Source organism: Streptomyces sp. NPDC034043 (genome assembly GCF_055575675.1).
The window spans coordinates 276072-389901 of record NZ_JBVISF010000003.1 but is presented as its reverse complement, the minus strand read 5'-3'; the positions used below and the strand labels follow the sequence as shown (position 1 = coordinate 389901).

Here is a 113830-nt window from a genome sequence, read left to right as displayed (position 1 = left end):
CAACACCATCAAGATCTGCGACGTCCCGAACTCGGGCGTGACCGTCCAGCGCGGCCACACCCTGGACGGCCTGGGCAAGTACTACCGCCAGACCATCGAGGAGTCCGCCGAGGCTCCGGTCGACGTGGTCCAGGTCCTCAAGGACCGCCAGGTCGACGTGCTGATCTGCTACCTCCCGGTCGGTTCCGAAGAGGCCGCGAAGTTCTACGCCCAGTGCGCCATCGACGCCAAGGTCGCCTTCGTCAACGCCCTCCCGGTCTTCATCGCCGGCACCAAGGAGTGGGCCGACAAGTTCACCGAGGCCGGTGTCCCGATCGTCGGCGACGACATCAAGTCCCAGGTCGGCGCCACCATCACGCACCGTGTGATGGCGAAGCTGTTCGAGGACCGCGGTGTCCGTCTCGAGCGCACCATGCAGCTCAACGTCGGCGGCAACATGGACTTCAAGAACATGCTCGAGCGCGACCGCCTCGAGTCGAAGAAGATCTCCAAGACGCAGGCCGTCACCTCGCAGATCCCCGACCGTGAGCTCGGCGAGAAGAACGTCCACATCGGCCCGTCCGACTACGTCGCGTGGCTCGACGACCGCAAGTGGGCCTACGTCCGCCTCGAGGGCCGCGCCTTCGGCGACGTCCCGCTGAACCTCGAGTACAAGCTCGAGGTGTGGGACTCCCCGAACTCCGCCGGTGTCATCATCGACGCCCTGCGCGCCGCGAAGATTGCCAAGGACCGCGGCATCGGCGGCCCGATCCTCTCGGCCTCCAGCTACTTCATGAAGTCCCCGCCGGTCCAGTACTTCGACGACGAGGCCTACGCGAACGTCGAGAAGTTCATCAAGGGCGAGGTCGAGCGCTAGTCACCCCAAGGGTCCTCCGGACACCTGGTCTTCGACCGCTCTTCCACCGAGGGTCCCCGGACAAAGTGTCCGGGGACCCTCGGTGTGTGTGACCCTTGCCCTCATGCCCGTCGTAGGTGATCTGCGCACACTCCTGCGCCTGAGGGACTTCCGGAACCTGCTCGCCGTACGGCTGTTCTCCCAGGCCGCCGACGGCGTCTACCAGGTCGCGCTCGCCACCTACGTGGTCTTCTCCCCCGAGAAGCAGACCTCTCCCGCGGCCATCGCCTCGGCCATGGCGGTACTGCTGCTGCCCTATTCGGCGATCGGACCCTTCGCCGGGGTGCTGCTGGACCGGTGGCGGCGGCGTCAGGTCTTCCTCTACGGCAACCTGCTGCGGGCCCTGCTCGCCGGTGTGACCGCGCTGCTGATACTCGTCCAGGTCCCCGACTGGCTCTTCTACGCCTCGGCCCTGTCCGTGACCGCGGTCAACCGCTTCGTCCTGGCCGGGCTCGCAGCGTCCCTGCCCCACGTCGTCCGCACCGACCAGCTGGTCACCGCCAACGCGCTCTCACCCACCGCCGGAACGCTCGCGGCGGTCGCCGGCGGGGGCCTGGCCTTCCTCGTCCGGATCCTGGCCTCCGGGTCCAACGCCCTCGTCGTCCTGCTGGGCGCCGCCCTCTACCTGTGCGCGGGCCTGGTCGCGCTGCGCCTGGCCATCGGCCTCCTCGGGCCCGACCACCGGAGCGGGCCCGACCATCCCTCGCTCGCCCAAGGGATCACCCTGACCGTGCGCGGCATGGCGGAGGGCCTGCGGCACCTGGCCGGCCGCCGGGAGGCCGCGCGTGCGCTGACCGCGATGACCCTGATGCGGTTCTGCTACGGCGCGCTGACGGTGATGCTGCTGATGCTCTGCCGCTATTCCTGGTCGGACAACGAGTCCGACGGGCTGGCCCTCCTCGGGATCGCCGTCGGGGTCTCCGGGGCCGGGTTCTTCGCGGCGGCCCTCGTCACGCCCTGGCTGGTGAACCGGCTCGGACCGCTGGGCTGGATCGTCGTCTGCTCGGCGGTCTCGGCCGTGCTGGTGCCCGCGCTCGGGCTCTTCTTCGCGCCCGGGCCCATGCTCGCCGCCGCCTTCGTCCTCGGCCTCGCCACCCAGGGGGCCAAGATCTCCACCGACACGGTCCTGCAGTCCCGGGTGGACGACGATTTCCGGGGCCGGGTGTTCTCCGTCTATGACGTGCTCTTCAACGTCGCCTTCGTCGGGGCGGCCGCGGTGGCGTCCCTCATGCTGCCCGCCGACGGCAGGTCCGTCGCTCTGCTCATCAGCGTGGCCCTGCTCTACGCGGCCACGGCCGGAGTCCTGCGGCGGGGCGGTGTTTCACGTGAAACACCGCCCCGCTGACAGCCCTGGGAGAGCCCGCGTCCATGTGAAGCAGCGGTGTTTCACGTGAAACACCGCCGCGGTGGATCACACGTCAGGCCTGCGGAGCCTGATCCGCCCACCATTCCTTGAGGGCCGCGACCGCCTCCTCGCGGTCCATCGGCCCGTTCTCCAGCCTCAGCTCCAGCAGGTGGGCGTACGCCTTGCCGACCATCGGGCCCGGGCCGATCTCCAGGATCTCCTGGATCTCGTTCCCGTTGAGGTCGGGCCGGATCGCGTCCAGCTCCTCCTGCTCCTGGAGCTGCGCGATCCGCTCCTCCAGGCCGTCATAGGTCCGGGAGAGCGCATTGGCCTTGCGCTTGTTGCGCGTGGTGCAGTCCGACCGGGTCAGCTTGTGCAGCCGGTCCAGCAGCGGACCCGCGTCACGGACGTAGCGCCGGACGGCCGAGTCGGTCCACTCCCCGTCGCCGTAGCCGTGGAACCGAAGGTGCAGCTCCACCAGCCGGGACACGTCCCTGACCATGTCGTTGGAGTACTTCAGCGCCGTCATGCGCTTCTTGGTCATCTTCGCGCCCACCACCTCGTGGTGGTGGAAGGAAACGCGGCCGTCGCTCTCGAAACGGCGGGTGCGGGGCTTGCCGATGTCGTGCAGCAGGGCCGCCAGGCGCAGCACCAGGTCCGGGCCGTCCTCCTCGAGGTCGATGGCCTGCTCCAGGACGATCAGGGAGTGGTCGTAGACGTCCTTGTGCCGGTGGTGCTCGTCGCGCTCCAGCCGCAGGGCCGGCAGCTCCGGCAGGATCCGGTCGGCGAGGCCGGTGTCCACCAGCAGTCCCAGGCCCTTGCGGGGGTGCGCGGACAGCAGCAGCTTGTTCAGCTCGCCTTGCACGCGCTCGGCCGAGACGATCTCGATCCGGTCGGACATCGCCTTCATGGCCGACACGACCTCGGGGGCGACCTCGAAGTCCAGCTGCGCGGCGAACCGGGCGGCGCGCAGCATGCGCAGCGGATCGTCGGAGAAGGAGTCCTCCGGCGTGCCGGGCGTCCGCAGCACACCGGCGGCCAGGTCCTCCAGGCCACCGTGCGGGTCGACGAACTCCTGCTCCGGAAGAGCGAGTGCCATGGCGTTGACGGTGAAGTCCCGTCGGACCAGGTCTTCCTCGATCGAGTCGCCGTAGGAGACCTCGGGCTTGCGCGAGGTGCGGTCGTACGCCTCGGAGCGGTAGGTCGTCACCTCGATCTGGAACCCGTCGCGCTGGGCCCCGACGGTGCCGAAGGCGATGCCGACGTCCCAGAGCGAGTCCGCCCAGGGCCGCATGATCTTCAGGACGGCCTCGGGACGCGCGTCGGTGGTGAAGTCGAGGTCGTTGCCGAGACGCCCGAGCAGCGCGTCGCGGACGGACCCGCCGACCAGGGCGAGGCGGAAACCCGCCTCCTGGAACCGGCGGCCGAGCTCGTCGGCGACAGGAGCGACCCGCAGCAGTTCACTGACCGCGCGGCGCTGCACCTGACTCAGGGCACTGGGGTTGTCTTCATTGGCGTTCGGCACAACAGAAAAGGGTACGTGGCCCGCCCGGCGCGGGCTCCCCCGTTTCACCGGCACCCCGCCGAGGGCCGCCCCGAAGCGGAACCGATCATGTGGAGCAAGGCGCGGCACTCGCGCACAGCGCTCCTCGTTACCATGCGTGGACGCAGAACCGACGACCACTGACACTTCGAGGGACGGGCGAACGCGTGGCCGAGGCGGCAGAAATCCAGGGGACGGCCTCCGTCCCTGCCCGGCGCCGCTGGCTGCGGCGGGCAGTCGTCCTGCTCGGCGGGACGCCGGTGCTGGCCGCCCTGGTCTACGCCCCCGCACCGGCCGCCCAGGCGTCCGAGTCCTCGGTCGACGTCCAGCTGACGGAGGTGTCGCCGAGCGCTCCGGTCAAGAGCGACACGCTCACGATCACCGGCACCGTGGTCAACAACGGCTCGGAGACGATCAAGAACGCCCACGTGGGACTGCGGGTCGGGCCCAGGCTGGGTGACCGGTCGGCGATCGGTGAGGTGGCGGACCGCAAGGGCTTCCGGCCCGGTGTGGACCCGGGGGAGATCGACTCGGCCTTCGCCGTGAAGATCGACTCACTGACCTCCAAGGTGGGCCGGCAGTTCACTATCAAGGTGCCGGTCAACAAGCTGGAGCTGGGCGCGGACGGGGTGTACCAGCTCGGCGTCTCCCTGTCCGGGTCCACCGACGGACGCCCGCACGAGCAGGTGCTGGGCATCCAGCGGACCTTCCTGCCCTGGCAGCCGGACCCGGCCGCCAAGCGGTCCTCCCTGACCTACGTGTGGCCGCTGATCTCCACCACGCACGTCACGGCGGAGACCGGCTCGGACGAGCTCCAGACCCCCGTCTTCCTCGACGATTCCCTCGCGGAAGAGCTGCGGCCGGGCGGCCGGCTGGAGCGGATGGTCGCGCTCGGCAAGGACCTGCCGGTCACCTGGGTCATCGACCCCGACCTGCTCACCGCGGTCGACGCGATGACCAAGGGCTACCGCGTCCGCAGCCCCGACCCGAACGGCAAGCCCGTACAGGGCAGGAACAAGGCCGTCGCCGAGCAGTGGCTGAGCGCCCTGGAAACGGCCGTACAGGGCAAGAAGGTCGTCGCGCTGCCCTTCGCCGACCCCGACATCGCCTCCCTGGCCCACCGCGGCAAGGACGTCTCGGGCACGCTGGGCCAGCTGCGGCCGGCCACGGACAAGGCGAAGCAGGCCGTCGAGACGGTGCTGCACGTCACCCCGTCCACCGACTTCTCCTGGCCGGTGGACGGTGCCATCGACCCGTCGATCGTCAACGTCGCCACCTCGGCCGGCGCGCACCACGTCCTCGCCCGCAGTGACAGCCTCCAGGAGACGGGCGCCCTCGGCTACACCCCGTCGGCCGCCCGTCCCATCGGGGCGGGCACCACCGCCGTGGTGGCCGACGCGGAGCTCTCCACCGCCTTCGAGGGCGATATGGCCACCGCCGGGAACTCCACGCTCGCCGTCCAGCGCTTCCTGGCCCACAGCCTCGCCCTGAACCTGCAGAACAGCGCCGAGCAGCGCAGCTACGTGGTCGCCCCCCAGCGCCGGCCGACCGCCAGCCAGGCGGATTCGATGGCCGTCGCCCTCCGCGGGCTGCAGGCGGCCCGCTGGACCCAGCCCTCCGACCTGGAGGCGGCGGCCGCGGCCAAGCCCGACCCGGGCGCCGCGACCCAGGTACCGGGCGCGGGCGAGTACCCGGAAGCCCTCGGCAAGCAGGAGCTTCCGGTCTCCGCCTTCGAGAAGATCCGCACCACGCAGACGACCCTCGACCACTTCAAGGTCATCCTCTCGGCGCCGGACCGCGTAGAGATCCCCTTCGGCAACACCATGAACCGGGAGATGTCCACCTCCTGGCGCGGCCGCCCCGAGGAGGCCGCCGCCTACCGCGAGCAGGTCCAGTCGTACCTGGTCGGGCTGACCGACAAGGTCAAGGTAATCCCCAAGTCCAACGCCACCCTGTCCGGCCACAGCGCGACCATCCCGGTCAGCGTCCAGAACAGCCTCGTCCAGGACGTCCAGAACCTCGTACTGCGGGTGAAGTCCGCCAACCCCACCCGTCTGATGTTCGGCGACAGTGGCGAAACAGAAGAGGAAGTCACCGTTCAGGGCGGACACAGCCAGACGGTAAAGTTCACCGCCAACGCCACCGCGAGTGGTCCGGTCGAGGTCACAGCACGCCTTTTCACCAAGGACGGCGTGCCGTACGGCAAAGAACGCAAGTTCACGGTCGAGGCCACCGAGATCACTCCCACCGTCATGCTCGTCATCGCCGGCGGTGTGCTCCTCCTCGTTCTGGCGGGCATCAAGATGTACGCCAGCCGCAAGCGCGTCGCCGCGCGGGCGGCCGCGGAGGAGAGCACGCAGCCGAGTGACGAGTCCACGGACACCGGACCGCAAAGCGCTGAGGGGTCCGGCACGGGTGAGACAGTGGACCGTTGAGCGATGCCGTGGCCGGTCGGCCTGGGGACGATGAGGTGGGGTTGCGATGAACGCGCCGTACGACGGTGACCGCGCGCAGGGCACTGGCGGGCCCATGCCCTCCCAGGGCACTGCCCCGGGCGCTCCGGTGCCCGGACAGGTTCCGGCGCCCGCGCCCGCGCCGGACCACGACCCGTACGTCCAGGACGCCTACGACTACGACCCCTACCGGTCGCAGGACCTGTCGGCCCAGGACCCCGTGACCGAGGCCCTCTACGACCGGGCCTCGCACCCCCCGCCGCCGCCGGGCACCTACCAGGAGCCCGGCCCGCTCTACGCGGCCCCGCAGGCCCCCTCACACGGCCCCGACCCGCGCGTCTGGGCCCAGACCCCGCCGCCCGAGCCGGACGGCCCCTCCCGCCACCTGCCCTACGGCGACCGCGCGACGACGACGCAGTTCGTCGGAGTGGACTCGCTCGTGACCAGCGCGTCGGAGGAGGACCCCGAGACCGACGCCTTCACGCACCTCTACCGGGACCAGCAGGCGGTCCCCGGCGCCCCCGCCGAGGAGGCTCCGGTAGCGGCCCCCGCGCCGAGCAAGCCCGCGGGCAAGGCCGCCGGCCTCCTGAAGTCGAGCGCCCTGATGGCGGCCGGCACGATCGTCTCCCGCATCACCGGCTTCGCGCGCACCCTGGTGATCGCCGGCGCCATCGGCGTCGCGTCCCTCAACGACTCCTACCAGGTCGCCAACACCCTGCCGACGATGATCTACGTCCTCGTCGGCGGCGGCGCCCTCAACGCGGTCTTCATCCCCCAGCTCGTCCGGGCCATGAAGAACGACGCCGACGGCGGCGAGGCCTACGCCAACCGCCTGCTGACCCTCGTGGTGGTCCTGCTGGGCGCGGTCACCACCATCTGCGTGTTCGCGGCCCCGCTCTTCATCGGCATGATGTCGCAGAAGATCGCCGACAACCCGCAGCGCATGGACATCGCGGTGGCCTTCGCGCAGTACTGCCTGCCCACCATGTTCTTCATGGGCGTACACGTGGTCCTCGGTCAGATCCTCAACGCCCGGGGCCGGTTCGGCGCGATGATGTGGACCCCGGTCCTCAACAACATCGTGGTCATCGCCACCTTCGGCGCCTTCATCTGGGCCTTCGGCGGCTTCACCGCCACCGGGGTGTCCGAGGCGACGATCACCCCCGAGGGCGTCCGCCTGCTGGGCCTCGGCACCCTGCTCGGCCTCGTCGTCCAGTCCCTAGCGATGCTGCCCTACCTGCGCGACGCCGGCTTCAAGATGCGGCTGCGCTTCGACTGGAAGGGCCACGGCCTCGGCAAGGCCGCCGGTCTGGCCAAGTGGACGTTCTTCTTCGTCCTCGCCAACCAGCTCGGCCTGGTCGTCGTGACCCAGCTCGCCACCTGGGCCGGTGAGATCGCCGACAAGCAGGGCCACGGTGGTACCGGCATCACCGGCTACAACTACGCCCTCCTGCTCTGGCAGATGCCGCAGGCCATCATCACCGTCTCCGTCATGACGGCCGTGCTGCCCCGCATTTCGCGCTCGGCCCACGACGGCGACGCCGCAGCCGTACGCGACGACATCTCCTACGGCCTGCGCACCTCGGCCGTCGCGATCGTGCCCTGTGCCTTCGCCTTCCTCGCACTCGGCGTGCCGATGGCGACGCTGCTCTACGCCAGCACGGGCGCCGACGACGCCACCAACATCGGTTTCATCCTCATGGCCTTCGGCCTCGGCCTGATTCCGTACTCCGTGCAGTACGTGGTCCTGCGCGGCTTCTACGCCTACGAGGACACCCGGACCCCCTTCTACAACACCGTCATCGTGGCCGCCGTCAACGCGGGCGTCTCCGCCCTGGCCTTCTTCGTACTGCCGGCGCGCTGGGCCGTCGTCGGCATGGCCGCCGCCTACGGCCTGGGCTATGCCGTCGGTGTCGGCGTGGCCTGGCGCCGCCTGAAGGCCCGCCTCGGCGGAGACCTCGACGGCGCCCACGTGATGCGTACGTACACCCGTCTGATCGGCGCGTGCGTCCCGGCCGCCGCCGTGGCGGGCGCCGCCGCCTACGGGGTCACCCGGTGGCTGGGCAACGGAGCCCTCGGTTCCCTCGCCGCCCTGGTCGCGGGTGTCATCGCCCTCGGCGGCGTGTTCCTGCTCGCCGCCAAGCGGATGCGGATCGAAGAGCTCAACTCCATGGTCGGAATGGTCCGCGGACGTCTGGGGCGCTGATGCGCACAACCGTCACCCCCCTTCGTGTGTCGTGCATAGCGGCGGACTGTGGGCACAATTGGCATGGCTTCGCAGACTGGCCGACAGCGCGCAACGGATGGGGAGGCAGGGACGACGGTGGCGGAACGTAGCACGGCTGCCGTCGACGTGGCCGACAACAGCGGCGAGCAGCCGCTGGCCGCAGGTGCGGCCAAGGCCACGGCCGACGGGGTGGACGCCCAGAACGGAAAAGCCTCGGACGGACCCATGCCCGAGAAGGACGGCGAACGCAGAAGCGCGGCGCCCACGGCCGCGCCGGAACTCCACAGCGGGCACAAGCTCGCGCGGCGCTACCGCCTGGAGGAGTGCGTCACCCGTCTGGACGGGTTCAGCAGCTGGCGGGCCATGGACGAGAAGCTGCGCCGCGCGGTGGGCGTCCACCTGCTGCCCGCCGACCATCCCCGGGCCCGCAGCGTCCTGGCCGCCGCCCGTTCCTCGGCCCTGCTCGGTGACCCCCGCTTCGTCCAGGTCCTCGACGCCGTGGAGGAGAACGACCTCGTCTACGTCGTCCACGAGTGGCTGCCCGACGCCACCGAACTGACCTCCGTCCTCGCCGACGGGACCCTCGAACCCCACGAGGCGTACCAGCTGGTCAGCCAGGTCTCCCAGGCCATGGCCGCCGCCCACCGCGAGGGCCTGGCCCACCTGCGCCTGACGCCCAGCGCGATACTGCGCACCTCCTCGGGCCAGTACCGCATCCGCGGCCTCGCCGTGAACGCCGCCCTGCGCGGCATCACCAGCGACACCCCGCAGCGGGCCGACACCGAGGCCATCGGCGCCCTGCTGTACGCCGCCCTCACCCAGCGCTGGCCGTACGAGAACGACGCCTACGGCCTGCGCGGCCTGCCCAAGGGCGTCGGCCTGCTCGCCCCCGACCAGGTCCGGGCCGGCGTCCACCGGGGTCTCGGCGAGCTCGCCATGCGCGCCCTCGCCAACGACGGGGCCACCGCGTCCCGGCAGGAGCCCCCCTGCACCAGCCCGGAGGAGCTGGCCAAGGCCGTCGCCGCGATGCCCCGCATCCGCCCGCCCGAGCCCGTATTCACCGCGCCGCCGGAGTACCAGCACACCACGTACCAGCAGGGCACCTACGGCAGGCCCGTCTCCGCCGGCCTGCCCTCCACGCAGGCGGTCTCCTCCGTCCCCCCGCCGCCGTTGCAGAGCCGCACCGGCCGTGCCCTGAAGTGGGGCGTCGCCGCCCTGCTGATCGTCGCCCTGGGGCTCGGCAGCTGGCAGCTCGCCGACACCCTCCTCCGCGGCAAACCGGACGGCGGCGACAACACCCAGACCCAGCAGCAGGGCCCCAACGACACGGCCCAGAAGAAGGAGCCCGCCCCGCTCTCCATCAAGGACGCCAAGGAGTACGCGCCCGACGGCACCCCGCAGAACGCCAACAGCGTCGGCATGACGTACGACGGGGACGGTTCCAGCTACTGGCGGACCAAGAGCTTCTCCGACGGCCCCGAGTTCAAGATCAAGGACGGCGTCGGGATCGTCTACGACCTCGGCTCCGAGCAGGACGTGAGCGAAGCGTCGATAGCGCTGAAGTACCAGGGCGACCGCAACACCCTGGCCCTGTACGCCACCGACGCCCTCAGCCCCCCGGGCAAGGTCGGCTCGATGAAGAAGATCGCGGGCACGACCACCAAGAGCAACAACGTGAAGCTGACCGCTGAGAAGCCGGTCAAGACGCGCTACGTCCTCGTGTGGATCACCGCCATGCCCTACGCCCCCGACGAGGACTACAGCAAGGCCGGCTACAAGCAGGGCATCACGGACGTGAAGTTCAAGGGCTGACGCGAGGCAGGGAGGGGGCTCACCGTTGGACGATTCCGCGACCGGCGAGCGCAGCGACCAGGATCTCCTGGCCCTGCACGTCGCGGGCGATCCCGATGCCTTCGGCGAGCTCGTACGGCGCCACCGCGACCGGCTCTGGGCCGTCGCGCTGCGCACGCTCGGCGACCGCGAGGAGGCCGCCGACGCCGTCCAGGACGCCCTGGTCTCCGCCTACCGGGCCGCCCACACCTTCCGGGGCGACTCCGCCGTCACCACCTGGCTGCACCGGATCACCGTCAACGCCTGCCTCGACCGGGCCCGCAAGGCCGCCTCCCGCCGGACCGCGCCCCTCGACGACACGGACCGCCTGGAGCGGCTCCTGGAGCCCCACGAGTCCGCCGAGGCCCCCGCGGAGCGCCAGGACCTCCACCGCCAGCTGCTGGCCGCCCTGGCCACCCTCCCCGCGGAGCAGCGGGCCGCCCTCGTCCTCGTCGACATGCAGGGGTACCCCGTCGCCGAAGCCGCCCGCGTCCTCGACGTCCCCACCGGCACCGTGAAGAGCCGGTGTGCCCGCGGCCGGGCCAAACTCCTCCCGATGCTCACTCATCTGCGCGCGAATGCCGGGGATAACAGCACCTCGGAGCGGGGAAGGAACCGGACGCCGGGGACAGCCGTCCCACCTGCGGCAGACCCCAGGAATCCCCAACCGGATCCAGACGCTGTGAAGGGCGGAGGTGGACGACCGTGAGCCCCACGACCGGAACGACCGGCACTGCCGGCACGACCTGGCACCCGGAGGTCTCGGAGATCTCCGACCTCACCGAAGGGCTACTGCCCCCCTCCCGCACCGCCGAGGTGCGCAGCCATCTCGGCGGCTGCGCCCTGTGCGCCGACGTCCTCGCCTCCCTGGAGGAGATCCGGTCCCTCCTCGGCACCCTGCCGGGGCCGCCGCGCATGCCGTCCGCCATCGCCGGCCGGATCGACGCGGCCCTCGCCGCCGAGGCGCACCTCGACTCGAAGGCCTCCCGGACCGAGGCGGCCACGCCCGACCCGCATGCCGCCGACGATGTTTCACGTGAAACGGCGGAAACGGCGTCGGCGGCCGTCGGCCGCTCCGGCCGGACCGAGGCCCACCGGCCCACTGGTCACCCGTCCGGCCCAACCGGTCCCGGCCGTCGCCGCGCCCGGCGCCGTATCGCCGTCCTCAGCGGTCTGGCCGGGGCGGCCGCCTGCGCGCTCGGCGTCTTCCTCTTCACCGGGCTGGGCGGTACCGGCTCACACGACACCGCCACGCGCAACGACACCGTGAGGGCCTCCGCAGGCACCTCCACCCCGGGTGAGTACACGGCTCAGGGACTCCGCCAGAGCGTTCGGCAGCTCCTCGCCGGAGAAGCCGCGGGAAGCGCCCCCAAGACCGCGCCGGGCGAGACCGACAAGTCCCTGGGGCTGGAGGACACCTCCCCCGGCCTGGCTCCCGCCGACCGGCTCGCCTCACCGCAGTCCGAGCCGGACCGGACACCGGTCCCGCCCTGCGTCCAGCGGGGAACCGGCCGCACGGATGCCCCGGTCGCCGCTGAACGCGGCAGCTACCAGGGCACTCCCGTCTACCTCGTCGTGCTGCCCCACCCGGGCGACCCCGCCCGGGTGGACGCCTACCTCGTGCCCGCGGGCTGTGCGGACAATGCGGCGCCGACCCCGGACAAGCCCCTGCTGACCAGCACGTATCCCCGCAACTGACGGGCTCGCGGGGTGGTGACCCGCGCGTTGGGGGACTGGAGGGGACAAGCGGGGAATGTGCGCGCCGTAGGATCCGTTGGGTGGGGTGAGAGTCCGCACCGGCCCCCGGTAGGCAGCACGAAGTCCGCAGAGACGAGGAAAGAACCCGTGAGCGACGTACGAAACGTGATCATCATCGGCTCCGGGCCGGCCGGTTACACGGCCGCCCTGTACACCGCACGCGCTTCGCTCAACCCCCTGGTCTTCGAAGGTGCCGTCACCGCCGGCGGCGCACTCATGAACACGACCGAGGTCGAGAACTTCCCCGGTTTCCGGGACGGCATCATGGGTCCGGACCTCATGGACAACATGCGCGACCAGGCCGAGCGTTTCGGCGCCGAGCTCGTCCCGGACGACGTCGTCGCCGTGGACCTGACCGGTGAGATCAAGACCGTCACGGACACCGCCGGTACGGTGCACCGCGCCAAGGCCGTCATCGTCACCACCGGTTCCCAGCACCGCAAGCTCGGCCTGCCCAATGAGGACGCCCTCTCCGGACGCGGTGTCTCCTGGTGCGCCACCTGCGACGGGTTCTTCTTCAAGGACCAGGACATCGCCGTCGTCGGCGGCGGTGACACCGCGATGGAGGAGGCCACCTTCCTCTCCCGGTTCGCCAAGTCCGTCACGATCGTCCACCGCCGTGACAGCCTGCGCGCCTCCAAGACCATGCAGGACCGCGCCTTCGCCGACCCGAAGATCAAGTTTGCCTGGGACAGCGAGGTCGCCGAGATCCACGGCGAGCAGAAGCTCTCCGGCCTCACCCTGCGCAACACCAAGACCGGTGAGACCTCCGAGCTGCCCGTGACCGGCCTGTTCATCGCTGTCGGACACGACCCGCGCACCGAGCTGTTCACCGGCCAGCTCGACCTGGACGACGAGGGTTACCTCAAGGTCGACGCCCCCTCGACGCGTACCAACATCACCGGTGTCTTCGGCGCCGGTGACGTCGTGGACCACACCTACCGTCAGGCGATCACCGCGGCCGGCACCGGCTGCTCCGCCGCCCTCGACGCGGAGCGCTTCCTCGCGGCCCTCGCGGACGCCGAACCGGTGACCGCGACCGTCTGATCCCGCTCCGTCCCCACACCCCACACCCCGCAGAAGAGAAGGAGGCCGCTGTGGCCGGCACCCTCAAGAACGTGACCGACGCGGACTTCGACGAAGTCGTCCTGCGCAGCGACAAGCCCGTGCTGGTCGACTTCTGGGCCGAATGGTGCGGCCCGTGCCGCCAGATCGCGCCTTCGCTGGAGGCCATCGCCGCCGAGCACGGCGAGGAGATCGAGATCGTCAAGCTCAACATCGACCAGAACCCGGCCACGGCTGCCCGGTACGGCGTCATGTCCATCCCGACGCTGAACGTCTACAAGGGTGGCGAGGTCGCCAAGACCATCGTCGGTGCCAAGCCGAAGGCCGCCATCCTGCGTGACCTCGAGGACTTCATCCAGGCCTGACGGCCCAGGAGACCCACCCAGCGGTAGCGGGGGGTTTCACGTGAAACGGGGCCGCCCCTCCAGGGGCGGCCCCGTTCCGCGTTTTCCACCCGCCTGCTCACAGTGGGCGCAGCGCCGGTTCCTTGCGGGCCCGGGCTCCGCCCAACAGGCGGTCCAGGGCCAGCTCGACGTCTTCCTTCCACGACAGAGTCGTGCGCAGCTCCAACCTCAGCCGGGGGTGCGCCGGGTGGGGACGTACGGTCTTGAACCCAACCGACAGCAGATGGTCGGCCGGCAGCAGACAGGCGGGCCCCTCCCACCGCGCTTCCCCGAACGCCTCGATAGCCTTGAAGCCGCGCCGCAGCAGGTCCTTCGCGACCGTCTGGACCATCACCCGCCCCAGGCCCTGCCCCTGATACCCCGGCATGATCCAGCCGGTGATCAGCTGTACGGCATCCGGAGACACCGGGCTCGTCGGGAAGGATGCGGCCCTCGGCACATAGGCGGGCGGGGCGTACAGCACGAACCCCACCGGGACCTCGTCCACGTAGACCACCCGGCCACAGGATCCCCAGTCCAGGAGGACGGCGGAGATCCAGGCCTCCTTCTCCAGCTCGGGAGTGCCCGCCTTCACCGCGGCCTCGCCGGTGACGGGATCCAGCTCCCAGAACACGCAGCTCCGGCAACGCTTGGGCAGGTCCTGGAGGTTGTCCAGCGTGAGCGGTACCAGCCGACGACCCATGACCACATCGTAAGCACTGCCCCCTGCTTCTTCGAGTGTGGACATCTCGAGGAAGCAGGGGGCAGCGAGGGGAACGAGCCGGGTACTACTCCCCGGAGAGGCCCTGTTCGAGAACGCGGCCCTCACCCGGTGCCAGGGTCCCCAGGATCCGCTCCAGATCCTCCATCGACGCGAACTCGACGGTGATCTTGCCCTTCTTCTGGCCCAGGTCCACCTTCACGCGGGTCTCGAACCGGTCCGACAGACGCGTGGCCAGCTCGCTCAGCGCCGGAGACACCCGAGTCCCGGCCCGCGGGCCCTTGGGCTTCACGGCGCTCGACGGCTCCGAACCCATCAGCTGCACGATCTCCTCGACCGAACGCACCGACAGGCCCTCGGCCACGATCCGCTGGGCGAGACGATCCTGCTCCTCCGAGTCCTCCACCGACAGCAGCGCCCGCGCGTGCCCGGCAGACAGCACTCCCGCGGCCACCCGGCTCTGCACCTTGGGCGAGAGCTTCAGCAGCCGCAGGGTGTTCGAGACCTGCGGACGCGAACGTCCGATCCGGTCCGCCAGCTGGTCGTGGGTGCAGTTGAACTCCCGGAGGAGCTGGTCGTACGCGGCAGCCTCCTCCAACGGGTTCAGCTGGACCCGGTGCAGGTTTTCCAGAAGGGCGTCCAGCAGGAGCCTGTCGTCGTCCGTCGCCCGGATGATCGCGGGGATGCGATCCATTCCGGCCTGACCGCAGGCCCGGAAGCGCCGCTCGCCCATGATCAGCTCATAGCGCCCGGGCTCCGTCTCCCGGACCACCACGGGCTGGAGCAGGCCCACCGTCTGGATGGAGGAGACCATCTCCTCCATGGCCTCCTCGTCCAGCTGCTCCATGTTGCGCGGCTGGCACGGGTTCGGCGAGATCGCGTCCAGCGGAAGCGCGGCGAATCGCGCCCCCGGCACTCCCTCGACCGTCGGCTGCGGAGCCTCCTCTTCGGCCCGGAGCGGTGTTTCACGTGAAACATCCGCCTGCACCAGCGCGGCGAGCTTCGCCGCGGCGATCCCCCGCTCCGACGGCAGCACCGGCAGTGCCGACGGAGACGTCGACCCCGCGCCCATCACCGGCTCCTGAGGAGCGGCCGGGATCAGCGCGCCGAGCCCCCGCCCCAGACCCCTACGTCGCTCGCTCACTGGATCCCCTCCGCCACACTCTGCGTGCTGTTCATGCCCGCGCCCACATGGGCGTGCTGGGCGTCGTAATGGATTCCGGCTCCCCGCAGCGCCATCTCCCGCGCCGCTTCCAGGTAGGAAAGGGCGCCGCTGGAGCCCGGGTCGTACGTGAGGACCGTCTGCCCGTAGCTCGGAGCCTCCGAGATCCGCACCGACCGCGGGATGCTGGTGCGCAGCACCTCCTTGCCGAAGTGGGTGCGCACCTCGTCCGCCACCTGCGAGGCCAGTCGCGTCCTGCCGTCGTACATCGTGAGCAGGATCGTCGACACGTGCAGGCCCGGGTTCAGGTGGGCGCGCACCAGGTCGACATTGCGCAGCAGCTGTCCCAGGCCCTCCAGTGCGTAGTACTCGCACTGGATCGGGATCAGCACCTCCGCCCCGGCCACCATGGCGTTCACCGTCAGCAGGCCCAGGGAGGGCGGGCAGTCGATGAGGATGTAGTCGAGGGGCTGCTCGTACGCCTGGATCGCCCGCTGGAGCCGGCTCTCACGGGCCACCAGCGACACCAGCTCGATCTCCGCGCCCGCGAGGTCGATCGTGGCGGGGGCACAGAACAGCCCCTCCACGTCCACCACCGGCTGGACGACCTCCAGCAGGGGCCGGCTGTCCACGAGCACGTCGTAGATGGACGGCACCTCGGCGTGGTGGTCGATACCCAGGGCGGTGGAGGCGTTCCCCTGCGGGTCGAGGTCGATGACCAGGACCCGGGCACCGTGCAGGGCCAGGGAGGCCGCCAGGTTCACGGTCGTCGTGGTCTTGCCGACGCCGCCCTTCTGGTTGGCCACGACCATGATCCGGGTCTGCGCCGGCCGCGGTAGGGCGGCACCGGTGCGCCCGATGGCCTCGATCGCCTGCTGGGCGGCACGGCCGATCGGGGTGTCCTCCATGTCGTCGTTGTCCACGAGGGACGGGGAGGACGTGTCTCCCCCGGCTACCGCTGAGGGTGCTCCCAGTGGAACACCCTCACCAGGCGATTCAGAGCGGGGACCGGGGACCGGATCGGCCATCGGCCCCGCGAGGTTGGCGTCGGACCGCACGGTGTCACTCTCCTCGGCAGCGGGCTCGCGATGAACAGAGCCTGCCATGCCACCCGGGTCGCGAACCAGCGGGGCCCGTTCTCCTGTGGATGAATCCACCGTTGTGGACAACTCCGTCACCCCCGCGTCCTTAGGGTCGCGGGGGGCCGCAGCAGCACGGCCGCGGCTGATGATTCCGTGCAGCAGAGAGCGACGTTTCACGTGAAACACGATGCCCGGACGGAGTCTTCAGCCCGCTACGACACTCCGAAATCCATACCTATAGGGCCCAACCCACCCCGAACGACACCACCGGCGCCCCGGATCACCGACGCCTGCGCGTCCGTCCCACCCGCGCGGCCTTAGCCCGCTTGGCCGCGAACCTCACTCCGCCGGGGCTTTCTCCGACCTCCACCCGGACCACCGTGGACAGGGGGTCGACGACGCCCTCGCCCACGTGGAGCACCGAGGTCTTCACCACACCGAGCTTGGTCAGCGCGACCTTCGCCGCGACCAGCTCCTCCTCGGCGGTGTCTCCCTTCAGCGCCAGCATCTCCCCGTAAGGACGCAGCAGGGGCACGCCCCATCCCGCGAGCCGGTCCAGCGGGGCCACGGCACGGGCCGTCACCACGTGCACCGGCTGGAGCTTGCCGAGCATTTCCTCGGCCCGGCCGCGCACCACGGTGACGTGGTCCAGCCCGAGCAGCTCCACGGCCTCCTGGAGGAAGGTCGTCCGGCGCAGCAGGGGTTCCAGGAGAGTGATCTTCAGGTCCCGCCGCACCAGGGCGAGCGGGATACCGGGCAGGCCGGCACCCGAGCCCACGTCGCACACCGTGACGCCCTCGGGCACCACCTCGGACAGCACCGCGCAGTTCAGCAGGTGCCGCTCCCACAACCGGGGAACCTCACGCGGCCCGATCAGGCCCCGCTTGACCCCCGCGTCCGCCAGCAGCTCCGCGTACCGCACAGCTTCCGGGAAAAACTCACCGAACACCGCGCGCGCCTGTTCGGGCGCCGGGGGCGCCTCTTCAGGCGCTGCGGGAAGCTCCGCTGCCTCCGTCACGGGGACCGTCCTTCCGTACAGAACCGCTCACGCCAGAACCGTGTCGTTCAACCGTGCCGTTCAACTGCCAGGCTTACAAACTTCGGCCCCGCCTGCGACACAGGCGGGGCCGACGCACAACATTCCGGTCAGGCCGGGAGCACAACGACGAAGCGCTGCGGCTCCTCGCCCTCGGACTCGCTCTTCAGACCGGCGGCCGCCACGGCGTCGTGGACGACCTTGCGTTCGAAGGGGGTCATGGGGGCCAGCTTCAGCGCCTCGCCCGAGGCCTTCACGTCCGCGGCGGCCTGGGCGCCCAGCGCCGCCAGCTCCTCGCGCTTCTTCGCCCGGAAGCCAGCGATGTCCAGCATCAGCCGGCTGCGGTCGCCGGTCTCCCGGTGCACGGCGAGACGGGTCAGCTCCTGGAGGGCCTCCAGGACCTCGCCCTCGCGGCCCACGAGCTTCAGCAGGTCACGGCTGGAGGAATCGCTGACGATCGACACCGCGGCGCGGTCGGCCTCGACGTCCATGTCGATGTCGCCGTCCAGGTCGGCGATGTCCAGCAGACCCTCAAGGTAGTCGGCCGCGATCTCACCCTCCTGCTCGAGGCGGGTCAGGGTGTCGCCACTCTCAGCGGCGGCGGTGGTGGTGCCTTCCGTCACGGGAGGGACTCCTTCTACTTCTTGGAGGGCTTGCTGGGGGGCGTCTGACGCTTCGACTTCGGCTGCCGCTTCGGCTGCTGCCGCTTGGTGGCGACACCGCCGCTCGCCGCGTCCGAGTCGGCCGTGGCCTCAGAACTCTTGATGACGGAACCGTCCGGCTGCGCGGCCATGCCCTGCTTCGTCAGCGCGGTGATGAACTTCCGCTCGTTGTCGTTGCGGTCCGGGCCCTTGGCCACGATCGCCGCCACGACCTTCTTCTTGCCCCGGCCCTTGACGTTGCCGTGGGTGCTGACGTGCTTCAGCAGGCGGGTCAGGTACTGGTCCTGGGCCTTGCTGCCCGGCGTCGGGTTCTGGTTGATCACGTACATCTGCTGGCCCATGGTCCACACGTTGGTGGTCAGCCAGTAGACGAGGACACCGACAGGGAAGTTGATGCCCATCACGGCGAAGATCACCGGGAAGATGTACATGAGCATCTTCTGCTGCTGCATGAAGGGCGTCTTGACCGAGAGGTCGACGTTCTTCTGCATCAGCTGGCGCTGCGTGTAGAACTGCGACAGCGACATCAGGATGATCATGATGGCGGTCACGATGCGCACGTCGGTGATCGAGGCGTTCAGGCCCGCGACCTTGTCGGCGGAGTCCGTGAACTTCGCGGCCAGCGGGGCACCGAAGATGTGGGCCTGCCGGGCGCTCTCCAGCAGCGACTGGTTGATGACACCGACGGTCTTGCCGTTGGCGATGCTCGCGAGCACGTGGTAGAGCGCGAAGAAGAACGGGGACTGCGCCAGGATGGGAAGGCACGAGGAGAGCGGGTTGGTACCCGTCTCCTTGTACAGCTTCATCATCTCTTCGGACTGACGCTGCTTGTCGTTCTTGTAGCGATCCTGGATCGCCTTCATCTTCGGCTGGAGCGCCTGCATGCCCCGCGTCGCCTTGATCTGCTTCACGAAGAGCGGGATCAGGCAGATACGGATCAGGACCACCAGGGACACGATGGACAGGCCCCAGGCCCATCCACTGTCCGCACCGAAGACCGCCCCGTACAGCTTGTGGAACTGGACGATGATCCACGACACGGGTGTGGTGATAAAGCTGAACAGACTGGCAATCGTGTCCACTAATCAGGCTCCTTGAGCATTGCGAGATCTACGCAACGCACTGCGCAGCTGCTCGTGCCAACGCGGGCGTTTCCGGGGTGGGACATGATCCACACCGCCCGGGGACCACGGATTGCACCGCAGGATCCGCCAGGCGGTCAGAGCCGTCCCCTTCACCGCACCATGCCGGTCGATGGCCGCGAACCCGTAGTGCGAACACGACGGGTAATAGCGGCACACCGGCCCGAGCAGCGGACTGATCGTCCACTGGTACAGCTTGATCAAAGCGAGCAGCGGGTACTTCATCGAGCCACGCCTCCCAGCAGCCGCGCCAAGGCGGCGTCCAGGTCGCGGGCCAGCTCGTCGACGCCGGCGTCAGCGGCTCCGGGCAGGGCCCGCACCACCACCAGGCTACCGGGGGGCAGCTGAGGCAGCCGATCACGCATGAGATGGCGGAGCCGGCGCTTGACCCGGTTGCGGACGACGGCGATGCCGACAGCCTTGCTGACGACGAAACCCGCACGCGGCGAGGGATCTGCATCCCCCGGCTCGTGCGGGTCCGTGGCACCGCTTGTACGTAGGTGGACGACGAGGAACGGGCGACCGGCCCGGCGTCCTCGACGCACCGCGCTCGCGAAGTCCTCGCGCCGCCTCAGCCGATTCTCGGGAGACAGCACGACGTCACGACCTGCGCGTTGTTACGCGGAAAGGGCGGCGCGGCCCTTGCTGCGACGGTTCGCGAGGATCGCGCGACCGGCACGGGTACGCATCCGCAGGCGGAAGCCGTGGGTCTTGGCACGACGGCGGTTGTTCGGCTGGAAGGTGCGCTTGCTCACTCGGGGGCTCCAGAGAATGAATCGTGTGTGGCGGTACATCGCCTGGCTGTCACCGTGCGCCCACGAGGAACTCGCGTGTTCGCCCGAGTGGACACCGCTAAACGATCACAAAGCGTGATCTTCGCCCATCGGTAGGCAGGCGGCAGCAGCCATCGACAACTCGACCTCGTTACGGTACGCGCGGCTACGCCATCCGGTCAAACCGAGCGCCCCTGCCCCACACTGTGCACAGGCTGTGGACAACGACTTGAACCCTACCCACCGGCCTGACTACCGTTGACTGATCCCGGATTTTTTGTCCCGACCGTCCCAAAGAACCACACATTCGTGGGACGGGACCTGTGAGAGAGCGTGCTCTGTGGCTGACGTACCTGCCGATCTTGCCGCAGTGTGGCCACGCGTGCTCGAGAAGCTGCTCGGGGAGGGCCAGCAGGGGATCGAGCCCAAGGACAAGCAGTGGGTGGAACGATGCCAGCCGCTGGCCCTCGTCGCCGACACCGCCCTGCTCGCCGTTCCCAATGAATGGGGCAAGCGCGTCCTCGAGGGCCGCCTCGCCCCCCTCATCAGCGACGCCCTGAGCCGGGAGTGCGGCCGCCCGATCCGCATCGCCATCACGGTCGACGACTCCGCGGGCGAGCCCGCCCCGCCGGCCCCGCCCGCCTCCTCCCCGCGCGAGGGCTACGAGCCGTACGGCGGCCAGCGCCCCGGCGCCGGCCCCGGCGAGGACCTGCCCGCCGCCCGCCCCGCCTACCCGGACTACCAGCAGCCGCGTCCGGAGCCCGGCTCCTGGCCCCGCGGCGGCCAGGACGAGTACGGCTGGCAGCAGCAGCGCCTGGGCGGCTTCCCCGAGCGCGACCCGTACGCCTCCCCGCAGCCCGGCTACCTCCAGCAGCCCGATCAGGGCGGCTACGACCAGGGCGGCTACGAGGGGCAGAAGTACGACTCCCAGAAGTACGAATCCCAGAAGTACGACCCGCAGAAGTACGAGCAGCCCTCGTACGAATCCCAGCCGTACGAGCCCCAGGGCTACGAGCAGTCGCCCCCGCGCTCCGCGCCCGGCCGGCCCACCCCCGCGCCGCCGCCGTCCGCGCCCTCCGGCGGCTCCACCTCGGGCCCGCTGGAGCCGACTGCCCGGCTGAACCCGAAGTACCTCTTCGACACCTTCGTCATCGGCGCCTCCAACCGCTTCGCGCACGCGGCCGCCGTGGCCGTGGCCGAGGCGCCGGCGAAGGCGTACAACCCGCTGTTCATCTACGGGGAGTCGGGCCTCGGCAAGACGCACCTGCTGCACGCCATCGGGCACTACGCGCGGAGTCTCTACCCCGGCACCCGCGTGCGGTACGTGAGCTCGGAGGAGTTCACCAACGAGTTCATCAACTCCATCCGCGACGGCAAGGGCGACGCCTTCCGCAAGCGGTACCGCGAGATGGACATCCTGCTGGTCGACGACATCCAGTTCCTCGCGAGCAAGGAGTCGACCCAGGAGGAGTTCTTCCACACCTTCAACACGCTCCACAACGCGAACAAGCAGATCGTCCTGTCCTCGGACCGGCCGCCCAAGCAGCTCGTCACGCTGGAGGACCGGCTCCGCAACCGCTTCGAGTGGGGCCTGATCACGGACGTCCAGCCGCCCGAGCTGGAGACCCGGATCGCGATCCTGCGCAAGAAGGCCGTCCAGGAGCAGCTCAACGCCCCGCCGGAGGTGCTGGAGTTCATCGCCTCCCGCATCTCGCGCAACATCCGCGAGCTGGAGGGGGCGCTGATCCGCGTCACCGCCTTCGCGAGCCTCAACCGGCAGCCGGTGGACCTCGGGCTCACGGAGGACGTCCTCAAGAACCTGATCCCTGGCGGCGAGGACAGCGCCCCCGAGATCACCGCCTCCGACATCATGGCGGCCACCGCCGACTACTTCGGGCTGACCGTGGACGACCTGTGCGGGTCCTCCCGCAGCCGCGTCCTGGTCACCGCCCGGCAGATCGCCATGTACCTCTGCAGGGAGCTGACCGACCTGTCGCTGCCCAAGATCGGGGCCCAGTTCGGCGGCAGGGACCACACCACCGTCATGCACGCGGACCGCAAGATCCGCGCCCTGATGGCGGAACGGCGCTCCATCTACAACCAGGTCACGGAGCTCACGAACCGCATCAAGAACGGCTGACGCGGGCCCCGCGGGGGCCTGCTGGCGGCCCCTCAAACCTCACGACAGGGCGCTTCCGGCTCGAACCGGGGGCGCCCTTCCTCATCCGTGCGCCCTTGCTCTGTTCGAATGCGCCCCCAGGAGGGACCGTCATCCACAGATTCCCGGGTTTTCTTCCGTCCACAGGCTGAGGACAGTCCCCGTCGCCCACAATCTGTCCACAGGGGTGCGGGCTGAGACCCCATCAGGGCAGGTCAGATGCCTGTGGAATTGTGAGCAAGCGTCATCCACAGCCTGTGGACAGAAAAACCATCCACAGGCTCATCCACTCCTCTGTCCACCGCCGACCCACAGGTTCCCGCATCCTGTGCACAGGTTCCCGGCGGTTCTCCACACCGTTGTCCACTGTTCGGCAACGCCACACCCGAGCTCACCGCCCCGAGTGAAAGCGGTCACACGGATGTCGACGTTTGCTCTGTGGACCTCTGGGGAAAAGCTGGGGACACACCTGTGGAGTAGTGGGGGTCTCCTGGGGACGGCCTGTGCAGAACTTTCCGTTCTCCACAGAGACACCGGGTTGTCCACCGGTCCCGCCCACAGGGTGTGGGGATAAAAAAGGCGGGCTGACCTGCGAGAACGGGCTTATCCACCGTTTCCACAGGCCCTACTACTACCCCCATGGAGAGTTAGGCCGGTTTCGGTTTTCAAGCAGGGCCTGTGCACAACTCGCCGCTCGGCCGCCCCGCCTCCTCGCTCCCGACTTGACCGCCAGCCGCGACGGCTGTCGGCGCCGTACGTCAGACTGGTCCCCGGCATCGGTCGAGGCATCGACGAGCCGACGACGAAGGCCGGCAGACGAGCGAGCAACAGCAGGAGGCGGTTCCGGTGAAGATCCGGGTGGAGCGCGACGTACTCGCGGAGGCGGTGGCCTGGGCTGCACGCAGCCTCCCGGCCCGGCCGCCGGTGCCCGTACTCGCGGGCCTGCTGCTGAAGGCCGAGGACGGCACCCTGTCCCTCTCCGGCTTCGACTACGAGGTCTCGGCCCGCGTCTCCGTCGAGGCGGACGTGGAGGAAGACGGCACCGTCCTCGTCTCCGGCCGGCTGCTCGCCGACATCTGCCGCGCCCTCCCCAACCGCCCGGTGGAGATTTCCACAGACGGTGTACGGGCGACCGTGGTCTGCGGCTCCTCCCGGTTCACACTCCACACCCTGCCTGTGGAGGAGTACCCGGCGCTGCCGCAGATGCCGACCGCGACCGGCACCGTGCCCGGCGAGGTCTTCGCCTCCGCCGCCGCCCAGGTGGCCATCGCCGCCGGCCGCGACGACACGCTGCCCGTGCTGACCGGTGTCCGCATCGAGATCGAGGGCGACCGCGTCACCCTGGCCTCCACCGACCGCTACCGCTTCGCGGTCCGCGAGTTCCTGTGGAAGCCGGAGAACCCGGACGCCTCCGCCGTGGCCCTGGTGCCCGCCAAGACCCTCCTCGACACGGCCAAGTCCCTGACCAGCGGTGACACCGTCACCCTGGCGCTCTCCGGCTCCGGCCAGGGCGAGGGCCTCATCGGCTTCGAGGGCGCGGGCCGCCGCACGACCACCCGCCTGCTCGAGGGCGACCTGCCGAAGTACCGCACCCTCTTCCCGACGGAGTTCAACTCCGTCGCCGTGATCGAGACCGCGCCGTTCGTCGAGGCCGTCAAGCGCGTGGCCCTGGTCGCCGAGCGCAACACCCCGGTCCGCCTCAGCTTCGAGCAGGGCGTGCTGATCCTGGAAGCCGGTTCCAGCGACGATGCACAGGCTGTGGAGCGAGTCGACGCGAACCTCGAGGGCGACGACATCTCGATCGCCTTCAACCCCACCTTCCTGCTGGACGGCCTGAGCGCGATCGACTCGCCCGCCGCGCAGCTCAGCTTCACCACGTCGACCAAGCCCGCCCTGCTCAGCGGCCGGCCCGCGGTGGACGCGGAGGCCGACGAGGCCTACAAGTACCTGATCATGCCGGTCCGCCTCTCCGGCTGACCGCTCCGCCGCACGCCGGCGCCGGGCCCGGTCTCGCAGCCGCGAGTGCCGGGCCCGGCGCCGTCCGGAGCGGCCCGTCGCCACGGCCCGGCGTAGGCTCGGATCCGGCGGGCGGCCCGGAAAGGCCACCGGAGACCACCGGTGCCGGGAAGCCCCGTACAGACGGCCCCAACGCTTAAGGAACCCACCTGATGGAGCTCGGTCTCGTCGGTCTCGGCAAGATGGGCGGCAACATGCGCGAGCGCATCCGCCGCGCAGGCCACACCGTCATCGGATACGACCGCAACCCGGACCTCGCCGATGTCCACAGCCTCCGGGAGCTTGTGGACGGCCTGCAGGCCCCCCGCGTCGTGTGGGTGATGGTCCCGGCAGGAGCGGCCACGCAGTCCACCGTCGACGAGCTGGCCGAGCTGCTCTCCCCCGGCGACATCGTCGTCGACGGCGGCAACTCGCGCTGGACCGACGACGAGAAGCACGCCGAGGAGCTGAAGGCCAAGGGCATCGGCTTCGTCGACTGCGGCGTCTCCGGTGGTGTGTGGGGCCTGGAGAACGGCTACGCGCTGATGTACGGCGGCGACGAGAAGCACGTCGCCGCGGTCCAGCCGATCTTCGACGCCCTCAAGCCCGAGGGTGACTTCGGCGCCGTGCACGCCGGCAAGGTCGGCGCCGGCCACTTCGCGAAGATGGTCCACAACGGCATCGAGTACGCCATGATGCAGGCCTACGCCGAGGGCTGGGAGCTCCTGGAGAAGGTCGACTCGGTCACCGACGTCCGCGAGGTGTTCCGGTCCTGGCAGGAGGGCACGGTCATCCGCTCCTGGCTGCTGGACCTCGCCGTCAACGCGCTGGACGAGGACGAGCACCTGGACGGGCTGAAGGGCTTCGCCCAGGACTCGGGCGAGGGCCGCTGGACCGTCGAGGCGGCCATCGACAACGCGGTCCCGCTGCCGGCGATCACCGCCTCGCTGTTCGCCCGGTTCGCGTCCCGCCAGGACGACTCGCCGCAGATGAAGATGATCGCCGCGCTGCGCAACCAGTTCGGCGGCCACGCGGTCGAGAAGAAGTAGCAGCACCCAGCACCACAGAGCACAGCAGCAGGAAGCCGGGGGAGGTCGGCGCCGTATGCATGTTTCGCATCTCTCATTGGCCGACTTCCGCTCGTACGCCCGGGCCGAGGTACCCCTCGCCCCGGGCGTCACGGCTTTCGTGGGCCCCAACGGCCAGGGCAAGACGAACCTGGTCGAGGCCATCGGCTACCTCGCCACCCTGGGCAGCCACCGGGTCTCCTCCGACGCCCCGCTCGTGCGGATGGGCGCCGACCGGGCGATCATCCGGGCCGCCGTCACCCAGGGCGAACGCCAGCAGCTGGTCGAGCTCGAACTGAACCCGGGCCGCGCCAACCGCGCCCGCATCAACCGGTCCTCCCAGGTCAGGCCCCGCGACGTGCTGGGCATCGTGCGCACCGTGCTGTTCGCCCCGGAGGACCTCGCCCTCGTCAAGGGCGATCCCGGGGAGCGGCGCCGCTTCCTCGACGAGCTCGTGACGGCCCGCTCGCCCCGGATGGCGGCCGTCCGCTCCGACTACGAGCGGGTGCTCAAGCAGCGCAACACCCTCCTGAAGTCCGCCGCGATGGCCCGCCGGCACGGCGGCCGCTCCATGGACCTCTCCACCCTCGACGTCTGGGACCAGCACCTCGCGCGCGCGGGCGCCGAGCTGCTCGCCCAGCGCCTCGACCTGATCGCCACCCTGCTGCCGCTCGCCGACAAGGCGTACGAGCAGCTCGCGCCCGGTGGCGGCCCGCTCGGGCTCGCGTACAAGTCCTCGGCCGGCGAGCCGGTCGACACCGGCGCGGCGCGGACCCGCGAGGAGCTCTACGAGGTGCTGCTCGCCACCCTGTCAGAGGTCCGCAAGCAGGAGATCGAGCGCGGGGTGACCCTGGCCGGCCCGCACCGGGACGACCTCGTGCTGCGCCTGGGAGAACTGCCCGCGAAGGGGTACGCCAGCCACGGCGAGTCCTGGTCGTACGCCCTGGCCCTGCGCCTGGCCTCGTACGAGCTGCTGCGCTCGGAGGGGGCGGAGCCGGTGCTGATCCTGGACGACGTCTTCGCGGAACTGGACGCGCGCCGCCGCGAGCGGCTCGCGGAGCTGGTGGCGGGCGGCGAGCAGGTGCTGGTGACGGCGGCGGTGGACGATGACGTTCCGGGCGTGCTGACGGGCATGCGCTTCGGGGTGTCCGGCGGTGAGGTGACCCGGCTGTGAACGAGGCGGAGCGGCACGAACGCAAGACCCCGGAGCCGTCCGGGGTGGATCTGGCCCGCCAGGCCCTCGCGGCCGCGCGCGAGCAGGCCCGCGCGCGGGGCAACGCGGTGAGCGGGCGGGGACGCCGGCAGCAGCCGGGGCTGCGCTCGGGCGCCCGGGCCGACGGCCGGGACCCGATGCCGCTGATGGCGGCGCTGGACCGGCTGCGCACGGAGCGGGGCTGGGAGATGCCGATCGCCGTGGCTGGGGTGATGGAGCGCTGGGCGGAGATCGTCGGGCCGGAAATCGCAGCGCACTGTGAACCGGAGCGCTACGAGGAGCGTGAACTCCTCGTACGGTGCGATTCCTCGGCCTGGGCCGCGCAGCTCAAGCTGCTGGCCCCGCAGCTGGTGGCGCGGCTGAACGCGGACCTCGGCCAGGGCACGGTCCGGCTGATCAAGGTGCAGGGCCCCGGCGGCCGTCCCAAGCGGTACGGGCCGTGGCGCGCCCCGGGCAGCAGCGGGCCGGGCGACACCTACGGCTGAGCGGGCCCGCGCCCTGCCGTCGGCCGGGTGCGGCGGCCGACGTCGGCCGCGTACGGGCCCGAGGCGGTCCCGGCCGGCCGGCGACGGGCCCGCGCACGCCCGCACAACGGCTTGCCGGGGGCTTGCGCGGAGCCCCGCTGCGGCCTGGCGGAGCCCCGTGCGGCGGCCCGGGCGGAGCCTGTCGGCGGGGGCGGCGCGGGTGGTGTCCCTCACGGTAGTGGAAGGTTGACAGCCCGAAGCGCTGGATGCCCGTGTGAGCCTCTTTGAGCCCCTGCCCGGATATGGGGAGTCGGAAGGTGGAGGTTCAGGGCGGCACATGCGGACTCAGGTACCGGCAAACCCCCATTCATGTCAGTGGTACCGGTAGACTGGAGTAAATCCCGCCCGTTCGCGGGATCACGCATACAACGCAGATCGACGCGGCCGCTCCGCCGGTGCACCAGCTGGTCCGGAGTACGGGCTGCGCTGTGCCAGAAAGGGCGCTTCGTGGCCGATTCCGGCGACTCCAACGAGAAGAATTACGACGCCAGTGCGATCCAGGTCCTCGAGGGCCTGGACGCGGTCCGCAAGCGGCCGGGTATGTACATCGGCTCGACCGGTGAGCGCGGTCTGCACCACCTCGTCTACGAGGTCGTCGACAACTCGGTCGACGAGGCGCTGGCGGGCCACGCGGACACCATCGACGTGACGATCCTCGCCGACGGCGGGGTGCGCGTGATCGACAACGGCCGCGGCATCCCGGTCGGCATCGTGCCGTCCGAGGGGAAGCCGGCCGTCGAGGTCGTCCTGACGGTCCTGCACGCGGGCGGCAAGTTCGGCGGCGGCGGCTACGCCGTCTCCGGCGGTCTGCACGGCGTCGGCGTCTCCGTCGTGAACGCCCTGTCGACCAAGGTCGCGGTCGAGGTCAAGACGGACGGCTACCGCTGGACCCAGGACTACAAGCTGGGCGTGCCGACGGCCCCGCTGGCCAGGAACGAGGAGACCGACGAGCACGGCACGTCGGTGACGTTCTGGGCCGACGGCGACATCTTCGAGACCACCGAGTACTCCTTCGAGACGCTGTCGCGGCGCTTCCAGGAGATGGCCTTCCTCAACAAGGGCCTGACCCTGACGCTGACCGACGAGCGCGAGTCGGCGAAGGCCACGGCGGGCGCCGACGACCCGGAAGCGGACGCGGCCGAGCCCCAGGCGCGCACGGTGAAGTACCACTACGAGGGCGGCATCGTCGACTTCGTGAAGTACCTCAACTCGCGCAAGGGCGAGCTGATCCACCCGACCGTCATCGACATCGAGGCCGAGGACAAGGAGCGGATGCTCTCGGTCGAGATCGCGATGCAGTGGAACTCGCAGTACACGGAGGGTGTGTACTCCTTCGCGAACACGATCCACACGCACGAGGGCGGTACGCACGAGGAGGGCTTCCGCGCGGCGCTGACGGGCCTGGTCAACCGGTACGCGCGCGACAAGAAGCTGCTGCGCGAGAAGGACGACAACCTCGCGGGCGAAGACATCCGCGAGGGTCTGACGGCGATCATCTCCGTCAAGCTGGGCGAGCCCCAGTTCGAGGGCCAGACGAAGACCAAGCTGGGCAACACGGAGGCCAAGACCTTCGTGCAGAAGGTCGTCCACGAGCACCTGAACGACTGGTTCGACCGCAACCCGGTCGAGGCCGCGGACATCGTCCGCAAGTCGATCCAGGCGGCCACGGCGCGCGTCGCGGCCCGCAAGGCCCGCGACCTGACGCGCCGCAAGGGGCTGCTGGAGAGCGCCTCGCTGCCGGGCAAGCTGTCCGACTGCCAGTCGAACGACCCGACCAAGTGCGAGATCTTCATCGTCGAGGGTGACTCCGCCGGCGGCAGCGCGAAGTCCGGCCGCAACCCGATGTACCAGGCGATCCTGCCCATCCGCGGCAAGATCCTGAACGTCGAGAAGGCCCGGATCGACAAGATCCTCCAGAACACCGAGGTCCAGGCGCTGATCAGTGCCTTCGGCACGGGTGTGCACGAGGACTTCGACATCGAGAAGCTCCGCTATCACAAGATCATCCTGATGGCGGACGCCGACGTCGACGGCCAGCACATCAACACCCTGCTGCTGACCTTCCTGTTCCGCTTCATGCGGCCGCTGGTCGAGGCGGGTCACGTGTACCTGTCCCGCCCACCGCTGTACAAGATCAAGTGGGGCCGCGACGACTTCGAGTACGCGTACTCGGACCGTGAGCGCGACGCCCTGGTCGAGCTCGGCAAGCAGAACGGCAAGCGGATCCGGGAGGACTCGATCCAGCGCTTCAAGGGTCTGGGCGAGATGAACGCCGAGGAGCTGCGCGTCACCACCATGGACGTGGACCACCGCGTGCTCGGCCAGGTCACCCTGGACGACGCGGCGCAGGCCGACGACCTGTTCTCGGTGCTGATGGGTGAGGACGTCGAGGCGCGGCGCTCCTTCATCCAGCGCAACGCCAAGGACGTTCGCTTCCTCGACATCTGAGTCGGCTCAGCTGACCGCCTGAAAGGATTTCTGACCAGCAATGGCCGACGAAACCACCCCCACCGCAGAGAATCCCGCGGAGGAGCAGCCCGTGCTGCGCATCGAGCCCGTCGGGCTCGAGACGGAGATGCAGCGCTCCTACCTCGACTACGCGATGTCCGTCATCGTCTCGCGTGCGCTGCCCGACGTGCGGGACGGCCTCAAGCCGGTCCACCGCCGCGTGCTGTACGCGATGTACGACGGCGGCTACCGGCCCGAGAAGGGCTTCTACAAGTGCGCCCGCGTCGTCGGTGACGTCATGGGCACCTACCACCCGCACGGTGACTCCTCGATCTACGACGCCCTGGTCCGCCTGGCCCAGCCGTGGTCGATGCGCATGCCGCTGGTGGACAGCAACGGCAACTTCGGCTCCCCGGGCAACGACCCGGCGGCCGCCATGCGCTACACCGAGTGCAAGCTGATGCCGCTGGCCATGGAGATGCTCCGGGACATCGACGAGGAGACCGTCGACTTCACGGACAACTACGACGGCCGCAACCAGGAGCCGACGGTCCTGCCGGCGCGCTTCCCGAACCTGCTGGTCAACGGCTCGGCCGGGATCGCGGTCGGCATGGCAACCAACATCCCGCCGCACAACCTGCGCGAGGTCGCGGCCGGTGCGCAGTGGGCGCTGGAGCACCCCGAGGCCACGCACGAGGAACTGCTCGACGCGCTCCTGGAGCGGATCAAGGGCCCGGACTTCCCCTCCGGTGCGCTGGTCGTGGGCCGCAAGGGCATCGAGGAGGCGTACCGGACCGGGCGCGGCTCCATCACGATGCGCGCGGTGGTCGAGGTCGAGGAGATCCAGAACCGCCAGTGCCTGGTGGTGACGGAGCTTCCGTACCAGACCAACCCCGACAACCTCGCGCAGAAGATCGCGGACCTGGTGAAGGACGGGAAGATCGGCGGCATCGCCGACGTGCGCGACGAGACCTCCTCGCGCACCGGCCAGCGCCTGGTGATCGTCCTCAAGCGCGACGCCGTCGCCAAGGTCGTGCTGAACAACCTGTACAAGCACACCGACCTGCAGACGAACTTCGGCGCGAACATGCTGGCGCTGGTGGACGGGGTGCCGCGCACCCTGTCGATCGACGCGTTCATCCGCCACTGGGTGCAGCACCAGATCGAGGTCATCGTCCGGCGCACGCGCTTCCGTCTGCGCAAGGCGGAGGAGCGGGCCCACATCCTGCGCGGCCTGCTCAAGGCGCTGGACGCGATCGACGAGGTCATCGCCCTCATCCGGCGCAGCAACACGGTCGAGATCGCGCGCGAGGGCCTGATGGGCCTCCTGGAGATCGACGAGATCCAGGCCAACGCGATCCTCGAGATGCAGCTGCGCCGCCTGGCGGCCCTGGAGCGGCAGAAGATCGTCGCCGAGCACGACGAGCTCCAGGCGAAGATCAACGAGTACAACGCGATCCTGGCCTCGCCGGAGAAGCAGCGCTCGATCGTGAGCGAGGAGCTCGCGGCGATCGTCGAGAAGTACGGCGACGACCGGCGTTCCAAGCTGGTGCCCTTCGACGGGGACATGTCCATCGAGGACCTGATCGCCGAAGAGGACATCGTCGTCACCATCACGCACGGCGGCTACGTCAAGCGCACCAAGACCGAGGACTACCGCTCGCAGAAGCGCGGCGGCAAGGGCGTGCGCGGCACGAAGCTGAAGCAGGACGACCTGGTCGACCACTTCTTCGTCTCCACCACGCACCACTGGCTGCTGTTCTTCACGAACAAGGGCCGCGTCTACCGGTCCAAGGCGTACGAGCTCCCGGACGCCGGCCGTGACGCGCGCGGGCAGCACGTGGCGAACCTGATGGCCTTCCAGCCGGACGAGAAGATCGCCCAGGTGCTCGCGATCCGCGACTACGAGGCGGCGCCCTACCTGATCCTGGCCACCAAGGGCGGCCTGGTGAAGAAGACGGCGCTCAAGGACTACGACTCCCCCCGCTCGGGCGGCGTCATCGCCATCAACCTCCGGGAGACCGGTGCCGACGGCACCGACGGCACCGCCGACGAGCTGATCGGCGCGGAGCTGGTGTCCGCCGAGGACGACCTGCTGCTCATCAGCAAGAAGGCCCAGTCGATCCGCTTCACGGCGACCGACGAGGCGCTGCGTCCGATGGGCCGTGCCACCTCGGGCGTGAAGGGCATGAGCTTCCGCGAGGGTGACGAACTGCTCTCCATGAGCGTTGTCCGGCCGGGTACCTTCGTCTTCACCGCCACCGACGGCGGCTACGCGAAGCGGACGGCGGTGGACGAGTACCGCGTCCAGGGCCGTGGCGGTCTGGGCATCAAGGCGGCGAAGATCGTCGAGGACCGCGGTTCGCTGGTCGGCGCGCTGGTGGTCGACGAGACGGATGAGATCCTCGCCATCACGCTCGGCGGTGGTGTGATCCGTACGCGCGTCAACGAAGTCAGGGAGACCGGCCGTGACACCATGGGCGTCCAGCTGATCAATCTGGGCAAGCGCGATGCCGTGGTGGGCATCGCCCGCAACGCCGAGGCCGGTCAGGAAGCTGACGAGGTCGACGAGATCGAGTCGGAGACCGAGTCGGAGATCGACGCCGCGGCGGCCGACGCACCGGCCGCCGGGGTGGCCGAGGGCACGGAGCCCTCGGCCGGGGAGCACGAGGAGTAAGTCGTGAGTGGAGCCACGGGCGCCGGACCGGCCAAAACTGGAGCGAACGGTGCCCGTGGCCCCGCCGCGGACTCCCAGGGGGGAACCGTGACGGACACCCGAGAACCGGAACCCAAGCCGAAGGCGCAGGACAAGACGCAGGACAAGGCCAAGGCCACGGACCAGGCGCAGGACAAGGCCAAGGACCAGCCGAAGAAGCAGCAGCCCCAGAAGGCCCCGCAGGCCTACGCGGCGCCCTCGGGCCCGGGTGCGCAGCGCGGGGCCGCCCAGGCGGTCCGTACGGCCCCCAGGACCCGCAAGGCGCGGCTGAGGGTGGCGAAGGCCGACCCGTGGTCGGTGATGAAGGTCAGCTTCCTGCTCTCCATCGCCCTGGGCCTGTGCACCGTCGTCGCGGCGGCGGTGCTGTGGATGGTCATGGACGCCATGGGCATCTTCTCGACCGTCGGCGGCACCATCAGCGAGGCGACCGGCTCGAACGAGGGCAACGGGTTCGACCTCCAGTCGTTCCTGTCGCTGCCGCGCGTGCTGATCTTCACGTCGGTGATCGCGGTGATCGACGTGGTGCTGATGACGGCGCTCGCGACGCTGGGTTCCTTCATCTACAACCTGTCGGCGGGCTTCGTGGGCGGCGTGGAGCTCACGCTGGCCGAGGACGAATGACCCGCTGACTGACCTGCGGCGAAGGCCGCGGGGAGCGGATTTTGGCTCGACCGCGTCTGTGCGCTAATCTTCAGGAGTCAGCGCGCAGCGCGGATGGGGCTATAGCTCAGTTGGTTAGAGCGCATCCCTGATAAGGATGAGGCCACAGGTTCAAATCCTGTTAGCCCCACAGAGTCGAAGACCCCCAGGCCAAGGCCTGGGGGTCTTCGTCGTTGGGCCGTCCGGGCGAGTCCCAGGTAACCGATCGGTATCGGTCGGTGTGTATTGTTGGCCGCCAGAAGTCCCCAACGTCTACGAAAGACGAGGTCGCGCCGTGAAGAAGCTGCTCCTGGTCGCACTGGCCGCCATCGGCGGGCTCCTCGTGTACCGCCAGATCCAGGCGGACCGCGCCGAGCAGGACCTGTGGACGGAGGCAACTGACTCCGTGCCCTCTGGTTCCGGTGTGTGAGCCCCACGATTGATTCCATGAAGCCCCGGCCGCCGCTGCTGCCGGGGCTTCATGCTGTTCCGGGGGCGTCCTGCGGTTCCGCTCCCCGGGAGAAGTTCGATTACGCAAAGATGTGACTTGCTGTAGCAAATTCGGGGTGGGTGTGATGGTTCGGGTACGGCGGACGCGGCGGGCGCCGCTGGCCGGGGCGGCGGCCCTGGGGCTGGCGGCCTGGCTGGTGTGGCTGCCGGGGACGGCGTACGCGGTGCCGGCTGCCGGACCGGCTGCCGGACCGTCAGGCGGGCCTTCCGCCGGGCCTTCCGGGTCCGGGCGTGCGTTGCCGGAGTACCGGACCGCGCCGGGCGCCAAACCGGTCCGGGGCACGCCCTCGACGGCGGACGCCCCGCTCCTGGACACCGGCACGTCCTACGAGGACACCCTCGCCCCGGGCGAGCGCTTCTACCGGCTCGGCCTGGACGACGCCTCCACCGTGTACGTCTCCGCCGTGCTGCACCCGCCCGCCGGGGCGAAGGCCGGCTACGGCGACGACCTCGAGGTCGAGATCATGACCAGCGCCGGCCGGGCCTGCCCGCCCGGCCCCGGCCGGGCCTCCTTCGGCTACGACGCGGTCCCGCTCGGCGCGGTCGGCCAGCGACGGCTGGCGGAGGACGCCGAGTGCCAGGGCGCGGGCACGTACTACGCGAAGGTCACCCGGAGCGCGGGCAAGGACTCCGACCGGGCGGGATGGCCGGTGGAGCTCCTCGTCATGCGCGAGCCGGCCCCGGCCGCCGGCACCGCCCCCACCGCCGCGCCCAGCGTCCGGCCCTCGGCCTCCCCGGCCCTGCCGGGCGCGGACCCGGTGCCGCGTACCGGAGGAACCGGCTTCAACGACGCGCGCGCCCTGGACTCCGGGGTCTGGCGCGACGACCTGCGCCCCGGGCAGACCCGGTTCTACCGGGTGCCGCTGGACTGGGGGCAGCAGCTGGGGGTCGGCGCCGAGATCGCCAAGGCGCGGATGACCAAGGACTACGGCTCCGCCTCCAACGGGCTCACCGTCTCGCTGTACAGCCCGTACCGGGGACTCGTGGAGTCCGGGGACACCTCGTACGACGGCAGGCAGGCGGCCGTGACGCTGCCGAAGACCGCGCCGGTGGCGTACGGGAACCGCTTCTCCGACGTGGCCGCGGTACGGCCCCTGGGGCTCGCCGGGTGGTACTACGTCGCCGTCACCCTGGGCGGGAAGGTCGCGGAGTTCACGGAGGACGCGACCCCGGTGCCGCTCACGCTGCGGCTGGCCGTGACCGGCGGTCCGGCCGGGGCGCCGGTCTACAGGGAGAGCCTCACGGCCGCCGGCTTCGGGGTCGGCCCGGCCGAACGGGCCGCCGCGAAGGAGGGGCTCACCGCGCCCGAGGCGGCGGCCGCCCGGGGCACCGCCTCGGCGATGCGGGTCGTGGCCGGGGCCGGTTTCGGCACGGGGACGGTGCTGCTGCTCGTGCTCGGGGGCTGGATCCTGCTGGCCCGGCGCGGCGGAGCCCGCACGGCCTAGAGCTGCGTCAGCGCCCAGACGCCGACCGCGAAGCACAGCAGGGCCGCCGTGAGGAGGCCGGCGGTGACCTTCGCCGGGGGCGGGGCGATCCCGCCGGAGCGGGCCGGGGAGGACGCGGGCGGTGCGGCGGCCGGGGTCGGGGGCGCGGGGGACGGGAGCGGCGGGGTCGTGGCGGGTGGCGCCAGGTGGAAACCGCTCGTGCCCTCGGCCCCGTACGCGGCCGGTGGCGGTCCGAAACCCGCCGCGGCCGCGGGAGCGGCCGTTCCGGGCCCCTGGGGGCCGAAACCGGCCGGAAGCGGCCCGAGTTGGTCGAACACCTCCACCGGGTCCTCCTCGGCGGCGGGCTCGGGCAGCAACTGGGCGGCCTCGGCAAGGGCCTTGCGCGCCCCCGTGGCGGTCCGGAAGCGGCTGTCCGGGTCGGGGTGCAGGAGGTTCGAGATCACGCCCCACAGCGGCGCGGGGACGCCTTCGGGGGCGTCGGGGGTGCCGTGCTCCCGCCAATGCTCCACCAGAGCCTGTGAGTCGGGCTTGTGGCCCCGCAGCAGGTACAGGGCGACCAGGCCGACGGCGAAGAGGTCGGCGGGGAAGTCGGGCTCGGCGCCCCGCAGTTGCTCGGGCGCGAAATAGCCGGGCGTGCCGACGACGTAGTCCGTCTCCGTGAGCCGGGGCTCGCCCTTGCGCATGGCGATGCCGAAGTCGGACAGCCGCAGGTGCGGCCGCCCGGTTCCGGTGGCCTCCATCAGGATGTTGGCCGGTTTGATGTCGCGGTGGACGACGCCCTCCGCGTGCACCGCCGCCAGCCCCGACAGGAGCTGGTCGAGCAGGACGCACACGAACCGCGGCGGCAGCGGCCCGTAGTCCCCGATCACATGGGCGAGGGAGCCGCCCGCGACGAGGTCCATGGTGAACAGGACCTTGTCGTCGTCCGCCGCCCAGCTGGCCGGCGCGAGGACGTGGGGGTGGTCGATGCGCAGGGCCTGCTCGCGCACGAACCGCAGCAGCATGTGCGCATCGCCCTGGAGGAGGACCTTGGCGGCGACGTACCGGCGGCGGCGCTGGTCCCAGGCCCGCCAGACGGCGCCGGCGCCGCCGCGCCCGATCGGATCGACCAGCTCGTACCGGCCGGCGAAGACCTCACCCATCGCTGCGCCCGTCCCCCGTCAACCCGTGTGTGTCAGTTCTGGTGGGCCTCGTAGTGGGACACCGCCTCAGAGGTGCGGCCCGCCCCGTAGACCCGGAGGAACTCTGCCAGTTCGGGGTGGGTCGGTGCGAGCGTGTCCGCCGCCTCGATGATGTCGCCGGCCGCGGCGACCGAGCGCAGCAGCGACTGGATCTCGCGGACGACCCGCTTGACGGTGGGGGCCCCCGAACCCGTGCTGGTCTGCCCGCTGTTGCTGAGGACGGAGCCGCCCTGGGTGTGCTTGATCTCGTCCATCCGGTCGGTGGCCTCGGCGGCGCTGACGCTGCCGTCGGCCACCTGACCCGCGAGGTCCTGGAGGGCCTGGACCCGCTGGACCACGGCCGGGTTGCCGATCTTGGCGCGCTGTCCGCTCATCAGCTGGGACAGCATCGGCGCCGAAAGCCCGAGCACGGCAGCGAGGCGGGCCTGGTTGAGACCGAGGTCATCTATGAGCCGCCGGAACAGTGCGCCGAGCGGCTCCCCGTACCAACTGCGCTGGAGTTCCCGGGCTCTGGCCGTGGCCTCCTGCTGTACTGCGTCCACTCTTCCTACTCCCCTTCGCTGGTGCGAACCTCGCGAGCATCTTACGGAGCGTGGTCGCGGGGCGGGAGTCCCCATCATTTTGCGGGATGCGGGGGTGCACCGGGTACTCTGTCCTGCGGAACGGACGCTCTCTTCCCGGGGAGGTCCACGTCCGGTTGCTCGGGGCCTTAGCTCAGTTGGTAGAGCGCTGCCTTTGCAAGGCAGATGTCAGGAGTTCGAATCTCCTAGGCTCCACTTCAAGAAGACCCCCTGACCAGCATGAATGCCGGTCAGGGGGTCTTTTGCGCACGCGCGGTCCGGCTCCGGGGCGCGGTGTCAGCGCGTGCGTGCGGGGCGCGGGAGGGCGGCCGCGGGCGGTGGCGGCCAGCAGGAGGGCGGCGCCGACGGCGAAGGCCAGCTGGTAGCCGGAGGTGAGGGCCTCGGGCCGGGCACGGCCGGCGCCGGTCAGGGCCTCGGTGCGCGAGGCGGCCAGGGTGGAGAGGACGGCCACGCCGAGGGCCATGCCGATCTGCTGGGTGGTGTTGAACAGGCCCGACGCCAGCCCGGCGTCGCGCTCGCCGGCCCCCGACATCCCCAGCCCGGTGAGCGCGGGCAGGGCCAGGCCGAAGCCCGAGGCCAGCAGCATCACGGGCAGCAGGTCGGTGACGTAGCGCACCGGGAGGCGGGTCAGCAGGGCGAGGCCGGTGAGCAGGACGCCCCGCTCCCGAAGCGGGCGATCAGCTTCGCCGCCCCGCCGAGGGAGACGCCGCCGATGGCCAGCGCGGCCGGCAGCATCGCGAGGCCGGTCTCCGCCGCCTGCTGGAGGTAGAGGGCGACGAGGACCTGGAAGGAGAACAGCGCGGCCACCATCAGCATCTGGACCAGGTTCGCGGCGGCCACGGTGCGCGAGCGGAGGATCCGCAGGGGCATCAGCGGGGTGCGGGCCTTGTCTGGCGCAGCAGGAAGGCGGCGACCAGGTCCACGCCGACGCCCTCGCCGACCTCACCGAAGAGGACCGCGCGTGTCTGCTGGGGTCCTCGGCCGCCTCGCGCAGGGGCCGCTGGGCGTGCCCGCCGAGAGCCCCCGCCCGGCCCGCCGGGCCCGGCAGCGGTAGCCGACGGGGCGGGGTCCCCCGTACGGACCGGTCACGGGGCCGAACGGCCGAGGGTGACCGACAGTGGGGTGAGGCCATGAGGCCAGGGGGCAACAGCACGCCGGAGGCGCACGCAATGGGACTCTTCGATTTCCTGAAGTCGGACAAGAAGAAGGAGCACGAGGCCGCCGAGAAGGCGAAACGGCAGACGGAGCGGCAGGGGCCGAAGACCGGCTCCGACACGGGCTCCAAGTACGCGGACTCCTACGCGGACGCCGCGTCCGCCACCAGGGCGGCCGCCGAGCGGATGGCCGCCGCCGCTCCGCCCAAGGCGCCGCCCGCGGCGTCCAAGCCGACGGCGCCCGCCACCCCGAGCCCCGCCTCGGCCGCGCACAAGGCGGTGCCGGTTCCCCCGAAGTCGGTTCCCCCGAAGCCGGTGCCGCCGAAGTCCGTGCCCGCCAAGCCCGCGCCGGCCGCCAAGAAGCGCACGTACACCGTCAAGCCGGGCGACTCCCTCTCCGCGATCGCCCGCCACGAGCTCGGCAACGAGGCCCGCTGGCGCGAGCTGTACGCCATGAACCGGGGCGTGGTCGGCTCCAACCCGGACCTCATCCGCCCCGGGATGGTGCTGACCCTGCCCGGTTAGGCCGTGGCGCTGGCGTCACAGCGGCCGCCACGAAACGAAGGGGCCCGGATCCGTCGAGCGGATCCGGGCCCCTTGTGCCGTGCGGGCGGACGTCAGGCGTTCTTGCCGCCGTTCGCCTCGCGCTCCTTCTCCGCCAGCTCCTTCTCCGCCAGCTCCTCGTCGAGGCCGGCCGGCGCCGCGTCCTGAGCCGACAGCTCGGTGGCCGCCGGGGGTTCCACCAGCCAGTCCGGGTTCGACTGCTGGTCCCACCACTTCCACGCCGCGAAGGCGCCGCCCGCCAGCAGCCCGACCAGCGCGGCACCCTTGACCCACCGGCCGCACCGCGCCCGGCGCTCGTGCCGCCGCACCAGGCGCCGCACCTCCTTCGCCGACACCTGCCCGCGCAGCGCCGCGAGCGCCGCCGTCGAGCGGGACGCGGCCTCCTCGGCCACCGGCCGGCTCGCCGCGATCGCGCTCTCGATCCGGGGCGCCGTGTAGTCGGCCGCCTGGCGCGCGGCGACGCGCGTGTGGTGGACGGCCTTCACCGCGGCCCGGTCCACGTTCGGGGGTACGTGCGTGCGTGCCGCCTGCATCCTCGGATGGAGGTGGCTGTCGTACGCCGCGCGCGCGTGCATCGTGGCCTGGCCGGCCGCGTGCGAGACCTTCGGCGCCAGCCGCTCGTTCGCCTCCTGGGCGTAGTGCGCGGCCGCGTCCATGGCGGTTCCCGCGTACGGCGCCACCACTTCCGCTGCGTACTTCACGGCGTCCCTGGCGTTCTCGGCGGCCAGGCGCACGCTGTCCTTGCGGGTCACGGGATCCTCCTCCTCGGTGGCGGACACAGTTCACCTTTCCACCCTTTGTCGGATCATGCCTGTCACCGCGCTGCCGACGCATGCGTGACAGGGCATACGGGTGGAGGATTTCCGTGGCGTTCTGCCCTCCGTGGGAGGATCGGGCCGACAGTGATGACTAGGGAAGGCAGACCCGTGGCCGAGAAGCTCTACGCCACCCTGAAGACCAACCACGGCGACATCGAGATCGAGCTGCTGGAGAACTTCGCTCCCAAGACGGTCCGGAACTTCGTGGAGCTCGCCACGGGCGCGCGTGAGTGGACCCGTCCCACCGACGGCCAGAAGACCACCGCCCCGCTCTACGACGGCACCGTCTTCCACCGCGTCATCAGCGGCTTCATGATCCAGGGCGGTGACCCGCTCGGCAACGGCACGGGCGGTCCCGGCTACCAGTTCGCCGACGAGTTCCACCCCGACCTGGCCTTCACCAAGCCCTACCTGCTGGCCATGGCCAACGCCGGCCCGGGCACGAACGGCTCGCAGTTCTTCATCACGGTCGCCCCCACGGCCTGGCTGACCCGCAAGCACACCATCTTCGGCGAGGTCACCGACGCGGCCAGCCGCAAGGTCGTGGACGCCATCGCCTCCGGCGCCACCAACCCGCGCACCGAGCGGCCGCTCGACGACGTGATCATCCAGTCGGTCTCGGTCGAGCGCCGCTGACCCGCGGGGCGGCGGGGCGGGAACCTTTGGGCCCCGCCCGTCCGTACTCGATGTGTACTGGACCGGCGGGGCGCAGGCCCCGCCCGCCGCCGACCGAGGGGACCGATGGACACCGACCGTCTGCCGGGCTGCTACCGCCACCCGGACCGCGACACGGGCATCAGCTGCACCCGCTGCGAGCGGCCCATCTGCCCGGAGTGCATGATCAGCGCCTCGGTGGGCTTCCAGTGCCCCGAGTGCGTCAGGGGCGGCTCCGGGACCGGGCACTCCCCGGCGGCCAACGCCCCGCGCACGGTCGCGGGCGGGCTGGTGACCGCCGATCCCCAGCTCGTCACCAAGATCCTCATCGGGATCAACGCGGCGGTGTTCCTCGCCGTACTGGCGGTGCCGGGGCTGGCCGTGCGGCTGGAGCTGCTCGGCCGTTACGTCGAGTACTTCGGGGCGCCCGTCGAAGGGATCTCCACAGGGCAGTACCACCGGCTGCTGACCTCGGTGTTCCTGCACGTCGAGTGGTGGCACGTCTTCGGCAACATGCTCGCCCTGTGGGTGATCGGCGGGCCGCTGGAGGCGGCCCTGGGCCGCGCCCGCTACCTCGCGCTCTACCTGCTGTCGGGGCTGGGCGGCAGCGCCCTCGTCTACCTGCTGACCGCGCCGAACACCCCCACCCTCGGGGCCTCCGGCGCCGTCTGCGGCCTGCTCGGCGCCACCGTCGTGCTCGCCCGCCGGCTCCGCTACGAGCTGCGGCCGGTTCTGGTGACGCTCGGGCTCATGCTGTTCGTGACCTTCGCGCCGATCGGCCTGTCCGTGTCGTGGCAGGCGCACATCGGCGGCCTGGCGACCGGCGCACTGGTCGCCCTGGGGCTGCTCGTGCCCGCCGCGGGGCGCAGGCGGGCACTCGTCCAGACGGCGACCTGTGCGGCGGTGTTCCTGCTGGCCGTGGCGCTGGTGGTCGTCCGGACGGCCGCACTCACCTGATCACACCGGCGTCAACTCTCCACAGAGTTATCCACAGATCTTCTGTCTTTTCCTCAGGTGTGGATGACGCTGTGGATAACTCATGGGGAGAGCTTGCGCCGCACGGCTGCGCCGGTATGGTGCGTGGCGCTACTTCCACTGGGTGGAGACACCGAAACCGGCCGCGATGAATCCGAAGCCGACCACGATGTTCCAGTTGCCCAGCGCCTCCACCGGCAGCTGGGTGTCGGTCACGTAGAAGACCACGATCCACGCGAGACCGATGAGGAAGAAGGCCAGCATGACCGGGGCGACCCAGCTGCGGTTGGTCAGCCTGATCGCCTGCGCCTGCTTCGCCGGCGGCGGCGTGTAGTCGTCCTTCTTGCGGATACGTGACTTCGGCACGAGGGGCTCTCCTGTCGATGCGCTGGGGGACCTTGCCTGCCCCGGGCGTCCGTTAGCGTAGTGGACCTCTGGCGTTGAAGGAGAAGGGTACGTTGCGCGATTCCGACGACTCCTCCACGGGTGCCCCCCGCCGCCGGGCCAGGCCGGCCCGGCTGCTGACGGCCGCCGTCTTCGCCCTCGCCGGGCTCATCTTCGTCACCAGCTTCAACACTTCCAAGGGTACGAACATCCGCACGGATGCCTCCCTCCTGAAGCTGTCCGACCTCATCCACGAGCGCAGCGCCAAGAACGCCGAGCTGGAGAAGAGCGCCGCCGGCGCCCGCGCCCAGGTGGACGCCCTCGCCGAGCGCGACAACGGCAGCACCAAGGCCGAGGAGGCCAGGCTCGCCGCCCTGCGCGCCGCCTCGGGCACCGAGGAGCTCACCGGCAGGGGCCTGACCGTCACCCTCAACGACGCGCCGCCCAACGCCACCGCGCGCGTCCCCGGTGTTCCCGAACCGCAGCCCAACGACCTGGTGATCCACCAGCAGGACCTCCAGGCCGTGGTCAACGCCCTGTGGCTGGGCGGCGCCGGCGGCATCGAGGTGATGGGCCAGCGGCTGATCGCCACCAGCGCGGTCCGCTGCGTCGGCAACACCCTGATCCTCCAGGGCCGCGTGTACTCGCCCCCCTACAAGATCTCCGCCATCGGCGACCCGGGCGCGCTGCGCAAGGCCCTCGCCGCCTCCCCCGCCATCCAGAACTACCAGCTGTACGTCAACGCGTACGGGCTCGGCTGGAAGGTGGACGAGGAGAAGAGGCTGACACTGCCCGGCTACTCGGGCACAGTGGACCTCCACTATGCGAAGCCGCTGGAGTCCGCCGCGTCCTGACGTCGTACTGCACCTGGTGGTACGGACGGTCAGCGAGGTGTGCCTGACGGCCGGGACGCTGATCGTGCTGTTCGTGGCGTACGTCCTGCTGTGGACCGGCGTCAAGGCCGACCGCGCCGCGCAAGCCGAGCGGGACCGGCTGCACGACCGCTGGGCGGCCTCCGCCCCGGCCGCCGCCCCCGCCCCGGCACCGGGTTCGGCTGCGGGTTCGGCTGCGGGTTCGGCGGTGCCCCCGGCAGGGCAGGAACCGGCGCCCTACCAGCCCGGCCGCGCCTTCGCCGAGCTGTACGTCCCCCGCTTCGGCAAGGACTGGAGCAGGCCCGTCCTGGAGGGAACGGACCCCGAACCGCTGAAGAAGGGCCTGGGCCACTACACCGGCTCGGCCCGCCCCGGCGGCGACGGCAACTTCGCGGTGGCCGGGCACCGGCGCACCTACGGAGACCCCTTCAAGGACGTCCCCCAGCTGCGCCCCGGGGACACCGTGACCGTCCGGGACGCCGCCGGCTGGTACACGTACACCGTCCAGGCCGCACCGCTGCGCATCCTGCCCACCGAGACCGGGGTGGTCGCCCCGGTGCCGCGCCGCTCCCCCTTCGCCACCCCCGGCAAGTACCTCACCCTGACCACCTGCGAACCCGAGTGGGGCCACAGCCACCGGCTGGTCGTCTGGGCGGAGCTCACCGGCACCCGGCCCGCGGGCCCCGCCGGAAAGGGGTGATTGCCCCGCTGACCCCCGCCGCGGGCCCCCAGGCCCTTAGGCTGTTGCGGTACCGCCCCCGCGGTACGAGGAACCAACGTGGACGACGAAGGAAACAGACGGAATGTACGGCTGGATCTGGCGGCATCTGCCGGGCAACGCGTGGGTGCGCGCGCTGATCTCTCTCGTACTGGTCCTGGCGGTGGTGTTCGTGCTGTTCCAGTACGTGTTCCCGTGGGCCGAGCCGCTCCTTCCGTTCAACGACGTGACGGTGGACGAGGGATCGGGAGCCACTCCGTGAGCGCGCGCATTCTGGTTGTCGACAACTACGACAGCTTTGTCTTCAATCTGGTCCAGTACCTCTACCAGCTCGGCGCCGAATGCGAGGTGCTGCGCAACGACGAGGTGGAGCTCGCGCACGCCCAGGACGGCTTCGACGGCGTCCTCCTCTCGCCCGGGCCCGGTACCCCGGAAGAGGCGGGCGTCTGCGTGGACATGGTCCGGCACTGCGCCGACACGGGCGTCCCCGTCTTCGGCGTCTGCCTCGGCATGCAGTCCATGGCGGTCGCCTACGGGGGCGTGGTGGACCGCGCGCCCGAGCTGCTCCACGGCAAGACCTCGCCCGTGGTCCACGAGGGACTCGGCGTCTTCGCCGGACTGCCGTCGCCCTTCACCGCGACCCGCTACCACTCCCTCGCGGCCGAGCCGGGGACCCTGCCCGACGTGCTGGAGGTGACCGCGCGCACCGAGGACGGGATCATCATGGGCCTGCGGCACCGGGAGCACGATGTGGAGGGCGTCCAGTTCCACCCCGAGTCGGTGCTGACCGAGTGGGGGCACCGGATGCTCGCGAACTGGCTGGTGCGCTGCGGTGACGCCGGCGCCGTCGAGCGGTCGGTGGGGCTGGCCCCGGTGGTGGGCAAGGCCGTCGCGTGACGGCGGTCGCGCCGTCCGTGCCCAGCGAGGGCCGGGCCGCGCGGCGCAAGGCAGCGCAGGAGGCCGCGAAGCGCTCGCACGCACGCGCCCGCAGGCGCGGCGGGAGCGGCCGGGGCCGCAGGCGCGCCCGTCCGCGCTCCGGCGGTCCGGTGGTGGTGCTCAGCAGGGCCGCCGGCGAGCTGTTCATCACCGCCGGGGTGGTGATGCTGCTCTTCGTCACCTACCAGCTCTGGTACACGAACGTCCTGGCGGAGCGGGCGGCGGACGGTGCCGCGGGCTCGCTCGAGCAGACCTGGGAGCGCCCGCCGGGGACGGGCGCGCCGCCCCCGGCGACCGCCTTCGAGCCCGGCCAGGGCTTCGCGATCATGCACATCCCGAAGCTGGACCTCAAGGTGCCGGTGGCCGAGGGGATCAGCAAGGCCAAGGTCCTCGACAAGGGGATGGTCGGGCACTACGGCGAGGGTGCGCTGAAGACGGCGATGCCCTCCGACCGGCAGGGCAACTTCGCGGTCGCCGGACACCGCAACACCCACGGGGAACCGTTCCGCTACATCAACCAGCTGGTTCCGGGGGACGCGATCGTCGTGGAGACCCGGGACGCTTACTACACGTACCAGGTGACCTCCGCGCTGCCGCAGACCTCCCCGGCCAACGTGGCGGTGATCAAGCCGGTGCCGGAGGGCTCCGGATTCACCGAACCGGGCCGGTACATCACGCTGACGACCTGCACCCCGGAGTTCACCAGCACCTACCGGTTGATCGTATGGGGCAGGATGGCCGATGAACGCCCCCGAAACCAGGGCGCCCCGCCCGCGCTGACCAGCCCGTAAGGACGAACCCGCAGTGTCTCGTGCCCGTCGCCGCTCCGCAAAGCAGCCCGCCGACCGCAGTGTGGTCGCCGGGGCCCTGAGTCTGCTGGGGGAGCTCCTGATCACGGGAGGCCTGGTCCTGGGCCTGTTCGTGGCGTACTCGCTCTGGTGGACCAACGTCCTCGCCGACCGGCAGGCCTCCGCGCGCGGCGACGAGATCCGCCAGCGCTGGCAGAGCCCCGCGCCCTCGGCGAGCGCCCCCGCGCAGCCGGGTGCCCTGAACACGGAGGACGGGATCGGCTTCCTGCACGTACCGGCGATGAAGAACGGCGAGGTGCTGGTCAAGGAGGGCACGGCACCGGACGTCCTGAACGACGGCGTGGCCGGGTACTACACGGAGCCGGTGAAGTCCGGGCTGCCCTGGGACGCCGAGGGAAATTTCGCGCTGGCCGCGCACCGCGACGGGCACGGAGCGAAGTTCCACAACATCGACAAGGTGAAGAACGGCGACTCGATCGTCTTCGAGACCAAGGACACCTGGTACGTCTACAAGGTCTTCGCCGAGCTGGCCCAGACCTCGAAGTACAACACCGGCGTGATCAACCCGGTCCCGAAGGAGTCGGGCAAGACCTCGCCGGGCCGCTACATCACCCTGACGACCTGCACGCCGGTCTACACCTCGAAGTACCGGTACATCGTCTGGGGTGAGCTCGTGCGGGCGGAGAAGGTCGACGAGAAGCGCACCAAGCCGGCCGAACTGCGCTGATCCACCAGGCTGTTTCACGTGAAACAGCCTGTCGCGGTGGCCGGGCGGGGAACCCGGCGTCCTAGCGGCGGTTGCCGCCGGTCAGGCCTCCGAAGAGGCCTCCGCCGTCCTGCTGGCCGCCGTCCTGCTGGCCGCCGTCCTGCGGCTTGGCGGTGCGGACGTTGATCACCGTGCCGCCCGGCACCTGGCTGCCGACGGGCGGGTTGGAGTCGATGACCACCGCGTTGTCGTCGGTCGAGCCCGCCAGCACCGCGCCGAAGACCAGGTTGCTCGCCTGGAGCGTCAGCTTGGCCTGGGCCACCGTCTGCCCCGTGAGCGGGGGCACCACCGTCGGCGCCGCCGAGGCGGCCTTGGAGATGCTGACGTTGACCGGGGTGTCCTTGGCGAGCTCGATGCCGGGCTGGTACTGCTGCGCGACGACCGTCTGGGGCGGGGCTCCCGGGGAGTCCACCTCAGTGGTGCTGCCGAGTTTCAGCTTGGCGTCCGAGAGCGCCTTGGCCGCGGCCGCCTTGGTCATGCCCTTGAGGTCGGGGACGACGCCCTTGGCGACTTCCTTGGCGACCTGGAGGGTGATCACCGAACCCTGTTCCGCCTGGCTGCCGCTCTTGGGGTTCTGGTCCACCACGGTGCCGGGGGAGGCGTTGTCGTTCTCGACGAGCTTCTTCTCGACCTGGAACTTCTTGCCCTTGAGCGTCGACTCGGCGTCCTCGAACTTCAGGCGCAGGACATCGGGGACCGCGACCTTGGGGGCGCCGGTGGACACCTTCACCTTGATCGTGGTGCCCTTGTCGACCTTGGTGTCGGGGGCCGGGTTCTGCGAGCAGACGTTGCCCTTGGGCTGGTCCGCGCAGGGTTCCTCGCCCTCCTTCTCCACCGGGAGGCCCATGTTCTTGCCGCTGCCCTGCGCCTGCTCGAAGGTCTGGCCGACGAGCTTGGGCACGGCCGGGCGGTTGTCGGCGGTCTCGCTGAAGAGGGTCCGGCCGATCAGGATCGCGCCGACCAGGACGAGGACGGCGGCCACGGCCAGCAGGATCGTCGAGGCGCGGCTCTTCTTCTGCTGGCGGCGGCCGTGACCCTGGTCGTAGCCGCCGTGGCCCTGGTTGTCGTACCCGTAGCCGCCGTCGCCGCCCCCGGGGGGCATCGGCGGCATCATCGAGGTCTGGCCGGCGTCCGGGGAACGCAGGGCGGTGGTGGGCTGGTCGTAGCCCTGGTGTCCGTAGCCGCCCTGGTCCGGGTAGCCGTAGCCGGCGGCGCCCATGGCGGCGGTCGCGGCGACGGGCTGGCCCTCGAGGCAGGCCTCGATGTCGGCCCGCATCTCGTCCGCGGACTGGTAACGGTAGTCCGGGTCCTTGACCAGGGCCTTGAGGACGATGGCGTCCATCACCGGCGTGATCTCGGGGTCGAAGTTCGACGGCGGCTGGGGCTCCTCGCGTACGTGCTGGTACGCGACGGCCACCGGGGAGTCGCCGACGAACGGGGGCCGGACGCACAGCAGCTCGTAGAGCAGGCAGCCGGCGGAGTAGAGGTCGGAGCGCGCGTCGACCTGCTCGCCCTTGGCCTGCTCCGGGGAGAGGTACTGGGCGGTGCCGATGACCGCGGCCGTCTGCGTCATGGTCATGCCGGAGTCGCCCATGGCCCGGGCGATGCCGAAGTCCATGACCTTGACCTGGCCGGTGCGCGTGAGCATCACGTTGGCGGGCTTGATGTCGCGGTGGACGATGCCGGCGCGGTGCGAGTACTCGAGGGCCTGGAGGATGCCGATGCACATCTCGAGGGTGCGCTCGGGGAGCAGTTTGCGGCCGGAGTGCAGCAGCTCGCGCAGGGTCGAGCCGTCGACGTACTCCATCACGATGTACGGGATGGAGATGTTGTCGACGTAGTCCTCGCCCGTGTCGTAGACGGCGACGATCGCGGGGTGGTTCAGCGACGCGGCCGACTGGGCCTCGCGGCGGAACCGGGCCTGGAAGGACGGGTCGCGGGCGAGGTCGGCACGCAGGGTCTTGACGGCTACGGTACGGCCGAGCCGGGTGTCGTGACCGAGGTAGACCTCGGCCATGCCACCACGGCCGAGCACGTGGCTCAGCTCGTACCGGCCGCCGAGGCGACGCGGCTCTTCCATAACGTTGCAGCCCTCTCCGTCAGTCCCGACCGCACCGGCGTGCGGTCCGGCGGTGTGCTGTTCGCGGCAAGGCTACCGGCCGATCGTCGGTGATCGGTTCGTGACCACAGGCTGATATCGGACCGGTACCGAGCGCTCGGATCCTGTCTCGGCTTCTCATCCCTTGCTCTTCAGGACGGCTTCCATGACGGCCTTGGCGACCGGCGCGGCCAGGCCGCCGCCGCTGATGTCCTCGCGGTCGGCGCTGCTGTCCTCGATCACGACGGCCACGGCCACCGGGGAGGTGCCGTCGGGGAGCTCGGCGTAGGAGATGAACCAGGCGTAGGGGCGCTTGGCGTTCTTCTCTCCGTGCTGGGCGGTACCGGTCTTCCCGCCCACCTTGACGTTCTTGATCTGCGCCTTGGTTCCGGTGCCGTTCTCCACGACGTTGACCATCATCTGCTGGACCTTCTGCGCGGTCGCGGCGCTGAGGGGCCGGCTCATCTCCGACGGCTCGTGCTTCTCGATCGTGTCGAGGTTGGGCGCGGTCAGCTCGTCCACCATGTACGGCTTCATCAGCTTGCCGTCGTTGGCGATCGCGGCGGTGACCATGGCCATCTGGAGCGGGGTGGCCGCGGTGTTGAACTGGCCGATGGAGCTCTGCGCGTTGCCGTCCCGGCCCATGGTCTTGTCGTAGACGCTGGCGAAGGCGCGGACCGGGGTGTCGATCTTGTCGTTGTTGAAGCCGAACTTCTGCGCCGTGTCGACCATCTTGTCGCGGCCGACCTTGTCGCCCAGGTTCGCGAAGACCGAGTTGCAGGAGACCTGGAGGGCGAAGTTCAGCGTCGCCTTCTCGCAGCCGGTCGCGTGGTTGACCATCGGGGTCCGCGTGCCGGGCAGGATGTACGGCTCGGGGGTGTCCGTGGGGGCGTTGATGTCGGTGACCACGCCGTGCTCCAGCGCGGCGGCGGCCGTGACCACCTTGAAGGTGGAGCCCGGCGGGTACGTCTCGCGCAGGGCGCGGTTGACGAGCTTCTTGTCCTCGGAGTCCTTCAGCTCGACCCAGGCCTTCTCGTCGGCCTTGGAGTTCCCGGCGAAGCTGGACGGGTCGTACGAGGGGGTGCTGACCAGGGCCAGGATGGCGCCGGTGCGCGGGTCGATCGCGGCGACGGCCCCCTTCTTGCTGCCGAGCTGGTCGAAGGCGGCCTTCTGGGCGGCGGCGTTCAGGGTGGTGATGACGTTGCCGCCCTGCTTCTTCTCACCCGTGAACATGCCGATGGTGCGGTCGAAGAAGAGCCGGTCGTCGTTGCCGGTGAGGATGCCGTCGTCCAGCGACTCCAGCTGCGTGGAGCCGAAGGCCTGCGAGGCGTAGCCGGTGACGGGCGCCCACAGCGGGCCGTCGGTGTAGGTCCGCTTGAACTTGTAGTCGCTGCCGTCGGTGACGGCGGAACCGGTGATCGGCTGGCCCTGGACGATGATGTTGCCGCGTTCGGTGGCGTACTGGGCGATCTGGACCCGGCGGTTCTCCTTGCGCGTGCTGAGTTCCTCGGCCTGGACGTACTGCAGCCAGTTGGTCCGGATCAGCAGCGCGAGGACGAGCAGCCCGCAGAACAGCGAGATGCGGCGCAGGGGCTTGTTCATGACGGGCGGACCACCTGGGTCATCTCGGAGTCGGGGGACGGGGCGGGGGCCGGGGCAGGTCGGCGCGCGGTGTCGCTGATCCGGATGAGGATGGCGATGAGCACCCAGTTCGCGAGGACGGAGGAACCGCCGGAGGCGAGGAAGGGCATGGTCATGCCGGTGAGGGGGATGAGGCCCATGACACCGCCCGCGACGACGAAGATCTGGAGGGCGAAGGCACCGGAGAGCCCGATGGCGAACAGCTTGCCGAAGGGGTCGCGGGCGGCGAGGGCGGTGCGCACGCCCCGCTCGATGATCAGGCCGTAGAGCAGGAGGAAGGCCATGACGCCGGTGAGGCCGAGTTCCTCGCCGACGGTCGAGAAGATGAAGTCGGAGTTGGCGGCGAAGCCGATCAGGTCCGAGTTGCCCTGGCCCCAGCCGGTGCCGAGCACCCCGCCGGAACCGAAGCTCATGATCGACTGGCCGACCTGCTCGCAGGCACCGGACGTGCTGTAGCAGGCGAAGGGGTCGAGCCAGGCGGTGACGCGGGCCTTGACGTGGCTGGCCGTGGCGCCGACGACGGTGGCGCCGCCGACCGACATGAGCAGGCCGATGACGATCCAGCTGGTCCGCTCGGTGGCCACGTACAGCATGATCACGAACATGCCGAAGAAGAGCAGCGAGGTGCCGAGGTCGTTCTCGAAGACGAGGACGAGCAGGCTCATCGCCCAGATCATCAGGATCGGGCCGAGGTCGCGGCCGCGCGGCAGGTAGAGCCCCATGAAGCGGCGGCTGGCCAGGGCCAGGGCGTCGCGCTTGACCATCAGGTAGCCGGCGAAGAAGATCGCGATGACGATCTTGGCGAACTCACCGGGCTGGATCGAGAAACCGCCGACGCTGATCCAGATCTTGGCGCCGAAGACGTCCGCGCCGAGGCCCGGGATGACCGGCAGGATCAGCAGGACCAGGGCACCGGCCATCGAGATGTACGTGAACCGCTGGAGCACGCGGTGGTCCTTGAGGACCAGCAGCACGACGGAGAACAGGGCGATGGCGAGCGCCGTGTACATCATCTGGCGCGGCGCGGACTCCGAGAAGTTGCCGAAGCTGCGCTTGGCGAGGTTCTGCAGCCGCTCCGACTGGTCGAGGCGCCAGATCAGGACGACGCCGAGCCCGTTGAGCAGCGTCGCGATCGGCAGCAGCAGTGGGTCGGCGTACTTGGCGTAGCGGCGTACGACGAGGTGGGAGATCCCGGCGAGGACGGCGAAGCCGAGTCCGTAGAGCAGCATGCCCGGGGGCAGCTCGCCGTGGATCGACAGGCCCACGTTGGCGTAGGCGAAGATCGGGATGACCACGGCGAAGGCGAGCAGCAGGAGCTCGGTGTTCCGTCGGCTCGGCGCCTCGATGGCGCCGATGGTGGTCGTGTTGGTGACAACGCTCATGGTGTGGCAGGCCCCCTGTGCCCGCGTATGTCTACTGCTTTTCGCACTGACCGACGACAGCTTGCTCCGCGGGAGTCAGGCTGGGGCCGGGCGTCTGGTTGCCCTGGGCTTCGGAAGCGCGGCGGGCCTCGTCCTGCTTGCAGGCGGAGACCTGGGTTCCGAGCTCTTCGATCTTCTTGCGCGCGCCCTCGAGGCTTTCCTCGCTGATGGTGGCCTCGACCTGCTTGCGCTTGAAGGGCGGCAGGTACTTCAGTTCGATCTCGGGGTGGTCCGTCTCCACCTGCGAGAGGTGGATCCAGGCGAGGTTCTGGCTGATGCCGCGGTACAGCGCGACGTGGTCACCCTTGACGCCGACGTAGTACTGCGTCTGCGTCCAGCGGTGCGCCGCGTACAGGCCGCCGCCGACGACACCGGCCACGAGCAGCAGGATCAGCGTGCGCGTGGTCCACTTGCGCCCTTTGCCGCGCCGCTTGCGCGGGTGGTCGTACGTGTCCTCGTACGAGCCGTCGGCGTCATAGGCCTCGGCTTCGCCGAAGCTGCCCAGCGCGCCGCCCTGGCTCTGGTCGGGGTATCCGTAGCCGGGGGCTTCGCCGCTGCCGGGAGGGCCGAAGGCACCGGCGGGCGGCGGGGCCTGGCGGCCGAGGCCCGAGGCGCGGCCGGCCGGGGTCTGCATGGCGTTGCCGTCGAAGAGCTGGTGCTGGTTCTCGGCCACCGCGCCGACGACGACCGGGGTGTCGTTGAGCTGGGCGGCCATGGTGTCGCCGCTGTCGGTGTCGAGGACGTCCGCGACGATGCAGGTGATGTTGTCCGGACCGCCGCCGCGCAGGGCGAGCTGGATCAGGGACTGCACGGTCTCGTGCGGGCCGTGGTAGTCGGCGAGGGTCTCTTCCAGGGTCTGGTGGGAGACCACGCCGGACAGGCCGTCGGAGCAGATCAGGTAGCGGTCGCCGGCCCGGACCTCGCGGATGGAGAGGTCGGGCTCCACGACGTCGCCGCTGCCGAGCGCCCGCATCAGGAGGGAGCGCTGCGGGTGGGTGGTCGCCTCCTCCTCGGTGATCCGTCCCTCGTCGACCAGGCGCTGCACCCAGGTGTGGTCCTGGGTGATCTGCGTGAGGACGCCGTCGCGCAGCAGGTAGGCGCGGGAGTCGCCGACGTGGACCAGGCCGAGGCGCTGGCCGGTCCACAGCAGGGCGGTGAGCGTGGTGCCCATGCCCTCCAGCTGGGCGTCGTCCTCGACCATCACGCGCAGCTGGTCGTTGGCGCGCTGCACGGCGATGCCGAGGGCGGTGAGGATGTCGGAGCCCGGGACGTCGTCGTCGAGCTGGACGAGCGAGGAGATGACCTCGGAGCTGGCGACCTCGCCGGCTGCCTGGCCGCCCATGCCGTCGGCGACGGCGAGGAGCCGGGGACCGGCGTAGCCGGAGTCCTCGTTGCCCTCGCGGATCATCCCCTTGTGCGATCCGGCGGCGAACCGCAGGGACAGACTCATGCGCACCTGCCCTGTCGACGCCTCGGGGTACAACCGGTCTCGAGCCACACTGCCCACCCTCCGGTCGGGAGCGCGCTCGGGTCCGTGTCCCCGGTGGGACGGACCGCCGCGGCTCGCTCGCTCCGCTCGCTCATTCTCGTACTACTTCCGCAGCTCGATGACGGTCTTGCCGATGCGGATCGGGGCGCCCGGCGGAATGGGCGTCGGGGTGGTCAGCCGGGTCCGGTCGAGATACGTGCCGTTCGTGGACCCGAGATCCTCGACGATCCACTGGCCGTCACGGTCGGGGTAGATCCTGGCATGCCTGCTGGAGGCGTAGTCGTCGTCCAGCACGATCGTGGAGTCGTGGGCGCGGCCCAGCGTGATCGTCTGGCCGGCGAGGGCCACCGTGGTGCCCGTGAGGGTGCCCTCGGACACGACGAGCTTGGTCGGCGCGCCCCTGCGCTGGCGCTGCTGGGGCGGCGCGGACTGCCGCCCCGTCTGCTGCGGTGCGCCCGCGGCCGCCCCGCCGCGGCGTGAGCCGCGCTGGGTGACGCGCGTACCGAAGAGGTCGCTGCGGATGACCTGAACGGCCACGATGACGAACAGCCACAGAACGGCCAGGAAACCCAACCGCATGACCGTCAGGGTCAGCTCTGACATTGCCCCCGCTTCACCCTTCGGCTTGCCGGTAAATGATGGTGGTACTGCCCACGACGATCCGCGAGCCGTCGCGGAGCGTAGCGCGGGTGGTGTGCTGTCCGTCCACCACGATGCCGTTGGTGGACCCGAGATCCTGGATCGTCGGGGGTGTTCCGGTCCGGATCTCACAGTGCCGGCGGGAAACGCCGGGGTCGTCGATCCGCACATCGGCCTCGGTGCTTCGGCCGAGTACGAGCGTGGGGCGCGAGATCTGGTGGCGGGTGCCGTTGATCTCGATCCAGCGGCGTACGGCGCCAGGGGCACCGGGAGCCGCGGGCGCGCCGCCGGGGCGGGTTCCGGGGCCGCCCGGGGGCGGGCCCGGAGGCATGGGCGGGGCACCGGCCGGCGGGTAGCCGTACCCGCCCTGCCGGCCCTGGGCGGGCTGCGGGGAGTCCTGGGAGGTGCTGGAGGCGAGGGTACGGCTGCGGACCCGGTAGAGGCCGGTGTCCAGGTCGTCCGCCTTCTCCAGGTGCACCTTGATGGGGCCCATGAAGCTGTAGCGCTGCTGCTTGGCGTAGTCGCGCACGAGGCCCGCGAGTTCGTCGCCGAGCTGGCCGGAGTAGGGGCTCAGGCGCTCGTAGTCGCCGGTGCTGAGCTCCACGATGAAGTCATTGGGTACGACGGTCCGCTCGCGGTTCCAGATGGTGGCGTTGTTGTCGCACTCCCGCTGGAGGGCGCCGGCGATCTCCACCGGCTGGACCTCGGACTTGAACACCTTGGCGAAGGTGCCGTTCACCAGACCTTCGAGTCGCTGCTCGAAACGCTTCAGGACTCCCATGGGGCACCTCCTCCGTCGTTGTCGCCCTGTACTGCTTACTGATCGTATCCACGCGTGGCGGATTCGGGTGGTTCCCCTTCGGTCCTGCGCGCATGAGTGTTGGTGCTCACAAGGGATCGTAGGGGTGCTCCGGGGACAGTGTCCCGCACCGGGAGCGGACAGCGGGAGTGGCCGTCCCGGTCGTCGTGTGGAGGGGCGGGGAAAGCGATTTCAATCCGCCCCGTCTGACGTGCTAATGTTTCGACGTCGCCAGGGGAACGGCCCGAAAGGGAAGAACCACTGGGGCGCCGCTCGGGCGAGTGGCGGAACGGCAGACGCGCTGGCTTCAGGTGCCAGTGTCCTTCGGGACGTGGGGGTTCAAATCCCCCCTCGCCCACATCGGGGAAGCCCCGATCCGGAATCCGGATCGGGGCTTCTCGCATGTCCGGCTCCATCGTCCGGCTGCCCCCTTCCCCCTCTTCTCCTTCCCCTTCCTCGAAGTGCTTCGCCATCGGCTTCCTCACTCCGGTCCCCCGCGACTTTCGTCGTGCCGCGCGCGACGAAAGAAGGCCGCCGGCGGCGGGGGCCGGTGTCTAGGGTCGGGCGTGTGGATGCCAAGGCGAGGACACGTGCGGGCTGGGACTGGCTGAAGGGGCCGGAGCCCTGGACCCGGCGCACGCTGGCCGCGGACCTCACGATCGCCGCCGTGATGGCGCTGCTGGGCATCGGTGTCGACGAACTCAGCAACAGCTCAGGACTGAAGACGGTCCTCGGTGTCGTGACCGTGGTGTCGTTGACGCTGCTGCGGCGGCGGCTGCCGGCGGTCACGCTGGTGGTGGGCTCCGCCGCGAGCGGGCTGCTGCCCGGGGTGTTCCTCGTGACGGTGCTGCTGGGCTGGTCCGCGGGCCGGCGGATCATCGGCGTGGGCCGGGCGCTCGGCGCCTTCCTGCTGGCCTTCCTCGCCGCGGTCTGTCTGACCCTCGTCGACCAGGGGACGCAGACGCAGCCGTTGCTGGTGGTCGTGTTCTCCACCCTGCTGTTCCTCGCGGCGACCGTCATGCCGGGTCTGGCCAGCCGCTACTGGCACCAGCGCCGGACCCTGCTGAGCGCGCTCCAGGAGCGCAACGACCAGCTGCTGCGCGAGCGGACCATGGTCGCCGGGCAGGCCAGGCTGCGGGAGCGGCAGCGGATCGCCCAGGACATGCACGACAGCCTGGGCCACCAGCTGGCGCTGATCTCGGTGCACACCGGGGCGCTGGAGGTGGACCCCGCGCTCACCGACCGCCAGCGCGAGGCGGTGGGGGTGCTGCGGCAGGCCTCGGTGGCGGCCATGCACGAGCTGCGGGAAGTCGTGGGGATCCTGCGCGACGGTGTGGAGGCACCGGCGCCGGCGGAGGAGGCGCAGCCGGCCGCACGGGGGGTGGCCGGCATCGCGGGCATCGTGGAGGCGGCGCGGGCCGCGGGGACCGACGTACGGCTGGGCACGGCGGGGAAGCCCCGGCCGCTGGTCGCGGCCTGCGATCACGCGGCGTACCGGATCGTGCAGGAGGCGCTGACCAACGCCTACAAGCACGCTCCGGGGTCGGCGATCACCGTGGAACTCCGGTACGAGGACGACTCCCTGGTGGTGGAGATCGCCAACGGTCCGGCGGCCGACCGGGGTTCGGGCGGCGAGGTCGTCTCGGGCGGACAGGGGCTGACGGGGCTGCGGGAGCGGGCCCGCCTGGTCGGCGGCATGGTGCACGCGGGGGCGACCGACGGCGGCGGGTTCCGGGTGGCGGGAGTGCTGCCGTACGGGACGGAGCCGGCCGGGCTCGTCGAGGACGTGGCCGACGACTTCGGCCAGCGGTCGCAGGCCCGGGCGCTGGCGCTGAAGGGCGCGCCGCCGATGGACTGGGCCGCGCTGGACCGCGAGCTGACGGTGCCGGTACGGACCCGGGCCGGCGGTGTGGCGATGGGCTGCGGGATCGCCGTGGCGGCACTGGTGCTGCTGATCATCGTGATGGGGGCCGCGGTGGTGATGCTGGTGGGTTCGGCGGACAAGGCGATGATCAGCGAGGAGGAGTACGACGCGGTCCACGTGGGCGAGTCCGAGCATGCGGTGCGGTCGCGGCTGCCGGACGGGAACAGCGTGCTGACGTCGGGGATGGACCGCAAGGGCCCGCAGCGGCCGGAGGGGTCGGACTGCCTGGCGCTGCTCTCCAGCGACTCCTCGAAGCTGACCGAGGACACCGTTTTCCGGTTCTGCTTCCGGGACGGCAAGCTCGTGGACAAGCAGGCGTACGAGGTCGAGCAGTAGGAGCGCGCGGGTGACAGCCAAGGTGATCAGAGTGGTGATCGCTGACGACGAGCCGCTGATCCGGGCCGGGATCAGGATGATCCTGACCTCGGCTCCGGACATCGAGGTCGTCGCCGAGGGGTCCAACGGCCGGGAGGCGGTCGAGCTGGCGCTGTCCCATGCCCCGGACGTGCTGCTGCTGGACATCCAGATGCCGGTGATGGACGGGCTGACGGCGCTGGCCGAGGTGGTGCGGGCCGCCCCGGCGGTGAGGGCGCTGGTCCTGACCACCTTCGGGGAGAAGGAGAACGTCCTGCGGGCGCTGAGCCAGGGCGGCGCCGGGTTCCTGCTGAAGGACTCGGCGCCGGGTGAGCTGATCGGCGCCGTGCGGGCGGCCGCGGCCGGGGACGCGTACCTCTCGCCCGGCGCGACCCGGCACGTGGTGGACCAGCTGGCGGCCGGCCCGGCCGCGGGACGCGGCGAGGAGGCACGGAGGCGGGTCGCGGAGCTGAGCGAGCGGGAGCGCGGCGTGCTGGCGCTGCTGGGGGAAGGCCTGTCCAACGCGGACGCCGGGCGCAGGCTCCATATGAGCGAGGCGACCGTGAAGACGTACGTGAGCCGCATCCTGGCGAAGCTGGCGTGCGAGAACCGGGTTCAGGCCGCCCTGCTGGCCAGGGACGCCGGGCTGTAGGTACGGTCTGCCGGACTTGATCGGCCACGCGGTGGCCGGTGTGGCGCGAACAGGGCGGGGCAGCGCGGATGGTGGCGATACCGGGGCAGTACGCGGCGGCTGAAGCGGCGGGCGCGGAGGCGGGCGGTCCGGCGGGGTGGTCCGGCGGGCGGATCCCGCGCGTCGAGGGCTTCGCGCCGCGGAGCGCGGTCGGCTCGCCCAAGGAGGCCGGGAAGGCGCTGCGGCTGCGCGTACCGCGCGCGGCGCACGCGCGGTTCGAGCCCCCCGCCGGGCGCCCGGACGCCGTGCGCGCGGTGGAGGAGTCCAACGTGGGGCGGGTCGCCGAGCTGACCCCGATACGGGTGGGCCGGATGGCCGCGAACCCCTTCGCCTTCCTGCGCGGGGCGGCCGGACTGATGGCGCACGACCTGTCCGGCGGCCCGGTGACCGGGGTGGGCGCGCAGATCTGCGGCGACGCCCACGGGGCCAACTTCGGCCTGTACGGGGACGCGCGCGGCCGGCTCGTGATCGACCTCAATGACTTCGACGAGACCGTCTTCGGCCCGTGGGAGTGGGACGTGAAGCGGCTGGCGACCTCCCTGGTGCTGGCCGGGCGCGTGGCGGGGGCCGACGAGGACACCTGCCTGGCGGCGGCGCGGGACGCGGTGGGCGCGTACCGGCGCACGATGCGGCTGTTGGCGAAGCTGCCCGCGCTCGACGCGTGGAACGCCATCGCCGACGAGGAGCTGGTCTCGCACACCGACGCCCGGGACCTGGTGGGCACGCTGGAGCGGGTCTCGGAGAAGGCCCGCAACAACACTTCCGCCCGGTTCGCGGCCCGGTCGACGGAGGTCCTGGCCGACGGCGGGCGACGCTTCGTGGACGCGCTGCCGGTGCTGCGCCGGGTCGGGGACGAGGAGGCCGCCGCCGTGGCCGCCTCGCTGGGCCCGTACCTGGCGACTCTGTCGGGGGACCGGCTGCCGCTGCTGGCCCGGTACGCGATCCACGACGTGGCCTTCCGGGTGGTCGGCACGGGCAGTGTGGGCACCCGCTCGTACGTGGTGCTGCTGCTGGACCACCGGGGCGAGGCGCTGGTCCTCCAGGTGAAGGAGGCGCGGCCCTCGGTGCTGCTGCCGTACCTGCCCGGGCTCGGCTTCCACGCGGCGCCCGAGGAGCACGAGGGGCGCCGGGTGGTGGCCGGGCAGCGGCGGATGCAGGTGGTCTCCGACAGCCTGCTGGGCTGGACCACCGTCCAGGGGCGTCCGTACCAGGTCCGGCAGTTCCGCAACCGCAAGGGCAGCGTGGATCCGGCGGCGCTGGCCGTGGACCAGTTCGACGACTACGGCCGGATGACCGGTGCCCTGCTGGCCCGGGCGCACGCGCACAGCGCCGATCCGCGGCTGCTGGCGGGGTACTGCGGCAAGAACGAGGAGCTGGACGAGGCGATCGCCGGCTTCGCCGTGGCCTACGCCGACCGGAGCGAGGCCGACCACGCGCACCTGGTGGCGGCGGTGCGCTCGGGACGGATCGCGGCGGAGTTCGGGGTCTGAACCGTCCGCTCCGGCGGGACGGCGGCGGGTGCGATGGCGGGGCGGCGGGCGCGATGACGGGACGGTGGTGGCGGGCGGGGCGGCGGTCCGGGGTGTGTTTCACGTGAAACACGCGCCGGGGCGGGCCGTAGGCTGGCCGGGTGAGCGAGCAGACCGAACACACCGCGCCCGAAGAGCCCGCCGTTCCCGCTGACGAGCGGCCCGAGGCGCGGCTGGAACGCGCCGTGCGCGCCGCCGAGCAGGCACTGATCGAGTTCGAGATCGCGGTGGAGACCTTCCGGGTGGAGGTCGAGAACTTCTCCCGGCTGCACCACCAGAAGCTCGGGCCGATGTACTCGCGCCTCGACGAGCTGGACGCGCTGATCGCGGAGGCGAAGGCGGCCCGCAGCGGCGATCCCGAGGACCTGCGGCGGGCCCAGGAGGCCCGCTCGCTGGTCATGCCGATGCCGGGGGTGGAGGAGCTGTTCCACGACTGGCTGGGCTCGGACGGCCTCTCCGACGACGCCGCCGCGATGCTCACCGACCGGCCGGTGCGGCCGCCGCAGCGGGTACGGCCCACCGAGGAGGTGCGCCGCCTGTACCGGGAGCTGGTCCGCAAGGCCCACCCGGACCTGGCGCAGGACGAGGCCGAGCGGACCCGCCGTGACGCCTTCATCGCCCGGGTCAACGCCGCCTACGGGCGCGGTGAGGAGCGGCTGCTGCGCGAGCTGGCCGAGGAGTGGGAGGCCGGCCCGGCGCCCGAGGAGGCCGGCCCGGGCGAGAGCGAGGAGCTGTACGCCCGGCTGGAGTGGCTGGCCCAGCGCAAGGAGCTGCTCTCGCTGGTGGCCAAGGAACTGGAGGACAGCGCGATCGGCGCCATGCTGCGGATGGCTCCGGACGACCCGGACCGGCTGCTGGAGGAGATCGCGGAGCAGCTGCTGGCGCAGGTCTCGGAGCGCGAGGCGGAGCTGGCGTCGTACAGCGCCGGATGAGCCCGGCCCGGCCGGGGCGTCGGATAGGTTGGCAGACCAGATCCGTGAAGAGAGAAGGCGACTGTTATGAACCTCGGACCGCTTCCCTCGGTGGACGCCGCGTCGGTGCCCGCCGATGGCTTCGTCCTCGACGTCCGTGAGGACGACGAATGGGCGGCCGGGCACGTCGAGGGTGCGCTGCACGTCCCGATGAGCGACTTCGTGGCGCGCTTCGGCGAGGTCACGGAGGCGGTCGCGGACGGCCGCACGGCGTACGTGATGTGCCGGGTGGGCGGCCGTAGCGCGCAGGTCACCCAGTACCTGGTGCGCCAGGGCATCGAGGCCGTGAACGTGGACGGCGGGATGCAGGCGTGGGACCGCGCCGGGCGCCCGATGGTGGCGGACGGCGGGAACCCGGCCTTCGTGCTCTGACCGCCCTCCGTGTTCTGAGGGGTGTCAGCCGAGGGGGTGGGCGGCCAGCAGGTCGCCCAGGGCCTCTTCGTGCGCGGCGGCCGGGCCGAGCTGGAGCTCCAGCTGCTTGGCCCAGGCGTGGTAGCGGTGGAGCGGGTAGTCGGTGTCGGCACCGAAGCCGCCGTGCAGGTGCTGGGCGGTCTGTACGACCCGGCGTACGCCCTCGGAGGCCCAGATCTTGGCGACGGCGACGTCCCCGGCGCTGGGCAGCGGCCCGCCCGCCCCTGCGGTCGCGGCGTCGAGCCGCCAGGCGGCCTGCCAGAGGGTGGCTTCCATGGCGCGCAGGTCGATGTAGCGGTCGGCGGCCTGTACCGCGACGGCCTGGAAGGTGGCGACGGGGAAGCCGAACTGCTCCCGCCTGCCGGTGTACTGGCTGGTCATCGTGAGGGCGCCCTCGCCGAGGCCGAGGGCGAGGGCGCAGGTGCCGGTGGCCAGGAGCTGGTGGAGCCGGTCCCAGGCGCCGGGCGCGTCGATCACGTGGGCGGCGGGTGCCCGGACCTCGTCCAGGGTGAGTTCGGCGAGCCGCTCACCGCTGGTGGAGTACTGATCGGCGAGCGTGAGCCCCGGGGTGACACGGGGCAGGAGGGCGAGGACGGCCCCGCCCCCGCCGCTGTGGGCGGGTACGGCGATCCAGTCGGAGCCGTGGGCCCAGGCCACGGCGGTCTGCACCCCGTCCAGGAGCCAGTCGGGGCCCTCGCGGCGCGCGGTGACGGCGAGCTCGGCGGGGTCGTGGCCGGTGCGGCCGTGCGCGGCGGCGGTGAGGACGAGGGTGCCGCTTCCGGCGCCGGGCAGCAGGGCGGCCGCCAGCCCGGGGCTGCCGTGGGCCTGGACGGCCATGGCGGTGGCGCAGTGCTCCAGCAGCGGTACCCGGGCCAGCACTTTGGCGGCTTCGCGCAGCACGAGGCACAGGGCGATGGTGTCGAGGCCCGCACCGCCGTGTTCCTCCGCGAGGACGAGGCTCAGCAGATCGGAGGCGGCGAGCCTGTTCCACAGCGGCCGGTCGAAGCCGTCCGCGACGGCGCCGGACGTGAGGGCAGGGCTGGGGACGCCGTCGGGGGCGACGTCGGCGAAGACGGCCCTGGCGGCCTCGACCGCGGCCTGCTGTTCCTCGGTGAAGGCGAAGTCCACTGCCTGTCCTCCTGTGCGCGTCCGCTCCTGATCTGACGGGGCGTCAAGATAGAGCAGCGGGCGGCAATTGGACAGGCCCCCGGCACCCCTGAGGGTGCCGCGGGGCCAGGGTCCTACCGGTCGAAGTCGATCTCCACTTCCTCCGTCATGGCGTGGGACTGGCAGGCCAGCACGAACCCCGCCTCGGTCTCCTCCGCCTCCAGCGCGAAGTTGCGGTCCATCCGCACCTCGCCGGAGACCACGAAGGCCCGGCAGGTGCCGCAGACCCCGCCCTTGCAGGCGTACGGGGCGTCCGCGCGGTTGCGCAGCACGGTGTCCAGCAGGGACTCGCCGTCCTGGACGGGCCAGGTGCCCGAGCGGCCGTCGAGCCGGGCGGTCACCCGGCCGCGGGCCGGAGCCGCGACGGTGCGGGCGGGGACCTGCGGGGCGGTGTCCTCGACGTGGAAGATCTCCTCGTGCACCCGCGTCCGTACGACGCCCAGCGCGCCCAGGGCCCGCTCCGCGCCGGTCACCAGCCCGTAGGGACCGCACAGGAACCAGCCCGTGACCTCTGCGACCGGCAGCAGCGCGGGCAGCAGGGACACCAGCCGGGCCTCGTCGAGCCGCCCCGAGGGCAGCCCGGCCTCCTGCTCCTCGCGGGACAGGACGGTGACCAGCTGGAAACGGTCGGGGTAGCGGTCCTTGAGGTCGGCCACCTCCTCCAGGAACATCGTCGAGGCCGCCGTGCGGTCGCTGCGCACCAGGCAGAACCGGGCGTCGGGCCGGGCCGCCAGCAGCGAGGCGGCGATCGACAGCACCGGGGTGATGCCGCTGCCGCCGACGATCGCCGCGTAGTGCGCGGCCGGCGGGGCGGCGGCCGGGTCCAGCACGAACCGCCCGGCCGGGACCATCACGTCCAGCACGTCCCCGGCGGCGACCTCCTTGTGCGCGAACGTGGAGAACTCGCCGCCCTCCACCAGGCGCACCCCCACCCGCAGCCGGTCCGGTCCGGGGCCGTCGGGGGCCGGGGCGGCGGAGCAGATCGAGTAGGTGCGGCGGACCTCGGTGCCCTCGGCGGCGCGGCGGCGCAGCGTCAGGTGCTGTCCGGGGAGATGGCGGTAGGCCTCGCGCAGTTCCTCGGGGACGCGGAGGGTCAGTGCCACCGAGTCGTCGGTGAGCCGGTCGACTTCCGCCACCGTCAGCGGGTGGAACGCGCCGTGGCGGGGTGCGGCCATCTACAGCTCCTTGAAGTGGTCGAACGGTTCGCGGCAGGCGACGCAGCGGCGCAGCGCCTTGCACGCGGTGGAGGAGAAGCGGCTGAGCAGCTCGGTGTCCGTCGAGCCGCAGTGGGGGCAGCGGACCGACAGCGTGAGCGGCACCGGTCCGCCGGCGGAGTGCGGGCGCGGCGGGGCGATGCCGAACTCGGCCAGCTTGCGGCGGCCTTCCGCGCTGATGTCGTCAGTGGACCAGGCGGGGGCCAGGACCGTGGTGACCCGCACCTCGGGTATGCCGTGGGCGATGAGGGCCCGCTCGATGTCGGCGGACATCGCCTCGATGGCCGGGCAGCCGGTGTAGGTGGGGGTGAGGACCACCTCGGCGTGGCCGTCCTCGTGCATCCGCACCCCGCGCAGGACGCCCAGCTCGGCCAGGGTCAGCACGGGCAGTTCGGGGTCGGGGACGGAACCCGCCAGCTCGGCCAGCTCCGCCTCCAGGCGGGTGGTTCCGGCCCCGGCGCTCACCACGACGCTCCGGGGTGGCTGCGGTGCAGGTGCTGCATCTCGGCGAGCAGCCGCCCGAACGGCTCCGTGTGCAGCCCCTCGCGGCCGGCTCCGGCGGCCCAGGCGCCCGTACGAGGCCCCTCGGGCCGCGTCAGCCCGGCCCGGTCCAGTACGTCGCCCAGCGCGGCCAGCCAGCGGGCCTCCAGGGCCTCCATGGCGGCCCGGTCCAGGCCGAGCCCCTCGACCGGCTCGAACATCTCCCCGGTGAACTTCCACAGGGCGTCGAGCGCCGTGCGCATCCGGGTCCGGCTCTCCTCGGTGCCGTCGCCGAGGCGCAGCGTCCACTGCTCGGCGTGGTCCCGGTGGTAGGCGGTCTCCTTCACGGCCTTGGCCGCGAGCGGGGCGAACGGTCCGTCCCCGGCGGCGAGCTCCGTGTACAGCTCGTGCTGGTAGAAGGAGAAGTAGAGCTGGCGGGCGATGGTGTGGGCGAAGTCCCCGTTGGGCTGTTCGACCAGCTGGAGGTTGCGGAAGGAGCGCTCCTCGCGGAGGAAGGCCAGCTCGTCCTCGTCGCCCGCCATGGACAGCAGGAGGCGGGCCTGCCCGAGCAGGTCCAGGGCGATGTTGGCCAGGGCGACCTCCTCCTCCAGGACGGGGGCGTGGCCCGCCCACTCGCCGAGGCGGTGGGAGAGGATCAGCGCGTCGTCGCCGAGGGCGAGGGCGGCCGCGGTAAGGGTGTCGGTGCCGGCGCTCACAGGTGGCGCACCCCCTCGGGGATCTCGTAGAAGGTGGGGTGCCGGTAGGGCTTGTCGGCCGACGGGGCGAAGAACGGGTCCCGCTCGTCCGGCGAGGAGGCGGTGATCTCGGTGGAGGGCACCACCCAGATGGAGACGCCCTCGTTGCGCCGCGTGTAGAGGTCGCGTGCGTTGCGCAGGGCCATCTCCGCGTCGGGGGCGTGCAGGCTTCCCGCGTGCATGTGCGAGAGGCCGCGGCGCGAGCGCACGAACACCTCCCACAGGGGCCAGTTCTGCGTCATGCCTGTACCTCTCGTCCGGTGCTGGTGTGCTTCGCGGCGTAGGCGGAGGCGGCCTCGCGGACCCAGGCGCCTTCCTCGTGCGCCCTGCGCCGCTGGCTGATCCGCTGTTCGTTGCAGGGGCCGTTGCCCTTGAGGACGTCCCAGAACTCGGCCCAGTCGATGGCGCCGAAGTCGTAGTGCCCGCGCTCCTCGTTCCACTTGATGTCGGGGTCGGGCAGGGTCAGGCCCAGCGACTCGGCCTGCGGGACGGCGATGTCCACGAAGCGCTGGCGCAGCTCGTCATTGGAGTGCCGCTTGATCCGCCAGGCCATCGACTGCGCCGAGTGCGCCGACTCGTCGTCCGGCGGGCCGAACATCATCAGGGAGGGCCACCACCAGCGGTCGACCGCGTCCTGCGCCATGGCGTGCTGGGCCTCGGTGCCCCGCGAGAGGGCGAGGAGCAGCTCGTAGCCCTGGCGCTGGTGGAAGGACTCCTCCTTGCAGATCCGGACCATGGCGCGGGCGTAGGGGCCGTAGGAGCAGCGGCAGATCGGCACCTGGTTGGTGATCGCCGCGCCGTCCACGAGCCAGCCGATGGCGCCGACGTCGGCCCAGGTGAGCGTGGGGTAGTTGAAGATCGAGGAGTACTTCTGCTTGCCCGAGTGCAGCTTGTCGAGCAGCTCGTCGCGGCTGGTGCCGAGGGTCTCGGCGGCGCTGTAGAGGTAGAGGCCGTGGCCCGCCTCGTCCTGCACCTTGGCCATCAGGATCGCCTTGCGCCGCAGGGAGGGCGCGCGGGTGATCCAGTTGGCCTCAGGCTGCATGCCGATGATCTCGGAGTGGGCGTGCTGCGCCATCTGCCGGACCAGGGAGGCGCGGTACTCCTCGGGCATCCAGTCCCGAGGCTCCACGCGCTCGTCCGCCGCCACCGCGGCGTCGAAGTCGGCACGGAGCTGTGCGCCGAGGTCCGCGGACTGCCCGTCCACCGCGCCGTCCACCGTGCCTGACGTGCCCGTTTCCGGGGTCACTGCGACCATCCCGGTCCCCTGTCAGAGTGTGCCGTCCGCCCGACCGACCGATCGTTCGGTTCATCCTCTTCAATGGTGAGACGGCGGCCCGTAGGGTGTCAACCTCTGTGGGCAACCCTGTGGACGCCGGATGATCGGGGCGGGATGGATTCGAACGAGCGCGAGCCTGCGGAAGGAGCACTTCCGCCGCCCGCCGCGGCGGTGCCCGCAGCCCCGTCGCGCGCGCCCGGGCTGGCCGGTCTGTCCGCCCCGTACCGGGTCCTGGCGGCCCTCGCCGCGGCGGCCCTGGGCGTCGGCGCCTGCTTGCACCTGGGGCTGGTCTTCCTGCACGTCGCGCCCTCCAACACCGTCAGCAAGCAGCACGCGCGGCTCGTGGACGGCTGGATCTATCCCGAGTTCGAACAGAACTGGAAGCTCTTCGCGCCCAACCCGCTCCAGCAGAACATCGCCGTCGAGGTCCGCGCCCAGGTCCGCACCGCCGGCGGCGGCCTCGTCACCCGCGACTGGCGCGACCTGTCCGCCGAGGACGGCGCGGCGATCCGGCACGGCCTGCTGCCGAGCCACACCGAGCAGAACGAGCTCCGCAGGGCCTGGGACTTCTTCACCGGCTCCCACGACGAGGACAACAAGCCCGACGGCGAGCGCGGCGAGCTGTCCGAGCAGTACCTGAAGCGGATCGCCCTGGCCCGGCTGACCGCCGGGACATCGGCCGGGAAACCCGCCGGGACATCGGCCGGCAAGCCCCCCGAGACGCCCGACGGCGAGCGGATCGTACGGATCCAGCTGCGCTCGGCGACGCGGTCCGTGGCCGCGCCGCCCTGGAGCGAGGAGAAGACCGACACCCAGACGTACTACCGGGAGCTGCCGTGGTGGAACGTGTGACGGGCGCCCTCGCGCGGGCGGTCGCCAAGGCCACCGGGCAGGCACTGGGCCCGTACCAGAGCGCCGTCGTGCGCATCGGCTTCGCCGCGACCTGGCTGTTCTTCCTGCTGCGGGAGTTCCCCAACCGGCACGAGCTGTACGGGCCCGACGGACCGTGGAGCTGGCAGCTGGCCGAGCGGCTGATCGCCTCGAACCGCGCCTTCACGGTGCTGATGTGGTCGGACTCCGCGCTGTGGTTCGAGACCGTGTACGCGCTCTCCCTGCTCGCGAGCGCGCTGCTGCTGCTGGGCTGGCGGACGCGGGCGACGTCGGTCCTCTTCATGGTCGGGGTGCTGTCGCTGCAGAACCGCAGCGTCTTCATGGGCGACGGCGGGGACAACGTCATCCACCTGATGGCGGTCTACCTCGTGCTGACGCGCTGCGCGCGGGTCTGGTCGCTGGACGCGCGCCGGGCCCGGCTGCGGGGCTCGGCCACGGCCGGGGCGGCGGGGCCCGTGCTGTGGACGGTGCTGGGGGCCCTGTTCGCGTACGGGGCGCTCGCCGGACACCTCGGCGCGCTCTGGCTGACCGCCTTCTCGGTGCTGTGGGCGGGAACGGCGCTGTGGTGGCTGGCCGACCGCCACGAACCGGAGGGCGAGCGGCGGGCGACGCTCGACGTCCTCGCGAACCTGCTGCACAACGCCGGGATGCTGGTGATCGCGGCGGAGGTCTGCCTGATCTACGCGACCGCCGGCTGGTACAAGATCCAGGGCTCGCGGTGGCAGGACGGGACCGCCCTCTACTACCCGCTCCGCCTGGACTACTTCACCCCCTGGCCCTGGCTGTCGGACGTGATGGCGGGCAGCGGGCTGGTGGTGATGCTGCTGACGTACGGGACCGTCGCGGTGCAGGTGGCCTTCCCGTTCGCGCTGTTCAACCGGCGGGTCAAGAACGTGCTGCTGGCGGTGATGATGCTGGAGCACGCCGGGATCGCGGTGCTGCTGGGGCTGCCGTTCTTCTCGCTGGCGATGATCGCCGCCGACGCGGTGTTCCTGCCCACGGGGCTGCTCGTGTGGATCGGGGCGCGGGTGGCCGGTGCGCGGGCGGCGGTCGGGGCGCGGGCGGCGGGCGGGACCGGCGTACCGCTGCGCGCAGCCGCGGCCCCGGACCCGGACCCCGCCCCGGACCCGGACCCCGCCCCGGACCGGGACCCCGCCCCGTCACCGCTCCCCGGGGCCCCGCCCCGGACCCCGGTGGCCGCGCCCCGCGGCCCGGTCACCGGGACCGCGCCCCCGGAGTCCGGCTGAGGCGCCCGCTCCGGGCCGATGGCCCCTTCGCGGCGGCTCCCGCTCCGGGCGTCGTAGGGTCGGGGCATGAGTGAGCGGCAGGGTTCCGGTGAGGTCCAGCGGGAGTGGCGCGAGTGCGCCGACCGGGGTGGCGTGGTGCTGCTCGACGGGTTCCACGCGCTGAAGCACGCCCTGCGCTTCGGCGCCGAGGTGCTGGCGGTGGTCGCCGACGAGCCCCGTGCCGTACGGGAGCTCGCCGCCGGGCTGGCCCCGGACGTAGAACCGGAGGTGGCCCGGCTCGTGCGGCGGGCCCCGCTCAAGGAGCTGCTGCCCCGCGCGCACCCCACCGGGGTCGCCGCGCTCGCCGTACGCCCCGGCCGGGAGGCCGGACGGGCCGCGCTGGCGAGGACGCCCCGGCCGGCCCCCATCGTGCTGCTGGACCATCCGCGCAACCTGGGCAACGTCGGCGCGGTGGTCCGCCTCGCCGCCGGCTTCGGGGCGACCGGCGTGGTGACCCGGGGCGATCTGGACCCCTGGCACCCCAACGTGGTCCGGGCCGGGGCCGGGCTGCACTACGCGACCACCGTGGACCGGATGGAGCTGGAGGAGCTGCCCGCCGGGCCGGTGTACGCGCTCGACCCGGAGGGGGAGGACATCCGCGCCCTCACGCTCCCGGACGACGCCCTGCTCGCCTTCGGCTCCGAACGCCACGGCATCTCGCCCGAGCTCCGGGCGCGCGCCGACCACCTGGTCTCCCTGCCGATGCGGCCCCAGGTCTCCAGCTACAACCTCGCCACCAGCGTGGCCATGACCCTCTTCCACTGGGGCGGTCCCGCCGCGCGGTGACAAGCGGGGCGCCGGGACGGCCGCGCACTCCACGCCTCCGCCGGGCCGCCCGCTCGCGGCACGCCCCGGGCCGGCACGGGGGCGCGGCACCGCGTACGGGCCCGGCCGGCGGGCGGGCCCGTACGCGGTGGCGGGCGGTCGCCGTCAGGCCTGGCGGCGGACCTCCACCACGCGGAAGCGGTTCGCGACGAACGCCCCGTCGCACAGCGCGGCGTTGGCCGCCGGGTTCCCGCCGGAGCCGTGGAAGTCGGAGAAGGCCGCGGTCTGGTTGACGAAGACGCCGCCGGTCAGGTTCAGCGACAGCTGCGCCGACTCCTCCAGGCAGACCTCCTCCACGGCCCGCTCGGTGTCCGCGGAGGTGGTGTACGCCCCCACGGTCATGGCGCCCTTCTCCCGCACCGTACGGCGCAGCAGGTCGAGGGCGTCCGCGGTGGAGTCCACCGCCACCGCGAAGGAGACCGGGCCGAAGCACTCGGAGAGGTAGGCCGCCTCCGGGTCCGGCTTCCCGGCGTCGAGCTTCACGATCACGGGGGTGCGCACGACCGCGTCGGGGAACTCCGGGTTCGCCACCTCGCGGGAGGCCAGCGCGACCTCGCCGAGACCGGCCGCCGCCTCCAGCCGGGCCTTGACGTCCGGGTTCACCAGGGCGCCCAGCAGCGCGTTGGCACGGGCGTCGTCGCCGAGCAGGCCGCCGACCGAGGCGGCGAGGTCGGCCACGACCTCGTCGTACGACTTGTGGCCGGCGTCCGTCGCGATGCCGTCGCGGGGGATCAGCAGGTTCTGCGGGGTGGTGCACATCTGGCCGCTGTACAGCGACAGCGAGAACGCCAGGTTGGACAGCATCCCCTTGTAGTTGTCGGTGGAGTCGACGACGACGGTGTTGACGCCCGCCTTCTCCGTGTAGACCTGCGCCTGACGGGCGTTGGCCTCCAGCCAGTCACCGAACTCGGTCGACCCGGTGTAGTCGATGATCTTGATCTCGGGGCGGACGGCCAGCGTCTTGGCGATGCCCTCGCCCGGCCGCTCGACGGCCAGGGCGACCAGGTTCGGGTCGAAGCCCGCCTCGGCCAGGACCTCGCGGGCCACCTTCACGGTCAGCGCCAGCGGCAGCACGGCGCGCGGGTGCGGCTTGACCAGGACGGCGTTGCCGGTGGCGAGGGAGGCGAACAGGCCCGGGTAGCCGTTCCAGGTGGGGAAGGTGTTGCAGCCGATCATCAGCGCGATGCCGCGCGGTACGGCCGTGAAGGTCTTGCCGAGCTCCAGCGGGTCCTTCTTGCCCTGCGGCTTCGACCAGGCGGCCTGCCCGGGAACCCGGGTCTGCTCCTCGTACGCGTACGCCACGGCCTCCAGGCCGCGGTCCTGCGCGTGGGGGCCGCCGGCCTGGAAGGCCATCATGAAGGCCTGGCCGCTGGTGTGCATGACCGCGTGGGCGAACTCGTGCGTCCGCGCGCCGATCCGGGACAGGATCTCGACGCAGACCAGGGCGCGCGTCTCGGGTCCGGCGTCGCGCCAGGCGCCCATGCCGGCCCGCATCGCGGGCAGCAGCACGTCCGGGTCCACGTGCGGGTACTCCACGCCCAGCTCCGGGCCGAACGGCGAGACCTCGCCGCCCGCCCAGCCGTCGGTGCCGGGCTGCCCGAGGTCGAAGCGGGAGCCGCGGACGGCCTCGAAGGCGGCGAGCCCGTCGGCCGGGGCGCTCTCCCCGTAGGCCTTGGGGTGCTCGGGGTGCGGGGACCAGTAGGCGCGGCTGCGGATGGCATCCAGCGCCTGGTCCAGGGTGGTCCGGTGCTTCTCGGTCAGCTGGGGGACGGTGAGCTCGGCGGCCATCAGGGACCAACTCCTCGTTGAGCCGGGCGGGATCAGGCTGGTTCGCAGACTGGGATCGGGCGGGGGCGGGTGAAGAAGAGCAGACTGGAGTTAGAGTAACCGAACGATCGGTCGGTACAAGAGGGCCCGGCGGACCTGTGGACAACCGCGTGCGGGAGGATCAGGACATGACAGCAATCGAGCGGGCTCGCACTGTGGCGGTCATCGGCGCCGGGACCATGGGACAGGGCATCGCGCAGGTCGCCCTCCTCGCGGGTCATCCCGTCCGCCTCTACGACTCCGCGCCCGAGCGGGCCCGCGAGGCCGTCCAGACCGTGGCCGGCCGGGTCGAGCGGCTGGTCGCCAAGGGCCGGCTGGACCGGGCCGAGGCCGACGAGGCCGTCCGCCGGCTCGATTCCGTCGACGCCCTGACCGGGCTCGCCCCCGCCGCCCTGGTGATCGAGGCGATCGTCGAGGACGTGGCCGTCAAGCGCGAGCTGTTCACGGCCCTCGAAGCGGTGGTTCCGCGGGACGCGCTGCTCGCGACCAACACCTCCTCCCTCTCCGTCACCGAGCTCGCCGCCGGCCTGGCGCACCCCGGGCGCTTCCTCGGCCTGCACTTCTTCAACCCGGCCCCGCTGCTCCCCCTCGTCGAGGTGATCAGCGGCCACGCGACCGACCCGGCCGCCGCCGAGAGCGCGTACCGCACCGTCCTGGGCTGGGGGAAGACGCCGGTCCGCTGCGCCGACACCCCGGGCTTCATCGTCAACCGGATCGCCCGGCCCTTCTACGCCGAGGCCTTCGCGGTGTACGAGGAGCAGGGCGCCGACCCCGCCACCATCGACGCGGTCCTGCGCGAGAGCGGCGGCTTCCGGATGGGCCCCTTCGAGCTGACCGACCTGATCGGCCAGGACGTCAACGAGGCCGTCACCCGCTCCGTCTGGGACTCCTTCTTCCGCAGTCCCAAGTTCACCCCCTCGCTCGCCCAGCGCCGGCTGGTCCAGTCGGGCCGCCTCGGCCGCAAGACCGGACACGGCTGGTTCCCGCACGCCGGGGACGGGCAGGCGCCCGCTCCGCACACGGCGGGCCCCGAGGAGGCGCCGGAGAAGGTCACCGTCGTCGGCGACCTCGGCCCGGCCGCCGCCCTGGCGGACCTCATGGAGGAGGCCGGGATCCCGGTCACCACCACCGGGCACGGGGGCCCGTACATCCAGCTGCCCGGCGAGGGCCAGCTGGTGCTCGCCGACGGCAAGACCTCGGTCGAGTTCACCGACGTCGTCTACTTCGACCTCGCGCTCGACTACCGCGACGCGACCCGGATCGCGCTGTCCGCCGGCGAGGACACCTCCGAGCGCACCCTCGCCGAGGCGGTCGGGCTCTTCCAGAAGCTCGGCAAGAAGGTCTCCGTCATCGGTGACGTCCCCGGCATGATCGTCGCCCGGACCGTCGCGATGCTGATCGACCTCACCGCCGACGCGGTGGCGCGCGGGGTGGCCTCCGCCGAGGACATCGACACCGCGATGCGGCTCGGCGTCAACTACCCGCTGGGCCCCACCGAATGGCACGCCCGGCTCGGCCGCGACTGGGCGTACGACCTGCTGCACCACCTCGACGAGCGCTGCCCGGGCGGGCGTTACGCTCCCTCGCTGGCACTGTTCAAGCTGGGCTACGCCGCCGGCGAGGACGAGGACGGGGCCGGGGACGACAACGGGGAGGGCACCGCGTGACCACGGCCAGGCGGGACACCTACACCCCGGAGACGCTCCTGTCCGTCGCCGTGCAGGTCTTCAACGAGCGCGGTTACGACGGCACCTCGATGGAGCACCTCTCCAAGGCGGCCGGCATCTCCAAGTCCTCGATCTACCACCACGTCGCGGGCAAGGAGGAGCTGCTCCACCGCGCCGTCAGCCGGGCCCTGGACGGCCTCTTCGCGATCCTGGAGGAACCGGGCGCCGTACGGGGCCGCGCGGTCACCCGGGTCGAGTACGTCACCCGCCGCACGGTCGAGGTCCTGGTCGCGGAACTGCCCTACGTCACCCTCCTGCTGCGGGTGCGCGGCAACACCCGCACCGAGCGCTGGGCGCTGGAGCGGCGCCGCGAGTTCGACCACCAGGTCGCGGAACTCCTCAAGGCCGCCGCCAACGACGGGGACCTGCGCGCCGACGTGGACATCCGGCTCGCCACCCGTCTGCTGTTCGGGATGGTGAACTCCCTGGTCGAGTGGTACCGCCCGCACCCGGGCACCACCCCCGACCAGCTCGCGGACGCGGTGGTCAGCATGGCCCTGGACGGCCTGCGCACCACCCCGGCCCCGTAGTACCGCCCGGCGCCTAGGGCCGCGCGCCGGGGCCGTGCGGCCCGCCGCCGGGGCGGCCGCGCGGCCTGCGTGAGGGCGGGGCCGGTCAGTCCTCGGCCAGGGCCGGGCCGGCGGACGGGCCCGGGTCCAGCAGATCCGTTTCCTCGAACACCAGCAGCGTCCGCGTGGACAGCACCTCCGGGATGGCCTGGAGCCGGGTCAGGACCAGCTCGCGCAGGGTGCGGTTGTCCGGGGTGTGGACCAGCAGCAGGACGTCGAAATCCCCGCTGACCAGCGCGATGTGCGCCGCGCCCGGAAGCTCGCGCAGCTTCTCGCGCACCGTCCGCCAGGAGTTCTGGACGATCTTCAGCGTGATGTAGGCCGAAGCGCCCTGGCCCGCGCGCTCGTGGTTGACCCGGGCCGTGAAGCCGCGGATCACCCCGTCGTCGATCAGCCGGTTGATCCGCGCGTAGGCGTTGGCGCGCGAGACGTGCACCTGCTCGGCCACCGACCGTATCGACGCCCGGCCGTCCGCCTGGAGCAACCGCATGATCGAACGGTCGATGGGGTCCAGGGGGCGGGGCGGGACAGGTGGGCCTGACGGTGCGCCCCCCGGTGGGACCGGTGCGGAACCCGCTCCGGCCATTTGTTCATCCGGCATTGCCCACTGCCTCCCTCTCCTGGACGTCCTGCACCCATCCCAGGGCCCCGCCGCCACTTTGTCCACAGCCTGGAGCCGCCTGTAGCCAAATTGCGCCAACGACCGAACAATCGGTTGGTGAGGCGCCTCACACGTGGCGTCCCCAGCCCGCTTCCCACGAGGAGGTGTACGCCGCCATGACGGTCCAAGAGCTGCCCGGTGCCGGTGCGTCGCACCACGTCACCCCGCCGCCCGCCTGGAGGCCCCGTATGGAAGCCGCTCCGCTGCTTCCGGACCCCGAGCCCTACCGGGTGCTGGGCACTCCGGCGGCGGAGGGGCTCGACCCCGCCCTGATGCGCCGGTACTACGCCGAGCTGGTGCGGGGACGCCGGTACAACGCGCAGGCCACCGCGCTGACCCGGCAGGGCCGTCTCGCCGTGTACCCCTCCACCGTCGGGCAGGAGGCCGCCGAGATCGCGGCCGCCCTGGTCCTGCAGGAGCAGGACTGGCTCTTCCCGAGCTACCGCGACACCCTCGCCGCCGTGGCGCGCGGACTGGACCCCGTACAGGCGCTGACGCTGCTGCGCGGCGACTGGCACACCGGGTACGACCCCCGCGAGCACCGCATAGCCCCCCTGTGCACCCCCCTCGCCACCCAGCTGCCGCACGCGGTCGGCCTGGCGCACGCCGCGCGGCTGCGCGGTGACGAGGTCGTCGCGCTCGCCATGGTCGGCGACGGCGGCACCAGCGAGGGCGACTTCCACGAGGCGCTGAACTTCGCCGCCGTATGGCAGGCCCCGGTGGTCTTCCTCGTCCAGAACAACGGCTTCGCGATCTCCGTACCGCTCGCCAAGCAGACCGCCGCTCCCACGCTGGCCCACAAGGCCGTGGGCTACGGGATGCCCGGCCGGCTGGTCGACGGCAACGACGTCGCCGCCATGCACGAGGTCCTCACCGAGGCGGTGAAGCGAGCCCGCTCGGGCGGCGGACCGACCCTGATCGAGGCCGTCACCTACCGGATGGAGGCCCACACGAACGCGGACGACGCCACCCGGTACCGCACGGACGCCGAGGTCGAGGCCTGGAAGGCGCACGACCCGGTGGACCTGCTGGAGCGCGAGCTGACCGCGCGCGGGATCCTGGACGCCGAGGGCATCCAGGAGGCGCGCGACGCGGCCGAGGCGATGGCGGCGGACCTGCGCGAGCGGATGAACGCCGACCCCGTGGTCGACCCGATGGACCTGTTCGCGCACGTCTACGCGGAGCAGACCGGCCGGCTGCGCGAGCAGGCCGCCGTGCTCCGCGCCGAGCTGGAAGCGGAGGGAGAGTGATGACGACCGTTGCCGCGAAGCCCGCGACGATGGCGCAGGCGCTCACCCGTGCCATGCGCGACGCCATGGCCGAGGACCCCACCGTCCACGTGATGGGCGAGGACGTCGGCGCGCTCGGCGGTGTCTTCCGGATCACCGACGGGCTCATGAAGGAGTTCGGCGAGGACCGCGTCACGGACACCCCGCTCGCCGAGGCCGGAATCCTGGGTACCGCCGTCGGCATGGCCATGTACGGGCTGCGGCCGGTCGTGGAGATGCAGTTCGACGCGTTCGCCTACCCCGCCTTCGAGCAGCTCCTCTCCCACGTCGCGAAGATGCGCAACCGCACCCGGGGCAAGATGCCGCTCCCGATCACCATCCGCGTGCCCTACGGCGGCGGGATCGGCGGCGTCGAGCACCACTGCGACTCCTCCGAGGCCTACTACACGGCCACCCCCGGGCTCACCGTCGTGACCCCGGCGACGGTCGAGGACGCGTACGGGCTGCTGCGCGCGTCGATCGCGAGCGACGACCCGGTGGTCTTCCTGGAGCCGAAGCGGCTCTACTGGTCCAAGGCGCAGTGGTCGCCGGAGGCACCCGTGGCCGTCCCGGGCATCGGGCAGGCCCTGGTGCGCAGGGCCGGCACGAGCGCCACCCTGATCACGTACGGTCCCTCGCTGCCGGTCTGCCTGGAGGCGGCCGAGGCGGCCCGCGAGGAGGGCTGGGACCTGGAGGTCGTGGACCTGCGCTCGCTCGTCCCCTTCGACGAGGAGACCGTCGTCGCCTCCGTACGCCGCACCGGGCGCGCGGTGGTGGTCCACGAGGCCGGCGGCTTCGGCGGGCCGGGCGCGGAGATCGCCGCCCGGGTGACGGAGCGCTGCTTCCACCACCTGGAGGCGCCGGTGCTGCGGGTGACGGGCTTCGACATCCCGTACCCGCCGCCGATGCTGGAGAAGTACCACCTGCCCGGTGTGGAGCGGATCCTGGACGCCGTGGCCCGCCTGCAGTGGGAGAGCTGATGCCGCAGGTATTCGAGTTCAAGCTGCCCGACCTCGGTGAGGGGCTGACCGAGGCGGAGATCGTGCGCTGGCTGGTGGCGGTGGGCGACGTCGTCGCCATCGACCAGCCGGTCGTCGAGGTCGAGACGGCCAAGGCGATGGTGGAGGTGCCCTGCCCGTACGGCGGCGTGGTCACCGCCCGGTTCGGCGAGGAGGGTGAGGAGCTGCCGGTCGGCGCTCCGCTGATCACCGTGGCGGTGGGTGTGGAGCCGGCGTCCGCCGGGGCCGCGTCGGCCGCGGAGGCGGATGCCGAGGGCTCCGCCAACGCGCCCCGGCCGCTGATCGGGTACGGCTCCGACCACTCCCGCCCGGCGCGTCGGCGGCGGGTGCGACCCGTCACCGCCGCGGTGTCGGCGCCCGTCGCGGCGCCCGCCCCGGTCGCGGCCGCCCCGGTCGAGGCGGCCGCCCCGGTGGTGTCCGCCGGGCCGGTGCCCGTCATCTCGCCGCTGGTGCGCAAGCTGGCCCGGGACAACGGGGTCGACCTGCGGTCGCTGCGCGGATCGGGGCCGGAGGGCCTGATCCTGCGAGCCGACGTGGAGGCCGCGCTGAGGGCCCCCGAGCCCGTTGCCGCCGTTGCCGCCGCGCCCGTGTCGGCGTCCGCGGGGGAGCGGATCCCGCTCAAGGGGCTGCGGGGCGCGGTGGCGGAGAAGCTCTCGCGCAGCCGGCGCGAGATCCCCGAGGCCACGTGCTGGGTCGACGCGGACGCCACCGAGCTGATGGCGGCGCGCGCCGCGATGAACGCCGTGGACGGGCCCAGGATCTCGGTGCTGGCGCTGCTGGCCCGGATCTGCACGGCCGGACTCGCCCGGTACCCGGAGCTCAACTCCACGGTGGACCTCGCGGCCAACGAGATCGTCCGGCTCCCGGCCGTGCACCTGGGCTTCGCCGCGCAGACCGAGCGCGGGCTGATGGTCCCGGTGGTCCGGGACGCCCACACGCGCAGCCCGGAATCGCTGTCGGCGGAGTTCGCCCGGCTGACCGAGCTGGCCCGGGCGGGGAAGCTCGCCCCGTCGGACCTGACCGGCGGGACGTTCACCCTGAACAACTACGGGGTGTTCGGCGTGGACGGCTCCACGCCGATCATCAACCACCCCGAGGCGGCCATGCTCGGTGTGGGCCGCATCATCCCGAAGCCGTGGGTGCACCGGGGCGAGCTGGCCGTCCGTCAGGTCGTGCAGCTGTCCCTGACCTTCGACCACCGGGTCTGCGACGGCGGCACGGCGGGCGGCTTCCTGCGGTACGTGGCCGACTGCGTGGAGAACCCGGCGGTGCTGCTGCGCGGCCTTTAGGCCGACACGGCGCGGGCCGGCCGGGACCCTGACGGCACGGCCCGGGCCGTCGGAGCCCTTCCCGGCCGGGGGCGGCCGCTCCGGTCAGTGCCGCGCCGGAAGGGCCGGGGCGGTCCAGACGGTGTGCCGGAGCATCGCGCGGACGCTCGCCCCGGAGGGGGCCAGCCGCAGCGCCGTGTTGCGGGCGGTCACCGCGAGGGGGTGGGCCAGCCGGTGGCCCAGCCGGCCGGCCAGGCGGGCCGCGCGGGCCACCGCCTCGGCGCGCGGCCGCCGCACGGCGTCGTAGCGGGCCAGGGCCGCCTCCACCGTCGGTCCGGCGGCCAGCTCCGCCGCCAGCACCACCGCGTCCTCCAGCGCCTGGCAGGCCCCCTGGCCGAGGTTCGGGGTCATCGCGTGCGCGGCGTCCCCGAGCAGCGCCACCCGCCCGACGGCGTACGAGGGCAGCGGGGTCACCAGCTCGTGGACGTCGTGGTGCAGCACGTCCTCGGGCCGGGTCGCCGCCAGCAGCTCCGGCACCGGGCTGTGCCAGCGCCCGAAGCGGTGCCGGAGCGCCGCGAGCGGGTCCGCGTGCCGCAGGCCCGGCGGCGCCGCGAGCACCGCGTGCCATTCGGCGCGGCCGTCCGCGAACGCGATGTGCCCGAACTCCGCACCCCGGCCCCAGGTCAGCGCGAAGTCGCTGTCCGTCCGCACGGGTGCCCCGGTGATGGCGCGCAGCACCGTCGACCCGCTGTAGCGCGGGCCCGGGTGCCCGGGGAAGAGGCGTGCGCGGATGCCGCTGCGCACCCCGTCGGCGGCCACGACCAGGTCCGCGCCCGGACGGGCGGGCGTCCCGTCGAGGGTGCCCACTCCCGTCCGCAGGCAGGACGCCGGCAGGGCCTCGCGCAGCAGCCGGTGCAGGGCGGCGCGCGGGAGGCCGGTCATCAGGACGGCCTCCCCGTCCAGGCGGGAGAGCCACCGCCCGTCGGGAGTGCGGGTGCCGCCGGTGTACTGGCGGCGCGCGGCCTTCCGTACGTCCGGGCCGACGCCCAGCGCGTCCAGGGCGCGGATCCCGTTGGCGGCGAGGGAGATCCCGGCCCCCGCGTCGTCGAGCACGGGGGAGCGCTCCAGCACGGTGACGTCCCAGCCCGTGCGGTGCAGCCCGATCGCCGCCGCCAGCCCGCCGATGCCGCCGCCGATGACCAGTGCCGTCCGGCTCATCACGCACCTCTTTTCTACACCTGTAGAAGCGTTGGGGGTGCAGCGTACCCGGCGCCTTCTACAGTTGTAGAAGGCGGGGTGTACAAAGAGGGGGTGAGCGAAGAACGACGAACCCTTCTGGCCGACGCCGCCATCGAGGTCCTGGCCGACCTGGGCATGCGCGGGCTGACCCACCGGGCCGTGGACCGGGCCGCCGGGCTGCCGCCGGGCACCACCTCGGCCTACTTGCGCACCCGGGCCGCCCTGCTGACCGCGCTCGTACGCCGCCTCGTGGCCCGGGACCAGGCCGAACTCCAGGCCGCCGGGGAGCGGACCCCGCTCCCCCGCACCCCGGCCGAACTGACCGACGGCCTCGCCGCGCTGACCACCGCCCGGCTCACCGGCGAAGGGCGCCGGCGGTCACTGGCCCGCTACGCCTGCGCCCTGGAGAGCGTCCGCGACCCGGAACTGCGCGAGATCCTCGTCCCCCGCGAGAACGCCGGGCGCGACACCGTACGGGCCTTCCTGGCCGCGTACGGCGTACCCGACCCGGAGGCCCGCACCCTCACCCTGCTGGCCTGCGTGGACGGCCTGGTCCTCGACCGTCTGCCGACCGGCACCGAGGTCCCCCGCGAAGCCCTGGAAGGGCTCGTCGCGGCGGCCCTGCGCTGAAGCCGCGGCGTGGTCGGCGCGGCACGGCCGGCGCGACGCGGCGTCAGACCGTCAGCAGCAGCTTGCCCACGTGGGTGCCGGCCTCCATGACCCGGTGGGCCTCGGCCGCCTCGGCGATCGGGTACGCCGCGTGGACCACCGGGCGGACCCGGCCGGCGGCGATCAGGGGCCACACGTGCTCCCCCACGGCCGCCATGATGGCCGCCTTCTCCTCCAGCGGGCGGGTGCGCAGGGTGGTCGCCGTGATCGCCGCCCGCTTGGCCAGCAGGGTGCGCAGGTCCAGCTCCGCCTTCACCCCGCCCTGGAGGCCGATCACCGCGAGCCGGCCGTTCACGGCCAGTGCGTCCAGGTTCCGCGCGAGGTACTTCGCGCCGATGATGTCCAGGATCACGTCCGCCCCGGCCCCGCCGGTCGCGGCCCGCAGCTCCTCCACGAAGTCCTGCTCGCGGTAGTCGATCAGGATGTCCGCCCCCAGCTCCGCGCAGCGTGCCAGCTTCCGCTCGCCGCCCGCCGTCACCGCCACCCGCGCGCCGACGGCCTTGCCCAGCTGGACGGCCATGGTGCCGATCCCGCTGGAGCCGCCGTGCACCAGCAGGGTCTCGCCCGGACGCAGCCCGGCCACCATGAAGACGTTGGACCAGACCGTCGCGACGACCTCCGGCAGCGCGGCCGCCGTCACCAGGTCCACCCCCTTCGGCACCGGCAGCAGCTGCCCCGCCGGGACGGCCACCCGCTCGGCGTACCCGCCGCCGGACAGCAGCGCGCACACCTCGTCACCCACCGCCCAGCCGGAGACGCCCGGCCCGAGTGCGACGACGCGCCCGGAGCACTCCAGGCCGGGATGGACGGAGGCGCCGGGCGGGGGGTCGTAGAAGCCCTGCCGTTGCAGGACGTCGGCGCGGTTCACGGCGCTCGCCGCGACCTCGACGAGCACCTCCCCCTCGCCCGCCACCGGATCGGGTACTTCGGTCCAGACCAGGGCCTCGGGGCCGCCGGGCCGCTCGATCGTGATCGCATGCATGGCGCGGAATCTACCGGGCCTACTCCACCGGGCCCAGGGTGACCTGGGGGCCGGCCGGAGGTACGGCCCGCACGATGGTGATCACGCGGTCGGTCAGCTGGAGCGGACTCGCGTGCGGGTCGTCGTACGGGAGCAGCCGGTGTCCGCGCAGGACGCTGACGACGAGGTCACCGGTGTCGCGGACACTGCGGCCCACCTCGGCCTTGGTGACGGGCCGTTCGATCAGGTCCAGGCCGCTGCCCTGCTGGATCAGGTCCTCCATCACGGTGCCCGCGCTGGGGCTGAGCACCGACAGGCCCAGCAGCCGTCCCGCCGCGCTCGCGCTCGTGATGACCGCGTCCGCGCCGGACTGCTTCAGCAGCGGTGCGTTCTCCTCCTCGCGGACCGCCGCCACGATCTTCGCGCCCCGGTTGAGCTGCCGGGCCGTCAGGGTCACCAGGACGGCGGTGTCGTCCCGCTGAGTGGCGATGATGATCTGACGGGCCTTCTGGAGTTCGGCCCGCAGGAGCACTTCCGAGCGGGTGGCGTCACCGACGACGCCGGTGAAGCCCTCGGAGTTGGCGATGTCGATCACCTTGGCGCTGGGGTCCACGATGACGACCTGCTCCCTCTGGAGGCCGGTCGCCAGCAGCGTCTGCAGGGCGGAGCGGCCCTTGGTGCCGAAGCCGACGACGACCGTGTGCTCACGCAAGTTCTTCCTCCAGCGGCTCAGCCGCCACTCTTCGCGGGTCCGTTCGGTGAGGACCTCCAGGGTGGTCCCGACCAGGATGATCAGGAACAGCACGCGCAACGGGGTGATCAGCAGGACGTTGACCAGCCGCGCGCTGTCGCTGTGGGGGACGATGTCGCCGTAGCCCGTGGTCGACAGGGTCACGGTCGCGTAGTAGACGCTGTCGAGGAGGTCGACCTTCCCGTTGGCGTTGTCGTGGTAGCCCTCGCGGTCCAGCCAGACGATCAGCACCGTCAGGCACAGGACGAAGAGGGCCATCAGCAGTCGCCGGGTGACCTGCCGCAGTGGCTTCTCGACGATCCGTTTGGGGAGTTTGACGCGGCGTGAGACGAGCTTCTCGTCGGCGCCCCGCGCCATGGCGTCCTGCCCGTGGAGTTTCACGTGAAACATCCTCCCGCGGCCCAGGGCAGATCGAGGATCTCCAGGTCCTGCCCCGACCGGGCGCCGTGCGGCGGTACGACGGCCAGCGCGTCGGCGCCCGCCACCCCGCGCAGCATCGCCGGGCCGTTGTAGCGCAGCGGTACGGCGTGTTCGTCGGTCAGCAGCACCGGCACCAGCCGGGTGTCGTACGGGTGGCCGGGCACGTCGCCCTCCACCGGCACCGTGTAGCGGGGCCGCTGGCGGCGGCCGGCGAGGGCGCGCAGCAGCGGCTCGGCGAGGGTGAGCAGACCGGACACGGCGGCGAGCGGATTGCCGGGCAGCCCGACCACGTGCCGGGCCTCCTCCCGGTCGCCGAGGCGGGCCAGCAGCATCGGATGCCCGGGGCGCACGGCCACCCCGTCCACCAGCAGCTCGGCCCCGGCGCGCTTCAGCACGGGGTGCACGTGGTCGACGGGGCCGGAGGCGGTGCCGCCGGTGGTGACGACCACGTCGGCGGTGGAGCCGGTGACCGCCTCCAGCAGGGCCTCGGCCCCGGCCGGATCGTCGCCGAGCCGGCGCGTGCCGGTGACCTCGGCGCCGAGCCGGTTGAGCCAGGGGCCGAGCATGGGGCTGAGGGCGTCCCGGATCAGGCCGTCGTGCGGGCGCCCCTCGGTGAGCAGTTCGTCGCCGAGGACCAGGATCTCCACGCGGGGCCGGGGCCGGGTGACCAGCTCGTCGTACCCGGCGGCGGCGGCGAGGCCGAGCACGGCCGGGGTGACGAGCGAGCCGACGGGCAGCAGCAGGTCGCCCGAGCGGCACTCCTGGCCGCGCGGCCGGATGTCCTGCCCGGTGTTCACGGGCCGGTCGGCGTAGAGCTGGGTGCCGGACTCACGGGCGTGCTCGCTGCGGATCACGGCGGTGGTGTCGACGGGGACCCGGGCGCCGGTGGCGATCCGTACGGCCTCGCCGTCGGCGAGCGGAGCGGGCGGCTCGTTCCCCGCGAGGATCCCGGCGCCGGGGCGGACGCGCCAGGGGCCGGGGCCCGCGACGGCCCAGCCGTCCATGGCCGAGGTGTCGAAGGAAGGCAGGTCGCTGAGGGCTTCCAGGGGCGCGGTCAGCACTTCGCCGAGCGCGTCCGCGAAGCGCACCCGGTGGGTGCGGGCGGGCACGGCGGTGCCCGCCCGTGCGGCGGTCTCGCGGGCGCGCAGCCAGGGGGCGGCGCGGTGGCCGCCGGCGCCGCCGGAGCCGGAGTCGGGGTGGCGGCTGACCAGGGCGAGGGCCTCGTCCAGGGCGCCGTCAGCGTCGGTACGGGTCATCCGGAGCCGGTCTCCTCGGGGTGGGGGTTCTGGGCCTCGGCGGCCCAGCGCAGTGCCAGGTCGGCGGCCTTGCGGGAGGCTTCCGCGACGGCCTGGACGGGGTCGGCGCCGGTGGCCTCGGCGCGGGCGGCCGCGTAGCCGACGAGGAACGTCGTCAGCGGGGCCGCGGGCCGGGCCACGCCGTGGGCGGCGTCACGGGCGAGGTCGAGCAGGGTCGCGACGTCGACGGCGACGTCGTCGATCCCGAGTTCGCTCTTGGCGGCGGTGATCCAATGCTCCAGCACGCTCCCATGCTCCCTGATCCGGGCGCGGGCCGCCGCGAGGTCCTCCCAGGTGTCGCAGTCGAAGGAGGCCAGGGGGGCGGCGGAGACCACCCGGGCCAGGTCGAGTTCGGCAGTGAGGGCGCGCAGCGGGAGGCCGTGCAGGGTGCCGTGCTCGGTGGCGAGCAGGGCGATCTCACGGCGCAGGGGCTCGGTGCGGTAGGCGGCGACGAGGGGCTGGTCGCGGCCGCCCGCGTCCCGCAGCAGGGCGCCGTCACCCGGGCCGTCGGCGGCGGCCGTGAGCAGGGCCCGGACGGTGTCCCGGTCCAGGAAGGGCAGATCGGCGGAGAGTACGAGGACCAGCCCGGCGCTGGTCCGGCGGATCCCGGCGTCCAGCGCGGCCACGGGTCCGCCGCCGGGCGGGTCCTCGCGGGTCCAGCGCACGGGGCGGGCCGTCGCCGTCCGGGCGCCGACCACGACGGTCTCGGCGGCGTCCGCGCAGGCCGCCAGGACACGGTCGAGGAGGGTGCGGCCTCCGACGTGGAGGGTGGGCTTGTCCGCCCCGCCGAGGCGCCGGGCGGCGCCGCCGGCGAGGACGATGGCGTCGTAGCTCATGCCCCTGAGTATGCGCGGCCCATCTCGCGGCCGTCACCGCCCACTTAGGGGGCGCCCGACGGATCCCGCCCGGGCCTCGGCCCGCCCGGCCCCGCCCCGCCCGGCCCCGGCCCCCGCCCGGCCCCGCCCCGGCCCGCCCGTCCGGCCCCGCGGCTCGCCGCGCCGTCGCCCGTCGCCCGTGCCCCGGGCTGGTCCGGCCCCGATCCGCCGGACACGCCCCGGCCCGCCCGGCCCGCCCCGCGAGGAGCGCCCCGGAACGGACGCGGGCTCCGTCCGGCGGTGGCCGGACGGAGCCCGTGGCAGCGGTGGGGCGGCCGGTGCGGCGCCCCGGTCGGCACCGCGCGAGCGGTGCCGGGATCAGAGGTACGGGCCGGAGCGGACCGCGCCGTGGGGGCCGTCCTCGCTGTCGTCGTCGTGCGAGCTGCCCGGCGGGAGGGCCCGGCGCATCTGTTCCAGCTGGGCCCGCGCCGCCATCTGCTGCGCGAACAGGGCCGTCTGGATGCCGTGGAAGAGGCCTTCCAGCCACCCCACCAACTGGGCCTGCGCGATGCGCAGTTCCGCCTCCGAGGGGACCGTCTCCTCGGTGAACGGCAGGGAGAGCCGCTCCAGTTCCTCGACCAGTTCCGGCGCGAGGCCGTCTTCGAGTTCCTTCACCGACGCCGCGTGGATGTCCTTCAGACGGACCCGGCTGGCCTCGTCCAGAGGGGCGGCGCGCACTTCTTCCAGAAGTTGCTTGATCATGCTGCCGATGCGCATGACCTTGGCGGGCTGTTCGACCATCTCCGTCACCGGGACCTCGCGCGACTCGTCATCGGTGCCGCCGACCGCCATCCCGTCCTGGCCCACGATCAGCACGTGCGGGGGGCTGTCCTGCGACCGTTCACTCCTCGGCATCTCCATGCCGTCATTCTCTCGCACACCTGCGTCTCATCACGGTGTGCCCCCGTACGGGCGTGATCCACCCTGTACGGGGGCAGTGACCTCAGCCCGCCGCCCGCCGGGCCAGCGCCCCGCTCGACCTGGTGACCAGCGCGGCCAGCAGCGCCGCGCCCAGCGGTACGAGGACCAGCAGGCCGGCCAGCGTCTCCCACGGCACCGCGATCGGCACGTACAGCTCGGTGTCGAGCGCCGAGGCGTTGCCCGTTTCGATGCCGTACCGGATGAGCCGCAGCTGTTCCCGCTCCTGGGTCAGCCGCAGCCCGACCGCCGGCAGGATCCCGGCCGCGGAGCCGAGGACCACGCCCATCAGGGCCACGACCCCGCACTGGAAGCCGCTGAGCGTGCGCCTTACGCGCGGGGCCGCGCCGACCGCCGCGAGGGTCTTCAGGTCGGCCTCCGAGTCGGCCTGGGCCAGGCCCGTCGCGATACCGGCGGCACCGATGGTGACCAGACCCGCGAACACCCCGAGGATGAGCAGGCCCAGGGTGTGCTGCTCCTGGTAGCCCTCCTCAAGCTTGAGTTCGGCGTCGGCGCCCATCCGGTCGATCTCCCCGTCCATCCGCTGCCGTTCCTCGGTGGCCGCCTTGCGGTCGAGGCTGAAGTACGAGCCGACGGGGGCCGTCGCGAAACCGGCGGCGCGGGCGGCGGCGGGCGGCAGGACCAGTTCGACGCCCCAGGCGTTGGCGGTCTCGGGTGCCTGGTGGACGGTGAGGACCTTGTCCTGGCCGGGCGGTTCGGCGCGCCGCTCGGCGGCCTTCTCGGCGGCGGCCGCATCGGTGACGACCCGCAGGGTGACCTTCCCGTCCTTGACCTGGTTCCGGTTGAAGGAGACGGGCCTGCCCTCCTTCAGCGCGGCCGCGGAGCCCGGGTCGCCGACCGCCAGGACCTGCATCAGCTTCTCGTCGGCGACGACGGTCGGGAAGGGGGTGGGGAAACGCTTCTCCGCGCAGCGCGGGTCCTGCCGCAGCTCCCGTAGCCGGTCCGGCGGGAAGGAAGCCGCCCCGTGCTCGGCCTCGGAGATCGGACAGCGCTGTTCCTTCGGAACGATGACCTCGACCCGTCCGCAGACCTGCGTCCCGCCCCTGGAGGAGCAGTTCGGGTTGCCCACGACCAGCCGATCCACGTCGGCCCGTACCGCCACGGGCAGGGTCTTGGAGAGGGTGTCGCGCAGGGCCGGCATGTCCTTGTGACCGCTGTTGTCGCGGCTCGTCAGATACCCGGCTCCGGAGGGGAGTTCGGCCACGTACTCGTGCCGGTACTGGACGTCGCGGCTGTGCTGGTAGGTGGAGACCGCCACCGTCCCCGCGACGGCGGCCAGTACGGCGGCCACCGCCGGGGCCGTACGCCCCCGGTTGCGGACGGCGTCGCGCAGGGCGAGCCGGGGCGACAGCGGCAGCCATCGCCCGAGCCGTCCGAACAGGCCGACCAGCAGCGGAGTGAGGGCGACGACACCGAGCTCGGCGAGCGCACTGCCGCCCATCACGAAGGTGGTGCTGACCCGGTACCGGCTCCCGTATACGACGATCACCGTGCCGCCGGCGATGGCGAGCACCCCGATGAGGGGCAGTACCCGGCCGGCGCGGCGCACCCCGCGCCGGCCGGTGAGGGAGGACAGCACCGTCTGCCGGGAGGCGGTGACGGCGGGGGCGACCGCGGCCAGCAGGCCGGTCACCACGGCGAGCAGGGCGATGCCCAGCAGTTCCAGCGGTCGGACCTCGAAGCCGCCGAAGCGGGCGCCGAGCTTCTCCTCCAGCAGGGGCCGCAGGCCCAGCGTGAGGGCCACACCGGTCAGCGTGCCGATGACCGCGGCCACCGCGCCGAGCACGATGCCGCCGGAGAGGACGACGGCCCGGATGTGCCGCCGGTCGCCGCCGTTGGCGCCGACCAGGCCCAGCTGGCGGCGTGAGCGCCGGGCACCGACCGCGAAGGCGGGTCCGGCGAGCAGGCAGATCTCCAGCATGGCGAGGCCGACGACGGTGACCAGTGCGGACTGCTCGGTCACCCCGCCCTGCTCCGGCAGGGTGAACTGCTCCTTCGGCTGCTGCTTGAACAGCGGCACCTCGGAGTCGGCCGGGGGGTGCAGGGCGACGGCGCGGGAAAGAACGAGCGCGCCCCGCTTGTTGACGTCCGTGACCATGTTCCACGTGAAACCACCGCCGCCCACCGAGACGAGGTAGGACGAGCGGGGAGTGATCCCGGGTGCTCCGGTGGCCTTGAGCGCCTTGTCGAGCGGTTCGAGCACGGTGCCCGGCAGGGCGAGCAGTTCCGGGTGCAGGAGCTTGTCCGGGATCTCGTACGCGCCCACGATCCGGTACGGCACCTGGGAGCCGCGCGGGGTCGTGGAGGAGCCCACGGACAGGCCCGAGGCCTTCAGGAAGGCGTGGGTGGCGACGACCTCGCCCGGGCCCTCGGGCATGCGCCCCCGGCCGAGCGTGATCAGGCCCCGGGTCAGCGGGTCGCGCACGTCCAGCTCGCGCAGGTCGGTCCCCAGCAGCCCGTGCGCGGTGTGCATCTTGGCGAAGCCCTTGCTGTCCTCGACGGCCCGCACCCCGGGCGGGAGGGCCGACTTCAGCGGCTGCCGGTCCTCCTCCCGGCCGGGGCGGTACTTCTCGTAGCCGCCGACCGGCGCGTACTGCTCGCCGTTGGGGTGCTGGTAGATGGCCGCGTCCAGGCCGGCGGGGCTGATCCGGGCGTCGGCGGCGCCGAGCTCACGGGTCATCCGCTGGTCGGTGGAGAGCTGGGCACTGCGGAAGGTGAGGTCGATGGCGCTCATCCCGATGACGGGCAGGGCGAGCATCGCGAGGACCAGGGCACTGCGGCCCTTGGCGCGCCACGCGTCGCGGCGGGCGATGCGCAGGGCGGCGATCCAGGAGTGGTACCAGGCGGCGAGGGGGAAGGTCACAGGCCGGCCGCCCGCCCGGAGAGCAGCGAATCGGCCTGACTGCGCAGGGTCTCGTCGACGACGCTGCCGTCGCGCAGGAAGACGACCCGGTCCGCCCAGGCGGCGAAGCGGGGTTCGTGCGTGACGAGGACACCGGCCGCGCCCGCGTCGCAGCGGGCGCGCAGCAGCGCGAGCACGGACTCGCCGGTCTCGGAGTCGAGGGCGCCGGTGGGCTCGTCGGCGAGGACCAGGCGGCGTTCGCCGACCAGGGCGCGGGCGATGGCCACGCGCTGCTGCTGGCCGCCGGACATCTCGTCGGGGAAGCGGTCGGCGAGCTGCGGCAGGCGTATCTCCTTCAGTGCGGCGAGGGCCGCGCGGCGCGCCTTCCGGGCGGAGGTCCCGTCGAGTTCGAGGGGCAGGGCCACGTTCTCGGCGGCGGTGAGGGCCGGGATCAGGTTGTAGTCCTGGAAGACGTAGCCGATGCTCCGCCGGCGCAGTGCGGCCAGCTGCCTGCGGGAGGCGGTGGTGATGTCCACGCCCTCGACGAGGACGCTGCCGCTGGTGGGGGTGTCGAGTCCGCCCGCGAGGGTGAGCAGCGTGGACTTGCCGGAGCCGGAGGGGCCCATGACGGCGATGAGTTCGCCGGGGTGGACGTCGAGGTCGACCCCGCGCAGGGCGTGCACCTCCGTGGCGCCGCTGCCGTGGGTGCGTACGAGTCGGTTCAGCTGGAGTACGGGGTGTGAGCCGTGGTGCTGGTGCTGGTCGGGCATGAGGGATCCCCCCTGGATCGTTCGTTCAGCCGCGCCGCGTGCGGGCGGCAGGGCTGGTGGGGCCGGCGTGGCCGGTGGCGCCCGGGCTGGTGGCGACCGCGGACACCGCGGACACCGCGGGCTCCGAGCCGACGCCGGACGTGCTGCCCGCGCCCGGCGTTTCGGGTCCCGGGCCGGCCGCGTCCGCGGGGCCGAGCGCGGCCAGCCGGACGAGCCGGGACTCGCAGTGGTCGAGCCAGCGGGCCTCGGCCTCGGTCTGGAAGATCAGCTGTTCCAGGACCAGCAGCCAGGCCAGGTCGTCGCGCTCGCGCGCCTGCCCGCTCTCGATGGCGGTGAGGGCCCGGGCCTTGAGCCGGGTGTAGTCCTGCATCGCCTTGAGCGTGGCGTGCCGCTGGGCCTGGATGACGGCGCGGATGTCCACGCCGGGTGCGCCCACGGCCATGGCGAGCTTGATGGACAGTTCGTCGCGGGGCGGGTTGGTGCGGTCGACGGGGCGCTCGTACCAGTCGTGCAGTTCGGCGAGGCCGCCTTCGGTGATGGCGTAGAGGGTGTGGCCGGCCTCGTCCTCGCCGCCGGGGGCGACGAGCCCGTCGCGCTCCAGACGGGCCAGGGTCGTGTAGACCTGCCCGACGTTGAGCGGCCAGGTGGAGCCGGTGCGGGATTCGAATTCGGTGCGCAGCTGGGAGCCGTAGCGGGGGCCCCGTTCCAGCAGTGCGAGAAGGCCGTGACGGATCGACATACTCAGTATGTATACCGAGTATGCTCACCGATGCAAGCGCCCCCGCGCCCCCCAGGGCCGTGCCCCGGGCCGGTCGCAGACCTGGCGGGACCCGCTACCGGCCCCGGCGCAGCCGCATGCCCATGTACCCGAGGCCCAGACCCATCAGGGCCAGCCCGGTGCCCAGCGGGAGGAGGTCCGCTGCCAGGTCCGCGGCCCGTTCGTTCTGATCGGTGCCCAGTGCGGTGAGGGGGGCCGTAGGGCTCGGGGCCGCGCTCGGCGGCGGCGTGGCCGGCCCCGGGCGCTCCGGCAGGGGGTGCGCCGGAGGGACCGGGTGCGCCGGGCGGACCGGGCGCACCGGGCGGGAGACGGCGGCGAAGCCGGGGCCGACCGGTTCGTCGGCGGGCCGCCCGGGGTGCTCCCGCCCGACGCCCGCGGGGCTGCCGGCGAGCTCCTCGTACGCCTCTTCGGGTACTTCGGCCACCCGGCCGGGGCGTTCGGGCGCGGCGACGGCCGGGGCGGGGGCGGGGGCGGCGCTCGCGGGCGCGGTGGCCAGCAGCGCGGCGGCGGCCAGCGCGGCCCCGGCGGTCCAGTGCGGCAGGCGGAGGCGTGGAGTCACGGGGTGCCCCTCCCCTTCCATGCGGCCCGGACGCCCGATGCCGGACGTCGCACTCAGGCTTGCATAGTGGGGCGAAGCGGGCATGCCGGGTGGCCCGTCAGGGTGCCCCGGACGCCGGTACCACCGGTCCGGCGGTACGCGGCCGCGCACCGGGCGCCGCGGCCGTGGCGGGGGCCGCCGCGCGGCCGTGGCGGCGGCCCTGGAGCCCGCCGCGCCCGCCGCCGCCGGAGTACTCCCCCTACTGCGGGTTGCCGGTGGACACGACCAGCGTGAACTCCGTGCCCTCCTTGGCCACGTCGGTCCCGGAAGCCGGCAGCTGCTCCAGGACGGTGTCCTTGCCGTAGACGGCCTCGTCGCGGTCCTGGATGGTGAACCTCCAGCCCGCGGCCTGGATGCACTCCTTGACCGAGCGCAGGTTCTTGTACCGGAAGTCCGGGGCCACGACCTTGGTGGCGTCCTTGTAGGACTTCGTCGGGCTCTTGCACTTCTCCACGTCGATCGTGCGCGAGGGGTCCGGGCCCTTGTGGCCGGCCACCGTCGAACCGGACGCGGACGCGGATGCCGAGGCGGACGGGGACGCGCCCTTGCCCTTGTCGTCGTCCATGTTCAGCACCGCGACCAGGCCGCCGATGGCCAGCAGGGCCACCGCCACGGCGCCGACCACGACCGGCGTGTTCCGCTTGCCGCCGCCCGAGGAGGCCGCCGGGGCGGGCGTGGGCGAGATGGTGAACGGCGGAGGCGTCTGCGGCGCGTACTGCTGCTGCGCCATGGGCGCGGTGGTGTGCGGGTACGCGTAACCGCCCTGCTGCTGCGCCTGCTGAGGCGCGTACGGGGACGGCGGCGGGGTCTGGGCCTGGTACGGCTGCTGGAGCGACTGCGGCGGCGGCGACTGGAAGCCGGAGTCCACCGGCGGGAAGACGGCCGAGCCGACGCCCGCCCCGCTGCCGCCGACGGCGGCGTTGGGGACGATGGCGGGAGCCCCCGTGTGACCGGCCGACATCACGCGCATGATCTCGTCGCGCATGGCCGCGGCCGTGGGGAAGCGCTCGTTCGGGTTCTTCTTCAGCGCCCGCGCGACCAGTGCGTCCATCGCCGGGGTGATCGACCGGTTGACGGCCGACGGAGCCACCGGCTCCTCCTGGACGTGCGCGTACGCGATGGCCAGCGGCGAGTCCGCGTCGAAGGGGATCCGGCCCGTCAGCAGCTGGAACAGCATGATGCCCACGGAGTACAGGTCGGAGCGGGCGTCCACGCCGCGCCCCAGCGCCTGCTCGGGCGAGAGGTACTGGGGGGTGCCGACGACCATGCCGGTCTGCGTCATCGAGGTGACGCCCGACTGCATGGCGCGGGCGATGCCGAAGTCCATCACCTTGACCACGCCGCGCTTGGTCATCATCACGTTGCCGGGCTTGATGTCGCGGTGGACCAGGCCCATCTCGTGACTGGTCTCCAGCGCCGCCAGCACGTCGGCCGTCACCTTCAGGGCCTTGTCCGCCGGCATGGCGCCGTACTGGCGCACGTCCGCGTCGAGGACCGAGCCGAGCGGCTGCCCCTCCACGTACTCCATGACGATGTACGGCATGACCGTCTCGTCACCCCCGCCGGAGCCGAAGGTGACGGTTCCCTCGCCGGTGTCGAAGACCGAGACGATGTTGGTGTGCGACAGTTTCGCAACAGCCTGCGCTTCACGCCGGAAGCGCTCGCGGAAGGACGCCTCGCGCCCGAGTTCGCTGTGCAGGGTCTTGATCGCGACCTGGCGGTCGAGCGCGGAGTCGTACGCGAGGTAGACCGAGGCCATGCCCCCCTCGCCCAGCAAATCCCTTAGCTGATAACGGCCACCGGCCAGGGAGCCGCCTGCGTACCGGCCCTGCGTGCCGTCCTGGCTCATGACTGTTGCTTCCCCTCGGGCTGTTTCCCTACGCGTCTGGCTGAGCGCATGTCGCGCCCAGTCTGCCGGAGGGCAAGCACACGTCAAGCCGGTGCCCGCTGCGTGACCACGGGCCTACGGGGCGTCTGTGGCCGAACGGTGACCGGTTCGGAGGCTGTAGCGTTCATCGGAGCACCCGATGGGACCCACCGCTAGAGCGGACGAGAGAGACGACGGCGAGGACTGATGGCACCCGAACCCGAGGGAAACGGCGCCGGGATGGCCGACGGTCCTGAGCACTGGGGCGCGGGCGGTCTCGTGGGGGACGGCCGTTACCGGCTGACCCACCGCCTGGGCCGCGGCGGCATGGCGGAGGTGTTCGCCGCCGAGGACGTACGGCTGGGCCGCACCGTGGCCGTCAAGCTGCTCCGCGCCGACCTGGCCGAGGACCCGGTGTCCAAGGCCCGCTTCACCCGTGAGGCGCAGTCGGTCGCCGGCCTCAACCACCACGCCGTCGTCGCCGTGTACGACTCGGGCGAGGACCGGGTCGGTCCGAACGTGGTCCCGTACATCGTGATGGAGCTGGTCGAGGGCCGCACCATCCGCGACCTGCTGATCAGTGCCGAGGCCCCGGGACCCGAGCAGGCGCTCATCATCGTCTCCGGGGTGCTCGAAGCCCTCGCGTACTCGCACCAGCACGGCATCGTGCACCGCGACATCAAGCCCGCCAACGTCATCATCACCGACACCGGCGCGGTGAAGGTGATGGACTTCGGCATCGCCCGCGCCCTGCACGGCGCGCAGTCGACGATGACCCAGACCGGCATGGTCATGGGCACCCCGCAGTACCTGTCGCCCGAGCAGGCCCTCGGCAAGGCCGTGGACCACCGCTCCGACCTGTACGCCACCGGCTGCCTGCTGTACGAACTCCTCGCGCTGCGGCCCCCCTTCACCGGCGAGACCCCCCTGTCGGTGGTCTACCAGCACGTCCAGGACGCGCCGGTGCCGCCCTCGCAGCTGCCCGAGGGCGGCTCCATCCCGCACGAACTCGACGGCCTGGTCATGCGGTCGCTGGCCAAGGACCCGGACGACCGGTTCCAGAGCGCCGAGGAGATGCGCGGGCTCGTCCAGTACGCGCTCCAGATGCTCCAGGACCAGGGCGCGAACACCGGCACCTGGAACACCGGCCCCGTCACCATGGCGCTCCCGCACGGCCAGCCGGGCGGCGCGCCCACCTCGGCGATGGGGCCCGCGCAGAACGGCGGCCCGCGCCGGCAGTACCCCGCGCACGCCACGACCTCGCAGTTCCAGCAGCCGATGGTCCCCCCGCTGAACCCGGACGACGGCACGGCGTTCCCCGGCGGCGGCAACCGGGGCCACGGAGGCGGCCAGGGCGGTCACGGCGGCTACGACGGGTACGACGGCTACGACGACCGCCGGCGCGGCGGCGCGTGGAAGGCGTGGCTCTTCGCGGTGCTCGCGGTCCTCGCGATCGCCGGCGGGGTCGCGTACGCCATCAAGAGCGGCGGTCTCGGCGGCGGCGGCGGTGGGGGCGGCAACAAGCCGAAGACCACCGTGAGCACGCCCGGCGCCTCGCAGAGCAGCGGCGGCAGCACGGAGCAGACCCCGTCGACCACTCCGAGCGCGGAGACCGGCCGCTCGCACACCGACGAGACCTACCAGCCGGCCCCGAGCCGCAGCAAGTACACGCCGAGCAGCACCCCGTCGGCGCCGAGCACCGCGCCGTCGACGCCGAAGACGACACCGCCGGTGGAACCGACCACGAAGCCCACGCCCCCGACGGACCCGCCCACCAAGCCGACGGCGCCCACGGGCGGCGGGAGTCCCGCCGGCGACGAGTGACAGCCCAGGAAAAAGGGCCCGGAGGAAGGAATTCCGCCGGGCCCTTTCCATTGCCGCGGGCAGGTCACAGGGCGTGCTGGTACGGCCGGTCCGGAGAACCGGCGCGGCATTCCGGAACCGGGTTCCCGGTCAGGGTGTGCACGGATACGAGCTGGGGTTCGATGCGCATGTGGACGGGGTCGAAGACCTCCCCGTCCACGAAATGCGGCGCTGGTCCGAATAGTTCCAGTTCCGCGGTGGACGGCTCGACGAGTTGCGCCGTACCGGTGAACTGCACCGTCCACAACGCGGCCTCGCCGGAATGGAAGTTGTCCGCCCCATAGGCGACGACACTGCCGGCGCACGCCTGGTGGTAGCCGAAACCGGCGTGCATTCTCAGCACGACCCTGCCGTCCACCACGATGTGGCGGGCGACCGCGAGGAAGGGGAGGGCGCGCATGCTGGTGGCGACCCGGCCGTACGGCACGCGGCGCAGCAGTTCGATGGCGTGGAGTTCCTCTGGGGACATGCAGCCACTGTCGGGTACCGGCGGAGCGCCCGGAAAGAGGACCCCGCCCCGATGATCGAGGACGTTGGTCCCGAATCGCACCATCCACCCCGGGCGGGGACGCCGCCGCGCGGCCGCGGGGCGGCGCGCTCGGGAACCGCTCGAAGAGCGGTGCGGGCGCGGTCGAGCGGGGCCGGGCGGGGACGCACCGCCGTGCCGGCAGGCGCCGGACCGGCCCGAGATGCGCGCTAGCGCCGCTCCGCCTGGAGGCGGGCCACGTACGCGGCGGCCTGCGAGCGGCGCTCCATGCCGAGCTTGGACAGCAGGCTGGAGACGTAGTTCTTGATGGTCTTCTCGGCCAGGTGCAGCCGCTCGCCGATGACCCGGTTGGTCAGGCCCTCACCGATCAGGTCGAGGATCTTGCGCTCCTGCTCCGTCAGGTTGGAGAGCCGGTCGTCACCCTTGCCGTTCTTGCCGTCGCGCAGCCGCTCCAGCACGCGCGCGGTGGCCACCGGGTCCAGCAGCGACCTGCCGGCCGCCACGTCGCGCACGGCGCTGAGCAGCTCGTTCCCGCGGATCGCCTTGAGGACGTAGCCCGAGGCGCCCGCCATGATCGCGTCGAAGAGCGCCTCGTCGTCGGCGAACGAGGTGAGCATCAGGCACTTGACGTCCTCGTCCTGCGAGCGCACCTCGCGGCAGACCTCGACACCGCTGCCGTCGGGGAGGCGTACGTCGAGGACGGCGACGTCGGGACGGGTGGCGGGGATGCGGACCAGCGCGTCGGCGGCGGTGCCGGCCTCTCCGACGATCTCGATGTCCTCTTCGACCGACAAAAGCTCATGAACGCCCCGACGTACCACTTCGTGGTCGTCCAGGAGAAATACCTTGATTTTTCCGTCTTCGCGCACGAACTCATCTTCACACACTCACCTCTTCCCTGGCGGGGTTACCCGGGATAACGTGCCGTTGTTCCGGCCCCCTGCAAGGCTGTGACCAGTGGATGTTCCCCAGGCGGCCGATTTACTTGGATATCCAAGCAAAATCGCAGGTCAAACGGGGTTTCGCAGTTATGCGTCGCACTGGGTAACGTGCTGTGCGCAGGGCACTCGCCGGGGCACCTGTCACGCCTGAATCCGTCACATGCCGTGCACCCACCCCGTGTGCGGGTACGGATACAGGTGAGCCGCACTGGTCCCCGGAGAACCCGGGTGCCGGACCGACGGAGGAGCACACGTGACCGTGGAGAGCACTGCCGCGCGCAAGCCGCGACGCAGCAGCGGCACCAAGCGGGCGGCCGGCGCGGCGAGCGCCCGCAAGACCGCCGCTGCCACCGCACAGCCGCACGACGCCGAGCCTCAGCTCGTACAACTGCTGACGCCCGAGGGTGAACGGGTCGAGGTCGAGGGCAACCCCGACATCGCCGAGTTCGCCCCCTTCGTCGCGGACATCACCACCGAGGACCTGCGGGCGCTGTACCGCGACATGGTCCTCACCCGCCGCTTCGACGGCGAGGCGACCGCCCTCCAGCGCCAGGGCGAGCTGGGCCTGTGGGCCTCGCTGCTGGGCCAGGAGGCCGCGCAGATCGGCTCCGGCCGGGCGCTGCGCGACGACGACTACGTCTTCCCGACCTACCGGGAGCACGGCGTGGCCTGGTGCCGTGGCGTCGACCCGACGAACCTGCTCGGCATGTTCCGCGGTGTGAACCACGGCGGGTGGGACCCGAACACCAACAACTTCCACCTGTACACGATCGTCATCGGCTCGCAGACGCTGCACGCCACCGGCTACGCGATGGGCGTGGCCAAGGACGGCGCCGACTCGGCGGTCATCGCGTACTTCGGCGACGGCGCGTCCAGCCAGGGCGACGTGGCCGAGGCCTTCACCTTCTCGGCCGTCTACAACTCCCCCGTGGTGTTCTTCTGCCAGAACAACCAGTGGGCGATCTCCGAGCCGACCGAGCGCCAGATGCGCGTGCCGCTCTACCAGCGCGCGCAGGGCTTCGGCTTCCCCGGCGTCCGCGTCGACGGCAACGACGTACTGGCCTGCCTGGCGGTCACCCGCTGGGCGCTGGACCGCGCCCGCCGCGGCGAGGGCCCGACCCTGGTCGAGGCGTTCACGTACCGCATGGGCGCCCACACCACCTCCGACGACCCGACCAAGTACCGGCTCGACGAGGAGACGGCGGCCTGGGAGGCGAAGGACCCGATCCTGCGCCTGAAGACCCACCTGCTGGCTTCCGGAGGTGCCGACGAGGCGTTCTTCGAGGAGCTGGAGGCCGAGAGCGAGGCCCTCGGCAAGCGCGTGCGCGAGGTCGTGCGCGCCATGCCCGACCCCGACACGATGGCGATCTTCGAGAACGTCTACGCGGACGGGCACGCGCTCGTCGACGAGGAGCGCGCCCAGTTCGCCGCCTACCTCGCGTCCTTCGAGGAGGGTCACTGATGGCTGTCGAGAAGATGTCGATCGCGAAGGCGCTCAACGAGTCCCTGCGCAAGGCCATGGAGACGGACCCCAAGGTCCTGGTCATGGGCGAGGACGTCGGCAAGCTGGGCGGTGTCTTCCGCATCACCGACGGGCTCCAGAAGGACTTCGGCGAGGAGCGGGTCATCGACACCCCGCTTGCCGAGTCCGGCATCGTCGGCACCGCCATCGGCCTGGCCCTGCGCGGCTACCGGCCGGTCGTGGAGATCCAGTTCGACGGTTTCGTCTTCCCCGCGTACGACCAGATCGTCACGCAGCTCGCGAAGATGCACGCCCGCGCGCTCGGCAAGATCAAGCTGCCGGTCGTCGTGCGCATCCCGTACGCCGGCGGCATCGGCGCCGTCGAGCACCACAGCGAGTCCCCGGAGGCGCTCTTCGCGCACGTCCCGGGCCTGAAGGTGGTCTCGCCGTCGAACGCGAGCGACGCGTACTGGATGCTCCAGCAGGCGATCCTCAGCGACGACCCGGTGATCTTCTTCGAGCCGAAGCGCCGCTACTGGGACAAGGGCGAGGTCGACACCGAGGCCATCCCCGGCGAGCTGCACAAGGCGCGCGTCGCCCGCTCCGGCACCGACATCACCCTGGCCGCGTACGGTCCGATGGTGAAGGTCTGCCTGGAGGCCGCCGCCGCGGCCGCCGAGGAGGGCAAGTCGGTGGAGGTCGTGGACCTGCGCTCGATGTCGCCCGTCGACTTCGACGGGCTCCAGGCGTCGGTGGAGCGGACCCGCCGGCTCGTGGTCGTCCACGAGGCGCCGACCTTCCTGGGCATGGGCTCCGAGATCGCCGCCCGCATCACGGAGCGGTGCTTCTACCACCTGGAGGCCCCGGTGCTGCGCGTGGGCGGTTTCCACGCCCCGTACCCGCCGGCCCGCCTGGAGGACGAGTACCTGCCGGGCCTGGACAGGGTGCTCGACGCCGTCGACCGCTCGCTGGCGTACTGAGGAGAGCCCCGCCATGACGATCCGCGAATTCAAGATGCCCGACGTGGGCGAGGGCCTCACCGAGGCCGAGATCCTCAAGTGGTACGTCCAGCCGGGTGACACGGTCACCGACGGGCAGGTCGTCTGCGAGGTGGAGACGGCGAAGGCGGCCGTCGAGCTGCCGATCCCCTTCGACGGGGTGGTGCACGCGCTGCTCTTCGAGGAGGGCGTGACGGTCGACGTCGGCCAGGTCATCATCTCCGTCGAGACCGGTGACCCGGCGGGCACCGCGGCCGAGGCCCCGGCGGCGGCAGCCGCTGCCGCCCCGGAGGCCGCCGAGGAGCCGGCGGCCGCGGCCCGCCAGCCCGTGCTGGTCGGCTACGGGGTCTCCCAGGCCTCGACCAAGCGCCGCCCGCGCAAGGCCCCCGCGGCCGCCGTCGCCGGGCAGAACGGCACGGCCGCCCCGGCCGCGCCCGCGGCGCCCGCCGCCGCTCCGGCCGTGGTTCCGGCGCAGCCGGCCCCCGCCGCCGCCCAGGCCCCGGCAGCCCCGGCCGCCGTCCCGCAGAACGGCACCGCGGTGCCGTCGGCGGAGCGTCCGCTGGCGAAGCCGCCCGTGCGCAAGCTCGCCAAGGACCTCGGCATCGACCTGGCCGCGGTGGTCCCCACCGGCGACGGCGGGGTCGTGACGCGGGAGGACGTGCACGCCGCCGCGGCGGCCGCGCTGGCCCCGCAGGCGGCAGCCCCGGTGACGGCCCCGGCGGCAGCGCCCGCGGCGGCCCCCGCACCGGCCACGGCCACGGCCGGGACGGTGCCGGCGTTCGAGGCGGGAGCACGGGAGACCCGTATCCCGGTCAAGGGCGTCCGCAAGGTCACCGCCCAGGCCATGGTCGGCTCCGCCTTCACCGCGCCGCACGTCACGGAGTTCATCACCCTCGACGTGACGCGCACGATGAAGCTGGTCCAGGAGCTGAAGGAGGACCCGGACCTCGCCGGTCTGCGGATCAACCCGCTGCTCCTGATCGCCAAGGCCGTCCTCATCGCCGTCCGCCGCAACCCGGAGGTCAACGCCTCCTGGGACGAGGCGGCCCAGGAGATCGTGCTCAAGCACTACGTCAACCTGGGGATCGCGGCGGCCACCCCGCGCGGCCTGATCGTCCCGAACATCAAGGACGCCCACGCCAAGAGCCTGGCGGAACTGTCGACGGGCCTGTCGGAGCTGGTCGCCACGGCCCGCGAGGGCAAGACCTCCCCGGCCGACATGCAGAACGGCACCCTCACCATCACCAACGTGGGCGTCTTCGGCGTCGACACCGGTACGCCCATCCTGAACCCCGGCGAGTCCGCGATCCTCGCGGTCGGCGCGATCAAGCTCCAGCCGTGGGTCCACAAGGGCAAGGTGAAGCCGCGTCAGGTCACCACCCTGGCGCTGTCGTTCGACCACCGGCTCATCGACGGCGAGCTCGGCTCCAAGTTCCTCGCCGACATCGCGGCGGTCCTGGAACACCCGCGCCGGCTGATCACCTGGTCGTAGCGCACACGACCGGGCCGTGAGCGGCCCGGTCGCGGCCCGTGCCGCCCGCCCGCGGCGCACGCGCCGGCACCCGCCGACGGCCGGTCCCCTCCCGGGGGACCGGCCGTCGGGCGTCGGGCCCCGGCCGGCGGGAAACCCCTGGCCAAAGCCATGCGCCGGTGTGATCATCTGGCTGATGAGATTTCGCGCTGCCACAGCAGACCCCGCAGACCTCGACCGCGCCCTGGCCCACCCGGCCGACGGCCCCGTCGCCGCCCTCACCCCCGACCGGATCCGCGAGGAGTTCGCGGCGAACCGGATGCGCCCCGAGTGGACCTGGTCCGCCGAGGACGCGGACGGCCGGGTGCTGGCCCGCGCCCTGTGGTGGGGGCGCGCCGACAGCGAGCGGCCAGTCGCCCTCGACTGCCTCCAGGTCGCCGGCACGGTCGCCGACCCGGCCGCCCTGGCCGCCGCGCTGCTGGAGGCCGGTCACGCCGCCTTCGGAAAGCGCCCGGGCTACAACGTCTCCCTGCCGCGCGGCTGGCGCGCCGACCCCGGCCTGGCCGCCGCGGTGGCGTGGCGGCAGGAGGCCGCGTACCGGGCCGGACTGACGCGGGAGATCGAGCGGCTGCGCTACGAGTGGACCCCGGCCGCCGGGACGGCGGAGCCGACGGGCCGACTCGTCTTCCGCGAGGGGAGCGACGAGGAGTTCCTCGACGTCTTCGCCCGGCTCTCGCGCGGCAGCCTCGACCTGGCCACCCGGCACGAACTCGACAGCATGAGCGAGGAGGAACTGGCCCGCGAGGACTTCGAGTTCTACCGCGACTGCCCCGGCGAGCGCTCCTGGTGGCGCCTGGCCCACCTCCCCGACGGCACCCTCGCCGGGATGGCCCTGCCCTCCGCGACCCCCTACCACCGCAACGTCGGCTATCTGGGGATCGTCCCCGAGCAGCGCGGGAAGGGCCTGATCGACGAGGTCCTCGCCGAGATCACCCGCTTCCACGCCTCCGAGGGCGCCGAGCGCGTCACGGCGACCACCGACACCGTCAACCTGCCGATGGCCGCGGCCTTCGACCGGGCCGGCTACGAGGTCACCGAGATCCGTCTCGTCCTGGAGGCTCCGCCCGGGAACTGAGGCGGTAGCCTCCCGGGATGCCGATCGCCGAGTTGCAGGTGTACGACGTGGAGGAGGCCGACGTCACCGGTGGGGTGTGTCTCGTACGGTGCGTCGGCGGGGTGGCGCGGGCCGGACAGGTGTACGCGGCCGGGCAGTCGCGGGTCTGGCTGCGTGCGATAGAGCGGTACGGGCGCGACGTCGGCTCCTTCGACGCCGGGCACACCGCGCGGGTCCGCCTCGCGGGCGCCGCCGTCGCGCTGCTGAGCCGCGGCCAGGTGCTGACCTGCGTACCGCCCGACGGGCACGGCCTGGCGGAGCTGGAGGCCTGGCTGGCCACCGGGCCGCCGCTGACGGACGAGCCGCGCCCGCGCACCCTGCGCGGCCTCGCGGTGGGCGGGATGCGGGACGCGCTGCTGCCGGACGCGACGCGGCTGCGCTGGGGCCGGGTGGCGCAGGCGGCGGCGTACCGCTGCGCGGCGGCGGAGGGCGCGTCCGATCTGGTCCGGGGGATCGAGCTGGCCTTCGTACGCGGCTACCTGCTCCGGGAGTTCGGGCCCGGCCCGGGCGGCGACCCCGCCGCGGTGTGCCGGGAGTCGCTCGCGCTCGTCGACCTCACTCCGGAGCAGGCTGCCGCGCGGGCGCGCGTCTGGCGCGAGCTGCCGCGCGCGGAGATCGTGCACCTGCGCCACCTGAAGATCCTGCTGCGGTGGACGGGCGCCGCCCGGCCGTACCTGGTGGACGGCGATCCGTCGGCGGTGGCGCTGGACGCCTGGTCGCGGGTCCGTCCAGTCCTGCCCTAGACCCGGTCCGGGCGGGGGTCGTCATCCGGCCCGGTAGGCGCGCAGGAAGGCCGAGACCCCGCCGGTCAGCAGCCGGTCGGTCTCCTCATCGGACAGGGGCAGGAGGCCGTAGTGGGACTCCTGCACGATCTGCTGCGCGGACAGTGCCGTGAAGTGGGTGCCCGCCAGTTCGGCGTCGCCGTGGACGTCGATCAGCCCGGCGGCGGCGAGGCCCTCCATGGCCTCGGCGAGGGCGCGGGCGACCGGGCGCGGTCCGGCGTCCTTCCACGCCTCCAGCACCTCGGCGGGCACGTGGTTGACCTCGGCGTGGATGTGCCGGACCAGCGCGAAGTGGTCGGAGTGCTCGAACATCGTGCGGACCAGCGCGCGGGCGAGGGCCGTCAGATCGCGTTCCAGATGGTCCGGGTGGGGCGGCCGCGCGGGGTCGAGCAGGGCGCGCACCTTCGCGGTGTGGGCGTCGCGCACCTCGCCCGAGGTCCAGGTGACGACGGTGGCGAAGAGCTCCGCCTTGCCCCCGGGGAAGTGGTTGTAGAGGGTCCGGGTGGAGACGCCGGCGGCCTCGGCGAGCGCGTCGACGGAGGCGCGCGCGTACCCCTCGCGGCCGAAGAGGGGGCAGGCCGCTTTCGCCAGGGCGATCCGCTTCGCGAGCTTTCGCGGCGGGACGTCGCGCTGTACGTCTTCTGTCCGGGTGCCGTCGCTGGCGGCCACGCCTGCCTCCTCCATTTTTACAACGAGCGTTGCAGTACTTACAACGCTCGTTGTAGCTTACCGGGGTGGAGGCCGCACCGGGCGGCACTCCGCTGTCCAAGGGAGATCATCATGTCTGCCGCCGAAACAGCCCCGGACGAGCCGCTGCGCGCGGCCGTCACCCCGAGCCCCGCCGGGAACCCGCCCGGACGTCCGGACCGGCGCGGGCGGGCCCCGCGGACGGCACGCGCCACGCGGCCCCACGAGGCCTGAGGGAGCTGGACACCATGACCGCAGCCCCCGCCTCCGCTTCCACCGCCCGCCCCGAAGCCCCGCCCGCCGCACCGGGGCCGTTAGGGAAGACCGTCGCCGTCGTCATCACCGGCTCGATGATGGCGGTCCTCGACATGACCATCGTCAACGTGGCCCTCGGCCGGCTCTCCGACGCCTTCCACGCCCCGCTGGAGACCATCCAGTGGACCGCCACCGCCTACACCCTCGCGCTGGCCGCCGTCATACCGGCCGCGGCCTGGGCCATGGGCCGGATCGGCGCCAAGCGCACCTACCTGACCGCCCTCGTCCTCTTCACCCTGGGCTCCGTGCTCGCCGCCTGCGCGTGGAGCGCGGGCAGCCTGATCGCCTTCCGCGCCCTCCAGGGGCTGGGCGGCGGACTGCTGATGCCCGTCGGCATGACCATGGTCATGCGGACCGCCGACCGGGCCCGGCTGGGACGGGCGATGGCCATGCTCGGGCTGCCGATCCTCGTCGGACCGGTCGCCGGCCCGGTGATCGGCGGCCGGCTGATCGACTCCGCCCCCTGGCAGTGGATCTTCCTGATCAACCTGCCCGTCGGAGCGGCCGCCCTGCTGCTCGCGGCGAAACTCCTGCGGCCCGACGGCCCCGCCGACCCGGCGTCGGCGCCCCGGCTGGACGCCGCCGGGCTGCTGATGCTCTCCCCGGGACTGGCCCTGCTGCTGTTCGGGCTGACCCGGGCCGGCGAGGGCGGCGACTTCACCGCCCCCGGCGTGCTGCTGCCCACCCTCGCCGGCGCGGCCCTCGCCGCGGGCTTCGTCCGGCGTGCCCTCAGGGTCCGCGAGCCGCTGCTGGACCTGCGGCTGCTGCGCGACCGCACCTTCGCCGCCGGGATCACCACCCTCGCCTTCTTCACCTGCGGCTACTTCGGGTCGATGCTGCTGGCCCCGATGTACTGGCAGCAGGCGCGCGGCATGAGCGCCGGCACGGCCGGGCTGCTCGTCGCCCCCGTCGGGCTCGCCGTCGGCCTGGTCATGCAGATCGCCTCGCGGCGCGTCGACAAGGTCTCGCCGCGCGGCCTGATCACCGCCGGTGCGGTGGTGGCTGCCCTCGGCATGCTGGCGTCGGCCCTGCTGACCGGCACCCCCGGCGCGCCGGTCTGGCAGGTGGTCGGCGCGGCGGTGGTCATGGGCGTCGGCTCCGGCATGGTGCTGATGCCGGCGATGACCACCGCGAGCCGTGACCTGCCCGGCGGGCGGATGGCCGCGGCGAGCACCGCCCTGAGCATCAACTCCCAGCTGTGGGCCTCCGTGGGGACGGCCCTGCTCTCCGTCCTCCTCGGCGGAACGGGCCCCGGCCCGTCCGGCTTCCGCCTCGCCTACGGAGCCGCGGCGGTGCTGCTGGCGCTGTCCGTGATCCCGGCGCTGCGCCTGCCGGGCCGGCGGGCGTAGCCGGGCCGGCAGGCGTAGTCGGGCCTCAGGCCTTCGCGGCGTTGCCGAGCACCTTGGACGGGGTGATGCGCACGACGACGCGTACGGCTCCGTCGGAGGCGTCCTGGTACTCCTTGCCGCCGCCCGGGCCCAGGTACTCCTCGGCGATGCGGACGGCGACCGTCCGGCCGGTGTCCTCGGTGACGGTGGCGGTGCCGCGTATCTCCGCGTACAGGTACGGGTTGGCGAGGTCGAAGACGGTGAGGCCGACCCGCGCGTCGCGGGCGATGTTCCGCTCCTTGCGGCGGCCGCGCTCGGTGGAGACGAGCAGGTCGTCACCCTCCCGGGAGACCCACACCACCGAACTCTGCGGGCTGCCGTCGGGGTTGAGGGTGGAGAGCACCGCGGGGTGGGGGGAGTCGAGGAGCCGGCGTACGGCATCGTTCAGGGCAAGGGTCATGGAGGGGAGGGTAATTGGCGCTCGTAACGGCGCCGAGGGCCTCGTTGGGGGCCACGCCTACTGCCCGAAGTCGCTCAGTCCCAGGGGATGTTGCGGTACGGGCTCGCCGGATCGGTGGTCAGGGTGAGGTGGGTGGCGAGCGAGGAGCCGTACCAGCGCCCGAACTCCTCCTCGTCGAAGTGCAGGCAGCGCCCCAGCGCGTACCCGGCGGAGAACTCCTCCCACGACCGGTACGCGCCCCGGGCGGCCGCGCCCGCCCGGAGCACCGCGCGTTCGGCGTCCTCCAGGGTGCCGTAGCGGGTGGCGACGCCCCAGCGGGCCATCTGCGAGGCCCGGCCGTGGTCCCAGGCGTGCACCGAGCGCACCCAGCCGTCCTCGGGGAGCAGCCCGTCGGCCCGGAAACGCTGCTCGTAGCGGGCTATCCGGCCGATGAGCCGCCGCACCCCGGCGATCTCCCCCTCGACCTCCGCGACGGGGCGCGGCGCGGCGACCGTCACCCCGTCGGGGGTGAGCTGCGGCTCGGCGGCGATCTCGGCGCCGCGCCGCAGGCTCGCCTCGGCGGCGTGGCGCCAGTGCTCGACGTCGACGGGGCCGGCGAGGTCGGAGGCGAGGAGGCGGCGCACGCGCAGCGCGTACTCCCAGACCGGGCTGACGATCTCGGCGTTCAGCATCCGCTGGAGCACCTCCAGCCAGCCGGCGGTGCCGGTGACGCCCCACGCCTTGAGCAGGCGTTCGCGTTCGTGGGTGTAGCCGTTGCCGTGGTGGGCGAGGGCGTTCCAGAACTCCCCGTTGGACACGGCGAGGTGGGCCCCGAGGGCCAGCCCGTGCGCGACGGGACCGTGCAGCGGCCCGCCGGTATGCAGGGCGTGCAGGGTGCCGGGGGTGAGCCCCCAGGTGGGCGCGGCGTCCCAGTGCGCGCGCCAGCGGGCCCGGTCGGCGGGGGTGGTGGTCAGGTACGCCTCGGCGGGCGTGCCCGGGTTCACGGCGAGGTGGGCGGGGTCCCGGTGGTCCCAGGCGTTCGCGAACCAGGCGAGGCTCTGGCGCAGGAACACGGTGTGCGCGTCCGGGACGGGGAGCACGCCCCGGGTGTACACGGCGAGTCCGGCCGGGCCGGGGTGGAAGCGGGCCGCCCGCGGATCGGCGTCGACCTGGGCCCTGGGCTGGGGCAGGAACAGCTCGGCGCGGGCGAGGGCGTCCAGGTACGCGGACCAGTCGCCGCGCCGCTTCGCCTCGTACAGCTCCCTCTCGATCGCACTCGGCGCCGTCCAGCCATCCATACGGGGACCCTATACGGGCCCCGGGAGCCCGCCCCGGGAGCCCGCCCCGGCCGCACGGTACCGGTGTGCGGCCGGAGGGGGGCGGAGGGAACCGGCGGGAAGGCCCCGGGCGTTCGGGCCCTCGCCCTTTGAGACGTCCGTGAGACTTCGGGCGGCCTTGCCGCTCGTAACGTCGGTGGAGTCCGCCTCTGACGCAAGGGGGCAGAGGCCCACCCGCGAGGGTGTCGGGGATAGTGAGGGGAAAACATGATGCGACGGATTCGTACGGCACTGCTCGGGGGAGCGGTCGGCCTGGGCGCGCTGATGTTCGCCGCGGTTCCGGCTTCGGCGGCGCCCACTCCGGCCGGGACGTCGGGGAAGGTCGTACTGGCGGCCGACGCGGGCACCGCCCAGGTGGCCCAGGCCGCCGACTGCCGGTACGGCGGGTGGATCCGGTACTCCGACGGCACGGTGGTGCACGTCTACATCTGCGGTGAGTGACGTCGGGGGGTGAAGGACCGCTCCGGGAGGCCCCGGCCGACACGGGCCAGGCCTCCCGGGGCAGGCCTCCCGGGGCAGCCGGAACACCCTCGTCCGCGGCTGTCCCGCTCCTATCATCGTCAGCCCGGACCGTGCTCCACGGGTCCGTGCCGAGCCGGTGACCGAGGGGCGGGGGCCGCCACATGGGAACAGCACCAGCCGAGCCCGCGTTAGCCAACGCCGGGCAAGCGGCCGTCAGGGACGCGGTGACGGCGCTCCTCGCGGGGGCGGGGCGGGGCGTCGTGGTCGACGTCGTCGGACCCTTCGGGTCCGGGAAGAGCACCCTGCTGGCCGGACTCGCGGACGGGCTGCCGGTCGTCAGGGCCCGGCGGGACGACCCGAGGGACGACCTGAGGGCCGCCCTGCGCGAGGCGTCCGGCGGCGCGCGGCCCGTCGTCCACGTGGACGACGCCGACGCGCCGGGCTTCATGGGTGTGCTGCGCGACGAACTCCGCCGGGCGGGGCCCGGGGTGCACGTCGTGCTCGCCAGCGGACACCCGTTACCCGGCACGTCGACGGTCCCGGTCCCGCGGTGGACGGACGGAGAGGTCCGCGACCTGGCCGTCGCGCTCGGCGTCACCGCCGGGCTCGACCTGGTGGTCGCGCTGGCCGGGGGGCTGCCCCTGGTCGCGGGCGGGCTCAGCCGCGCGCTGCTCGCGCCGACCCCGCCCGACGTGCCCGGAGCCGTCGCCGACCGGGCGCTGCGCGAGGTCCTGGCCGAAGTCCCCCTGGACCGGCACCTGTCCCACGTACTCGAAGCGCTGGCCGCCGTGGGCCGCGGGGACGAGGAACTGCTGGCCGGCCTGGTCGAACCACCGGACGGGCAGGACTGGTTCGCCGCGCTCACCGACCTCGCGCTGATCACGGTCACCGAATGCGGGCCGACGGTCGTCGAACCGTTCCGCACCCTCCTCGACCTCCGGTACCGCTGGCGCCGCCCGGTCGCGCACCGCGCCGCGATCACGCGGGCCGCTTCCCGCAACCTCCGCCTGCTGGACGCCACCGCCGACGACCGCCGCCGACGGGCCCTCGCGGTGCATTCGCTGTACCTGACCGACGACCCGGTCGTCCGGAGCGCGCTGTTCCCGCCCGCGCCGGACGTGCCCGTCGTACGAGAGGCCCGGCCCGGCGACCACGAGCGGATCGCCGCGCTGGCCCACCAGTGGGCGCGCGGCGGCGGCCACAGCACCGTCCGTACCGGCCGGCTGCTCGACGGCTGGCTCCGGCACACCCCCGAGGGGTTCCGCGTGGTGTGCGACCCGGACGACCGGCCGGTGGGCATGAGCTACACACCGCTGCTCACCGACCGGGCGCTGGCGGTGATCGAGCCGGTGACCCGCCAGCACACCGACCGGCTGGCGGCCGGGGGCGACGGGGCCGCCGGGGCGTTCATTGGGATGGCGGCGTGCGAGGACGGACACCCGGGCGCGCACGCCGCACTGCTGCGCCGGATCCTGGCCGAGGGCATCGGGCAGCGGCGGATGGTGGTCGCCACGCCCTCGCCGGACTACCAGCGACTGGTGCGCAGGCTCGGCTTCGGCTTCGTCGGCACGGCCCGCCACGAGCCCTCCGACGGCGGGCCGAGCGCGGAGATCCACGAGCTGGCGTTCCCCACCCCCGACGGCCTCGCCGCATGGCTGGGCCGCGTCGCCGCCACCGGTCCGGCCGGGCCCGTACCGCCGGACCTGCGGTGGTGCGCGGCCGAGGTCCGCAAGGCGCTGGAGGCCCTCCACGAGCCGGCACGCCTGGCCCGGAGCGCCCTGCTGGCGACGGTCGCCACCGCGACCCCGCAGGGGCTGCGCGGGGCGCTGGCCGAGGCGATCACGGAGCTGATCGCCTCCGACGACCCGCCCACCGCCCAGGCGGGACGGATCCTGGACGCCTACTACGTACGCCGCCGCGCCGACCACGTGGGCGTGGCGCACCGCCTGCACCTGAGCCGCGCCACGTACTTCCGTCGGCTCGACCTCGGCCTGACCCGCATCGCCGAGCGGATCCTCGCCGGGTACCGCGCGTCCTGAGAGCCCGCGCCGCTCCGCCGGATGGTGCCGTGGGGTCAGTCGTGCCGCGGGGCGGTCGGCTCGTGGCCCGGGTAGACGTGGTCCGGAGTGACGATGCCGGTGATCGCCTCGCCGAAGAGGGTGCTCGGTTCCTGACCGTCGTGCAGGACGTCGGTGTTGAGGATGACGACGAGGGTCGCCCGCTCCTCCGGGAGGTAGACGCCGAGGCTCTCGTAGCCCGGGAGCGACCCGTTGTGGCCGATCCAGCCCTGGACGTCGAAGATGCCCAGGCCGTAGCCGGCGCCGGGAATGCCGGCGGAGGTGGTCTTCAGGCGCTCCGCCTGTGTCGCGGGCTTCAGGAGGGTGCCGGTGGCCAGGGTCTTCGCCCAGCTGCGCAGGTCCTCCATGGTGGAGATCATCGCGCCCGCCGCCCACGCCCAGGACGGGTTCCAGTCGGTCGAGTCGACGATGTCGCCGGAGGCCGACTGGTCGGTGTAGCCCTGCGCGTGCGGTTCGGGGAAGTCCGCGTTCGTGGGGAAGAGGGTGTGGTGCAGCCCCGCCGGTTCGATGACCTGCTCCCTGATGACCCGCTGGAGCGGCTGACCGGTGACCTTCTCGATGACCAGGCCCAGCAGGATCAGGTTGGTGTTGGAGTACTGGAACTTCGCGTTCGGCTCGAACTGGACCGGGTGCCCGAACGAGTAGTCCAGCAGCTGCCGCGGGGTGAAGGGACGCGTGCCGCCGGTGGTGAGCGCCTTGCCGAACTCTTCGTCCTCGCTGTAGTTGAAGAGACCGCTGCGCATGCCGGCCAGCTCGCGCAGGGTGATGCGGTCGCCGTTCGGCACGCCGGAGACATACGTGCCGATGGGGTCGTCCAGTCCCGCCTTGCCCTGGTCGACCAGCCGGAGCAGGGCGGTGACGGTGAAGGTCTTGGTCTGGCTGCCGATGCGGGTGTAGAAGTCGGTCCGCATCGGCGCGCCGCTCTCCTTGTCGGCCACCCCGAACGTCCTGACGTAGCTGCCCTTGCCCGGCGCCCACAGCCCCACGATCACGCCGGGCACCTTCGCCTCGCGCAGGGTGTCCCGGATCGCCGCGTCGAGCTTCGCGGCGACCGCGGGCGTGAGTTCGGGGAAGTCCCGGCCGGCGTCCGGCGAGGGCGCGGATCGCGCGTCGGGGACGGCGGGCGCCGCGGCGGCGGTCCGGCCCGGGGCGGACGTCCCGTACGCGGGGCCCGCGGCGACCGGGGCGATGAGCACACCGGCGGCGGTCACGGCCGTGCAGGCCCGGCGCAGCCGGATACGGGCGGTCGGCGTCATGGCACGGCCTCCTGTCGTCCGAGGAACCCGAGACCCCGAGGTCGCGACAAGGCGACAACGTACCCAGCCTAGGACCGCCGCCTCTGCTCCGCCCGGTGGACGGCGGGGCGCGGTACGGGGGGTGGTGCGGGAGGCGTCGGGGGACGCGTCGGAGCGGGACGGGGCAAGGGGGGCGCCGCGTCCCGCTCCGAAGGTGATCGAGTATCCGATCGGGCGTCGCCGCAGTCCTTCCTGAGCCGCGGCGACCCGGTTCATGCTGCTCGCCGCCGCTGACGTACCGCTGACGTTTCGCTAACGCCCGCCGCGGCGCGGTCCGCTCAGTAGGCTGGTCGCCCAGTGCGACTCGGCGGCGGCAGGGGGCGGTCATGCGGGGCGGAACGGTCGCGGTGGTCGGCGGGAGCATCGCCGGGTGCGCCTTCGCCTCGGCGGCGGTACGGGCCGGGGCCGCGCGGGTCGTCGTACTGGAGCGCACGCGCGGGCGGCTCGCGGACCGGGGGCTCGGACTGTGCGTGCACGACGAACGCGCCGCCGAGCTGTCCGCCGCCGGGGCGCTGCCCGGCGGAATCCCCGCGCACCGGCTGCTGCGGCGGCGGTGGGTGGTGCGCGACGCCGGGGCCGGGCCCGGCGGACGGCTCGTCTGGGAGCAGCCGTTCCCGTTCCACTCGTACCACTGGGGGCTGTTGTGGCGCGGGCTGCGCGAGGCGACGCCGCGGGAGGTCGTGTACCGGCAGGGCGTGACCGTCGCGGGCGTGGCCGGGGACGCGGACGCGGCCGAGGTGCGGCTCGGGGACGGTTCCGTCGAGCGGTACGACCTGGCCGTCGGCGCGGACGGGTACCGGTCGGTGGTCCGGGAGGCGGTGGCGCCGGGAGCACGGCCGCGCTACGCCGGGTACGTGTGCTGGCGCGGCAACTTCGACGCGGCCGCACTGGCGGGCGACGGCTCGCACCCCGACGCGGTGACCACGGTGTGCTACCCCGGCGGGAGCTGCGTCGTCTACCGCATCCCCGGTCCCGGCGGGCCGCGCGTGAACTGGGTGCTCTACGCGTCGCCCCCGCGGGACGGACAGCTGCGCTTCGACGACCCGACCAGCTTCCCGCCGGGCGCGCTCACCCCGCGCCTGCTGGAGCACCTGCGGGCCCTGCTGGAGCGGGAGTTCCCGCCGTACTGGGGCCGGGCCCTGGCGCTGACCGACCCGGCGGACACCTTCGTGCAGCCCATCTACGACCTGGAGACCGCGAACACCACCGCCGGCCGGCTCCTGCTCGCCGGGGACGCGGCCACGGTGGTGCGCCCGCACAACACCAGCGGCGCCGCCAAGGCGCTCCAGGACGCCACCGCCTTCGGGGCCGCGTGGGCCGGGGCGGACACGTGGGAGGAACTGCTGCGGGCCTACCGGGCGGCCAGGGGGCCCGCCGGCCGGGAACTGGTCGCGCTGGCACGCCGGCTGGGGCGGGCCCAGGTGGAACGGACCCCGGACTGGGCGCGGATGAGCCGGGGCGAGGCCGAGGCGTGGTGGCGGGCCCAGCTCGCGGGGGCCCCGGGCATCGGCGGCCAACCGCTGCCGCGCTGACGCCGCCGCCCCGGCCCGCTGCGCGGAGCCCCTCCCCGCCCCGCCCCCTCCCGCCGTTCCCCGTGGCTCCGCCCCGGACCCGGCTCCGGGGCTGCGCCCCCGGGTCCGTTCCGGGGCTGCGTCCCGCTGCGCGGAGCTGCTCCCCGCCCCGCCCTTCCACCGTTCCCCGTGGCTCCGCCCCGGACCCGGTTTCGGGGCTGTGCCCCGGGACCCCGGTTTCGGGGCTGCGCCCCCGGGTCCGTTCCGGGGCTGCGTCCCGCTGCGCGGAGCTGCTCCCCGCCCCGCCCTTCCACCGTTCCCCGGGGCTGCGCCCCCGGACCCGGCTCCGGGGCTGCGCCCCCGGACCCCGCTTCGGGGCTGCGCCCCGGGGGGCCTGCTTCCGGGGCAGCGCCCCGGACCCCCGTTCCGGGGCTGCGCCCCAAGACCCCGCTTCGGGTCTCCGTCCCGGACCCCCGCTTCCGGGGCTGCCCCCGGGCCCTGGCTTGGGGCTGCGCCCGGGCCCCCCGTTCCGGGGGTGTGCTCCGGGTGCCGGTTCCCCGTAGCGCCCGCCGGCCGCGCCTCTGGGGCTGCGCCCTGGGCCCGCTTCCGGGGTGTGCCCTGGACGCCTTCCGGGGCGCAGCCCCGAACCCCCCGCTTCCGGGGCTGCGCCCCCTCGCGCCGCCCCGCCGCTCCGCCGTCGCGCCCGCCCCGGGGGCGAACCCGCGTACGACCCCCGTGCCACCGCGCGACCGCGCGGCCCCCCTTGACGGGGCAATGCGCCGGGGAGACGCTCCCCGGGCTCATGACCGAGGTTGCAGCTGGGGGGCCGGGGATGCAGGAGGAGTCTGTCCAGACGGTGGGGGAGCTGCGGGCGCGGCTCGCGGGGCTCGGGGCGCGGTGGAGCGTCAGCGAGCACCTGTCGGACGGCGACCCCCTGCCGCGGCCCGCGCTCGGGCTGGAGCCGGGGCCGAACCTGACGCCCGCCGCGGAGGCGGGTCCGGTGGACCTGCGGGCGCTCGTGGGGAGACCGAGCGGCAACCCGCACCTGACCCGGCGCCGCGCCGCCCACGGGCTGCTCCCGGGAACGGCCGGCGGCCGCCCCGGCCGGCCCGCCGCCGTCGACTGGCGCGACCGGTGGGGCCGGCCCTGGCTGACGAAGGTCAAGGACCAGAACCCGTGCGCCGCCTGCTGGGCCTTCGTCGCGGCCGGGCTCGTCGAATCGATGGCCCGGATCGAGCACGACGTATGGGCCGCGCGCTCCGAGGGCGACGTCCACGGCGGCCTGAAGTCCACCTGCGGGCAGGGCGGCAACCCGGAGACCGCGCTCGACTGGATCAGGGACAACGGCGGTCTCGCCGACCCGGACTGCCTGCCGTACAGCCCCCCGCCCCCCGGTCTGCCCGCCGAGCGGCGCGACGCCTGGCGCGCCGAGTACACGCCCGGCTGGGACCGCTCGGGCCGCACCGTCCGCATCACCGACTACGTACGCCTCGGCGACGTCGAGCAGCAGAAGGTGTGGCTGGACACGGTCGGCCCGCTCACCGCCTGCTTCGACGTCTACGACGACTTCTTCGGGCTCGGCTCCGGCGTCTACCACCGCACCAGCGAGCGGCTCGCGGGCGGCCACTGCGTCCTGGTGGTCGGCTACGACGACACGGCCGGCTGCTGGCTGTTCAAGAACTCCTGGGGGACCGGCTACCACGTCGGCGGCTACGGCCGGATCGCCTACGGCGAGGCCAACATCGACCACTGGGCCAAGTGCGGTCTGCGGGGCACCAACGTGGACCCCTGGAGCAAGCGCCGCCTGCACGCGGGCAGCGTCTACGAGAGCGGCAACGGCCGGGCCCACCGCAACTTCGAGATGGCGGCCACCGCGGGCGGCGGCCGGCTCCAGCACTGGTGGCGCGAGGGCGACGCCCCCTTCGCCTGGTCCCGGGCCGGGACCTTCGCCTCCGACGCCTCCGGCCAGCCCGCCTTCACCGGCAGCACCTACAACCGCAACATGGAGTCCCTGCACGTCACCACCGGCGGCCGGCTGCGCCACTGGTACTACGAGCAGGCCTTCGGCGTCTGGCGCGACGGCGGCGCATTCGGCCCCGGGGACGCGGCCATCGGCTCGACCCCGGCGTTCATCCAGAGCGACTACGGCAGCCCGGGCAACTTCGAGGTGGTGGTCCGCACCGCCGACGGCCGCCTCAACCACTGGTGGCGGATCAACGGCGCCCCCTGGACCTGGCACGACGGCGGCCGCTTCGCCTCCGGCATCGCGCACTGCGGCCCCGCCCTCGTCCAGACCCGCTCCCGGACCCTCGACCTGGTCGCCGCCCGCACCGACGGCCGGATGCAGCTGTGGTGGCGCGACGACCCCAACGGCTTCGTCTGGCGGGCCGGGGAGGTCTTCGGCGGCGGCGTCCGTTCGGCACCCTGCATGATCGAGGGCCCGTACGGGGCCGCCGACGAGGACACCGCCGGGAACTACGAGCTGTGCGTGGCCCGCGCCGACGGCCGGGTCGAGCACTGGTGGCGGGGGAACGCGGCCGGCGCCCCCTGGGCCCGCGGCGCCGTCTTCGGGCACGACGTGCTCGCGGTCACCGGGATGCTCCAGGGCAGCTTCGGGTTCAACCTGGAGGTCGTCGTCCTGCGCACGGACCGCCTGCTCCAGCACTACTGGCGCGACGGCGCGGGCTGGCACGAGGGGGCGGTGATCGGCCCGGCGTGACGGACCAGGGAGGCAGCCGGTGGAAGTACGCGGGATCACCCTCGCCGCGGGAGAGTCGTACGAGCTGCGGCTCACCGGGCGCGGGGCGCGCGGGTACGTGTGGACCTGGCAGGTCACCGGCAACGCCGACGCCGTCTCCGTCACGGAAGTGCCCGAGGTGCCCGAGGTGCCGGAGGTGCCCGAAGGGCCACGGGCGGCGGTGGTTCCGGACCCGCCCGCGGCCGTCCCGCCCGGTGCTCCGCTGGTCCGGACGTACGCCGTACGGGGCCGCCGCCCCGGCGGGCGGGCCCGGATCCGCTTCGCGCAGATCCGCCCGCCCTACCCGCAGGAGGCCCCGTACGACGAGTTCGTGCTGGACGTCGAGGTCACCGGCGCGGCCTGAGCGCCCAGTGCTGTACGGCCTCCAGCGGGCCCCGGTCGAAGTACCGCAGCCAGAGCCGGGACGCGGCGACCAGGGTCAGGCTCACCGCCGCCCACAGGCCCATCACCCACCAGGGCCCGCTCCCGGCGAACCGTCCGGCCAGCCCCAGCCCGAAGCCGTAGCAGAGCAGTACGCACAGCAGGTTCTGGCCGACGTAGCAGGACAGGGCGGTGCGCCCGACCGAGCCGAGGGCGCCCGCGCCGGGGACGGCGAAGCGGTCGAGGGCCCGGCCGATCAGGCCGATGTACCCGACGGCGACCAGCGGGGCGATGGCGTAGCGGCCCAGGACGAAGAAGTCGGTGCCGCCCAGCGCGGCGGCGATGCCCAGCGGCAGTCCGAGGCCGAGTCCCCAGGCGGCCATCCGGCCCCGGATCCGGCGCCCGCCGGCGGTCGGGCCGAAGGCGCCGGCGCGGTGGAGCCGGACACCGAGGAGGAAGAGGAACACCAGCAGCCCGAAGGTGAAGACGGGTTCGATGCGCAGGGCGAGGGCGTTGTCGAGCCGGAAGCCGATCTGCTGGGCCCAGCTGCCGTGCGCGTACAGCCGCACGGCCCGGGGGTCCACGGTCCCGGGGGAGTCCGGCGTGACCACGTACCCGAGCGTCAGCAAGCCGACCAGGGCCAGGTGCACCCCGGCCGCGACCCACATCGCGACCCGCCGCACCCGCTCGGAGCGGGCCAGCAGCCAGGCCACCAGCAGCGCGGTGACGGCGTACCCCATCAGCACGTCCCAGGCGAAGACCAGGACGAAGTGGACGGTCCCCTCGATGAAGAGGAACGCGGCCCGCCGCGGGTAGCGGCCGGGCCACCGCTCGCCCCGGCGGGCGGCGGAGTCGTACTGGATGGCCAGGCCCACCCCGAAGAGGATCGTCAGCAGGGAGAGGAACTTCCCGTCGGCCAGGAAGCGGAAGACGGTTTCGGCAACGGTGGCGGCGGAGGGATCGTCGATCGGGTCGGGCAGGTCCAGGCCGCCCTGGAGGACGCCCCACTCGGAGCCGGGCGAGGCGAAGATCCACACGTTGGTCATGAGGGTGCCGAGGATGGCGGCGCCGCGCAGGACGTCGAGCAGGGGCAGGCGGGCAGCGGTCGTGTCCGCCCGGGATGCGAGGAGGGTGTCGGCCATGTCCCCAGCGTCCCGGGGGCGAGGGCCCGGTTCGTCCTGCCGGTGGAGGAACGCGGGCTACATCCTTCGGTGCAGCCGTGGGCCGCCGGCGTCCACATCGCGGACGGGGCAGATCGTTGTGTCCTTCATGTATCTATCCTGTGCGCATGCCCTCAGCCACCCGCGCCACCACGGCCGCCGACCGCGTCTACCGGCACGTCAAGCAGGGTGTGCTGGACCGCCGTTACGAAGGCGGGATCCTCCTCACCGAGGGCGAGCTCGCCGGTGCGGTCGGCGTCTCCCGCACCCCGGTCCGCGAGGCCCTGCTGAGGCTGGAGACCGAGGGCCTGCTGAGGCTGTACCCGAAGAAGGGCGCGCTGGTGCTGCCGGTCTCCGCGCAGGAGATCGCCGACGTGGTCGAGACCCGGCTGCTCGTCGAGGAGTTCACCGTACGCAGGGCCGTGCCGGCCCCGCCCGCCTTGCTGGAGCGGCTCGCGGAACTGCTGGAGGAGCTGCGCCGGTGCGCGGCCCGGGGCGACCTCGCGGCGATGACCACCGCCGACCGGTGCTTCCACGCCGAGATCGTCCGCAACGCCGGGAACGAGATCCTCAGCCGGCTCTACGACCAGCTCCGCGACCGGCAGCTGCGGATGGGCGCGGCCCTGCTGCACGCGCACCCCGAGCGGGTGGAGCGCACCCTGGACGAGCACGCGGAGGTCCTGGACGCCCTGCGCGCCGGGGACGCGGAGGCCGCCGCCGCGGCGGTACGCCGCCACGTGGGCCGGGTCGGGGCGCTGGTGCGGGGCTTCGACGGCCGTGACGCCGGTGACGGCCGCGACGGCCGTGACGGCCGTGACGGCGGTGGGGAGCGATGACCGGCGATCCGCGCGGCGGCCGCACGGCCGTCGCCGTCTGGTGCATCGGCGTCGCCGTCTACTTCGTCGCCGTCATCTTCCGCACCAGCCTCGGCGTGGCCGGCCTGGAGGCGGCGGACCGCTTCCACGTCAACGCCTCCGCCCTCTCCGCCTTCTCCCTGCTCCAGCTGCTGCTCTACGCGGGCATGCAGGTCCCCGTCGGCCTGATGGTGGACCGGCTCGGCACCAAGAAGGTGCTGACGCTGGGCGCCGTCCTCTTCACCGCCGGGCAGCTCGGCTTCGCCCTCTCCCCGTCGTACGGCATGGCGCTGGCCGCCCGCGCCCTGCTGGGCTGCGGTGACGCGATGACCTTCATATCCGTGCTGCGGCTCGGCACCCGCTGGTTCCCCGCCCGACGCGCTCCGGTGATGGGGCAGCTGGCCGGGCTGGTGGGGATGGCCGGCAACCTGGTCTCCACCCTGGTGCTGGCGCCCGTCCTGCACGGCCTCGGCTGGGTGCCCGCCTTCGCGGGCAGCGCGGTGGCGGGGCTGATCGTCCTCGTCCCCCTCGTCCTGTTCCTGCGCGACCACCCCGAGGGGCACGGGCCCGCGCCCGTCAGCCCGGGCACGGGGGGCTTCGTACGCCGCCAGATCCGGGAATCGTGGCGGGAGCCCGGCACCCGCCTCGGCCTGTGGGTGC

General features: G+C 72.5%; 102 protein-coding genes, 3 tRNA genes and 2 pseudogenes (2 of these 107 only partly in view). 60 read left to right on the top strand and 47 right to left on the bottom strand.

Annotated features, from left to right (window positions below; all coding sequences use genetic code 11):
- A protein-coding gene (locus ACZ51S_RS10290) for an inositol-3-phosphate synthase (RefSeq protein ID WP_468164060.1) crosses the window boundary here: on the top strand, positions 1-856 show its 3' portion. The gene continues 227 nt to the left of window position 1, outside the view; 856 of the gene's 1083 nt are visible here — the last part of the coding sequence; the start codon falls outside the window, past its left edge; its stop codon occupies positions 854-856.
- Positions 857-959: 103 nt separating this feature from the next.
- A complete protein-coding gene (locus ACZ51S_RS10285) occupies positions 960-2240 on the top strand; it encodes an MFS transporter (RefSeq protein WP_468801493.1) in 1281 nt (426 codons plus the stop codon).
- A 73-nt stretch (positions 2241-2313) separates the two neighbouring features.
- On the opposite strand, the gene ACZ51S_RS10280 is transcribed toward ACZ51S_RS10285, so the two are convergent.
- Positions 2314-3765: a CCA tRNA nucleotidyltransferase gene (locus ACZ51S_RS10280; protein WP_468475162.1), complete on the bottom strand. Its 1452-nt coding sequence runs from the start codon at positions 3763-3765 to the stop codon at positions 2314-2316.
- Between the two features lie 185 nt (positions 3766-3950).
- On the opposite strand from ACZ51S_RS10280, the gene ACZ51S_RS10275 reads away from it, so the two are divergent.
- The 7 genes from ACZ51S_RS10275 to trxA all read left to right on the top strand — a co-directional run bounded on the left by ACZ51S_RS10275 (position 3951) and on the right by trxA (position 13481).
- A complete protein-coding gene (locus tag ACZ51S_RS10275) occupies positions 3951-6218 on the top strand; it encodes a DUF6049 family protein (RefSeq protein WP_468801491.1) in 2268 nt (755 codons plus the stop codon).
- A 46-nt stretch (positions 6219-6264) separates the two neighbouring features.
- The gene (gene murJ, locus ACZ51S_RS10270) at positions 6265-8442 is read left to right on the top strand and encodes a murein biosynthesis integral membrane protein MurJ (protein ID WP_468960464.1); all 2178 of its coding nucleotides are present in this window, start codon (positions 6265-6267) and stop codon (positions 8440-8442) included.
- A 117-nt stretch (positions 8443-8559) separates the two neighbouring features.
- A complete protein-coding gene (locus ACZ51S_RS10265) occupies positions 8560-10275 on the top strand; it encodes a serine/threonine protein kinase (protein ID WP_468475159.1) in 1716 nt (571 codons plus the stop codon).
- A gap of 25 nt (positions 10276-10300) precedes the next feature.
- A complete protein-coding gene (gene sigM, locus ACZ51S_RS10260) occupies positions 10301-11002 on the top strand; it encodes an RNA polymerase sigma factor SigM (protein ID WP_467885380.1) in 702 nt (233 codons plus the stop codon).
- Entirely contained in the window at positions 10999-11991 is a 993-nt protein-coding gene (locus ACZ51S_RS10255; RefSeq protein ID WP_468960462.1) for an anti-sigma factor family protein, read from the top strand. Before sigM ends, ACZ51S_RS10255 begins: the two co-directional genes overlap by 4 nt.
- A 147-nt stretch (positions 11992-12138) precedes the next feature.
- A complete protein-coding gene (gene trxB / locus ACZ51S_RS10250) occupies positions 12139-13098 on the top strand; it encodes a thioredoxin-disulfide reductase (RefSeq protein ID WP_388932786.1) in 960 nt (319 codons plus the stop codon).
- Between the two features lie 50 nt (positions 13099-13148).
- Complete coding sequence (gene trxA, locus ACZ51S_RS10245; RefSeq protein ID WP_388932789.1) at positions 13149-13481, top strand: thioredoxin; 333 nt, start codon at positions 13149-13151, stop codon at positions 13479-13481.
- Positions 13482-13578: 97 nt separating this feature from the next.
- Here the strand turns inward: trxA and ACZ51S_RS10240 are convergent, their stop codons facing one another.
- The 9 genes from ACZ51S_RS10240 to rpmH form a co-directional block, all read right to left on the bottom strand.
- Positions 13579-14202 carry a GNAT family N-acetyltransferase gene (locus tag ACZ51S_RS10240; protein WP_468475157.1) on the bottom strand — a complete coding sequence of 208 codons (624 nt, stop codon included), beginning with the start codon at positions 14200-14202 and terminating at the stop codon, positions 13579-13581.
- Between the two features lie 85 nt (positions 14203-14287).
- Positions 14288-15364, bottom strand: a complete 1077-nt coding sequence (locus tag ACZ51S_RS10235; RefSeq protein ID WP_468960460.1) for a ParB/RepB/Spo0J family partition protein — start codon at positions 15362-15364, stop codon at positions 14288-14290.
- Positions 15361-16488, bottom strand: a complete 1128-nt coding sequence (locus ACZ51S_RS10230) for a ParA family protein (RefSeq protein ID WP_468475155.1) — start codon at positions 16486-16488, stop codon at positions 15361-15363. The genes ACZ51S_RS10235 and ACZ51S_RS10230 overlap by 4 nt, the downstream gene beginning before the upstream one ends.
- Before the next feature lie 256 nt (positions 16489-16744).
- Positions 16745-17482: a 16S rRNA (guanine(527)-N(7))-methyltransferase RsmG gene (gene rsmG, locus ACZ51S_RS10225; RefSeq protein ID WP_388932801.1), complete on the bottom strand. Its 738-nt coding sequence runs from the start codon at positions 17480-17482 to the stop codon at positions 16745-16747.
- A gap of 128 nt (positions 17483-17610) precedes the next feature.
- On the bottom strand, positions 17611-18123 hold the full coding sequence (locus tag ACZ51S_RS10220; RefSeq protein WP_468475154.1) for a Jag family protein: 513 nt from the start codon (positions 18121-18123) through the stop codon (positions 17611-17613).
- 14 nt (positions 18124-18137) lie between these two features.
- Complete coding sequence (yidC, locus tag ACZ51S_RS10215) at positions 18138-19244, bottom strand: membrane protein insertase YidC (RefSeq protein ID WP_388932806.1); 1107 nt, start codon at positions 19242-19244, stop codon at positions 18138-18140.
- A 3-nt stretch (positions 19245-19247) separates the two neighbouring features.
- Complete coding sequence (gene yidD / locus ACZ51S_RS10210; protein WP_468475153.1) at positions 19248-19529, bottom strand: membrane protein insertion efficiency factor YidD; 282 nt, start codon at positions 19527-19529, stop codon at positions 19248-19250.
- A complete protein-coding gene (rnpA, locus tag ACZ51S_RS10205; RefSeq protein ID WP_468475152.1) occupies positions 19526-19900 on the bottom strand; it encodes a ribonuclease P protein component in 375 nt (124 codons plus the stop codon). The genes yidD and rnpA overlap by 4 nt, the downstream gene beginning before the upstream one ends.
- A 21-nt stretch (positions 19901-19921) precedes the next feature.
- Entirely contained in the window at positions 19922-20059 is a 138-nt protein-coding gene (rpmH, locus tag ACZ51S_RS10200) for a 50S ribosomal protein L34 (RefSeq protein WP_018547628.1), read from the bottom strand.
- Positions 20060-20417: 358 nt separating this feature from the next.
- On the opposite strand from rpmH, the gene dnaA reads away from it, so the two are divergent.
- From dnaA to ACZ51S_RS10145, 11 genes are all read left to right on the top strand, one after another.
- On the top strand, positions 20418-22217 hold the full coding sequence (dnaA, locus tag ACZ51S_RS10195; protein WP_468475151.1) for a chromosomal replication initiator protein DnaA: 1800 nt from the start codon (positions 20418-20420) through the stop codon (positions 22215-22217).
- An 864-nt stretch (positions 22218-23081) separates the two neighbouring features.
- Complete coding sequence (gene dnaN / locus ACZ51S_RS10190) at positions 23082-24212, top strand: DNA polymerase III subunit beta (RefSeq protein ID WP_388932817.1); 1131 nt, start codon at positions 23082-23084, stop codon at positions 24210-24212.
- Between the two features lie 191 nt (positions 24213-24403).
- Positions 24404-25279: a phosphogluconate dehydrogenase (NAD(+)-dependent, decarboxylating) gene (gene gnd, locus ACZ51S_RS10185; protein WP_388932821.1), complete on the top strand. Its 876-nt coding sequence runs from the start codon at positions 24404-24406 to the stop codon at positions 25277-25279.
- A gap of 55 nt (positions 25280-25334) precedes the next feature.
- On the top strand, positions 25335-26471 hold the full coding sequence (recF, locus tag ACZ51S_RS10180) for a DNA replication/repair protein RecF (RefSeq protein ID WP_468475150.1): 1137 nt from the start codon (positions 25335-25337) through the stop codon (positions 26469-26471).
- On the top strand, positions 26468-26995 hold the full coding sequence (locus ACZ51S_RS10175) for a DciA family protein (RefSeq protein WP_468164019.1): 528 nt from the start codon (positions 26468-26470) through the stop codon (positions 26993-26995). Before recF ends, ACZ51S_RS10175 begins: the two co-directional genes overlap by 4 nt.
- Positions 26996-27460: 465 nt before the next feature.
- The gene (gene gyrB / locus ACZ51S_RS10170; protein WP_388933699.1) at positions 27461-29482 is read left to right on the top strand and encodes a DNA topoisomerase (ATP-hydrolyzing) subunit B; all 2022 of its coding nucleotides are present in this window, start codon (positions 27461-27463) and stop codon (positions 29480-29482) included.
- A gap of 40 nt (positions 29483-29522) precedes the next feature.
- On the top strand, positions 29523-32159 hold the full coding sequence (gene gyrA, locus ACZ51S_RS10165) for a DNA gyrase subunit A (RefSeq protein ID WP_468801477.1): 2637 nt from the start codon (positions 29523-29525) through the stop codon (positions 32157-32159).
- A 3-nt stretch (positions 32160-32162) separates the two neighbouring features.
- Positions 32163-32819: a DUF3566 domain-containing protein gene (locus ACZ51S_RS10160; RefSeq protein ID WP_468801475.1), complete on the top strand. Its 657-nt coding sequence runs from the start codon at positions 32163-32165 to the stop codon at positions 32817-32819.
- A gap of 95 nt (positions 32820-32914) precedes the next feature.
- Positions 32915-32988 (top strand) — tRNA-Ile (locus tag ACZ51S_RS10155).
- A gap of 144 nt (positions 32989-33132) precedes the next feature.
- On the top strand, positions 33133-33267 hold the full coding sequence (locus ACZ51S_RS10150; protein WP_208809277.1) for a DLW-39 family protein: 135 nt from the start codon (positions 33133-33135) through the stop codon (positions 33265-33267).
- 145 nt (positions 33268-33412) lie between these two features.
- Positions 33413-34792 (top strand): hypothetical protein, encoded by a 1380-nt coding sequence (locus tag ACZ51S_RS10145; protein WP_468475254.1) that lies wholly within the window; start codon positions 33413-33415, stop codon positions 34790-34792.
- Here ACZ51S_RS10145 and ACZ51S_RS10140 read toward each other — a convergent pair.
- Both ACZ51S_RS10140 and ACZ51S_RS10135 read right to left on the bottom strand, forming a co-directional pair.
- Positions 34789-35934: a serine/threonine-protein kinase gene (locus ACZ51S_RS10140; protein ID WP_468960456.1), complete on the bottom strand. Its 1146-nt coding sequence runs from the start codon at positions 35932-35934 to the stop codon at positions 34789-34791. The genes ACZ51S_RS10145 and ACZ51S_RS10140 overlap by 4 nt on opposite strands.
- 32 nt (positions 35935-35966) lie before the next feature.
- The gene (locus ACZ51S_RS10135) at positions 35967-36515 is read right to left on the bottom strand and encodes a helix-turn-helix domain-containing protein (protein WP_362456741.1); all 549 of its coding nucleotides are present in this window, start codon (positions 36513-36515) and stop codon (positions 35967-35969) included.
- A gap of 161 nt (positions 36516-36676) precedes the next feature.
- Here ACZ51S_RS10135 and ACZ51S_RS10130 point away from each other — a divergent pair.
- A tRNA-Ala gene (locus ACZ51S_RS10130) sits at positions 36677-36749 on the top strand.
- A 79-nt stretch (positions 36750-36828) separates the two neighbouring features.
- Here ACZ51S_RS10130 and ACZ51S_RS10125 read toward each other — a convergent pair.
- Positions 36829-37471, bottom strand: a pseudogene (locus ACZ51S_RS10125) (MFS transporter); the annotation flags it as partial.
- A gap of 252 nt (positions 37472-37723) precedes the next feature.
- On the opposite strand from ACZ51S_RS10125, the gene ACZ51S_RS10120 reads away from it, so the two are divergent.
- Positions 37724-38233: a LysM peptidoglycan-binding domain-containing protein gene (locus ACZ51S_RS10120; RefSeq protein ID WP_468801471.1), complete on the top strand. Its 510-nt coding sequence runs from the start codon at positions 37724-37726 to the stop codon at positions 38231-38233.
- 92 nt (positions 38234-38325) lie between these two features.
- On the opposite strand, the gene ACZ51S_RS10115 is transcribed toward ACZ51S_RS10120, so the two are convergent.
- Positions 38326-39024, bottom strand: a complete 699-nt coding sequence (locus ACZ51S_RS10115; RefSeq protein ID WP_468475144.1) for a DUF5324 family protein — start codon at positions 39022-39024, stop codon at positions 38326-38328.
- Positions 39025-39198: 174 nt separating this feature from the next.
- Between ACZ51S_RS10115 and ACZ51S_RS10110 the strand changes: the two genes are divergently transcribed.
- Positions 39199-39726 (top strand): peptidylprolyl isomerase, encoded by a 528-nt coding sequence (locus tag ACZ51S_RS10110; RefSeq protein ID WP_467885441.1) that lies wholly within the window; start codon positions 39199-39201, stop codon positions 39724-39726.
- Positions 39727-39831: 105 nt separating this feature from the next.
- A complete protein-coding gene (locus ACZ51S_RS10105; RefSeq protein ID WP_468475143.1) occupies positions 39832-40701 on the top strand; it encodes a rhomboid family intramembrane serine protease in 870 nt (289 codons plus the stop codon).
- A gap of 129 nt (positions 40702-40830) precedes the next feature.
- Here ACZ51S_RS10105 and crgA read toward each other — a convergent pair whose 3' ends face one another.
- A complete protein-coding gene (gene crgA, locus ACZ51S_RS10100) occupies positions 40831-41085 on the bottom strand; it encodes a cell division protein CrgA (protein WP_388932855.1) in 255 nt (84 codons plus the stop codon).
- A 92-nt stretch (positions 41086-41177) separates the two neighbouring features.
- Between crgA and ACZ51S_RS10095 the strand changes: the two genes are divergently transcribed.
- The 6 genes and pseudogenes from ACZ51S_RS10095 (at position 41178) to ACZ51S_RS10070 (ending at position 45165) form a co-directional block, all read left to right on the top strand.
- Positions 41178-41957 carry a DUF881 domain-containing protein gene (locus ACZ51S_RS10095; protein WP_468960452.1) on the top strand — a complete coding sequence of 260 codons (780 nt, stop codon included), beginning with the start codon at positions 41178-41180 and terminating at the stop codon, positions 41955-41957.
- Entirely contained in the window at positions 41926-42675 is a 750-nt protein-coding gene (locus ACZ51S_RS10090; RefSeq protein ID WP_468960450.1) for a class E sortase, read from the top strand. The genes ACZ51S_RS10095 and ACZ51S_RS10090 overlap by 32 nt, the downstream gene beginning before the upstream one ends.
- A gap of 103 nt (positions 42676-42778) precedes the next feature.
- A complete protein-coding gene (locus ACZ51S_RS10085) occupies positions 42779-42955 on the top strand; it encodes a hypothetical protein (RefSeq protein ID WP_030011120.1) in 177 nt (58 codons plus the stop codon).
- Positions 42952-43590 (top strand): aminodeoxychorismate/anthranilate synthase component II, encoded by a 639-nt coding sequence (locus tag ACZ51S_RS10080; protein WP_388932862.1) that lies wholly within the window; start codon positions 42952-42954, stop codon positions 43588-43590. The genes ACZ51S_RS10085 and ACZ51S_RS10080 overlap by 4 nt, the downstream gene beginning before the upstream one ends.
- Positions 43591-43742: 152 nt before the next feature.
- Positions 43743-44420 (top strand): annotated as a pseudogene (locus ACZ51S_RS10075) (class E sortase); the annotation flags it as partial.
- Between the two features lie 13 nt (positions 44421-44433).
- Positions 44434-45165, top strand: coding sequence for a class E sortase (locus ACZ51S_RS10070; protein WP_468475140.1), 732 nt, complete (start codon positions 44434-44436; stop codon positions 45163-45165).
- 61 nt (positions 45166-45226) lie between these two features.
- Here the strand turns inward: ACZ51S_RS10070 and pknB are convergent, their stop codons facing one another.
- The 6 genes from pknB to ACZ51S_RS10040 form a co-directional block, all read right to left on the bottom strand.
- Positions 45227-47284 carry a Stk1 family PASTA domain-containing Ser/Thr kinase gene (gene pknB / locus ACZ51S_RS10065; protein ID WP_468960449.1) on the bottom strand — a complete coding sequence of 686 codons (2058 nt, stop codon included), beginning with the start codon at positions 47282-47284 and terminating at the stop codon, positions 45227-45229.
- 156 nt (positions 47285-47440) lie between these two features.
- Entirely contained in the window at positions 47441-48904 is a 1464-nt protein-coding gene (locus tag ACZ51S_RS10060) for a peptidoglycan D,D-transpeptidase FtsI family protein (RefSeq protein WP_468475138.1), read from the bottom strand.
- The gene (locus tag ACZ51S_RS10055) at positions 48901-50325 is read right to left on the bottom strand and encodes an FtsW/RodA/SpoVE family cell cycle protein (RefSeq protein WP_388932870.1); all 1425 of its coding nucleotides are present in this window, start codon (positions 50323-50325) and stop codon (positions 48901-48903) included. The genes ACZ51S_RS10060 and ACZ51S_RS10055 overlap by 4 nt, the downstream gene beginning before the upstream one ends.
- 31 nt (positions 50326-50356) lie before the next feature.
- Positions 50357-51814 carry a PP2C family protein-serine/threonine phosphatase gene (locus ACZ51S_RS10050; RefSeq protein ID WP_468475137.1) on the bottom strand — a complete coding sequence of 486 codons (1458 nt, stop codon included), beginning with the start codon at positions 51812-51814 and terminating at the stop codon, positions 50357-50359.
- 141 nt (positions 51815-51955) lie between these two features.
- The gene (locus tag ACZ51S_RS10045; protein WP_388932877.1) at positions 51956-52456 is read right to left on the bottom strand and encodes an FHA domain-containing protein FhaB/FipA; all 501 of its coding nucleotides are present in this window, start codon (positions 52454-52456) and stop codon (positions 51956-51958) included.
- Positions 52457-52466: 10 nt separating this feature from the next.
- Entirely contained in the window at positions 52467-53273 is an 807-nt protein-coding gene (locus ACZ51S_RS10040; RefSeq protein ID WP_468960447.1) for an FhaA domain-containing protein, read from the bottom strand.
- Positions 53274-53566: 293 nt separating this feature from the next.
- Here ACZ51S_RS10040 and ACZ51S_RS10035 point away from each other — a divergent pair.
- The 6 genes from ACZ51S_RS10035 to ACZ51S_RS10010 all read left to right on the top strand — a co-directional run bounded on the left by ACZ51S_RS10035 (position 53567) and on the right by ACZ51S_RS10010 (position 59132).
- A tRNA-Leu gene (locus ACZ51S_RS10035) sits at positions 53567-53649 on the top strand.
- A gap of 210 nt (positions 53650-53859) precedes the next feature.
- Positions 53860-55551 (top strand): sensor histidine kinase, encoded by a 1692-nt coding sequence (locus tag ACZ51S_RS10030; protein ID WP_468801462.1) that lies wholly within the window; start codon positions 53860-53862, stop codon positions 55549-55551.
- A gap of 22 nt (positions 55552-55573) precedes the next feature.
- Positions 55574-56221, top strand: a complete 648-nt coding sequence (locus ACZ51S_RS10025) for a response regulator (RefSeq protein ID WP_468475253.1) — start codon at positions 55574-55576, stop codon at positions 56219-56221.
- Positions 56222-56289: 68 nt separating this feature from the next.
- Entirely contained in the window at positions 56290-57750 is a 1461-nt protein-coding gene (locus tag ACZ51S_RS10020; RefSeq protein WP_468475134.1) for a DUF2252 domain-containing protein, read from the top strand.
- A 140-nt stretch (positions 57751-57890) separates the two neighbouring features.
- Positions 57891-58721 (top strand): J domain-containing protein, encoded by an 831-nt coding sequence (locus ACZ51S_RS10015; RefSeq protein ID WP_468475133.1) that lies wholly within the window; start codon positions 57891-57893, stop codon positions 58719-58721.
- A 66-nt stretch (positions 58722-58787) separates the two neighbouring features.
- On the top strand, positions 58788-59132 hold the full coding sequence (locus ACZ51S_RS10010) for a rhodanese-like domain-containing protein (RefSeq protein WP_388932893.1): 345 nt from the start codon (positions 58788-58790) through the stop codon (positions 59130-59132).
- 24 nt (positions 59133-59156) lie between these two features.
- Here the strand turns inward: ACZ51S_RS10010 and ACZ51S_RS10005 are convergent, their stop codons facing one another.
- From ACZ51S_RS10005 to paaA, 6 genes are all read right to left on the bottom strand, one after another.
- Positions 59157-60299, bottom strand: a complete 1143-nt coding sequence (locus ACZ51S_RS10005; protein WP_468960445.1) for an acyl-CoA dehydrogenase family protein — start codon at positions 60297-60299, stop codon at positions 59157-59159.
- Positions 60300-60412: 113 nt separating this feature from the next.
- A complete protein-coding gene (locus tag ACZ51S_RS10000; RefSeq protein WP_468475131.1) occupies positions 60413-61513 on the bottom strand; it encodes a 2Fe-2S iron-sulfur cluster-binding protein in 1101 nt (366 codons plus the stop codon).
- Positions 61514-62020, bottom strand: a complete 507-nt coding sequence (paaD, locus tag ACZ51S_RS09995) for a 1,2-phenylacetyl-CoA epoxidase subunit PaaD (RefSeq protein WP_468475130.1) — start codon at positions 62018-62020, stop codon at positions 61514-61516.
- Entirely contained in the window at positions 62014-62748 is a 735-nt protein-coding gene (gene paaC / locus ACZ51S_RS09990; protein WP_468475129.1) for a 1,2-phenylacetyl-CoA epoxidase subunit PaaC, read from the bottom strand. Before paaC ends, paaD begins: the two co-directional genes overlap by 7 nt.
- Positions 62745-63029: a 1,2-phenylacetyl-CoA epoxidase subunit PaaB gene (paaB, locus tag ACZ51S_RS09985; protein ID WP_468960442.1), complete on the bottom strand. Its 285-nt coding sequence runs from the start codon at positions 63027-63029 to the stop codon at positions 62745-62747. The genes paaC and paaB overlap by 4 nt, the downstream gene beginning before the upstream one ends.
- Entirely contained in the window at positions 63026-64042 is a 1017-nt protein-coding gene (gene paaA, locus ACZ51S_RS09980; protein ID WP_467885499.1) for a 1,2-phenylacetyl-CoA epoxidase subunit PaaA, read from the bottom strand. The genes paaB and paaA overlap by 4 nt, the downstream gene beginning before the upstream one ends.
- Before the next feature lie 135 nt (positions 64043-64177).
- On the opposite strand from paaA, the gene ACZ51S_RS09975 reads away from it, so the two are divergent.
- From ACZ51S_RS09975 to ACZ51S_RS09965, 3 genes are all read left to right on the top strand, one after another.
- Positions 64178-64915 carry a DUF5819 family protein gene (locus ACZ51S_RS09975; RefSeq protein ID WP_468475128.1) on the top strand — a complete coding sequence of 246 codons (738 nt, stop codon included), beginning with the start codon at positions 64178-64180 and terminating at the stop codon, positions 64913-64915.
- Entirely contained in the window at positions 64900-66201 is a 1302-nt protein-coding gene (locus ACZ51S_RS09970) for an HTTM domain-containing protein (RefSeq protein ID WP_468960440.1), read from the top strand. The genes ACZ51S_RS09975 and ACZ51S_RS09970 overlap by 16 nt, the downstream gene beginning before the upstream one ends.
- 66 nt (positions 66202-66267) lie before the next feature.
- Positions 66268-67026: a TrmH family RNA methyltransferase gene (locus ACZ51S_RS09965; RefSeq protein ID WP_468960438.1), complete on the top strand. Its 759-nt coding sequence runs from the start codon at positions 66268-66270 to the stop codon at positions 67024-67026.
- A gap of 144 nt (positions 67027-67170) precedes the next feature.
- Here the strand turns inward: ACZ51S_RS09965 and paaN are convergent, their stop codons facing one another.
- Entirely contained in the window at positions 67171-68853 is a 1683-nt protein-coding gene (gene paaN / locus ACZ51S_RS09960) for a phenylacetic acid degradation protein PaaN (protein WP_468475125.1), read from the bottom strand.
- A 167-nt stretch (positions 68854-69020) separates the two neighbouring features.
- Here paaN and ACZ51S_RS09955 point away from each other — a divergent pair, with 167 nt between their 5' ends.
- The gene (locus tag ACZ51S_RS09955; RefSeq protein WP_468960435.1) at positions 69021-70559 is read left to right on the top strand and encodes a 3-hydroxyacyl-CoA dehydrogenase; all 1539 of its coding nucleotides are present in this window, start codon (positions 69021-69023) and stop codon (positions 70557-70559) included.
- Positions 70556-71149, top strand: coding sequence for a TetR/AcrR family transcriptional regulator (locus ACZ51S_RS09950; protein WP_388932921.1), 594 nt, complete (start codon positions 70556-70558; stop codon positions 71147-71149). Before ACZ51S_RS09955 ends, ACZ51S_RS09950 begins: the two co-directional genes overlap by 4 nt.
- A gap of 85 nt (positions 71150-71234) precedes the next feature.
- Here ACZ51S_RS09950 and ACZ51S_RS09945 read toward each other — a convergent pair whose 3' ends face one another.
- The gene (locus tag ACZ51S_RS09945) at positions 71235-71789 is read right to left on the bottom strand and encodes an Lrp/AsnC family transcriptional regulator (RefSeq protein WP_468475123.1); all 555 of its coding nucleotides are present in this window, start codon (positions 71787-71789) and stop codon (positions 71235-71237) included.
- A gap of 176 nt (positions 71790-71965) precedes the next feature.
- Between ACZ51S_RS09945 and pdhA (ACZ51S_RS09940) the strand changes: the two genes are divergently transcribed.
- The 3 genes from pdhA (ACZ51S_RS09940) to ACZ51S_RS09930 are packed head-to-tail and all read left to right on the top strand — an operon-like array spanning position 71966 to position 75425.
- Positions 71966-73099, top strand: coding sequence for a pyruvate dehydrogenase (acetyl-transferring) E1 component subunit alpha (gene pdhA, locus ACZ51S_RS09940; RefSeq protein WP_468475122.1), 1134 nt, complete (start codon positions 71966-71968; stop codon positions 73097-73099).
- Positions 73099-74097: an alpha-ketoacid dehydrogenase subunit beta gene (locus tag ACZ51S_RS09935; protein ID WP_468475121.1), complete on the top strand. Its 999-nt coding sequence runs from the start codon at positions 73099-73101 to the stop codon at positions 74095-74097. Before pdhA (ACZ51S_RS09940) ends, ACZ51S_RS09935 begins: the two co-directional genes overlap by 1 nt.
- Complete coding sequence (locus tag ACZ51S_RS09930; RefSeq protein ID WP_468885547.1) at positions 74097-75425, top strand: dihydrolipoamide acetyltransferase family protein; 1329 nt, start codon at positions 74097-74099, stop codon at positions 75423-75425. Before ACZ51S_RS09935 ends, ACZ51S_RS09930 begins: the two co-directional genes overlap by 1 nt.
- A gap of 84 nt (positions 75426-75509) precedes the next feature.
- Here the strand turns inward: ACZ51S_RS09930 and ACZ51S_RS09925 are convergent, their stop codons facing one another.
- Positions 75510-76622, bottom strand: a complete 1113-nt coding sequence (locus tag ACZ51S_RS09925) for an FAD-dependent monooxygenase (protein WP_468801447.1) — start codon at positions 76620-76622, stop codon at positions 75510-75512.
- Positions 76623-76715: 93 nt separating this feature from the next.
- Between ACZ51S_RS09925 and ACZ51S_RS09920 the strand changes: the two genes are divergently transcribed.
- Positions 76716-77273 (top strand): TetR/AcrR family transcriptional regulator, encoded by a 558-nt coding sequence (locus tag ACZ51S_RS09920; RefSeq protein WP_468475118.1) that lies wholly within the window; start codon positions 76716-76718, stop codon positions 77271-77273.
- Positions 77274-77316: 43 nt separating this feature from the next.
- Here the strand turns inward: ACZ51S_RS09920 and ACZ51S_RS09915 are convergent, their stop codons facing one another.
- The 10 genes from ACZ51S_RS09915 to ACZ51S_RS09870 all read right to left on the bottom strand — a co-directional run bounded on the left by ACZ51S_RS09915 (position 77317) and on the right by ACZ51S_RS09870 (position 89390).
- A complete protein-coding gene (locus ACZ51S_RS09915; RefSeq protein ID WP_468475117.1) occupies positions 77317-78294 on the bottom strand; it encodes an NAD(P)H-quinone oxidoreductase in 978 nt (325 codons plus the stop codon).
- A gap of 19 nt (positions 78295-78313) precedes the next feature.
- On the bottom strand, positions 78314-79414 hold the full coding sequence (locus ACZ51S_RS09910; protein ID WP_468475116.1) for a potassium channel family protein: 1101 nt from the start codon (positions 79412-79414) through the stop codon (positions 78314-78316).
- Positions 79402-80700 (bottom strand): molybdopterin molybdotransferase MoeA, encoded by a 1299-nt coding sequence (locus ACZ51S_RS09905; RefSeq protein ID WP_468885551.1) that lies wholly within the window; start codon positions 80698-80700, stop codon positions 79402-79404. The genes ACZ51S_RS09910 and ACZ51S_RS09905 overlap by 13 nt, the downstream gene beginning before the upstream one ends.
- Entirely contained in the window at positions 80697-81575 is an 879-nt protein-coding gene (locus ACZ51S_RS09900) for an NTP transferase domain-containing protein (RefSeq protein WP_468960432.1), read from the bottom strand. Before ACZ51S_RS09900 ends, ACZ51S_RS09905 begins: the two co-directional genes overlap by 4 nt.
- Positions 81576-81932: 357 nt before the next feature.
- Positions 81933-82475: a bacterial proteasome activator family protein gene (locus ACZ51S_RS09895; RefSeq protein ID WP_388932945.1), complete on the bottom strand. Its 543-nt coding sequence runs from the start codon at positions 82473-82475 to the stop codon at positions 81933-81935.
- Between the two features lie 82 nt (positions 82476-82557).
- Positions 82558-85311 (bottom strand): FtsX-like permease family protein, encoded by a 2754-nt coding sequence (locus ACZ51S_RS09890; RefSeq protein WP_468885639.1) that lies wholly within the window; start codon positions 85309-85311, stop codon positions 82558-82560.
- Between the two features lie 101 nt (positions 85312-85412).
- Positions 85413-86165: an ABC transporter ATP-binding protein gene (locus tag ACZ51S_RS09885; protein WP_468475113.1), complete on the bottom strand. Its 753-nt coding sequence runs from the start codon at positions 86163-86165 to the stop codon at positions 85413-85415.
- A 25-nt stretch (positions 86166-86190) separates the two neighbouring features.
- A complete protein-coding gene (locus ACZ51S_RS09880; RefSeq protein ID WP_468960430.1) occupies positions 86191-86904 on the bottom strand; it encodes a PadR family transcriptional regulator in 714 nt (237 codons plus the stop codon).
- A 94-nt stretch (positions 86905-86998) separates the two neighbouring features.
- Positions 86999-87502, bottom strand: a complete 504-nt coding sequence (locus ACZ51S_RS09875) for a hypothetical protein (RefSeq protein WP_468801437.1) — start codon at positions 87500-87502, stop codon at positions 86999-87001.
- A 238-nt stretch (positions 87503-87740) separates the two neighbouring features.
- Complete coding sequence (locus ACZ51S_RS09870) at positions 87741-89390, bottom strand: Stk1 family PASTA domain-containing Ser/Thr kinase (RefSeq protein ID WP_468475110.1); 1650 nt, start codon at positions 89388-89390, stop codon at positions 87741-87743.
- Between the two features lie 225 nt (positions 89391-89615).
- On the opposite strand from ACZ51S_RS09870, the gene ACZ51S_RS09865 reads away from it, so the two are divergent.
- The gene (locus ACZ51S_RS09865) at positions 89616-91232 is read left to right on the top strand and encodes a protein kinase domain-containing protein (RefSeq protein WP_468960429.1); all 1617 of its coding nucleotides are present in this window, start codon (positions 89616-89618) and stop codon (positions 91230-91232) included.
- Positions 91233-91296: 64 nt separating this feature from the next.
- Here ACZ51S_RS09865 and ACZ51S_RS09860 read toward each other — a convergent pair whose 3' ends face one another.
- Together ACZ51S_RS09860 and ACZ51S_RS09855 are read right to left on the bottom strand one after the other, a co-directional pair.
- Positions 91297-91740 carry a pyridoxamine 5'-phosphate oxidase family protein gene (locus ACZ51S_RS09860; RefSeq protein ID WP_468475108.1) on the bottom strand — a complete coding sequence of 148 codons (444 nt, stop codon included), beginning with the start codon at positions 91738-91740 and terminating at the stop codon, positions 91297-91299.
- A 227-nt stretch (positions 91741-91967) separates the two neighbouring features.
- Positions 91968-92627, bottom strand: a complete 660-nt coding sequence (locus ACZ51S_RS09855; RefSeq protein ID WP_388932966.1) for a response regulator — start codon at positions 92625-92627, stop codon at positions 91968-91970.
- Between the two features lie 325 nt (positions 92628-92952).
- Here ACZ51S_RS09855 and pdhA (ACZ51S_RS09850) point away from each other — a divergent pair, with 325 nt between their 5' ends.
- The 5 genes from pdhA (ACZ51S_RS09850) to ACZ51S_RS09830 all read left to right on the top strand — a co-directional run bounded on the left by pdhA (ACZ51S_RS09850) (position 92953) and on the right by ACZ51S_RS09830 (position 98547).
- The gene (gene pdhA, locus ACZ51S_RS09850; RefSeq protein WP_388932970.1) at positions 92953-94161 is read left to right on the top strand and encodes a pyruvate dehydrogenase (acetyl-transferring) E1 component subunit alpha; all 1209 of its coding nucleotides are present in this window, start codon (positions 92953-92955) and stop codon (positions 94159-94161) included.
- Positions 94161-95141, top strand: coding sequence for an alpha-ketoacid dehydrogenase subunit beta (locus ACZ51S_RS09845; RefSeq protein ID WP_468475107.1), 981 nt, complete (start codon positions 94161-94163; stop codon positions 95139-95141). The genes pdhA (ACZ51S_RS09850) and ACZ51S_RS09845 overlap by 1 nt, the downstream gene beginning before the upstream one ends.
- A 13-nt stretch (positions 95142-95154) precedes the next feature.
- Entirely contained in the window at positions 95155-96651 is a 1497-nt protein-coding gene (locus tag ACZ51S_RS09840; protein ID WP_468960427.1) for a dihydrolipoamide acetyltransferase family protein, read from the top strand.
- Between the two features lie 175 nt (positions 96652-96826).
- Positions 96827-97765: a GNAT family N-acetyltransferase gene (locus tag ACZ51S_RS09835; protein ID WP_468475105.1), complete on the top strand. Its 939-nt coding sequence runs from the start codon at positions 96827-96829 to the stop codon at positions 97763-97765.
- A gap of 17 nt (positions 97766-97782) precedes the next feature.
- Positions 97783-98547, top strand: coding sequence for a hypothetical protein (locus tag ACZ51S_RS09830; RefSeq protein WP_468801432.1), 765 nt, complete (start codon positions 97783-97785; stop codon positions 98545-98547).
- A gap of 21 nt (positions 98548-98568) precedes the next feature.
- Here ACZ51S_RS09830 and ACZ51S_RS09825 read toward each other — a convergent pair whose 3' ends face one another.
- Positions 98569-99255 (bottom strand): TetR/AcrR family transcriptional regulator, encoded by a 687-nt coding sequence (locus ACZ51S_RS09825; protein ID WP_468475103.1) that lies wholly within the window; start codon positions 99253-99255, stop codon positions 98569-98571.
- Between the two features lie 111 nt (positions 99256-99366).
- On the opposite strand from ACZ51S_RS09825, the gene ACZ51S_RS09820 reads away from it, so the two are divergent.
- Complete coding sequence (locus tag ACZ51S_RS09820) at positions 99367-99507, top strand: hypothetical protein (protein ID WP_468475102.1); 141 nt, start codon at positions 99367-99369, stop codon at positions 99505-99507.
- A gap of 14 nt (positions 99508-99521) precedes the next feature.
- Positions 99522-100937 carry a DHA2 family efflux MFS transporter permease subunit gene (locus tag ACZ51S_RS09815; protein ID WP_468960423.1) on the top strand — a complete coding sequence of 472 codons (1416 nt, stop codon included), beginning with the start codon at positions 99522-99524 and terminating at the stop codon, positions 100935-100937.
- Positions 100938-100962: 25 nt separating this feature from the next.
- Here ACZ51S_RS09815 and ACZ51S_RS09810 read toward each other — a convergent pair whose 3' ends face one another.
- Both ACZ51S_RS09810 and ACZ51S_RS09805 read right to left on the bottom strand, forming a co-directional pair.
- The gene (locus ACZ51S_RS09810; RefSeq protein WP_468475100.1) at positions 100963-101376 is read right to left on the bottom strand and encodes a PPOX class F420-dependent oxidoreductase; all 414 of its coding nucleotides are present in this window, start codon (positions 101374-101376) and stop codon (positions 100963-100965) included.
- Between the two features lie 74 nt (positions 101377-101450).
- The gene (locus tag ACZ51S_RS09805; RefSeq protein ID WP_468475099.1) at positions 101451-102653 is read right to left on the bottom strand and encodes a DUF1266 domain-containing protein; all 1203 of its coding nucleotides are present in this window, start codon (positions 102651-102653) and stop codon (positions 101451-101453) included.
- Positions 102654-102899: 246 nt separating this feature from the next.
- Here ACZ51S_RS09805 and ACZ51S_RS09800 point away from each other — a divergent pair, with 246 nt between their 5' ends.
- Both ACZ51S_RS09800 and ACZ51S_RS09795 read left to right on the top strand, forming a co-directional pair.
- The gene (locus tag ACZ51S_RS09800) at positions 102900-103133 is read left to right on the top strand and encodes a hypothetical protein (protein ID WP_468475098.1); all 234 of its coding nucleotides are present in this window, start codon (positions 102900-102902) and stop codon (positions 103131-103133) included.
- A gap of 182 nt (positions 103134-103315) precedes the next feature.
- A complete protein-coding gene (locus ACZ51S_RS09795) occupies positions 103316-105193 on the top strand; it encodes a hypothetical protein (protein ID WP_468801425.1) in 1878 nt (625 codons plus the stop codon).
- 35 nt (positions 105194-105228) lie between these two features.
- Here the strand turns inward: ACZ51S_RS09795 and ACZ51S_RS09790 are convergent, their stop codons facing one another.
- Positions 105229-106488 carry a serine hydrolase domain-containing protein gene (locus ACZ51S_RS09790; RefSeq protein WP_468475096.1) on the bottom strand — a complete coding sequence of 420 codons (1260 nt, stop codon included), beginning with the start codon at positions 106486-106488 and terminating at the stop codon, positions 105229-105231.
- Between the two features lie 365 nt (positions 106489-106853).
- Between ACZ51S_RS09790 and ACZ51S_RS09785 the strand changes: the two genes are divergently transcribed.
- The 3 genes from ACZ51S_RS09785 to ACZ51S_RS09775 all read left to right on the top strand — a co-directional run bounded on the left by ACZ51S_RS09785 (position 106854) and on the right by ACZ51S_RS09775 (position 111139).
- The gene (locus ACZ51S_RS09785; protein WP_468960420.1) at positions 106854-108059 is read left to right on the top strand and encodes an FAD-dependent monooxygenase; all 1206 of its coding nucleotides are present in this window, start codon (positions 106854-106856) and stop codon (positions 108057-108059) included.
- Between the two features lie 811 nt (positions 108060-108870).
- A complete protein-coding gene (locus tag ACZ51S_RS09780; RefSeq protein ID WP_468960418.1) occupies positions 108871-110757 on the top strand; it encodes a C1 family peptidase in 1887 nt (628 codons plus the stop codon).
- Positions 110758-110776: 19 nt separating this feature from the next.
- Positions 110777-111139 (top strand): hypothetical protein, encoded by a 363-nt coding sequence (locus ACZ51S_RS09775; RefSeq protein WP_468885563.1) that lies wholly within the window; start codon positions 110777-110779, stop codon positions 111137-111139.
- Here the strand turns inward: ACZ51S_RS09775 and ACZ51S_RS09770 are convergent.
- Positions 111123-112298: a DUF418 domain-containing protein gene (locus ACZ51S_RS09770; RefSeq protein ID WP_468475092.1), complete on the bottom strand. Its 1176-nt coding sequence runs from the start codon at positions 112296-112298 to the stop codon at positions 111123-111125. The genes ACZ51S_RS09775 and ACZ51S_RS09770 overlap by 17 nt on opposite strands.
- Positions 112299-112444: 146 nt before the next feature.
- On the opposite strand from ACZ51S_RS09770, the gene ACZ51S_RS09765 reads away from it, so the two are divergent.
- Together ACZ51S_RS09765 and ACZ51S_RS09760 are read left to right on the top strand one after the other, a co-directional pair.
- A complete protein-coding gene (locus ACZ51S_RS09765; protein WP_468475091.1) occupies positions 112445-113152 on the top strand; it encodes a GntR family transcriptional regulator in 708 nt (235 codons plus the stop codon).
- A protein-coding gene (locus ACZ51S_RS09760) for an MFS transporter (RefSeq protein WP_468960416.1) crosses the window boundary here: on the top strand, positions 113149-113830 show its 5' portion. The gene runs 680 nt beyond the window's last position; 682 of the gene's 1362 nt are visible here — the first part of the coding sequence; the start codon lies at positions 113149-113151; its stop codon lies off the right edge, out of view. Before ACZ51S_RS09765 ends, ACZ51S_RS09760 begins: the two co-directional genes overlap by 4 nt.

Excerpts from the sequence above, each read along its gene's own strand:
- ACZ51S_RS10285 (WP_468801493.1), top strand. The coding sequence starts at position 960 with ATGCCCGTCGTAGGTGATCTGCGCACACTCCTGCGCCTGAGGGACTTC.
- murJ (WP_468960464.1), top strand. The coding sequence starts at position 6,265 with ATGAACGCGCCGTACGACGGTGACCGCGCGCAGGGCACTGGCGGGCCC.
- ACZ51S_RS10240 (WP_468475157.1), bottom strand. The coding sequence starts at position 14,202 with ATGGGTCGTCGGCTGGTACCGCTCACGCTGGACAACCTCCAGGACCTG.
- ACZ51S_RS10230 (WP_468475155.1), bottom strand. The coding sequence starts at position 16,488 with ATGGCAGGCTCTGTTCATCGCGAGCCCGCTGCCGAGGAGAGTGACACC.
- yidD (WP_468475153.1), bottom strand. The coding sequence starts at position 19,529 with ATGAAGTACCCGCTGCTCGCTTTGATCAAGCTGTACCAGTGGACGATC.
- gnd (WP_388932821.1), top strand. The coding sequence starts at position 24,404 with ATGGAGCTCGGTCTCGTCGGTCTCGGCAAGATGGGCGGCAACATGCGC.
- recF (WP_468475150.1), top strand. The coding sequence starts at position 25,335 with ATGCATGTTTCGCATCTCTCATTGGCCGACTTCCGCTCGTACGCCCGG.
- gyrA (WP_468801477.1), top strand. The coding sequence starts at position 29,523 with ATGGCCGACGAAACCACCCCCACCGCAGAGAATCCCGCGGAGGAGCAG.
- ACZ51S_RS10145 (WP_468475254.1), top strand. The coding sequence starts at position 33,413 with ATGGTTCGGGTACGGCGGACGCGGCGGGCGCCGCTGGCCGGGGCGGCG.
- ACZ51S_RS10140 (WP_468960456.1), bottom strand. The coding sequence starts at position 35,934 with ATGGGTGAGGTCTTCGCCGGCCGGTACGAGCTGGTCGATCCGATCGGG.
- ACZ51S_RS10120 (WP_468801471.1), top strand. The coding sequence starts at position 37,724 with ATGGGACTCTTCGATTTCCTGAAGTCGGACAAGAAGAAGGAGCACGAG.
- ACZ51S_RS10105 (WP_468475143.1), top strand. The coding sequence starts at position 39,832 with ATGGACACCGACCGTCTGCCGGGCTGCTACCGCCACCCGGACCGCGAC.
- ACZ51S_RS10090 (WP_468960450.1), top strand. The coding sequence starts at position 41,926 with ATGCGAAGCCGCTGGAGTCCGCCGCGTCCTGACGTCGTACTGCACCTG.
- ACZ51S_RS10085 (WP_030011120.1), top strand. The coding sequence starts at position 42,779 with ATGTACGGCTGGATCTGGCGGCATCTGCCGGGCAACGCGTGGGTGCGC.
- pknB (WP_468960449.1), bottom strand. The coding sequence starts at position 47,284 with ATGGAAGAGCCGCGTCGCCTCGGCGGCCGGTACGAGCTGAGCCACGTG.
- ACZ51S_RS10060 (WP_468475138.1), bottom strand. The coding sequence starts at position 48,904 with ATGAACAAGCCCCTGCGCCGCATCTCGCTGTTCTGCGGGCTGCTCGTC.
- ACZ51S_RS10055 (WP_388932870.1), bottom strand. The coding sequence starts at position 50,325 with ATGAGCGTTGTCACCAACACGACCACCATCGGCGCCATCGAGGCGCCG.
- ACZ51S_RS10050 (WP_468475137.1), bottom strand. The coding sequence starts at position 51,814 with ATGAGTCTGTCCCTGCGGTTCGCCGCCGGATCGCACAAGGGGATGATC.
- ACZ51S_RS10045 (WP_388932877.1), bottom strand. The coding sequence starts at position 52,456 with ATGTCAGAGCTGACCCTGACGGTCATGCGGTTGGGTTTCCTGGCCGTT.
- ACZ51S_RS10040 (WP_468960447.1), bottom strand. The coding sequence starts at position 53,273 with ATGGGAGTCCTGAAGCGTTTCGAGCAGCGACTCGAAGGTCTGGTGAAC.
- ACZ51S_RS10020 (WP_468475134.1), top strand. The coding sequence starts at position 56,290 with ATGGTGGCGATACCGGGGCAGTACGCGGCGGCTGAAGCGGCGGGCGCG.
- ACZ51S_RS10010 (WP_388932893.1), top strand. The coding sequence starts at position 58,788 with ATGAACCTCGGACCGCTTCCCTCGGTGGACGCCGCGTCGGTGCCCGCC.
- ACZ51S_RS10000 (WP_468475131.1), bottom strand. The coding sequence starts at position 61,513 with ATGGCCGCACCCCGCCACGGCGCGTTCCACCCGCTGACGGTGGCGGAA.
- paaB (WP_468960442.1), bottom strand. The coding sequence starts at position 63,029 with ATGACGCAGAACTGGCCCCTGTGGGAGGTGTTCGTGCGCTCGCGCCGC.
- paaA (WP_467885499.1), bottom strand. The coding sequence starts at position 64,042 with ATGGTCGCAGTGACCCCGGAAACGGGCACGTCAGGCACGGTGGACGGC.
- ACZ51S_RS09975 (WP_468475128.1), top strand. The coding sequence starts at position 64,178 with ATGGATTCGAACGAGCGCGAGCCTGCGGAAGGAGCACTTCCGCCGCCC.
- ACZ51S_RS09965 (WP_468960438.1), top strand. The coding sequence starts at position 66,268 with ATGAGTGAGCGGCAGGGTTCCGGTGAGGTCCAGCGGGAGTGGCGCGAG.
- paaN (WP_468475125.1), bottom strand. The coding sequence starts at position 68,853 with ATGGCCGCCGAGCTCACCGTCCCCCAGCTGACCGAGAAGCACCGGACC.
- ACZ51S_RS09955 (WP_468960435.1), top strand. The coding sequence starts at position 69,021 with ATGACAGCAATCGAGCGGGCTCGCACTGTGGCGGTCATCGGCGCCGGG.
- ACZ51S_RS09945 (WP_468475123.1), bottom strand. The coding sequence starts at position 71,789 with ATGCCGGATGAACAAATGGCCGGAGCGGGTTCCGCACCGGTCCCACCG.
- pdhA (WP_468475122.1), top strand. The coding sequence starts at position 71,966 with ATGACGGTCCAAGAGCTGCCCGGTGCCGGTGCGTCGCACCACGTCACC.
- ACZ51S_RS09935 (WP_468475121.1), top strand. The coding sequence starts at position 73,099 with ATGACGACCGTTGCCGCGAAGCCCGCGACGATGGCGCAGGCGCTCACC.
- ACZ51S_RS09930 (WP_468885547.1), top strand. The coding sequence starts at position 74,097 with ATGCCGCAGGTATTCGAGTTCAAGCTGCCCGACCTCGGTGAGGGGCTG.
- ACZ51S_RS09925 (WP_468801447.1), bottom strand. The coding sequence starts at position 76,622 with ATGAGCCGGACGGCACTGGTCATCGGCGGCGGCATCGGCGGGCTGGCG.
- ACZ51S_RS09915 (WP_468475117.1), bottom strand. The coding sequence starts at position 78,294 with ATGCATGCGATCACGATCGAGCGGCCCGGCGGCCCCGAGGCCCTGGTC.
- ACZ51S_RS09910 (WP_468475116.1), bottom strand. The coding sequence starts at position 79,414 with ATGTTTCACGTGAAACTCCACGGGCAGGACGCCATGGCGCGGGGCGCC.
- ACZ51S_RS09905 (WP_468885551.1), bottom strand. The coding sequence starts at position 80,700 with ATGACCCGTACCGACGCTGACGGCGCCCTGGACGAGGCCCTCGCCCTG.
- ACZ51S_RS09900 (WP_468960432.1), bottom strand. The coding sequence starts at position 81,575 with ATGAGCTACGACGCCATCGTCCTCGCCGGCGGCGCCGCCCGGCGCCTC.
- ACZ51S_RS09895 (WP_388932945.1), bottom strand. The coding sequence starts at position 82,475 with ATGGAGATGCCGAGGAGTGAACGGTCGCAGGACAGCCCCCCGCACGTG.
- ACZ51S_RS09890 (WP_468885639.1), bottom strand. The coding sequence starts at position 85,311 with ATGCTCGCCCTGCCCGTCATCGGGATGAGCGCCATCGACCTCACCTTC.
- ACZ51S_RS09885 (WP_468475113.1), bottom strand. The coding sequence starts at position 86,165 with ATGCCCGACCAGCACCAGCACCACGGCTCACACCCCGTACTCCAGCTG.
- ACZ51S_RS09880 (WP_468960430.1), bottom strand. The coding sequence starts at position 86,904 with ATGTCGATCCGTCACGGCCTTCTCGCACTGCTGGAACGGGGCCCCCGC.
- ACZ51S_RS09870 (WP_468475110.1), bottom strand. The coding sequence starts at position 89,390 with ATGAGCCAGGACGGCACGCAGGGCCGGTACGCAGGCGGCTCCCTGGCC.
- ACZ51S_RS09865 (WP_468960429.1), top strand. The coding sequence starts at position 89,616 with ATGGCACCCGAACCCGAGGGAAACGGCGCCGGGATGGCCGACGGTCCT.
- ACZ51S_RS09860 (WP_468475108.1), bottom strand. The coding sequence starts at position 91,740 with ATGTCCCCAGAGGAACTCCACGCCATCGAACTGCTGCGCCGCGTGCCG.
- ACZ51S_RS09845 (WP_468475107.1), top strand. The coding sequence starts at position 94,161 with ATGGCTGTCGAGAAGATGTCGATCGCGAAGGCGCTCAACGAGTCCCTG.
- ACZ51S_RS09840 (WP_468960427.1), top strand. The coding sequence starts at position 95,155 with ATGACGATCCGCGAATTCAAGATGCCCGACGTGGGCGAGGGCCTCACC.
- ACZ51S_RS09835 (WP_468475105.1), top strand. The coding sequence starts at position 96,827 with ATGAGATTTCGCGCTGCCACAGCAGACCCCGCAGACCTCGACCGCGCC.
- ACZ51S_RS09830 (WP_468801432.1), top strand. The coding sequence starts at position 97,783 with ATGCCGATCGCCGAGTTGCAGGTGTACGACGTGGAGGAGGCCGACGTC.
- ACZ51S_RS09820 (WP_468475102.1), top strand. The coding sequence starts at position 99,367 with ATGTCTGCCGCCGAAACAGCCCCGGACGAGCCGCTGCGCGCGGCCGTC.
- ACZ51S_RS09815 (WP_468960423.1), top strand. The coding sequence starts at position 99,522 with ATGACCGCAGCCCCCGCCTCCGCTTCCACCGCCCGCCCCGAAGCCCCG.
- ACZ51S_RS09810 (WP_468475100.1), bottom strand. The coding sequence starts at position 101,376 with ATGACCCTTGCCCTGAACGATGCCGTACGCCGGCTCCTCGACTCCCCC.
- ACZ51S_RS09805 (WP_468475099.1), bottom strand. The coding sequence starts at position 102,653 with ATGGATGGCTGGACGGCGCCGAGTGCGATCGAGAGGGAGCTGTACGAG.
- ACZ51S_RS09800 (WP_468475098.1), top strand. The coding sequence starts at position 102,900 with ATGATGCGACGGATTCGTACGGCACTGCTCGGGGGAGCGGTCGGCCTG.
- ACZ51S_RS09795 (WP_468801425.1), top strand. The coding sequence starts at position 103,316 with ATGGGAACAGCACCAGCCGAGCCCGCGTTAGCCAACGCCGGGCAAGCG.
- ACZ51S_RS09790 (WP_468475096.1), bottom strand. The coding sequence starts at position 106,488 with ATGACGCCGACCGCCCGTATCCGGCTGCGCCGGGCCTGCACGGCCGTG.
- ACZ51S_RS09785 (WP_468960420.1), top strand. The coding sequence starts at position 106,854 with ATGCGGGGCGGAACGGTCGCGGTGGTCGGCGGGAGCATCGCCGGGTGC.
- ACZ51S_RS09780 (WP_468960418.1), top strand. The coding sequence starts at position 108,871 with ATGCAGGAGGAGTCTGTCCAGACGGTGGGGGAGCTGCGGGCGCGGCTC.
- ACZ51S_RS09770 (WP_468475092.1), bottom strand. The coding sequence starts at position 112,298 with ATGGCCGACACCCTCCTCGCATCCCGGGCGGACACGACCGCTGCCCGC.
- ACZ51S_RS09765 (WP_468475091.1), top strand. The coding sequence starts at position 112,445 with ATGCCCTCAGCCACCCGCGCCACCACGGCCGCCGACCGCGTCTACCGG.